Source organism: Oxalobacteraceae bacterium OTU3CAMAD1 (assembly GCA_024123915.1).
Lineage (GTDB): Bacteria > Pseudomonadota > Gammaproteobacteria > Burkholderiales > Burkholderiaceae_D > Rugamonas.
The window spans coordinates 690,971-806,313 of record CP099650.1; the positions used below are offsets into that span (position 1 = coordinate 690,971).

Consider the following 115,343-nt stretch of genomic DNA (forward strand, 5'->3'; position numbering starts at 1 on the left):
CAACAAGCCCCGGCAGTTGGCCGTGCGAAAATACCAGCGCCGCATGGATACCGCCCTCGGTCCGGGCGTGGTGCCGGTCGACAGCCTCGAAGCGCTGCACACGCTGGGATACCTGCCGCTGGAGATCCGCTCGTTGCCGGAAGGCTCGCGGGTCGATATCAAAGTCCCGCCGGTTTTGTTCATCAGCACGAACGAGCAATTCCCCTGGATCGCCACGTATTTCGAAACACTGTTCAGCTGCGAGAACTGGAAGCCGTCGACGGTTGCCACCATCGCCTTCGAGTTTCGCAAATTGCTGACTTACTTCGCCAGGATGACCGGCGCTCCGGAAGACTTCGTCGCGTGGCAGGGACACGACTTCTCGATGCGCGGCATGAGCGGCGTCCACGATGCGATGCGTTGCGGCGCTGCGCACTTGCTCTCCTTTACCGGCACCGACACCATTCCAGCGATCGACTATCTGGAGGACTTCTACGGTGCCGATGCAGAAAAAGAACTGGTCGGCGGCTCCATTCCAGCCTCCGAGCACAGCGTGATGGCCTTGCGCATTCTGTTGACGCAGCAACGTCTGGCGGCCGATCCCGCCAATGCGGATAAAGACGAGAAAGCGATGCGTCGCCTGGCCGAACTGGAAATCATGCGTGAGTTCGTTAGCAAGGATTACCCGTCGGGCATGGTATCGATCGTCAGCGACACCTTCGATTTCTGGAACGTGATCACGGTCATTTCTAAAGCGCTCAAGCCGGAAATTCTGGCTCGCAAACAAGATGCGTTGGGCAACGCCAAAGTGGTGTTCCGCCCTGACTCCGGCGATCCTGTCTTGATACTGACCGGTTACACCGACGACGAAATAACGCGGCAGGATGACGGCTCTTATGTCGTGCGCGCCAGCGGCGAGCGGATTACCGACGCGGAACGTAAAGGGGCCGTCGAATGTTTGTGGGATATTTTTGGCGGCACCACGACCAGCAAGGGATTCAAGGTGCTCAATTCGCACGTCGGCTTGATCTACGGCGATTCGATCACCCTTCAACGGGCGCTGAGCATCTTGCAGCGTCTGGCGGCCAAGGATTTTGCGTCCTGCAACGTGGTATTCGGTATCGGCTCGTTCACCTACAACATGCTCACCCGCGACAACTTCGGTTGGGCGATGAAGGCCATCTACGCGCAGGTTGGCGACGAGTCCGTGGAGATTTATAAAGATCCGGCGACCGACAACGGCACCAAGAAGTCGGCACGAGGTCTGCTGCGGGTGGAGCGGGAAGGCGACAAGTTCGTGCTCTACGAACGTCAGACGGAAGAAGAGGCCAATGGCGGCGCGCTGGTGCCGGTGTTCCGCGATGGCAAGATGCTGGTCAACCAGAGCCTTGCGGAGATCCGGCAGCGTCTTCAACAGTCGTGGGTTTGTCCTGAGGCGGGCAGCATCGTGTGGAAAAACGCGATCCAGTGAGAGCGAGGCCACGATGATCAAATGAGATCAATCCTGGTCCTTAAAAAGTTCGATAGCTTCGGTAAACCCTGCTGTTCATAAGTCGAAAGCAAACGGTCCGCCGGCACAGACGGTTTTATGAGTCGTGCCCGCAGACCGCTAATGATGCTTAAAATTTTGGCGGGGTCGCGAAGGTATTGGGCCACGATGAAATCATCGGGATGGACGATTTCGATGCCGTGAACACTCGTGCTCGTATCAGGAAAGTCCTTGAGATTGAATGTGATGATGGCGTCTGTGCGCCCAACAATTGCAGCCGCGAGCACGTGGCGGTCATCTGGACCTGGCAGAGTTAGCGAATCGATAGAGCACACAAGCATCCAGCACCGCACAGTACCGATGCCGGCGGCTCATATCAGTAGCCCAGCCCAAGCTCCTGCGCTTGATCCACCAATTGCTGGAGGGCTTCCCTAGATCTTTTTTGCCGCGCTTCTTTGTACTGGACGACGTCCTCAAACCGAATCCGTCGATGAGTGCCCACCTTGTGATACGCGATCTTGCCATCCTGCAGCAGTCGTATGAGGTACGGCCTGGACACATTCAAAAAGAGCGCCGCTTGCTGAGTTGTGATGTCAAGGTCCTTCGGCATGATGGTGACGGATTTCCCCTCCGCCAAGGCGTCAAGCATATCCGCCAGAAGGTGAAGTACGGTGGACGGCAGCCGAAGCATCGGCGAATGCGCTGGCGTACCGATACCGTCTTCAACAATGGCGATGTTTATGACGCTGGAACGATCTAGCGCAATCGCGATGTGCCGCTGAGCCGCTCTGGCCAGCTCAACGTCTTCCTGAGTATCCAAGCGATCAGTGATGGCGGCCATTATTTTCTCCCGAGGGCGGAACGTTAGAACGTCACGGAGATTTTAATCCTAAACGAAATAAACGCAACCAACTTCATCAGCCTCGATTAGACAGGAGGCATCCGTTCGAGGGAGTGCGCTGCGGCGAGAACGCCATCGAGAATGCGGTCGGCGACCTTTTCCGAGAACCCGGCGGGCAACTCCGCGCGGACCTTGTCTACAATCGCAGGTGTTCGGGCAATGAAGTCCTGGATGAGAGGCTCGGCGTTGTCGCCATACCCGACCTTCTTCGCCGTGCTGTTGAAGTGGCGTCGCATGATGTTGTGCGCCAGGTAGTGCTTGTTCTTCCCGAGTAGCGCCATCGCCAGTTTGACGTCCTGCTCCGCCCACTGGTTCGGCCCGTTGCCTATGGCAGGGTAGGCCGACATCACGTCATAGATGGGCGTCATCTTGAAGCGCTGCTCGCCGGCGAGCAGCTGGATGCTGAAGTTCTTGGCGTGACCGTCCGGTGCCCGCAGCATCCAGAAAAGCAGCTGTGTGGCCATGAGTGTGCGCATGTCCGCCACCGCCTGTTGCGACTGTTGCAGCAGGGTGAATATCTGCTGCAGGCCAGGGCCGCCTTCGTTTTCGTATTTCATCAACGGCGAGGTGCCCGTCGCTTGGCAAAAGTCTTCCTGAACAAGCCGGAACAGCTGCTTCCCATCGCGCGACAGTGCCCGGTCGAAACGCTCGACGACCAGCACCCGTTGTGAGCCGAATGTCGCAATCTCCGCGTTCGCCGTTGGCAGCCCGTATTCTTTGAACAGCCGAAGACAAAGCCACTCGTTGTCGACCGACGTCGAGAAGTCGGCCTTTCGCCCGCCAACTAGCCCGATGGGGAGCTTGAAGATGTGGGTCGTCGGTGTCGCGCCGCGAGGCTTCAGCCATTTTCCATCCCACCACAGGAACGCGTCCTTTTCCTGGGCGCCAGCCAGCGAAATCCTGAAGTCGTCATCGGCGTCCTGCATGGCGCCGTAATGGCCTGGATTAACCACGTCCAGCAGGTGCCGCTCGATGGCCTCTTCATCCACCACGATGCCGTCAACCTGGCCCAGTCCTTCCGGTTCGACGCCCTCGGGCAGGAGCTGCAAAGCCCCAACGCAGTCCCGGCCAACTGCCGCGAGAAGGTCGAATGCGTCGGTGGAGCCAGTCTTGAACCGGACTGCGACACGTTTGCGAATAGTATCGCTGTCCGGCAGCAGCCCATCGAAGTAATGGGAGACGCGGTGCCCCTTCAGCGGCTCGTTATGAAGATTGAACGGCAGCGCCAATGAGATTGGCCGCCCACGTGTGGACTTGCACCAAGCAGCATCGTATTGCAACTCGGACTCACCCGAGGCTTTGACCGTCCAACGTCCGACGTAGTCCCCGTTTGCCCAGAGGTGCAGTGTTTGACGATGCGCGCGGCGGCCCATGATTACCACTCAGCGGAGCTGCTCGGCCCGTCGTCGATTCGTTCTCCGAGCCGCAGTTCCAGTCCGATTGCCGCGCACCAGCTCAGCAACTGCTTGACGCTGATCTCATCCGGATGCTGTTCCAGGTGGGAAATGCGGTTCTGGCTCAAGCCAAGACGCTGCGCCACAGCGGTCTGCGTGAGCTTGTGCCGCTTGCGCGCAGACAAGAGCAGCTGACCTAGCTGCGGCGTGGTGATGATGGGCTGGAATGCGGGCACGATTGGCATGGATAGTATCCGTAATTCAGATAAAACCATTTTAGCTGGGTTACGGCTAAAGTCAATATATCTGAATATCAGATAAAGTTATATTAGCCGAATAGCGGATAATTTTGAGCTACCCGCTCTTACGCAGAAAACAAAAAGCCCAGCCGGTAAGGGCTGGGCTAAGTGCTTGATTTTGCTGGTGCCGACTGCCGGTTTCGAACTGGCCACCTGATGATTACAAATCAACTGCTCTACCAAATGAGCTAAGTCGGCGAAACTTGTACGGGGCAAATTATACGCTATTTAATCCGCGTCAGGGTGGGGCGCCCGCCCTTTTTGGGTGGGTCGTTGTCGTCCTGCGGGGCGCTTGCGGCCTCGTTTTTGCCCTCGGGCGCCGGCGTCGGCACGGCTGCCAGCGACGGCCCCGGCACGCTCGTTTCCTCGGCCTGCGGCGGCGCGTCGGCTCCGCCGGTGTGGGGCTCGAACGCCATGCCCTGGCCGTTTTCGTTGGCGTAGATCGCCATGACGTTGTTGACCGGGACGTAGATTTCGCGCGAGACGCCGCCGAAGCGGGCGTGGAAGCGGATGCTGTCGTTGTCCATCTTCAGCCCCGAGGTGGCGCCGAAACTGATGTTGAGGACGATTTCGCCTTTTTTGACGTATTCCATCGGCACGGTGGTCGAGGCGTCGACCTTGACGGCCAGGTAGGGCGTGTAGCCGCTGTCGGTGCACCACTCATAAATGGCGCGCAGCATGTAGGGCTTGGTAGAGATTTCGGACATGGTATTCCAGACTACGGTAAAACACGGCACGCCCCCGGTTCAACACGGTGGGCGCGCCGATAATTTCAACTAAACATCGGCGTTTCCGCGATCGAACCGATCAGCGGCGCATGACCTTTTCCGACGGCGTCAGCGCTTCGATGTAGGCCGGACGCGAGAAGATGCGCTCGGCGTACTTCATCAGCGGGGCGGCGGTCTTCGACAGTTCGATGCCGTAGTGGTCCAGGCGCCACAGCAGCGGCGCGACGGCCACGTCGAGCATCGAGAACTCGTCGCCGAGCATGTACTTGTTCTTCAAGAACAGCGGCGCCAGGGTCGTCAGACGGTCGCGGATTTCCGCGCGCGCCTTGTCGTGGCTCTTGTCGTTACCCTTGGCGCGTTCGCTTTCGAGCACGTGCACGTGGACGAACAGTTCCTTTTCGAAATTGAACAGCATCAGGCGGGCGCGGGCGCGCATCAGCGGGTCGGCCGGCATCAGTTGCGGATGCGGGAAGCGCTCGTCGATGTATTCGTTGATGATATTCGATTCGTACAGAATCAATTCACGCTCGACCAGAATCGGCACCTGACCATACGGATTCATGGTCGAGATATCTTCCGGCTTGTTGAACAAGTCGACGTCGCGCACTTCAAAGTCCATGCCTTTTTCGAACAGGACCAGACGGCAGCGCTGTGAAAATGGGCAGGTTGTACCCGAGTAGAGAACCATCATTTTTTGTAGTTCCTTAAAAACTAAGGGGGTGAGCCCGCGAACGGATCACCCCGGATCGATCGCCCGCCAGCGGCGGGCATCGCAAAACAAGCGCCGGGCCAGCCGGCGCTCTCGATTATTTAACTTCTTTCCAGAACGACGCGTTCAGGCGCCATGCCAGCAAGACGAACAGGGACATGAACAATACCACCACCACGCCCAATTTTTTGCGGGTCTGCGCCGCAGGCTCCGCCATCCACTCCATGTAACCGACCAGGTCGGCCACCGCAGTGTCGAATTCCAACTTGTTCATGCTGCCGGCCTTGACCTGCTCGAAGCCGGCGAACTGATGGATCGTTTTGGCCGGATCGTGCGGATCGGGCACCGTTTCCATCTTGATCTTTTGCACGCCTTGCAACTCCCACAGCACGTGCGGCATGGCCACGTTTTCCAGCACGCGGTTGTTCCAGCCGGTCGGGCGGGTGTCGTCCTGGTAGAAATTGCGCAGGTAAGTATACAGGTAGTCGCCGCCGGTGCCGGCGCCCGACGATTTGGCACGCGAAATGACCGACAGATCCGGCGGCACCACGCCGAACCAGACCTTGGCATCCTTCGGATGCATGGTGGTGGTCATCATTTCGCCGACCTTCTCGCCGGTGAACAGCAGGTTCGACTTGATCTGCTCCTCGCTCAGGCCCAGGTCCTTGAGGCGGTTGTAGCGCATCGACGAGGCGTTGTGGCAGTTCAGGCAATAGTTGACGAACAGCTTGGCGCCGTGTTGCAAGGCGGCCATGTTGTTCGACCGGTCCGGGGCCTTGTCGAGCGCGACGCCGCCTTCGTTGGCGAACGCCAGGGCCGGCAGCAGGGCCAGCGCGGCGAGCAGTTTCTTTGCAAAATTCATGTCATGTCCTTTATATACTTTAGCCAAGGTACGGTCAGTGCGCGTGGAAGACGACGCGGTCGGGCACTTTTTTGAACGTGCCCATCGCGCTCCACCATGGCATGAACAGGAAGAAGCTAAAGTACAGCAGGGTGCACACTTGCGACACCAGGGTGCGGCCATCGGTCGGCGCCAGGGTACCGAGGTAGCCCAGGGTCAGGAACGACAGGAAGAACACGGCGTACACATACTTGTGCCAGGTCGGACGGTAGCGGATCGACTTGACCGGCGACTTGTCCAGCCAAGGCATGAAGGCCAGGATCACGACCGAGCCGCCGAAGAACACCACGCCCCAGAACTTGGCGTCGAGGATCTGCGGCAGCATGCCGATGATGGCCACCAGCGCGATGACGGCGATGGCGATTTTCACCAGGCGCGGCAGGTTGGACTTGAGCCAGACGAACACCACGTAGGCGGCCACGAAGAACATCAGCACCCACATGAAGTCGGCGGTGGTGGCGCGCAGCACCGAGTAGAACGCGGTGAAGTACCAGGTCGGGGCGATGTGCAGCGGGGTTTTCAGCGAGTCGCCAGGCAGGAAGTTGTTGTACTCGAGGAAGTAGCCGCCCATTTCCGGCGCGAAGAACACGACGGTGGTGAAGATCAGCAGGAAGATCGACACGCCGAACAGGTCGTGCACCGTGTAGTACGGGTGCGACGGGATCGAGTCGAGCGGGTGGCCGTCCGGGCCCAGGTTCTCTTTGACTTCGATGCCGTCCGGATTGCTCGAGCCGACTTCGTGCAGCGCGATCAAGTGCGCCGCGACCAGGCCCAGCAGCACCAGCGGGATGGCGATCACGTGGAAGGCGAAGAAGCGGTTCAGGGTGGCGTCGGAGACGACGTAGTCGCCGCGGATCCACAGCGACAGGTCCGGTCCGATCAGCGGGATGGCGCCGAACAGGTTGACGATCACCTGGGCGCCCCAGTACGACATCTGGCCCCATGGCAGCAGGTAGCCGAAGAAGGCCTCGGCCATCAGGCACAGGAAGATGGCGAAGCCGAACAGCCAGATCAGTTCACGTGGCTTGCGGTACGAGCCGTACAGCAGGCCGCGCGTCATGTGCAGGTAGATGATGATGAAGAAGGCGGAGGCGCCCGTCGAGTGCATATAGCGCACCAGCCAGCCCCACGGCACTTCGCGCATGATGTATTCGACCGAGCCGAAGGCCAGGTTGGCGTCCGGCTTGTAGTGCATGGTCAGGAAGATGCCAGTGACGATCTGCAGCACCAGCACCAGCATGGCCAGCGAGCCGAAGATGTACCAGAAGTTGAAGTTTTTCGGGGCGTAGTATTTGCCCCATTGGTCGTTCCACAGCTTGGTCAGGGGGAAGCGGTCGTCGACCCAGCCTAGTGCTTTTTGTGCCACCGGCGCGTTCGCCGGCAGTTTTGTCTCTTTGAAAGCCGCCATGATTTACGCCTCGCCTTTCTCGTCTTTGCCAATGACCAGCTTGTTGTCGCTCAAGAACATGTAGCGCGGAACCTGCAGATTGTCCGGCGCCGGCTTGTTTTTAAAGACGCGGCCGGCCATGTCGAAGGTCGAGCCGTGGCATGGGCACAGGAAGCCGCCTTCCCAGTCGTCCGGCAGCGAGGGCTGCGGACCGGGGGCGAACTTGGACGAGGGCGAACAGCCGAGGTGGGTACAGATGCCGACGGCGACGAGGATGTCGGGCTTGCGCGAGCGCCATTCGTTGCGGGCGTATTCGGGCGTGAATTCTTCGGGATTGCGTTTGGATTCGGCGTCGGCGACCTTGCCGTCGGTCTTTTTCAGCGACGCCACCATCTCCGGCGTGCGCTTGAGGATCCAGACCGGCTTGCCGCGCCATTCGACCGTTGTCATTTCCCCGGGGTTGAGCGCCGAGATGTCCACCTCGACCGGCGCGCCGGCGGCTTTCGCCCGTTCCGACGGCTGGAAGGTGCTCACCAGCGCCCCCGCGGTTGCCAGACCCACTACACCACCCGCCGCGCCTGTTGCGACGAGCAAACCGCGACGGCCGGAATCGACCTGCTTTTCGTTACTCATACAAACCCCAATCAGTCAAAGTGCGAACAAAATCTGGAAACCGCGAACAAACCTGAAAACTGAAAACTTGATGAAGCACGAATGTAGCTTCTAGCAACCTTAAATTATAAGGTAACCGTGTAGCGAATTAAAGCAAAAACGTTGCCGTAACCCCAATTTGGGCGATTTCCGCACCGTTTTGGGCTTGATTTTTAGCGGACTCTGCCCTATGAGGGCGCCCGGCCGTTTTGCCAATTGATATAGGTCAAACTTATAACGTAAATCGCTGTCCAAATGCGTGAACCGCAAGCGTGTTTGGAATCTAATTGAAAAAATAGTATGATCCACACGCAGTTTTGTTCACAAATGACCACACGTCGAGGATATAAAAATGGCAATGATGCAAGAATTCAAAGAATTCGCGATGAAGGGCAATGTGGTCGACCTCGCCGTTGGCGTGATCATCGGTGGCGCCTTCGGCAAGATCGTCGATTCGCTGGTGACCGACATCATCATGCCGCCGATCAGCAAGCTGTTCGGCGGGCTGGACTTCGCCAACTACTACATCGGCCTGAACGGCCAAGCGGCCGGCCTGAGCCTGGCCGAAGCCAAGAAACTGGGCGCCGTGTTCGCCTATGGTAACTTCGCCACGATTTTGCTCAACTTCATCATCCTGGCCTTCGTCATCTTCCAGATGGTGCGGTTGATGAACCGCGCGCGCAACCTGCGCGAGCACCCGGCCGTGACGCCGCCGCCGGCCCCGCCCGCCGAGGACATCGTGTTGCTGCGCGAAATCCGCGATTCCCTCAAGAAATAATCAGAATAACCACGGACGCCGCCCGCCGGCGGCAGTTTCAAGCTATGCGACGACTCTGGCTGTTGTTTGCGCAAACGGTGACCGTCGTTTTGGCGCTGTATTTCGTCTACGTGGCCGTCGGGCCGCAGGGCGCCGCGCCGGTGCGCCTGCAGCAGATGGGCAGCCCGGAGCGGCCGGCCGTGATGATGGAGGCCGGACCCGGCAAGGCGCCGGCGTCGGCCGTCGGCTCCTACCGGGCGGCGGCCGGGCGCGCGATGCCGGCCGTGGTCAACATCATCACCAGCAAAAAGCCCAAGCACCGCAAGCATCCGCTGCTGCGCGATCCCTTCTTCAAAAAATTCTTCGGCGACCGTGACCGCGACGGCGAGGGCGACGACGACGAGGCCAGCCTTGGCTCGGGCGTCATCGTGTCGGCCGAGGGTTACATCCTGACCAACAACCACGTGGTCGAGGCCGCCGACGAGATCGAGGTCGTGCTGGCCGACGGCCGCAAGGCCGCCGCCAAGGTGGTCGGCACCGATCCGGAGACCGATCTGGCCGTCATCAAGATCGCGCTCGACAAGCTGCCGGTGATCGTGCTGGGCCAGGCCGAGCAGGCGCAGGTGGGGGATGTGGTGCTGGCGATCGGCAATCCGTTCGGCGTCGGCCAGACGGTGACGATGGGCATCATCTCGGCGCTGGGGCGTAACAACCTGCACATCAACCATTTCGAGAACTTCATCCAGACCGACGCCGCAATCAACTTCGGCAACTCGGGCGGGGCGCTGGTCGACGTCACCGGCAACCTGCTGGGCATCAACTCGGCGATCTATTCGCAAAGCGGCGGCTCGGTCGGCATCGGCTTCGCGATTCCCGTATCGACGGCCAAAACGGTGATGGAAGCGATCATCAAGTCGGGCCACGTGGTGCGCGGCTGGATCGGCGTGGAAACGCAGGAGATCACGCCGGAGATGGCCAGCAGCTTCGGCCTCAAGCGCCAGAGCGGCGCTATCATCGCCGGCGTGGTGCGCCACGGCCCGGCCGACAAGGGCGGCATCAAGCCGGGCGACATCCTGCTGACGGTCGATGGCAAGCCGGTCACCGACACCAATGGCATGCTCAACCTCATCGCCCAACTGACTCCGGGCGAAAAAGCTAAAATGACGATCTTGCGCAAGAGCCGCGAAGCGACGATCGACGTCACGGTCGGCAAGCGTCCTGCCAGCGCCAAAATAAAGTAAACCCAATCCATGCATTTACGCGACCTGACTCAATTCCTCAAAGAACTGGCTGACAACAACAACCGTCCATGGTTCATCATGAACAAGCCGCGCTACGACATTTTGCGCGAAGAATTCCTGCAAGTGGTCACCGAGATGATCGCCGGGGTGGGCAAGTTCGATCCAGCGGTCAAGTTCAGCAATCCGAAGAAGGCGATGTTCCGCATCAACCGCGACGTGCGTTTCGCGCATGACAAGAGCCCGTACAAGACGCGGTTCTCGGCGGCGGTGGCGCCGAACGACATGCGCCGTCCGAGCCAGACCGGCGGGCCGACGTACTACATGCAGATCGACGGGCAGGGCAGGTTGCTGTTCGGCGCGGGCGAGTACATGCCGCCGGCGGGACGGTTGAAGGCCTTGCGCCAGCACATGGTCGATGACGCTGCCGGGTTCAAGAAGGTACTGAAGAACAAAAAGCTGCGCCTGACGTTTGGGGATATCCGCGACGAGGGCAAATTGATGCGTCCGCCGAAGGGCTTCGACGCGGAGCACGAGCACATCGAGTACATCAAGCTGAAGAGTTTCTTCGTGTGGACCGAGATCGATGTGCCGATGAACAAGCCGGAGTTGCTGGTGCCGTTGATCGTCAACGGATTGAAGGATGCGTTCCCGCTGGTGGAGTGGATGCGGGAAGCAAAAGAAGAAGAGCAACCCGAGGGGTAACAGGCGGCGCGCCGGTCCCGGGTCGCGGGGTCGTACCCCATGGGGTACGACCCCATTGCCGAGCCGGTTGATCAGCCGCGATGGTTCACGGGTTCAGCGTTTGACCTTTTCATCGCGCGGATCGCGCGACAGCAATTTCGCCACCATCGCCTGAGGCTGGTCGCCGTCGAACAGCACACCCGCCACCGCGTTGGTGATCGGCATGTCGACGCCCATCCTGGCCGCCAGCTCGCGTACCGCCTTCGAGCACGGCACGCCTTCTGCCACGTGGCCCAGTTCCTGCACGATGGTCTCAAGAGCTTTGCCCTGCGCCAGCCCCAAGCCCACCCGCCGGTTGCGCGACAGATCGCCGGTGCAGGTCAGAATCAGATCGCCCATGCCGGTCAAGCCCATGAACGTTTCCGTCTGCCCGCCCAGGGCGGTGCCCAGGCGCGTGATTTCAGCCAACCCGCGCGTGATCAGCGCAGCCCGGGCGTTCAATCCCAACCCCAGCCCATCAGCCACTCCGGTGGCGATCGCCAGCACGTTCTTGACCGCGCCGCCTACCTCCACACCGACCAGATCCTCGCTGGAATACACGCGGATATTGCCGCCGTGGACGGCCGCCACGACGCAATCGCGCAGCGCCGCCGAGCTTGAAGCGATGGTCAGCGCGCACGGCAACCCGCGCGCCACTTCCTGCGCGAACGACGGGCCCGACAAGGCGCCGCCGGCGACGCCGTCGCCCAGCACTTCACGCACGATTTGATGCGGCAGCAAGCCGGTGCCGTACTCGAAGCCCTTGCACAGCCACACCACATGCGACACCGCGTGCGGCTTGAGCTGCTCCAGCAACGGACGCAAGCCCGCCACCGGGCAGGCGGCGATCAGCAGGCCGTCGGCGCCGGCCGCGTGCGCCAGCGCGGCGTCGAAGCCGGCGGCGACCTGCAAACGGTCGGGGAAGGGATGGCCGGGCAGGTATTCGGTATTGTCGCGGGCTTCGCCCATGGCTTGCAGCGAGGCGCTGTTGCGGCCCCACAGCAGCACGTCGTGGCGCTGCGCCAGCGCGATGGCGACGGCGGTGCCCCAGGCGCCCGCGCCGAGCACGGTCACCTTGCGCACGTTTGGCGCAGCTTGTTTGTTTTGATTGTCTGGCATGGGATCCCGTTCGGCACCATTGAAGGGCCGTTGTTCAGATCCTGGGATTATATGCCCCAGATCTCGGCATTCTTGACGTAACCGACCAGGCCGTCGCGGTGACGCACCTTGATCCAGCCGCCGGCGGCCACTTCGGTCACTTCCATCAACACGCCCTTGTCGGCGGTAAAGACGGCGGTGGCGGCATCATCCGGCGTGGCGCGGACCTTCAGGTTGGCCACGCGCGAGATCACGTTGCGCTTGGCGGTCAGTCCCTTGGCCTCGGTCCAGGCCATTTCGCCGTTGACGTCGCGCACCTTGAGCCATTCGCCGTAGGCCAGCACCACTTCGAGCGGCGCGCCGCGCGGCACGATAAACAGCTTGCCGCCCTTGGTCGATGGGGCGTCGTACAGCACCACAGGCGCGGCGCCTACCGTTTTGAAGTCGAACGCGTGGCTGCTCGCGGCGGCCAGCATCAGGCTCAGACCTGCGATCAAACGGGGAAATGTCATGGCTTACCTTGCTGATGGAGGACAGCGCGCGGGACGCGGCTAGTCGGGTGAAACAGCCGCCGGACGAGCGTCCGGCGACGTTGCTACAGTATAACTCTAAGCGGCTGTTCGCGCTTATTAGTGCGTGGTGGCGCTGTCGGCAGCTGGTGCGGCGGCGGCGGCATCGGCCACGGCTTGCAGGCGCTGCTGGTAGAACACTTCGAAGTTGATCTCGGCCAGGTGCACTGGTGGGAAACCGGCACGGGTGATCACGTCGGCGATGTTGGCGCGCAGGTAAGGGTAGACGATGTTCGGGCAACCGATGCCCAGCAGCGGATCGAGTTGATCGGCAGGGATGTTACGGGCTTCGAAGATACCGGCTTGCTTGCCTTCGACCAGGAAAGCGACTTTGTCTTTGACTTTGGCGGTCACGGTGATGGTGACGGTCGATTCGAAGATGCCGTCGGCCAGTGGCTCGGCGCCCACGTCCAGGGCCACTTCGATGGTCGGTGCTTCCTGTTCCAGGAAGATAGCTGGGGAATTCGGTTGCTCCAGCGACATGTCTTTCAGGTAGACGCGTTGGATTTGGAATACTGGTTGCAGGTTTTCTTCAGACATGGAACGCTTTCGTTATAGTGAAAACGAGCGGCACGGGCCGCTCAGATGATGTTGGCTTGGGATGGCCGAATAAAAGCCCAAATCAAACGCGAGGGCAATTGTATCAAAACCACTATCGATGCAAAGGATTTCCGCCCGCTCGTTGTATTTGGAGTCAGTTAGCCATTTAACAAGGGTGTCAGCCGGCCGGCTTGATCGAGCGCATACAAATCATCGAAACCGCCGACATGGGTGTCGCCGATGTAGATTTGCGGCACGGTGCGGCGGCCGGTTTTTTGCATCATCAGCATGCGCTGCTCCGGGTCGAGGTCGACGCGGATTTTCTTCAGCTCGGTCACGCCCTTCGATTCAAGCAGGCGCTCGGCGCGGGTGCAGTACGGGCACACGGCGGTGGTGTACATGATCACTTCGGTCGTCATGATGCTTCCTTCCAATTATTTTGCCTGCGGCTTGGCCAAGGTCACCGATGGCTTAGCCGACGTCGCCGCCGGCTTGGCCAGCGGCAGGCCGGCTTTTTGCCATGCGGCAATGCCACCTTCCAGGTTCACCACGTCGGTGAAGCCGGCTTTGGACAGTTTAGCCGCAGCCGAGGACGCACGGGCGCCGGATTGGCAAACCACCACCACGCTCTTGCTCTTGAACTTGTCCAATTCACCGATCCGCTGGTCCAGTTCGGCCAGTGGAATGTTCTTCGCGTCCGGCAGGGAACCGTTGGCGAATTCTTTCGCGTCGCGTACGTCTACAATGGTGGCTTTGCTACGATTAATCAACATCGTCACGTCTTGCGGGGTGGCCCGTTTGCCGCGCTGGGTCAGCAGCGGCCACAGCAGCGCGCCGCCGGAGAGAACGACGACGGCGATGATGAAAATATTGTCAATGAAGAATTTCACGGGGTTCCAATGGTTTAACTTAATCCGCGCATTATAAAATAGAAGCTGGAAGAGTTCTTAAAGCACTGGTAATCCCTCCGATTCACTCCTTTTTTGAAGATAGTCCACATGTACAAAATCGTATTCATGCGCCATGGCGAATCCACCTGGAACCTGTCGAACCGCTTCACCGGCTGGACCGATGTCGACCTGACCGAAAAAGGCGTGGCCGAAGCCAAGGCCGCCGGCAAGGTGCTCAAGGAATCGGGCTTCACCTTCGACCTGGCCTACACCTCGGTGCTCAAGCGCGCCATCCGCACCTTGTGGCTGTCGCTCGACGAGATGGATATGATGTACCTGCCGATCAAGAACGACTGGCGCCTGAACGAACGCCACTACGGCGCGCTGCAGGGCCTGGACAAGGGCGAGACCGCCGCCAAGTACGGCGACGAGCAAGTGCTGGTATGGCGCCGCAGCTACGACACGCCGCCGCCACCGCTGGAAGAGGGCGACGACCGCGCCTCGTTCAACGACCCGCGCTACGCCGGCCTGGATAAGTCGCAGATCCCGCTGACCGAATGCCTGAAGGACACCGTGGCGCGCGTGATGCCGGCTTGGGACGAGGAAATCGCCCCGGCCATCCGCGCCGGCAAGAAGATCATCATCTCGGCCCACGGCAACAGCCTGCGCGCGCTGATCAAGATGCTCGACGGCATCAGCGACAACGACATCGTCGGCTTGAATATCCCTAACGGCCAGCCGCTGGTCTACGAGCTCGATGCCGACCTGAAGCCGATCCGCCACTACTATCTCGGCGACGCCGACGCCATCGCGGCTGCACAAGCCGCCGTCGCCAACCAGGGCAAGGCCAAGTAATTTGTCTCATTCTTCATTTAGAGGTTGGCGCAAGGCCGCCGCCGTCACCGGCGCGGCCTTGCTGTTGATAACGTCCCTGGGCGCCCAAGCCCAGACCGCCCGCTCCAGCAAACCGACCGAGCGCAGCAAGCAGAAGGCGCTGGCCGAGGCCGAGCGCGCCGGCTTGCAGCAAAAGCTGTCGGCGCTCAAAAAGGACATCAGCAAGACCGAAAGCGCCAAGGACGACGCGGAAGATACGCTGGCCGAGTCGGAACAGGCGATTTCGGACGCCAACCGCGCGCTGCGCGACCTGCAGCAGGAGCTCGGCGATACCCAGGGCAAGTTGCAGCAGCTGACCGCCGAGCGCGAGCGGCTGACGGCTACGGTCGCGCTGCAAAAGCAGCAGCTGGCCAAGCTGCTGCGCGAGCACTATGTCGCAGGCAATGAAGACCGCATCAAATTACTGCTGTCCGGGGACAACCCCAACCGCATCAACCGCGATCTGCAGATGATGGCCTATGTGTCGCAGGCACAGGCCCGCCTGTTGGACGCGCTGCGCGCCAATCTCAAGGCCGTCGAGGATAACCAGGCCGAGGCGCAAAACGCCAATGACGAGCTGGCCGAGATCGCGCAGGAACAAAGGCAGCAGAAATCCAAGCTGGAACAGGAAAAGACGCGCCGCGCGGCCCTGCTGTCGACCTTGTCGCAAAAGCTGGTGGCCCAGCGCAAGGAGGCGGGCAACGTCGAGCGCGACGAGCAGCGCATCAGCGGGCTGGTCGACAAGCTGAACAAGCTGATCGAAGAGCAGGCGATCGCCGCCGCCGCCGAAAAGAAACGCCAGGAACAACTGGCGGCCGCCCGCGCCGCCGCCAAGGCCAAGGCCGACGCCGAGAAAAAGGCGCAGCTGTTGGCCCAGGCCCAGGCGCGCGCCAAGGCCGCCGCTGCCGCGCAGGCCGAGCGCGAACGCCTGGCCAAGGCCAACGCCAACAAATCCGGCACGATCAAACCAGCCCAGCCGACCAAACCGCCGGTGCCGGCCAGGCCCGATCCGATCGACGCCGACGAACCAAAAGTCGCCGTCAAGCTCGATCCGACACCGGCGCCGACGCCCGCACCTGCACCTGCGCCGGTCGAGGAACCGGTCCGGCCGCCGGCCCGCGCCGCCGACATCGCCCTGGCGCCCGCCGCGCCGGCCGGCGCCTTCGCCAGCCTCAAAGGCAAGATGGGCTCGCCGGTCAGCGGCCAGGTGGCGGCCAAGTTCGGCAGCAAGCGCGGCCAGGGGCCGAGCTGGAAGGGCGTCTTCATCCGCGCCGCCGAAGGGGCCGACGTGCGCGCCGTCGCCGGCGGCCGGGTGGTGTTCGCCGAATGGCTGCGCGGCTTCGGCAACCTGATCATCGTCGACCACGGCGGCCAGTACATGAGTATTTACGGTAATAATCAGTCATTGCTGAAAAGGGCAGGCGACATCGTCAAATCGGGCGACCCGATAGCGAGCGCGGGCAACAGCGGCGGCAACGAGGAATCAGGGCTATACTTCGAGCTTCGCCATCAGGGCACGGCATTCGATCCGGCTGGCTGGGTCAAGTTTTAAGGTTCGCGGAGAAAATGGGCAACAAGTTTAAGAGCATCGCTTTGATCGGACTCGGCGCCATCGCCGGCGTCACCGCCTCGTTGCAGTTTCCCGCCATCGCGCAGAAAGCCGGCGGCACCCCGTTGCCGTTGGAGGAATTACGCCAGCTGTCGGACGTGTTCGGCCTGATCAAGACCGACTACGTGGAAAACGTCGACGACAAGAAACTCGTCACCGACGCCATTTCCGGCATGGTGTCCTCGCTGGACCCGCATTCGGTCTACCTGGACAAAAAAGCCTTCCGCGAGATGAAAGAGACCGTCGCCGGCAAATTCGTCGGCATCGGCGTCGAAGTCGGCATGGAGGACGGCTACATCAAGGTCGTCTCGCCGATCGAGGACACGCCCGCCTTCAAGGCCGGCATCAAGACAGGTGACCTGATCACCCGCATCGACGGCACGCCGATCAAGAACATGTCGCTCGACGAGAGCGTCAAGAAGATGCGCGGCGAGCCCGGTTCCAAGGTGGCCGTCACCATCAGCCGCAAGGACGAGGACAAGCCCATCGTCATGACCATCACGCGCGAGGAAATCCGCGTGCAAAGCGTCAAGACCAAGATCGTCGAGCCGGGTTATGCCTGGGTGCGCATCTCGCAGTTCCAGGAACCGACGCTGGACGACATGGCCAAGCAAATTACCGCCCTGTACGCGCAAGACCCGAAAATCAAGGGCCTGGTGCTGGACCTGCGCAACGACCCGGGCGGCCTGGTGCCGGGCGCGATCGGCGTGTCGGCCGCCTTCCTGCCCAAGGATTCGGTGATCGTCTCGACCAATGGGCAACTGATGTCGTCCAAGGAAACCTTCTACGGCCGCCCCGAGTTCTACGCGCCGCGTTCGAAGACCGATCCGCTGGCCAAGCTGCCGGCCGGCCTGAAGGACGTGCCGATGGTGGTGCTGGTCAACGCCGGCTCGGCCTCGGCGTCGGAAATCGTCGCCGGCGCGCTGCAGGATTACAAGCGCGCCACCATCATGGGCACGCAGACCTTCGGCAAGGGCTCGGTGCAGACCCTGCGCCAGCTGACCGCCGACACCGCCGTCAAACTCACCACGGCGCGCTATTACACGCCGCAAAACCGCTCGATCCAGGCGCGCGGCATCGTGCCGGACCTGATGGTCGACGAGACCGCCGACGGCGACGGCTTGAACAGCCTGCGCATGCGCGAAGCCGATCTGCAAAAACACTTGGGCAACGACAAGGACCCGGAGGGCGAGAGCATCGCCCAGAAGGCCCTGAACGCCCAGCGCGACGGCCTGGAGGACGCGCAGCGCCTGGCCTCGCTGTCAAAGAAATCCAAGCCGGTGGAATTCGGCTCGAAGGACGACTTCCAGCTGGCGCAGGCGCTGAACCACTTCAAGGGCTTGCCGGTCAAACTGTCTAAGGTGGAGGCGGGTGCGGCGGCCGGCGGTGACGGCGTCGGCGAGATCAAATCGGATAGCAGCCCGGACATCAAGTCCGACGTGAAGCCGTCCACCAAGCCGACCAACAAGCCCGCGGCCAAGCCCGAAGCCAAATCCAAGGCTGGAGACGGCAAGCCAGCCGCGAAACAGCCGGTCGCCGAATAACCGAATAGCACTAACACCGAATGGCGGCCCGGCCGCCGGTTGAGACCATGGACGACTCGCAACTACTGCGCTACTCGCGCCACATCCTGCTCGACGAAATCGGCATTGAAGGCCAGCAAAAGCTGCTGGCCGCGCACGCGCTGGTGATCGGCGCCGGCGGCCTCGGCTCGCCGGCCGCGCTGTACCTGGCCTCGGCCGGCGTCGGCCACATCACCCTGGTCGACGACGACACCGTCGACCTGACCAACCTGCAACGCCAGATCGCCCACACCACGGCGAGGGTCGGCCAGCCCAAGGCCGCGTCGGCGCGCATCACCTTGCAGCAGATTAATCCCGGCATTGTCGTCAGCGCGCTCAACGAGCGGGCCGACGACGCCCGCCTGGCCGAGCTGGTCGCCGATGCCGACGTCGTGCTCGACTGCACCGACAACTTCGCCACCCGCCACGCCGTCAACCGCGCTTGCGTGGCGCTGGGCAAGCCGCTGGTGTCCGGCGCGGTGATCCGCTTCGACGGCCAGATCAGCGTATTCGACACGCGCAAGGCAGGCAACCCCTGTTATTCATGCCTGTTCCCGCAGGATCAGAAGTTCGAGGACGTCGCCTGCTCCACCATGGGCGTGTTCGCGCCGCTGGTGGGCGTGGTGGGCGCCATGCAGGCGGCCGAGGCGCTCAAACTGCTGATGGGCGTGGGCAACTCGCTGGCCGGACGGCTGCTGATGCTCGACGGCCTGAACATGGAATGGACCAGCATCGGCGTCGGCAGAAATGACGCTTGCCCCGTGTGCAGCACGGGTAAAATGACAACGAAAATTACAACGTAGAATCCGCCCAAACCACCTCCAGGAGAAGACCTTGCTGATGAACCGACTCGCCGTACTTCCGCTGGCATTGGCCGCCGCCTTCAGCGCGCAGGCCGCCAGCACCACCAAATATCTGATCTACACCGAAAGCGGCAAGCAGATGGGCGAGCAGGTGGTCGAGCAGCAGGACGACGGCCTGACCAAGGTGCGTTTCATCTACAAGAACAACGGCCGCGGTCCCGAGCTGACCGAGCAATTCCGCATCGGCCCGGACGGCACCATGACCGAATACGCCGTCAAAGGCAATTCCACCTTCGGCGCCGTGGTCGACGAGCGCTTCGAGCGCAAGGGCGACCAGGCCGAATGGAAATCGACCTCGGAGCAGGGCAAGAAAAGCATCGCCGGTCCGGCCGCCTATGTGCCGCTGAACAGCTCCTTCGAGGTGATCTCCACCGCCATCACCGCGCTGGCCGCCGCGCCGGACAACAAGCTGCCGCTGCTGCCGTCGGGCACCTTGTCGCAGACCAAGCTGGACTCGCTGGAGATCACCGGCGCCTCCGGCCAAAAGCAAACCGTGCAACTGCTGGCGCAAACCGGCATCGGCCTGTCGCCGTCGTTCATGTGGGCCACAACCGGCGCCAAGCCGCGCCTGTTCGCCGTCATCATTCCCGGCTTCATGAACGCGCTGGAAGAAGGCTGGCAAAACGTCATCCCCGAACTGGCCAAGCGCCAAAAGGCCGCCGAGAGCAAGATGCTGGCCGATGTCGCCAACAAATTGCAGCATCCGCTGCCGGGCCTGACCCTGGTCAAGAACGCCCGCGTGTTCGACAGCGAGAAAGCCACCGTCGGCGCGCCGTCGGACATCTACATCCTGCGCGGACGCATCACCTCGGTGCAGCCGGCCGGCTCGCCGACGCGCGACGCCGCCAACACCATCGACGCCGGCGGCCGCATCGTGTTGCCGGGTTTGTTCGACATGCACGGCCACGTCGACCGCTGGTCTGGCGCGCTCAACATCTCGGCCGGCGTCACCAGCGTGCGCGACATGGGCAACGACAATGCCCAGATGCAGGCGATGCTCGACGAAACCACCGACGGCAAGCTGCTCGGACCGCAAGTGGTGCCGGCCGGCTTCCTCGAAGGCGAGAGCCAATACAGCGCCAGCGGCGGCTTCACCGTCAAGGACTTGCAGGGCGCCAAGGATGCGATCGACTGGTATGCCCAGCGCGGCTATCCGCAGCTGAAGATCTACAACTCCTTCCCGAAAGACATCCTGAAGGACACGGTCGCCTACGCCCACACGCGCGGCATGCGCGTGTCCGGCCACGTGCCGGCCGGCTTGCGCGCGCAGCAGGCGCTCGACGCCGGCTACGACGAGATCCAGCACATCAACCAGGTGTTGCTGAACTTCTTCGTCAAGCCGGACACCGAAACGCGCAACCTGAACCGCTTCGTGCTGCCCGCCGAGAAAGTGGCCGATCTTGATTTCAACTCCAAGCCGGTCAAGGACTTCGTCGCCCAGTTGGCCAAGAAGCAAATCGCCATCGACCCGACGATGGCGACGTTTGCCTTCCTGAAGCAGCGGGACGGCGACATCAACGAGCCCTACGCCGACTTCGCCGCCAACATGCCGCCGGATGTGGCGCGCGGCTTTTCCGTCGGCACCATGAAGATCGACGGCGCCGAGCAGCTCAAACGCTACGAGAAGTCCTACGCCAAGATGGTCGACTTCGTCGGCATCATGTACCGCGCCGGCGTGCCCATCGTCGCCGGCACCGACGACATCGCCGGCTTCACCTTGCATTCGGAGCTGGCGCTGCTGGTCAAGGCGGGCTTGACGCCGGCCCAGGCGCTGCAGGTGGCCACCCGCAACGGCGCCCGCTATACCCGCACCAGCAACGATCGCGGCAGCATCACGCCGGGCAAGCTGGCCGACCTGGTGCTGGTGGACGGCGACCCGACCAAGGACATCAAGGACGTGCGCAAGGTGTCGGCGGTGATCACGCGCGGCTATGTGATTTATCCGAGCGAGATCGACACGGCGCTGGGTATTGCCCCGTTCGTCAAGGAGGCGCCGCGGGTGGCCAAGACCGCTCCCGCCGTGGCCGAGGCCGGCCATGTGCACGGCGGCGCCAACGACGGCGCCCGCAACCGCATCGAGGCGACCGCCCGCAAACACGATTAAAGGCCCGGCGTGACAATGGTGTGACAATGCCATGACAACCCGATGACAAGCTGGTAAAACGGGGTGAAAACCGGCGATTATTAAGGCCTGTTTAAGCCCCGGCGCGCAAAAATCACGCCTCTGCTTGCCCTGATACCGCTGTTTCGGCCTTATACTCTGCACTCACTTTAATTTGGTAGTAAATTATGAAAAAAGCAACACCTCAACGTCGCGCCGCGCGCGGTTTCACGCTGATCGAAATCATGGTGGTGGTGGTCATCATGGGTGTGCTGGCGGCGCTGGTCGTGCCCAAGCTGCTGAGCCGCACCGGTGAATCGAAAGTGGCCGCCGCCAAAGTCGATATCGCCACCGTCATGCAGGCGCTCAAACTGTACAAGCTGGACAACCAGCGCTATCCGACCACGGAACAGGGCCTGCAGGCACTGCTGACCAAGCCGACCAGCGGCCCGGCCGCCAACGGCTGGAAGACCGGCGGCTATCTGGAAAAAATGCCGAAGGATCCTTGGGGCGCACCGTACCAGTTCCTGTCGCCGGGCATCAAGGGCGAGATCGATGTGTACTCGCTGGGCGCCGACGGCGCCCCGGGCGGCACCGGCGACGACGCCGACATCGGCTCCTGGGATAACTGACCGCACGGAGATTGCCCATCATGCGCGCCGCGCGCCGGCCGAGCCGAGGCTTTACGCTGAGAGGCTTCACGCTGATTGAGTTGCTGGTGGTGATGGTCATCCTGGGCATCACGCTGGGCATCGTCTCGCTCAGCGCGATGCCCGGCCAGAAGCAGGCGATGCTGCAGGACGCGCAACGCATCGCGCTGCTGCTGCAACTGGCGCGCGACGAGGCCATCGTGCGCAACCGCCAGATCGCCTTCGAGGCCGGGCCGGACGGCTACCGCTTCCTGATCCGCAACGACAAGCAATGGGACCTGGCCGTGCAGGACGACCTGCTGCGCGAGCGCGAGTTCAAGCAGGGGCCGGTGAGCTTGATGCTCGATCCGCCGTCCAACGCCCAGAACGACAACAACCTGCGCATCATCTTCGGCCGCGAACCGGTCGACAAGCCGTTCGTGCTGACCATGACTGGCGGCGGCAGCAGCGTGGCCATCCGTGCCGACGGCATCGGCCATTTCACGGTGGACTGATCATAGACAAGATGCGCCGACCCTCCCGCAAAAATCAAGGCTTCACCCTGCTCGAAGTGCTGGTGGCGCTGGTCATCGTCGGCACCGCGCTGGGCGCCTCGCTGCGCGCGGTCGGCAGCCTGACCCAGAACAGCAACGGCCTGCGCGGCGCCATGATGGCGACCTGGTCGGCCGAGAACCGGCTGGTGCAGCTGCGCCTGTCCAAGACGTTTCCGGCGGTCGGCAAGCAAACCTTCGAATGCCCGCAGGGCGACATGAAGCTGATGTGCCAGGAGGAAGTCATCGCCAGTCCGAATCCGCGCTTCCGCCGGGTCGAGGTCAGCGTCTACGACCAAGCGAATCCGGAACGCCGCATCATCAAGCTGGTCCAGCTGGTGTTGAACTCATGACGCGCATCCATGTCAAACGGCGCGGTGGCTTCACGCTGATCGAATTGCTGGTGGCTATTTCCATCCTGGCTATCGTCGCCGTGCTGGGCTGGCGCGGCCTGGACGGCATCATCCGCTCGCGCGAGTCGCTGACGGCCAAGATGGAGCAGACGCGCGGCCTGCAACTGGCGTTCGCGCAGTTGCAGAGCGATTGCGCCAGCCTGGCCACGGCAAGCCTGGTGAATAACCGCCCCTATATGCTGGCCGATAACGACCGCCTGACCTTCGTGCGGGTGGTGATGACGGAAAACGAGCCGACCCGGCTGCAGGTGGTGGCCTACCGCGTGCGCGACGGCGTGCTGACCCGGCGCGAATCGAACGCCACCCGCGACCTGCTGCAGCTCGACGCGCTGTGGCAGGCGGCGCTCAACGACACCGACACCGCCGCCAGCGTGGCGCTGCAGTCCGACGTGCTGTCGATGGGCGCGCGCTACTGGATCAACACCGAATGGCGGCCGGCGGGCGGCATGACGACGGGCGGCTCGGGCAACGCGCCGACCGGGTTGGAAGTGTCGCTGGCCTTGCAAGGCCAGGAAGTGCCGATGGTCAAATCCTTCCTGCTGGGGGCGCTGTGATGCGGGCGCGTCGGAATCCACGGCACCAACGCGGCGTGGCGGTCATCACGGCGCTGCTGCTGACGACCCTGGCCGTGACCATCGTCACCAGCCTGTTCTGGCAGCAGCAGGTGCAGGTGCGCTCGATGGAAAACCAGCGGCTGCAACTGCAAACGCGCTGGATCGTGCGCGGCGCGCTGGACTTGAGCCGCCTGATCCTGTTCCAGGATTTCCTCGATTCGTCGACCTTTACGCGCCAGAACGGTATCTGGTCGACGCCGTTGGAAGAGACCCGGCTGGACGATTACGTCGAGCGCGAGCGCCAGGAAGGCGAGGATTTCAACGCCACCCTGTCGGGCAAGATTGTCGATGCGCAGTCGCGCTACAATCTCGCCAACCTTGCCGCCGCCCGGGTTCCGGACAAGGCGCAGATCGGCGTGTTCCAACGGCTCTTGACAAATCTGCAATTAGACCCGAATCTGGCGCAGCAGGTGGCGATGCAGGTGGCGATGACGCAACCGGTCCAGAACGCGCCGACACAAGGTACTCCCGGCACAGGGAGCGGCGGCACGGGCACCACCACCGGTGGCGGCAGCGGCACGACCGGCACCGGCGGACCGCCGGGTACGGTGCCGGTATCGGGTAGCGTCGAGCCGATGGGCTTCGTCCGGTTGGAGGATTTGCTGTCGGTGAGCGGTTTCACGCCGCAGGCGATCGAGCGGCTGCGCGAGTTTGTCATCGTGCTGCCGCAGCCGACCAAGGTTAACGTGAACACCGCGCCGCCCGAGTTGATCGCGGCGCTGGTGCCGCCGCTGACCTTGGGCGACGCGGCGGCCATGGTCAACACCCGCAAGGGGGCCTATTATCGGCAGATGTCGGATTTTACGCAGCAGCCGCAGATGGGCGTGGCGCAGCGCAAGGCGGCGGTGGACGTGGACGTCCGCAGCGACTATTTCCTGGCCTTCAGCCAGGTCAAGCTGGACCGGGCGGCGCTGGACACGGTGTCGTTGCTGTCGCGGGCGCCGACGGGCCTCACCACGGTGGTTTGGATACGGGAAAACTAGAGCAGCGATTTAGAGCGATCAACGAAAGCGAGACCCTTTGAGTACATTATTTATCCGCTATCCGGCCAAGGCCAGCGTCGACAGCGGCGCCGCCCAGACCTGTCCGTTCGCGCTGGTGGGCGACGGCGGCCATCTGGAGCGGCAGGGCACGTCGCCGCTGGGCAACCTGGGCGAGCTGATCGCCGCCTCGCGCCGGGTGGTGCTGATGCTGGCCGCGTCGGACGCGACCTTGCTGCGCGTGAAGGCGCCGCCGCTGTCGGCCTCGCGCCTGAAGGCGGCGTTGCCGGCGCTGGTCGAGGAACAAGTGCTGGGCGACACGGCCGATTGCGTGCTTGCCGCCGGCGCGGCCGACGCCGACGGCGTGCGCACCGTCGCCGTGGTGCAGCGCGCCTGGCTGGAGGTGCTGGTCAAGGCGCTGCTGGCGCAGGGCGCGCACAGCGTCTCGGTGCTGCCGATGCAGCTGTGCCTGCCGTTCCAGCCGGGATCGGTCTCGGCCGCGCTGAGCCTGGGCGACGCCGGCTACGAGCTGATCCTGCGCCGCTCGCAATACGACGGCATGGGCCTGGCGTTGCCGGCCGAGCCGGTGGCGGCGTTGCACACCTTGCGCGCGATGGCCGGCGACGAGCCGGTCACCTTGTACCTGTCGCAGGAGCAAATGAAGCAGTTCGAGCCGCTGATCGCCGACGCCGCCACGGCGCCGCAAGGCATCAGCCTGGCCGAGGACCATTGGCAGCATTGGGTGGCGGCATCGCGCTCCGCCGGGCTGGACCTGGCGCCGGCGCTGGGCGCGGCCGGCGCCTCCGCGCGCGAATGGCAACGCTGGCGCTGGCCATTGCGCATCGCCGCGCTTGCGGTGCTGGTCAACGTGGTCGGTCTGAATATCGAATGGATGCGCCTCAAACGCGAAGCCAACGACGTGCGTCTGGCCATGATGCAAACCTTCAAGGCGGCCTACCCGAAGGAAACCGTGATCCTCGATCCGGTCGCGCAAATGCGCAAGAATATTTCGCTGGCCAAGGCCGATGACGGCCAGGCCGCGCCGGACGGCTTCATCGCCATGAGCGCCAACCTGGCCGAGGCGCTGAGCGTGTTGCCCAAGCGCGATGTGATCGCTAGTTTGGATTATAGGGAACGCGCTCTTCAGGTGAAGGTCAAACCCAATACCGTCGACGCCGCCGCGATGACGCAGATTCGCAGCGCGTTGCAAGCCCGCAAGCTGGAATTGACGGAAGCCAATCCGGGCATCTGGCAAATCCGCGTCGCCAGCACCGGCCCAGCGAACCGATGAGAACCGCCATGAGCATCACGATGAATAGAACTATGAGCAGAACCATGAGCACAACGGCATGAGCAAACTCGATCAAACGATACAGGACTACCGCGCCCGCGCATCGGCCTTCTGGCTGGCGCGCACCGAGCAGGAGCGACGCCTGCTGGCCATCGGCGGCGTGGTGGTGGTGCTGGGACTGTTTTACGGCGTGCTGCTGTCGCCGGCGCTCGAAGGCCGCGAGAAACTGAGCAAGGAATTGCCGGAGCTGCGCCAGCAGGCCGCCGAGTTGCAGGCGATGGCGCTGGAGGCGGCCGCCTTGCGCGGCCAGAACACCATCGAGCCGACGCCGATGACGCGCGACAGCCTGACGGCCGGCCTGACCGCGCGCGGTATGACGGCGCAGTCGGTCAACATCACCGGCGAATACGCCAAGGTCCAGCTCAACAACGTGGCCTTCGCCGGCATCGTCGTTTGGCTGGACGCGGTGCGCAACGAAAGCCGCATCGCCGTCCAGGACGCGAATTTCACGGCCCAGGACACGGCCGGCATGGTCAACGCTACCCTGACTTTGCGCCAGGGCGCGCGATGAGCGTGCGGCTTGCGCAAAAAGGCCATGCATGAAGCGCGCCGTGCTATGGTTGCTGACCATCGCGCTCAGCGTGCTGGTGACCCTGGCGGTGTTTTTCCCGGCTACGTGGCTCGGCGCCATCGTCGAGCAGCGCACCGGCGGCCGTTTGACCTTGGGCGACGCGCAGGGTACGCTGTGGCGCGGCTCGGCCTTCATCGGCGGCGCGGCCGGCGGCAACCGGCCCGTCACGCCGTTGCTGCCGGGGCGTTTCAGCTGGAAGATCTCGCCACTGGCGCTGGTCGGCGTGGTTGACTTGCGGCTGGAAAATAGCGAAGCGCTGGCGCAGCCGGTGACGTTCCGCGGCAGCTGGTCGCAGTGGCAATTGAGTCCGTCGGCGCTGCTGTTGCCGGCGCAGGGCCTGGCCGGGCTGGGCGCGCCGCTCAACACGCTGGCGCCGAGCGGCATCATGCGCTTGTCGTGGACCGCGCTGGAACTGGCGCTGCAAGACCGCCAGATCGCCGTCAACGGCCGCACCACGCTGGAGATGACGGACATGTCGTCAAGGCTGGCGCCGATCAGCCCGCTGGGCAGCTACACGCTGGCGCTCGATTGGCGCGGCCAGCAGGCGGCCTTGACGCTCGATTCCGTCAAGGGGCCGCTGTTACTGAGCGGTCGCGGCAACCTGAATAATGGCCGTCTGCAGTTTTCCGGGCAGGCGGAGGCGGCAAAAGGGTACGAGGACACGCTGGCCAATCTGTTGAATTTGCTCGGCCAGCGCCGTCCCGGCAGCGACCGCAACGTCATCGCGCTGGAGGTCCGTTAGTGTTTCTCGTAGGGCGGATTAGCGCGCAGCGCGTAATCGGCCATGAACCGCCAACGTCGTCAGATTCATATTTAGTTTCAATCGTGGTTACCACACTAGATACAAAGTTCAGACAATGAAAAAACAGTCCGTGAGCAAATCCAATCTTCCCGCGCTGCGCCGCCTGAGCGCGGGTGCGATGCTGTGCTGTGCGCTCGGCGCCGTGCCGACCACCGGGCTGCTGTGGCCGGCCCTGGCCCACGCCGCCGCCGATGACGCCGCGCTGAACTTTGTCGGCGCCGACATCGAGTCGGTGATCAAGGCCGTCGGCCACTACACCAACATCACCTTCGTCATCGACCCGAGGGTCAAGGGCACGATCACGCTGGTGTCGGAAAAATCGATCAGCAAGTCGCAGGCGTTCAGCCTGCTGACCTCGGCACTGCGCCTGCAAGGCTACGCCGTCGTCAGCGGCGACGGCTACGCCAAGGTGGTGCCGGAGGCGGACGCCAAGCTGCAGTCGGGCCCGACGCAAATCGGTTCGGCGCCAACCCAGATCAAGGGCGACCAGATCGTCAGCCAGATCTTCCACCTGAACTACGAATCGGCCGGCAACGTGGTCACGGTGCTGCGTCCGTTGATTTCGCCGAACAACACCATCAACGCCAACCCGGGCAACAACACCGTCGTCATCACCGACTACGCGGACAACCTCAAGCGCCTGGCCAAGATCATCTCCGCGCTCGACGCGCCGGCCGTGGCCGACCTCGACGTGATTCCGGTGCGTTACGCCATCGCCAGCGACCTGGCCTCGATGGTCAACAAGCTGATGGACGCGAGCGGCGGCGGTGGCGCGCCGGGCGCCGGCGGCGGCGATGCCGGCCGGGTCAGCGTGCTGGCCGATCCGCGCACCAATTCGCTGGTGCTGCGCGCGCCGTCGGCGGCCCGCTCCAACCTGGCTAAGTCGCTGATCGCCAAGCTCGACCAGCCGACCCAGGAACTGGGCAACGTGCACGTGGTCTACCTGAAGAACGCCGAGGCCACCAAGCTGGCGCAGACTTTGCGCGCGCTTGTCTCGGGCGACACCTCGTCGACCAACCAGCAGGGCGGCACGGGCACCGGCAACACCGGCCAGGGCAACCAGGGCATGGGCGGCCAGAGTAGCAACACCGGCAGCTTCGGCGGCCAGAGCAGCGGCAGCTCGGCCAGCGGCGGCAGCACCGGCCCGACCAATCCTCTGCTGACGGGCAACAACAATTCGCAACAACAGCAGGGCGGCGGCGGCCAGGCCGGCTACATCCAGGCCGACGCCACCACCAACACGCTGATCATCACGGCGCCGGAATCGATCTACCGCAACCTGCGCGCCGTCATCGACCAGCTCGACGTGCGCCGCGCGCAGGTCTACATCGAGTCGCTGATCGTCGAAGTGACGTCCGACAAGGCCTCCGAGTTCGGCGTGCAGTGGCTGGGCGCCACCGGCAATTCCGACAGCAAGTACCGCCTCGGCGGCCTGCAACAGTCGTCGATCGGCGGGAGCAACAACAACATCGGCAACGTCGCCCTGTCCTTGCTCAACGGCTCGACGTCGACCACCACGCCGACCCTGCCGGGCTCGGGCCTGACGGTGGGCCTGTTCAAGCAGGTCGCCGGCGGCCTCGGTCTGGGCTTGCTGGCGCGCTCGCTGGAGTCCGACGGCAACGCCAACGTGCTGTCGACGCCGAACATGATCACGCTCGACAACGAGCTGGCGACGATTTCGGTCGGCCAGAACGTGCCGATCCTGACCGGCCAGTTCACCACCACGTCCGGCACCAACAGCAACCCGTTCCAGACCATCGACCGCAAGGAAGTGGGCCTGACGTTGAAAGTGCGCCCGCAGATTTCCGAAGGCGGTACCATCAAGCTGGCGATCTATCACGAGACGTCGAGCGTGGATAAATCGACGTTGACGGCCACGGCCGGCATCACCATCAACAAGCGGGTGATCGAGAACAACGTGATCGCCGACGACGGCCAGATCATCGTGCTCGGCGGCCTGATCGAGGACACCGAAGGCGACAGCACCGACAAGACGCGCGGCCTGGGCGACATTCCCATCATCGGCAACCTGTTCAAGTACCAGACCCGCAGCCGCAAGAAGACCAACCTGATGGTGTTCCTGCGCCCGGTCGTGATCCGCAACCAGGAGCAGAGCACCAGCCTGGCAACCGACCGCTACGACTACATGCGCTCGTCGCAGGAAGCGATCAAGCCGCCGCAAAGCGTGCTGGTCGAGGACCTGGGCCAGCCGGTGCTGCCGCCGCTGCAAAACGGCGTGCTGAGCGGTGGCGGCGTGGTCGCCAAGCCGATTCCGCCGGCGCCGATTCCGCGCGTGCCGGGCCGCGCAGAGAACCTGCAGCCGCAACAACAACCGCAGCAGCAGCAACAGCAACAACCCGCGCAGTGAGATGAGCCACAGCCATGAGTAATCTTTTACCTTACGCCTTCGCCCGCGACTTCGTCGTGCTGGCGCAGCAGAGCGACGCGGCCGAGCACACGGTCGACGTCATGGTGTGCGGCGCCACGGCGCCGGCCGCCATCGCCGAGGTGTCGCGCCGCTTCGGCCGCATCCAGCTCAAAAGCATGACGCGCGCCGACCTCGAGACCGCCATCGCGACCGCCTACGCCAGCGCCGGCGGCAACGCCTCGATGGTGGCCGACGAGTTCGATGCCGAGCTCGACCTGACCAAGCTGTTGCAGGACGTGCCGGCGATCGAGGATTTGCTCGAATCGTCCGACGACGCGCCGGTGATCCGCATGATCAACGCGCTGCTGACGCAGGCGCTGCGCGACAGCGCCTCCGACATCCACATCGAGCCGTTCGAGCAAACCTCGGTGGTGCGCTTCCGCGTCGACGGGTCGCTGCGCGACATCGTGCGTCCGCGCAAGGCGATCCATGGCTCGCTGATCTCGCGTATCAAGATCATGGCGCAGCTCGACATCGCCGAGAAGCGCCTGCCGCAGGACGGCCGCATCACTTTGCGCATCGGCGGCAAGCCGGTCGACGTGCGCGTCTCGACCCTGCCGACCGGGCATGGAGAGCGCGCCGTGCTGCGTCTGCTGGACAAGGAGGCGGGCCGCCTCGACCTGAACCACCTGGGCATGAGCGAGAAGATGCTGCCCAAGTTCGACTCGCTGATCAACCAGCCGCACGGCATCGTGCTGGTGACCGGGCCGACTGGTTCGGGCAAGACCACCACCCTGTACGCGGCGCTGTCGCTGCTGAACGCGGCCACCACCAACATCATGACGGTGGAAGACCCGATCGAGTACGACTTGAACGGTGTCGGCCAGACGCAGGTCAATCCACGCATCGACATGACCTTTGCCAAGGCGCTGCGCGCAATCCTGCGCCAGGACCCGGACGTGATCATGATCGGCGAGATCCGTGACCTGGAAACGGCGCAGATCGCCGTGCAGGCTTCGCTGACCGGTCACCTGGTGCTGGCGACCCTGCACACCAACGACGCCGCCGCCGCCGTCACGCGATTGCTGGACATGGGGATCGAACCGTTCCTGCTGTCGTCGTCATTGCTGGGCGTGCTGGCGCAGCGGCTGGTGCGCAAGCTGTGCGGCCACTGCAAGACCTTCGACGGCCAACTGTGGCACGCGGTCGGCTGCGAGCACTGCGGCCACACCGGCTACCAGGGCCGCGTCGGCGTCTATGAATTCCTGGAGACGACGGAACAAATCCGCGCCCAGATCCACAACCGCGCCTCGGAGGCCGAGGTGAAGGCCGCCGCCATCGGCAGCGGCATGCAAACCATGCGCGACGACGGCGAGCGTTGGCTGGCCGCCGGCATCACCACGCAGGCCGAGTTGCTGCGCGTGACCAAAGACTAGGCCGACGACGATGCCCGCATTCCGCTATGAAGCCGTCGACGCCGGCGGCGCCACCAAAAAAGGCGTGCTCAACTCCGACAGCGCGCGGTCGGCGCGCTCCGAGTTGCGTACCCTGGGGCTGGTGCCGCTGAAGGTCGACGCCATCGCCGCGCAGATCGACGCCTCCGGCGTGGCCAAGAGCCGTGGCTTCGGCGAACGCCTGTCGACCACCGAGCTGGCGCTGTTCACGCGCCAGCTGGCCAGTTTGCTCGAAGCAGGCCTGCCGCTGGAGCAGGCCTTCACCGCGCTGCTGGAGCAGGCCGAGCGTCCGTACATGCGCGACCTGATCGCGTCGATCCGCTCGGAAGTCATCGGCGGCGCCGCGCTGTCGGACGTGCTGGGACGCCATCCGCGCGACTTCGCCGAGATCTACCGCGCGCTGGTGGCCTCGGGCGAGCAGATCGGGCAACTGTCGCGCGTGCTCTCGCGCCTGGCCGACTACATCGAGCGCCGCAACGCGCTGGTGCAAAAGGTGCGGCTGGCGTTCACCTATCCGGCCATCGTCACCGTGGTGGCGTTCTCGATCGTGATCTTCCTGCTGACCTATGTGGTGCCGCAGATCGTCTCGGTGTTCGCCAACACCAAGCAGAAGCTGCCGGTGCTGACCATCATCATGCTGGCCGTGTCCGACTTCGTGCGCAACTACGGCATCGTGGTGGCGATCCTGCTGGTGGGCGCGTGGTTCATGTGGCGCCGGGCGCTGCAGAATCCGGCGCTGAAGCGGCGCTGGCACACCTGGCTGCTGACGGCGCCGCTGTACGGCAAGTTCGAGCGCAGCCTGAACACGGCGCGCTTCGCCAGCACCTTGGCGATCACCACCGGCTCCGGCGTGCCCATCCTGCGCGCGCTGGAAACCAGCCGCGACACGCTGTCCAATGTTGCCATGAAGGAGCTGGTCGAGGAGGCCAGCGACGCCGTGCGCGAGGGCGTGAGCCTGGCGCGCTCGCTGTCGGCGCAAAAGCACTTTCCGCCGATGCTGATCCACATGATCCGCGCCGGCGAGATCACCGGCGAGCTGCCGGCCATGCTGGACCGCGCGGCCGCCGCGCAGGAGTCCGATCTGGAGCGCCGCACCCTGACCATCGCCGGCCTGCTGGAGCCGGCGCTGATCCTGGCGATGGGCGTGGTGGTGCTGCTGATCGTGCTGGCCGTGCTGATGCCCATCATCGAAATCAATCAGCTGGTACGCTGACAAGGGAAGTTATGAAGCATGAATCTATGAAGCGTTTGCCCCTGCTCGGCAGCGTGCTGGCCGTGGTGCTGCTGTCGGCGTCGCTGGCGTATTGGGGCTTGCAGTTGTTCAAGCCGCCGCAGCGCGCGATCGCCGCGCCGCCGCCGCCACCGCCGGTGGCGCTCAACCTGGACGCCGCCAAGGGCCTGTTCGGCGGCCAGATTTCGGTCGCCGCCGCCAGCAACTACCAGCTCAAGGGCGTGGTTGCCTCGCGCGGCGTCGGCAGCGCCGCCATCCTGGCCGTCGACAACAAGCCGGCGCTGGCGCTGGGCATCGGCAAAGAAGTGGTGCCCGGTGTGACCGTCAAGGAGGTGCATCCGAAGTATGTGCTGCTGTCCGAGGGCGGCGCCATCAAGCGTATCGATTTGCCGAGCGACGCCGGCGCCACCAGTTCGCCGGGACCGGCCGGCGGCCAGCCGTATCAGACTATGCAACCGGGGCAGCAGGGATCGCCTCCGCCGCCCGCGCCGGCGCCGCAGCCGGCCATGCAGCCGCCGCCGGCCATGCAACCGACACCAGCGATGCAACCGGGGCAGCCGACACCGCAGCAACAGCAACAACAACAGCAGCAGAATCCGCCACGTTCCAGCACGTCGTCGACCACCATCGCGCCCGTTCCCGGCTTCGACCGTCAACAATAAGAGAGGCATATGGTTATCGCCCGCTCCCTGGCCGCAGCTGTTTGCTGCGGCTTTTTCTTGTCCATCGCCGGTTTCGGCGCGTCGGCGCAGACGCCGGTCCATCCGAATGCCGCCTCGGTGGCGCCGGTTGTGGCCCCGGCGGCGGCCGATGCCGGCGCCAAGTCGCGCCCCAAGATCGCGCTGGTGCTGTCCGGCGGCGGCGCGCGCGGCTTCGCCCACATCGGCGTGCTGCGCGCGTTGCAGGAGTTGCGCATCCCGGTCGATTTCGTCGTCGGCACCAGCATGGGCAGCGTGGTCGGCGGCGCCTTCGCCGCCGGCAGCTCGGTCGAGCAGCTGGAGCAACTGGTGCGCCGCACCGACTGGAACGCGGTGGTGGCGGACCGTCCGCCGCGCGACCAGCTGGTGTACCGCCGCCGCGAGGAGGATTTGCTGCTGCCGTCGCGCATCGAGCTGGGCGCCCGCATGGACGGCGTGACGTTGCCGCCTGCCGCCGCCGGCAACGAGGCGCTGGAGCTGGCGCTGACGCGGGTGCTGCCGCATGGCGCGCGCGACAAGCCGGTCGACCTGCTGCAGTTGCCGTTCCGCTCGGTCGCGTCGGACCTGGTCACCGGCGAGCTGGTGGAGCTGCGCGACACGCCGCTGTTCCTGGCGATGCGCGCCTCGCTGGCGGTGCCGGGCGTGTTCGCGCCGGTGCGTGTGAACCAGCGCCTGCTGGTCGACGGCGGCCTGGTGCGCAACCTGCCGGTCGACGTGGCGCGCGAGATGGGCGCCGACATCATCATCGCCGTCAACGTCGGCACGCCGCTGGCGCAGGAGAAGGAACTGGTCAGCGCGGTCAGCGTCGCGCAGCAGATGTTGCAGATCCTGACCGAGCAGAACGTCCAGCGCTCGCTCAAGGACCTGCGGCCGGACGACATCTTGCTGGCGCCGGACCTGGGCGGCATCGGTTTCCTCGATTTCGGCAGCTACGACCGCGCGATGAAGGAGGGCGAGGCGGCGGTGCGGTCCATGAGCGACAGGTTGGTGCGACTGGCGCTGCCGGAGACGCAGTACGCCGCGTACGAAACCGCTCGCCTGTCGGCGCCGGTGCCGATCGACCAGCCGGTGCGGCTGGCCAAGCTGGAGGTGGCGCCGAGCGGACGCATCAACCCGCAGGCGCTGGCCGTGCAATCGGGGCTCAAGGTCGGGCAAATGATCACCAGCGAACAGGCGCAGCACGCGGGCAACCAGTTGTTCGGACGCGGCGACCTGGCGCGCGTGGAGACCGAGATACGCGACGACCAGGACGGCCGCAGCGTGTTGATCAAGCCGACCGAGGCCGACTGGGCGAGCAGCCGCCTGCGGGTGGGCCTGGAACTGAACAGCGACTTCACCGACAACAACGCCTACGAGCTCAAGGTCATGCACGTGCTGTCTTCGCTTAACGACTGGGGTGCGGAACTGCGCACGGTCGCGCGCGTGGGCACGGAGCGCGTGATCGGCTCGCAGTGGTGGCAGCCGCTGGGGGCAGGGTCGCAATGGTATGTGGCGCCCGAGCTGCAGTACGGCTCGTCGGCGTTCGACGTGTTCGATGCCTCCGGCTTCCGCCAGGCGCGCTTAGGCTACAACGCCAAGACCGTGTCGGTGGCGCTGGGCCGCCAGTTCGGCAACTGGGGCGACTTGCGCTACACGGCGTCGCGGCAGACGGTCACTTCCCAGCGCACCATTCCGCACGACGCGCGCGAGGCGCGCGACTCGCAAAACGTCAGCGCGCTGTCGTTCAATATCGACAGCCTGGACACGGTGGCGTTCCCGACCCGTGGCACCTTGTTCACGGTCGAGTTGCAGCGGCTGATGACGCGCGGGCGCGACGGTCCGGTGCCGGCGCGGCAGAGCGTGCAAGCGTTGAAGGCATTCAGCTTTGGCAGCTGGGCCGGCCACGTGTATGGCGAGTGGGCGCGCAACCAGGGCAGCGAGTCGCAATCGACCCTGGGCGGCTTCCTGCGGCTGTCGGGCACCACCACCAACTCGGTGCTGGGCAGCCGCACCGTGCTGGGCCGCGTGGTGATGGCGAAGCGAATCGGCGTCATGCCAACCGCGCTGGGCGGCGACGTGCGGCTGGGCTTCTCGCTGGAGAGCGGCGCCGCCTACGGGCCGGAAAATCAGCTCAAGCTGGGATCGCTGAAGCAGGCCGCCAGCGGCTTCGTCGCCGTCGACACGCGGTTCGGGCCGCTGTATTTCGGCTCCGGCGCCACCAAGTCGGGGGACAGCAGCTTGTATCTGTTCCTGGGGCCGATTTGGTGATGTTGCGGTGAAGGCACCGGGTCAGGTATGGCGCCCTTGGCGATTTGACTGAAAAGGCGAGTTTCAGCAGTTGCTGAAACTCGTCTGTTTAATGAAAGACCGTACAGAGCAGCGGTTGCCGAGCTGGAAATTTGGCTGATCATTGGATCAGGTTTCCCTATTTTCCGGTTTAAGGTTTACGCGCGCTGGCGCGGCGACCGTAAAACCATGGTGTTCCAAGACTGCTTTGCAAACGTCGAGAAATGACGGGATGTCCAGATCGTGTTTTGCGTCATTTACGCGCCAGCTGCAGATCTTGAAGTCGGCGGGGCCAAGGCCGTTCCCAACGTGGTCGACTGTGGGGAGCTTGGCGAAGCCGTGCTTATAAGTGCGACCGCCTTCGAACGATTCAGTGTTGTTGTAGCGGCTTAGCAGAGCCCAGTCCAGTGCCTCACCCGTATAGGCATCGCGTCCGCTACCCATCACCACTGCTTCATGGATGGCAACGCGATACGCTTCTCCGATGGCGCTGACATTGCCGCGCTTACGATCACGTTTTACGTGAGCCTGCGCCTTATGCGTGAGCCACCGTAAATATGTGGCTTGGTCGGCGATCCCAACGAGGAAGGCAGGCAGAGCGTATTTCTTCGACATTGCGTCTCCATCAGGTTGTTACTGATCATACCCGAACTTCCAAGGATGTTTGGAGGGTGACTAGCTTTGACACCTCCCGAACTGACTTGAGTTATCCTGAAGCCATCGGTACCTGTTTCGAGACGATGTTTTTGATCTTTGGCATATTGACTGTTATCCGGTTAACAGGTAAGGTTTTTCCATGTCAATCCAATCCTTCGCATGTGATGACACGAAAGCCCTGTTCACAACAGGTAGGTGTCGCCGATTCGCCAACATCAAGAACGTCGCCGAGCGGAAGTTGGCCCAGCTTGATGCCGCGCCTTCAGTGAGCTTTATGAAAGCTCCTCCGGGTAACGATTTGAAGGAGTACAGCGGCGCGTGGCATGTCCGGATCAACGATCAATGGCGCCTTACGTTCAAGTGGGGTGAAAACGGGCCCTACGATGTGCTGATCGAAGATCCTCATTAGCCGACGATCGCGAGGAACGGAAACGAAAAACGGAGTTCATCATGTTCAAAAATGGTATGCGTCCGGTCCACCCCGGCGAAATTCTGGTGGAAGACTACATCAAGCCCATGGGTGTTAGTGTGCGGGCGGTGGCGTTGGCCTTGCATGTCCCTTACTCGCGTCTCAGCGAAATCACCAAAGGCCAGCGAGGCGTGAGCGCGGATACGGCCCTTCGTCTCGAACGCTATTTTGGGAGCGAAGCGCAAGGCTGGTTGAACCTTCAAAGTGCCTATGATCTTCGTGTCGCCGAAATCTCTGCCGGAAAGGCGATCGCAAAGGCCATCAAGCCCCTTGCTCAAGCCCTTTAACTCGATAGCAATTGCGACCGTATCCGCCGGGTCGGTCAAATCTTTTGCTGGGAGCGCCGCAGCGCGGTGAAGGCGGCAAATTCCCATGAGCGGAAGCCGACCAGCAGGGTGAAGCCGTCGCGCTCCTGCGGCGCCAGTTTGCGGTCGCCTTGGTGCAGGCGCGCAAGTTCGCCGGCCAGTTGCTGGATACGCCCCACCAGCTCCTGCGCGCTCGGCAGCGACAGCCGTGCGGGCAGGCACAGCAAGGTCTCCCCGGCGCCGTCGAAGCTGCCGCCGAAGTAGTCGGCCACCGCGTGCTCGCGGAAAAATTGCTGCACCGGGCCGTCCGGCAGCCATCTAAAGGCGTTCGATACGCGCAGACGGTAGCGGTTCATCGGCTTGAGTTCGATCACGCCAAGGCGGTCCAGCTCGGCCAGCAGCATGATGCATTCGGGTTCGGTCAGGTCGTAGGTTTCCAGCACCTGCTCCAGGGTCCAGTGGCCGAGGCAGCAGATTGCCATCAGCAGCAGATGCGGCTGCGCCAGCAGCGATTTTTCCTGGGTCAGGGTCAGCGCGTCGGCCTGCGGCGTGGCGTCGGCGGCACCGCGCAGCACGTCCTCCATCGCCACCCCGGCCGCCTTGCAGATTTGCGCCAGCCGCGATAGCGACATGTCCTGCTGGCCGAACATGCGCTTGACGCTGGACTCGCTCATGGCGATGCGCTCGGCGAGCATTTTGTAGGTGACGCCGGCGGTCCGCATCTGGGTCCGCAGTACCTGCAACAGCAATTCCGGTGAACTCATGGATGCCCTTAGTAAAAAAACAAAGGTATCGTAGCACGGTACTTGCTGTGCTGAAAAGTGGTTCCTGGAACATTCAAATAGGACAACGCGCGGATGTGGGCCACACTGCGTCCGCTGTCCCTCGTAGAAGGGACGGCGCCCAGAATCACTTCAAACCAGGAAACCTATGTCCACCATGATCAAAACCCTGTGCGCCGGCATGATTGCCGCGCTGTCCAGCTTCTCCAACGTCCAGGCGGCCGATGCCGCGCCTGTCTCTCCCGGCTACATCGGCGCGGATATCGGCGCCGTGGTCGCCAACGGCAACACCAGTGCGCTCACCCGGGTCTACGGCGGCCTGACGATGGGCAGCAGCGTGGCGTTCGACCTGCGGCAGGTGCATGCGTTGGAATTGATGTTGTTTACGACGAGGCTGAGGGACGACGGTTTTGGCCAGTACGACTATTACATCTCTGGCATCAAGACGCGGGCCAACGGTGTTGCCCTGAGCTGGACCACCGCCGTGAAATTGAATGACAACTGGTCGCTGACCAGCAGGTTGGGCGCGACATACACGCACGCCAAGAACAGCTATGACACCCCGAACGCCTACAGCTGGAGCCGCGACACGGCCAACGTCATCGCCGGCGTGGGCGCGGCCTACAAGCTCAGTCGGAACGTTTCCGCCACGGTGGACGTGAACTACATGCCGATCAAGCTCGACAGCTACAGCAAGAGCGATGCGGCCGTGGTGAGCGCCGGCCTCAAATACAACTTCTAGATCACCCGAGAGCGGGCGCCACCACCGGCGCCCGCTGACGGTTTTACTGCTCGTCCGGGTCCGGCTTCAGCCTGGCCTTGGCCAGCAGGCGCTTGGCGGCCTGGCGTTCGGCCGCCGCCGGTTTGGCGTGCGGGCCGGCGCCGCCGGCGCGCGCCTTGGCCGCCAGCGCCACCGGGTTGCGCGGCGGCTTTTGCGACGGCTCCACTCGGATCGTCATCTTCTGCCGCGTCGACAAGGCCTTGTTCGCCATCTTGGTCCCTTCCTTACAGCACGCGGTTACAGCACATACCGCGACAGGTCTTCGTTGACCGCCAGCGCGTCGAGCCGCTCGTTGACGTAGGCCGCGTCGATGGTGATGACCTTGCCGCCGTCCTCGCTGGCGGTGAACGACAATTCCTCCAGCAGCTTTTCCATCACCGTGTACAGACGCCGCGCGCCGATGTTCTCGGTGCGCTCGTTGACCGAGTAGGCGATCTCCGCCAGGCGCGTGATGCCCTCCGGCGAGAACTCGATCTTGACGTTCTCGGTTGCCAGCAGCGCCTCGTACTGCTTGGTGAGGCAGGCGTCGGTGCTGGTGAGGATGCGCTCGAAATCGGCGATCGACAGCGACTCCAGTTCGACCCGGATCGGGAAGCGGCCCTGCAGCTCCGGGATCAGGTCGGACGGCTTGGCCAGGTGGAAGGCGCCCGACGCGATGAACAGGATGTGGTCGGTGCGGATCATGCCGTACTTGGTGTTGACGGTGGTGCCCTCGACCAGCGGCAGCAGGTCGCGCTGCACGCCGGCGCGCGAGACGTCGGCGCCGCCCACTTCCGAGCGCGAGGCGATCTTGTCGATCTCGTCGAGGAAGACGATGCCGTTCTGCTCGACGTTCTGGATCGCCTTCTGCTTCATCTCGTCGTCGTTGACCAGCTTGGCGGCTTCCTCGTCGATGAGGAACTTCATCGCCTCCTTGATCTTGACCTTGCGCGCCTTCTTGCGCGCGCCGCCGATGCCGGAGAACATCGACTTGATCTGTTCGGTCATTTCCTCCATGCCCGGCGGGGCCATGATTTCCATCTGCGGGCCGGTCTCGGCCAGTTCGATCTCGATTTCCTTGTCGTCCAACTCGCCCTGGCGCAGACGCTTGCGGAAGGTCTGGCGCGTGGCGTCGCCGGCCTGCGGCGCGTCCGACGGCGTCGACTGGTGGAAGCCGAAGTCGCGCGCCGGCGGCAGCAGGATGTCGATCACGCGGTCCTCGGCGGCATCCTCGGCGCGGGTGCGCACCTTGGCCATCTCTGCCGAGCGGGTCTGCTTGATGCCGATGTCGATCAGGTCGCGGATGATGGTGTCGACGTCGCGGCCCACATAGCCGACCTCGGTGAACTTGGTGGCCTCGATCTTGATGAACGGCGCGTCGGCCAGCTTGGCCAGGCGGCGCGCGATCTCGGTCTTGCCGACGCCCGTCGGGCCGATCATCAGGATGTTCTTGGGCGTGATCTCGTGGCGCAGCGGCTCCTCCACCTGCTGGCGGCGCCAGCGGTTGCGCAGCGCGATGGCGACCGCCTTCTTGGCCTTGCCCTGGCCGACCACGTGTTTGTCGAGTTCGCCGACGATTTCATGGGGAGTCATGTTCATGCTGGTTCCAGTGTTTCAACGATGTGATTCAAGTTGGTGTAGATGCACAACTCGCCCGCGATGGTCAGTGACTTTTTGACGATTTCGGCGGGCGACAGTTCCGTGTTTTCCACCAAAGCCTTGGCGGCGGACTGGGCGTAGGTTCCGCCCGAGCCGATGGCGCCGATGCCGTCCTCCGGCTCGAGCACGTCGCCGTTGCCGGTGATCACCAGGGTCGACTCGCTGTCGGCCACCAGCAGCATCGCCTCCAGGCGGCGCAGCACGCGGTCGGTGCGCCAGTCCTTGGCCAGCTCGACGGAGGCGCGCAAGAGGTTGCCCTGGTGTTTTTCCAGCTTGCCTTCAAAGCGGTCGAGCAGGGTGAAGGCGTCGGCGGTGCCGCCGGCGAAGCCGACCAGGACCTTGCCCTGGTAGACCTTGCGCACTTTGCGGGCCGTGCCCTTCATGACGATGTTGCCCAGCGTAACCTGGCCGTCGCCGCCGAGGGCGACGTCTTTGCCGCGGCGCACGCACAGGATGGTGGTACCGTGAAATTGTTCCATATTGACCTCAGAGTAATGACGCGAACTGCTTCAAGACTGAAAAGTGGGGCTGGAAACCGGAATTGCAAGTTAGTACAAATTAGTACTTGTGCGGATAGAGCCGGGCGATGTCGCCGTAGCCGAGTAATCTTAACAGGGCCGTGACCAGATGGTTCACGTCGCGGAATTCGATTTTGCGGCCCTCGGCGGCGAGCGGCTGCAGGCAGGCGTGCAGGCCGATGGCGGCCGGATAGTCGATGCGCAGCAGCCGCGAGCAATCGAACACGATGGTCTGGTATAGCCCGGCATAGTGCTCGATGGCCGGCAGCAGCGGGCCGAGCTGGTTTTCCATGACCGAAGGCAACATGAAGCGGTCCGGCGACGCCGGCAACCGCTGGGCCGGCGCCATCGCCACCTTGTGCGGAGCGACGAACGATGGCGGCGACACCTCGAAGGTGACGCAATAGTCCATGCCGGTTTCCTCGAATTCCTTTTCGCGGTTCAGCAATTGCAGCAGTTCGAGCAACAGCAGCCACGGCCCCTCGGTGTCGTCGGGGCGGCCGATGGCGATGCCGGCGCGGATCTGCGCGGCCAGTTCGGCCGCGCCCATCAGGATCAGTTCGCGCTGGAGGGCCTGCAGCCGGCGCAGGGTGTCGAGCAGCAGCCAGCAGGCGGACGCCTCGATGTCGGTGACGCGATGAAATTCCAGCCGCAGCACCGGGTGCGCGTCGGCCAGGCGCAGCAGGTCTTCGAGCTGGCTGGCGATCTGTTCGCCGAGCACGCCGCTGAAGGTGGCGGTGGGCGTCACGCCGGCCCAATCGGGCGAGGCGGCCGCCGGGTCGGCCGGCGCGCGCCACGGCGGCGGCGAGGTTTCGAAGGTGCTGACATAGTCGATCGACAGGTTGTCGAAGCGCTCCTGCTGGCCGCCGACCTGGTACAGGTCGAACAGCATCCACCAGACGGTGCGGTCCTGGCTGGCGCCCACGCTGTCGGTCAGCATTTGCTCGGCCGCCGCGCTTTGGCCGTTGGCATAGAGGATGGCGATCTCCTCGACCACCGGCGCGGACTGCGCCGCCACGGCCGCCTCGGGCAGGTCGTCGTCACGCAGCAGCAGGGTGGTGGGGAGGTCGGCCAGCGCCTCGGTGTCGGGGCCGTCGCCAGCGGCGCCGCCGGCCCGTCCCGGGCGCTGGCGCTGGCTGCCCCAGGCCGGTTCCGGCTCGTTAAAGATGTCGAACGCCATCGCCGATTCGATGGCGTCGATTTTCATGGCGGTGGCGCGGGCGATCTCGCGTTGGCGCGCCTGCTGGTGCTGGCGCGCGGTTTCGCTGTTGGCGGCCAGCCGCGCGGCGGCGTCGTCGCTGAGCGGGTCCGGCGCCTCGTCAGGGCGCCCTTGATCGGTTTTTTTGAATAGCGAAAACAGTCCCACGCTTTCCTCGTTGTCGTCGGGCGTCAGCGTAGTGTAGCGGAAGGGAAAGAGGATTACTTGTTACGGATGGGAAGGGTGTATAGAAAACACGTAAAACAGCACGTAAAAAAGCACGCGGCGGGCGCGTGCTTTCCGACTTGCGTCGGCCGGCCGCGTGTGGCCGGCCGGCGGACTCAGTCGCCGTACAGTTTTTGCTTCAGTTCGCGGCGCTGTTGCGCTTCCAGCGACAGGGTGGCGGTCGGACGGGCGATCAGGCGCGGGATGCCGATCGGCTCGCCGGTTTCCTCGCACCAGCCGTAGTCGCCGCCGTCGATGGCGACGATCGACTGCTGGACTTTCTTCAGCAGTTTGCGCTCGCGGTCGCGGGTGCGCAGTTCCAGCGCGTGTTCTTCTTCGATCGTGGCGCGGTCGGCCGGGTCCGGTACGAGCACGGTTTCGCGCAGGTGTTCGGTGGTTTCGCCGGCGTTTTTCAGCAGCTCTTTCTCAAGGGCCTGCAGCTTTGCTTTGAAAAACGCCATTTGTGCCGGATTCATGTAATCCTTTTCATCCATCTTCAGAATTTCTTCTTCGGTCAGGACGCGGTCGGCGGCGGCGGGGGTCGATTTATTAGTTTTGGTCATAACTTCGCTTACCTTCGATACGACAGAGTTTTCAAATTAATCAGCCCGGATTTCGTGGCAATCACCGTGGCAACTTGGTGACAACTTAGTGACAAATTGCCATCCCCACAAAACCCGGATAGTTTATACCAGACATTGTTCCAAACCGCTAATAAAGATGTCTTTTGGCAGATTTTTACCTATAAACACCATTTTGCTGCCGCGAACGTCGTTTTCTCCCCATTTCGCGCCCAGATCGCTGCCCATAATTTGGTGCACGCCCTGGAACACCACCTTGCGATCGGCGCCCTGCATCAACAATACGCCTTTGTAGCGCAGCATGCGAGGACCATAGACGTTTACCAGCCCGCCGAGGAATTCGTCCAGCTTGGCGGTGTCGAACGGGCGTGTACTTTTGAACACAAACGCGGCGATGTCGTCGCTGTGGTGGCCGTGGTGGTGGTTGTGGTCGTGACCGCCGTGGCCGTGGCCTTCATGGCCGTGATCGTGGCCATCGTTGTGACCATGATTGTGGCCGCAGTGCTCGTCGTGCACGTGGTCGTCGTCGTGGACCTGGTCGGTCGTCAGGAAGTCGGGGTCCAGTTCCAGCTTGTCATTCAGGTTGAAGCCTTTGAGGTCCAGCACGTCGGTCAGCGGGGCGCGGCCGAAATCTGCCTTGCCGATCGGCGCGCGCGGATTGATGCGCTTGAGGCGGGCGGTCAGGGTGGCCAGCTCTTCCTCGGTGACCAGGTCGGTCTTGGACAGCAGCATCTTGTCGGCGAACCCGACCTGGCGCTGCGCTTCCTCGTGCTGGTCCAGTTGGTCCATGGCGTGGCGCGCGTCGACCACGGTGACCACCGCGTCCAGCATGTAGTGAGTGCCCACTTCCTCGTCGACGAAGAAGGTCTGCGCCACCGGGCCCGGATTGGCCAGGCCGGTGGTCTCGATGACGACGCGGTCGAAGTGCAGCTCGCCGGCAGCGCGCTTTTGCGCCAGGCCGGTCAACGCCACAATCAGGTCGCCGCGCACGGTGCAGCAGATGCAGCCATTGTTCATTTCGACGATCTGTTCGCCGCTATCCTGGACCAGGATTTCGTTGTCGATGTTTTCCTGCCCAAACTCGTTTTCGATGACGGCGATGCGCATGCCGTGCTGTTCTTGCAAGATGCGGTTGAGCAACGTGGTCTTGCCGGCGCCAAGGAAGCCGGTCAGGATGGTGGTGGGGATCAGTTCCATGTTCAAGCAGCCTGAGTCTGGTGGTCGGGAACCCTATATGGGGCTCAACTGCAAAAATGCAATCGGCCGATTATGCCGGAATTTCAATTGTGCTAGCAATTGGTCCGATTGAGCAGTGTCAGTACGGGCCTGATTTACACGTTATTCGCCGTGCTGTTCGTCGTATTCCCGCTCTTTATTTCACCTTGGCGCGCGGATGGGCCTTGTCGTACACCTCGGCCAGATGCTGGAAATCGAGGGCGGTATAGACCTGCGTCGAGCTGATGCTCGAATGCCCCAGCATTTCCTGCACCGCCCGCAGGTCGCCCGACGATTGCAGCACGTGCGAGGCGAAGGAATGGCGCAGCATGTGCGGGTGCACGTGCACCGGCGCGCCGCCTGCCACGCCATGGGCCTGCAAGCGCTGCTGGATGACGCGCGGCGAGACCCGGGTGCCACGGGTGCTGACGAACAGCGCGTCGCCGCCGTCGACCGGCGCCGGGCGCACGGCGATCCATGCCGCCAGCGCATCGAGCGCGGCGGCGCCCACCGGCACCACGCGGCGCTTGTTGCCCTTGCCGGTGACGATCACTTCGCGGTTGTCGAGGTCGACCCAGCCCAGCGCGTCCTTGCCGGCGGTCAGGTCGAGGCCGGCCAGTTCGGACACCCGCAGGCCGCTGGAATACAACAGTTCGAACATGGCGCGGTTGCACAGGTCCGCCGGTTCGGTGCCGGTACCGGCGCGTGGCGTGGACGGCGCGACCAGCCGCACGGCGTCGTCGACCGACAGCGCGCGCGGCAATGTCTTGGCGCGTTTGGGCGCGCGCACGCCCTGCACCGGATTGGACGACAGCGCGATGCGGTCGCCCAGCCAGCCGAAAAATCCGCGCCAACTGGAGAGTTTGCGCGCGATAGAGCGCGGATCGAGGTCTTTTGCGTGCAGTTTGGCGGTCAGCCGCCGGATCAGGAAATGGTCGATCGCCTGCCAGTCGTGGCCGTCCGACAGCGCGGCCAGCTCTTGCAGGTCGCGCGCATAGGCGGAGGTGGTGTGCGCCGACAGCTTGCGCTCGGTGCGCAGATAGCCGAGATAGGCGTCGATCCAGGCCAGCTTGCTGTCCGGTTCGGCGCCCATGGTGTCGCCCCTTAGGCCAGCAGCCAGGCCAGCGCGGTGCTGGAGGTTTCGCCGATGTGGACCAGGAAGTCGGTCGCCATCAGCGAGGTGAAGCGGGCCGGATCGGCCGAGCCCAGGATCAGCAGGCCGAAGGCGTTCTTGTTGCCCGGCTTGCGCAGCGGGATGATCACGGTCGAGGTGATGCCGGAGGCGTCGTCGAGCCAGCGCACCGCTTCGAAGTCCTTGTTGGTGCCGCAATACGGCGCCATCAGGCTGTTGGCGAAGATGCGCGCGTCTTCAGACACGCCTTTGACGAACCATTCGCCGTCGTACTCGGCCTCGGTGTCCCAGATGCGCAAGGTCACCTGCGGCACGTCGAAGGCCGACTTCAGGCCGCTGACCACCGAGTGTGGCATGGAACCCACATCCTCGGCTTCCAGCAGCACCTTGGTCCAGCGGTGGAACTTGTTGGCGATGGCTTCGTTTTCGGAAGCCAGCCGCATCAGGTTGCTCATGCGCAGTTCCAGCGCCTTGTACTTGTCGCGCATCACTTCCATCTGCCGCTCCTGCAGCGAGACGGCGCGGCCGGTGATGGGGCTGGCCAGTTTGATTTCACCGAGCAAGTCAGCGTGTTCTTCGAAGAAGTGCGGGTGGTCTGTCAGATACTGCGCAACAAGTGTGGAATCCAGTGGGACGGTCATGGGTACTCTATATGTGGTTAGGCCAGGCGCAGCGTAATTGTTCACGCGCCGGCGGCGGCTCGTGGCGGATTGCGCCGTTCCGGCTAATCCGCCCTACGACACATTTTAACCGACGCAAGGGTTTGTACTAAACGAAAACTGTGCGATGCGGCACGCGAAAAAAAACGGACAAGGTCGCCCTTGTCCGTATCCCCAACGTCACACCAGCGGTTCTTGCCGACCGCGAGGTTTAGAAGTTGTGATGTATGCCGAGACTGTAGAAATTAAACGTCGCGGCAGGGGTGATTTTTTTGCGGGCCGCATCGACGTACAGATAGGTGCGGGCCGACAGGTTGTAGTCGTAACCGATCGAGACCTGTTTGGTCTTGGCGATGTTCGGATTGTTGGCCTGGTTGTCAGGTTTTTTCTGGCCGTAACCGGCGCGGATCAGGCCAGGGCCGATCGTGTAGTTGGCGCCGATCAGCCATGCCTTGGTTTCAGGATTGATCAGTACGCTTTCTTCCTGGTCCTGCTTCTGGTACGAGCCCATCAGCTTCAAGGCCGGGATCGGTTTGAACGAGGCGCCGACCGACCACAGCTTGGTGTCGACGGCGTTGCGCTCATAGGCGCCATAGGCGGCGAACGGGCCGCTGGTAGCGGTGGCGCTGAGCGAGTAAGGCACCACGGCGGCCTTGCTATTGGCCGGGAACTGCGGCGCCAGCGTGGTGCCGCGGCCAATGATGACCGGGTTGTTGTTGGCTTCCTTGGAGGCCACGGTGGCGTTCAGCTGGAAGATGCCGCCGATCACTGGCGTGTTGTAGAACACGGCGTTGGAGAAGCGATTGGCCGAGTTACCGGCAGCGCTCAGCGGATCGCTGGTGTAGCCGGCCACTTGCAGGTCGGTCTGGTAGCCGGCGGAGGCCGGCATGCCGCTCCATGGCTCGAAGGCGGTGCTGGTTTCCTGGAACGCGGTCAGGCCGCGGCCGATGCGCACGGTGCCGAAGCCGCCTTGCAGGCCGACCCGGCTCTGGCCCTGGAACAGTGGGCGGGTGGTGTTTTCGATGACGCCGGTGTCCGGCTCATAGCGGATCTCCAGCTGGAACAGGGCCTTGAGGCCGTTGCCCAGGTCCTCGACGCCGCGGAAACCCAGCTTGTTGTTGTCGCGCTTGCCGACCAGAGTACTGGTGTTGCCGGAGTTGGTGCGCTTGGAAAGGCCTGCATCCAGAGTGCCATAAATGGCGACGGACGATTGCGCGGATGCAGCGCCGAACGCGCCCATGAGTGCCACGGCCACTAAAGATTTTTTGATCATTTGAGTTATTCCTTTTTAGAGAAAATCGTACAAAGTTCCAATGCTGTCGGGCCGCTGCATCTCTCCCCGGTTGGATCGAACCTTAAAGGCTCACCGGAACAAACGCGTTGGAATGGTCGACTATGGCGGCTTGTTTGTGTCAAAAGCAGGTGAATCGCGGCTTCTTGTTGTATTTTCGAAACGCTTGATCGGCAGTCCACAAGCCGCGCTCTTGGCCTTGGTCGTCACAGGGTCTAACCTGCTATTGGTGCATTATTTCTTTTCATGAAAGCATCAAAACAGTTCCAGCGTACAGGGGCGGCAGGGGGTTCGAGCTTGTGGCAGATCAAGCGGCCGCGCATTATGTCTAGGGTGTGGCGTCGATGGCACGCTACACTTGGAGTCTCATGGTGATCCGGCCCGTCTGGCAACGACGCCGATGCACCGCCCGCTTCGATAAATCACATTCATAGTGAGACGATGGCAAATCGAGAAGAGTTAGGGATCATACGGGGCGCCCGCGCGGGAGACGCGGTCTGCCAGTTAGCGTTGGGGAAGCTGTATCTGTTTGGCGGCGCCAGCCTTCCGTTGAGCTTGCCGACGGCGCTGCACTGGCTCAACCGCGCCGCGCTGCAGGACCAGGATGAAGCCTGGATGCTGATCGGCAGCCACGTCCCCTACGAACACGCCCAACACTGCCTTCCAGCCGTGCTGCCTTGGTACGACCGCGCGTACGACGCCGGCGTCGAGCAGGCCGGTGTGGTGCTCGCGCAACTGGTGCTGAACCAGCTCGCGCAGAACGACGCCTCCCTTGTCCCGCAACAGGCCCAGCTGCGCGACAAGGCGCTGCAAGCGCTCGACACGGCCGCCCGTTCCGGCTCGGTGGAGGCGCAATGGCTGCTGGCCCAGCAGGGCGGCGCGCCGGCGGCCAACGCGGCGCAGGTGCCGGCGTCGCCGTCCGCGCGCGCCGTACGCGGTCCGCGCCCGCCATCACATCGGGCCAGCGTGCGCCAGCCATGGCACGCGCACACGCTCGACCACGGCATGGCGCCGGCCCACTACGCGATGCTCGACGAAGCCTGGCACGGCGACCGTGACGTGTTTTTACAACGCGCGATGCCGCCGCTGCGCAAGCTGCTGGCCGACGCTCCGGGCGACGCCGAGGCGGCGCGGACGGCGGACTGGCCGCTCGGCCCGCAACAGCTGACTTTGCTTTCGCGCTGCGCCAGCCTGCTCGGCAGCGCGCCCGAGTACGAAGCCGAACTGCGGCAATGCCGCGAACTGGCCGCGCATGGCGGCGAGCGCTGCGCGCAGCTGGCGCTGGGCCTGTGGTTCGCGCGCATGGACAGCGACGGCAAGCGGCAGACCAAGGGCATCGCCGCCGTCAACTTCAAGCGGGCGATACGCTGGCTGACCCTGGCGGGCGAGCAGGGCCTGGCCGACGCCTGGTTCGCGTTGTCGCGCATTTATCTGAAACCGGAGTTCTCGCAGCGCTGCGTGGCCGAGGCATTATCCTATCTGGAGCGGGCGGCGGAAATGGGCCACTGCGGCGCCCAGCTCGAATGCGGCATGTACGCCTGGCGCAACCGCCGCAACGACGAGAGCAGCGACGTGCGCGCGGTGTATTGGCTGCAGAAGGCGGCGGCGCAGGGCTGCGACGAGGCGGACGCGGCACTGGAGCGGATCGCGCAGTCGCCCAAGGAGTCGGGCTGGACGGAAAGCATTGCCGGCTGCGTCACGCGCGAGCTGACGGTCAGCCAGCCGTTGCTGGCGGCGCGGCTGGAACTGGCGGAGTTGTTTGGATTGAGCCGGGCCGAAGCGCTGCTGCTCGATGTCAAGGCGGCCGACCAAGGGCATTGCCTGGTGGTCGATATCCGCGCAAGTTACGGGCGCAGCAAGCGGCGCTTGATTTTGCTGCGCACCGCCCGCGAGCGCCAGGCGCTGGACCGCATCAGCCGCCTGTTCGACGCGGTCGATGGCGGCCCGGATGGCCCGGAGGGCAATTACCGCCAGCGCCTGTACCGGCTCAAGACGTGGCTGCCGGCGGCGGACGGGGATGATCTGCTGGCTGCTTGAAGACCCGCACGGCCATCCGGGGTCGTACCCCTCGGGGTACGACCCCTAGTCGGTGGCGCATGCGTCGAGGCAAAAGGCCGCAGGGTCACCCGAATCAAATTTCCATCTCGCCTTCGAACACCGTCACGGCCGGGCCGGTCAGCAGCACCGGCTGGCCTTCGCCCGCCCAGCTGATCGACAGCTGGCCGCCGCGCGCGTCGACCCGCACCGGGCTGTCGAGCAGGCCGCGCGAAATGCCGGCCACCGCCGCCGCGCAGGCGCCGGTGCCGCAGGCCAGGGTCTCGCCGACGCCGCGCTCGAACACGCGCAGCTTGATGTGTCCGCGATCGACGATCTGCATGAAGCCGGCGTTGACCCGGTTCGGGAAACGCGGATGGTGCTCGATCAGCGGGCCGTTCAGTTCCACCGGCGCCGTGTCGACGTCGTCGACCACCTGCACCGCGTGCGGATTGCCCATCGACACGGCCGAGATCAGCACGCTTTCCTTGGCGCCCGCCAACTCCAGCACCAGCGGCCACAAGGTGGCGCCGCCCTGGCGTTCACCTTGCAAGCCTTCGGCGTCGAACGGCACGCGCGCGGGATCGAGCACCGGCGGCCCCATGTCCACGGTGATGCTGCCGTCCGCCTCCAGCCGGGGCGCGATCACGCCGGCCTTGGTTTCGACCTTGATGCTCTGCTTGTCGGTCAGCCTTTTTTCCGAGACGAACTTGACGAAGGCGCGCGAGCCGTTGCCGCACTGTTCCACTTCGCCACCGTCGGCGTTGAAGATGCGGTAGCGGAAATCGACATCGGGCTGGACGGATTTTTCCACCAGCAGGATCTGGTCGGCGCCGACGCCGAAGCGGCGGTCGCCCAGCAGCTTCCATTGCGCCGCCGTCAGGTCGATCTTCTGGTTGATGCCGTCGATGACCACGAAGTCATTGCCGGCGCCGTGCATTTTGGTGAATTTGAGTTTCATCGTCAGTCTTCTACTTGGAAGTTTGGTATAGCGAGGGCTCGCCGTTGGGCCGCGTCTTGAAGCGCTTATGCGTCCAGAAATACTCCGACGGCGCTTCGCGCACCCTTTCCTCGATGAACTCGTTCATGCGGCGGGTGGCGGCGACCATGTCGGGTCCCGGGTAATTGTCCCACACCGGATAGAACTTCACACGATAACCTTGATAGTTTGGCAGGAAGGTGGCGATCACCGGCATCACCTGGGCGCCGGTGGTGGCGGCGATGCGCGCCGTGGCCGTCAGGGTGGCCGCCTGGATGCCGAAGAACGGCACGAACTCGGCATCCTTTTCGCCGAAGTCCATGTCCGGCAGCATGAAGTAGGGCAGCTTGTCGCGCAGCGCCCTCAGGATGGGCTTGATGCCGTCCTGGCGGGTGAACAGCTTGACCGGCTTGAAGCGGGCGCGGCCGGCGCGCAGCACCTTGTCGAAGGCGGTGTTCTTTTGCTGCACATACATCGACGAGGCGCTGGCCACCATCGCGATCGAGGCGCCGGCCACGTCCAGGCAGACGAAGTGCGGGCACAGCAGGATGGTCGGCTGGGCCGTCATCTCCGCCACCGGCACCGGGCCAGGCTCGACCCGGATCAGTCGCCGCAGGCGCGCCTCGGAGGCCCACCACAGGATGCCGCGCTCCCACACGCTGCGCGAGTACGCCTGGAAATGGCCGCGCGCGATGTCAACCCGCTCGGCCTCGGTCAACTCCGGCATGCACAGGCGCAGATTGGTCAGCGCGATATGGCGGCGCGAGCGCAGGGTCATGAACAACAGGCTGCCGGTCAGCTTGCCGATACGGCCCAGCAGCGGCAGCGGCAGCCAGTGCAACAGCCACATCAATCCCAGCAGCAGCTTCATGCCTGGCCTCCCGCCGCGACCGGCGCGGCGATGCCGGCCGGCACCTTGTAGCGGTTGTAGCTCCAGTAATACTGTTCCGGATTGCGGGCGATCAGGCGCTCCATGGCGGCGTTGATGGCGCGCGCCTGCTCGGCCGTGCCGCCGTCGAGCGAGCCGTCGAACGGCACGAAGCGCACGACGAAACCTTTGCCGCCGGGCAGGCGCTCGGCGTAGGTCACGATGATGGTGGCGTCGCCCATCTGCGCCAGTTTGGCCGGCAGCGTCATGGTGTAGGCGCTGCGGCCGAAGAAATCGGCCCACACGCCTTCGCCCTCCTGCGGCACCTGGTCGGGCAGCACGCCGATCGGCTTGCCTTTCTTAAGGAACTTGGCCAGCATGCGCACGCCCGACATATTGGCCGGCGCCAGCAGCAGGTTCTTGCGCGCGCGCGCGCCCTCGACCAGCGGCTTGAGCGCGGCCTGTTTGGGCGGGCGGTACATCACCATCAGTTCGGTGCGCAGCGCAATTTCCTGCGCGACGATTTCAAAACAGCCCAAGTGTGGCGTCAGGAACACGATCCCGCGTCCCGCGTCCAACTCCGTTTGCACCAGGTCCCAGTTCTCCGCGTGGGCCAGGCGCGACACCCGCCCGGGCGACGCGCACCAGACAAATGGCAGTTCGACGATACTTTTTCCGGCCTCGGCGATGGCGGCCGACAGGTGCCCCGAATAGCCCGCAAGGGCCATGTTCTCGCGCATACGCCGACGATGCGAGGGAGAACACAGATAAACGAGCCAGCCCAGCGCGGCGCCCACCGCGTGCAGCAGCGGCAGCGGGAAAATGGATAAAAAGCGGAAAAGATAAACAAGCATGAAGTTAAATCGTTAATATCAAGGAGTGTTCGGCTGCTGTTGCTATAGCCAAAATTTTTTTAAGAAGCGTAAAATACCACGTATGCAGTAACCGCTGAGTTAACAGACAACTTGCGAAGCGGAATATAAATATCGCTAAAGCGTCGCAAGCCGTATTGGGTGAGCGACAACCATTCTCAACCAGTATCAGGAGCTTGCGATGTCAAACGATTATCTTTTCACTTCCGAATCCGTCTCGGAAGGCCATCCGGACAAGGTCGCCGACCAAATCTCGGACGCCATTCTGGACGCCATCCTCGAGCAGGACCCGAAAGCCCGCGTCGCCGCCGAAACGCTGTGCAACACTGGCCTGGTCGTGCTGGCCGGCGAAATCACCACGCACGCCAACGTTGATTATATTCAAGTGGCGCGCGAAACCATCAAGCGCATCGGCTACGACAACACCGACTACGGCATCGACTACCGCGGTTGCGCGGTGCTGGTGGCCTACGACAAGCAGTCGCCGGACATCGCCCAGGGCGTCGACGAAGGCGCCGGTATCGACCTTGACCAGGGCGCCGGCGACCAGGGCCTGATGTTCGGCTACGCCTGCGACGAGACGGCCGAGCTGATGCCCGCCGCCATCCACTACGCGCACCGCCTGGTCGAGCGCCAGTCGCAGCTGCGCAAGGACGGCCGCCTGCCATGGCTGCGCCCGGATGCTAAATCGCAAGTTACGCTGCGCTACGTCAACGGCCGTCCGGTCTCGGTCGACACCGTCGTGCTGTCGACCCAGCACGCGCCGGAAATGCAGCACAAGCAGATCGAAGAGGCGGTGATCGAGGAGATCATCAAGCAAGTGCTGCCGCGCGAATGGCTCACCGACACCAAATACCTGGTCAACCCGACCGGCCGCTTCGTCATCGGCGGCCCGCAGGGCGACTGCGGCCTGACCGGCCGCAAGATCATCGTCGACACCTACGGCGGCGCCAGCCCGCACGGCGGCGGCGCCTTCTCCGGTAAAGATCCAACGAAAGTGGACCGTTCGGCCGCCTACGCCGCGCGTTACGTCGCCAAAAACGTCGTCGCCGCCGGCCTGGCGCGCCAATGCCAGGTGCAGGTCAGCTACGCCATCGGCGTGGCCCGTCCGATCAACATCACGGTGTACACGGAAGGCACGGGCGTCATCGCCGACGACAAGATCGCCGCACTGGTGATGGAGCACTTCGACCTGCGTCCGAAAGGCATCGTGCAGATGCTCGACCTGCTGCGTCCGATCTACGCCAAGACCGCCGCCTACGGCCACTTCGGCCGCGAAGAGCCGGAATTCACGTGGGAGCGCACCGACAAGGCCGCGATCCTGCGCGCCGCCGCCGGCCTGAAATAAAGCCACGCCGGGGAGAGCCGTTGTTGGTGGTTACTCCCCGGATTGAAGTGTTGCTTGAACCTCGCTTGACCCAGCTAATTTGGCGCGGCGCCTGTGCTGCGCGCCAAGGTGGTGCTAGAATGCACCTTCCGAGGAGCGCTGCGACGAATTCATTTTTGCCAGGCTCGGAATCTGCAACCGCGCTCACGTTACTTTTTTCTAACTGAAAGGAGGGCGTGATGAACGCCGTACTCAAATCCGCACAAGACTACCTGGTCGCCGATATCTCCCTGGCCTCCTGGGGTGACAAAGAAATCCGCATCGCCGAAACCGAAATGCCAGGTCTGATGGCGATCCGCGAGGAATTCGCCGCCGCCCAGCCGCTCAAGGGCGCGCGCATCACCGGTTCGCTGCACATGACCATCCAGACCGCCGTGCTGATCCAGACGCTCGAAGCGCTGGGCGCCAAGGTCCGTTGGGCTTCGTGCAATATCTACTCGACCCAGGACCACGCCGCCGCCGCCATCGCCGCCGCCGGCACGCCGGTGTTCGCCATCAAGGGCGAAACGCTGGACGAATACTGGGACTACACCCATCGCATCTTCGAGTGGCCTGCCGACGCCGCCGGCAACGCCGTTTATTCGAACATGATCCTCGACGATGGCGGCGACGCCACGTTGCTGCTGCACCTGGGCGCGCGCGCCGAAAAAGACCTCTCGGTGCTGGCCGCGCCGGGTTCGGAAGAAGAGATCTGCCTGTTCAACGCCATCAAGGCGCACCTGGCGATCGACCCGGCCTGGTACTCCAAGCGTCTGCCGCAGATCATGGGCGTGACCGAGGAAACCACCACCGGCGTGCACCGCCTGTACCAGATGCATAAGGACGGCAAGCTGGCCTTCCCGGCGATCAACGTCAACGACTCCGTCACCAAGTCGAAGTTCGACAACCTGTACGGCTGCCGCGAGTCGCTGGTCGACGGCATCAAGCGCGCCACCGACGTCATGATCGCCGGCAAGGTCGCCGTCATCGCCGGTTACGGTGACGTCGGCAAGGGCTCGGCCCAGGCCATGCGCGCGCTGTCGGCGCAGGTGTGGGTCACCGAAATCGATCCGATCTGCGCGTTGCAGGCGGCGATGGAAGGCTACCGCGTCGTGACGATGGACTACGCCGCCGAACACGGCGACATCTTCGTCACCTGCACCGGCAACTATCACATCCTGACCGAGAAGCACATGCTGGCCATGAAGGACCAGGCCATCGTCTGCAACATCGGCCACTTCGACAACGAGATCGACGTCGCCGCCCTCAAGAAGTACACTTGGGAAAATATCAAGCCGCAAGTCGACCACGTGATCTTCCCGTCGGGCAAGCGCATCATCCTGCTGGCCGAAGGCCGCCTGGTGAACCTGGGTTGCGGCACCGGCCACCCGTCGTACGTGATGAGCTCGTCGTTCGCCAACCAGACCATCGCCCAGATCGAGCTGTTCGCCAACACCGACAAGTACCCGGTCGGCGTCTACGTGCTGCCGAAGCACCTGGACGAGAAAGTGGCGCGCCTGCAGTTGAAGAAACTGAACGCGCAACTGACCGTGCTGACCGAAGAGCAAGCGGCCTACATCGGCGTGACGCAGGAAGGTCCGTACAAACCGGACCACTACCGTTATTAATCTGACGGCGTGAGGCGGGGCCGGCATCTGTTGCCGGCCTTGTTTTTATCTAGATATTTTTTGCAGCGAGACTTAGTTATGCGTTTGGTCCTTACCTGGTTAATCAATGCGGTTGCCCTGCTGGCAATTCCCTACCTGATGCATTCTGTCGATGTCATAAGCATAGGCGCAGCCCTCGTCGCGGCTTTCGTACTGGCCCTTGTAAACACGCTGATCCGCCCCGTCCTGTTGCTGTTGACCTTGCCCGTGACCATGCTGTCGCTGGGACTGTTTATCTTCGTCATCAACGGCTTCATGTTCTGGCTGGTGGCGCAATTCGTCGACGGTTTCCACGTCGACAGCTTCCTGTCGGCGATCGGCGGCGCACTGTTGTACAGCGTGATTTCCTGGGCTCTGTCTACCTTACTTTTGAAGAACTCAGATGGCTAATCATAATTTCAGTATCGAATTCTTTCCGCCGAAGACGGCGGAAGGCGCGGAAAAGCTGCGCGTCACGCGCGCCAAGCTGTCCGAACTGAAACCCAAATATTTTTCCGTGACCTTCGGCGCCGGCGGCAGCACCCAGCGCGGCACCCTGGACACGGTGGTCGAGATCCTGGCCGCCGGCGAGGACGCCGCGCCGCACCTGTCGTGCGTCGGCGGCACGCGCGAGTCGATCCGCGCCATCCTGGCCGAATTCAAGTCGCACAACATCAAGCGCATCGTCGCGCTGCGCGGCGACCTGCCGAGCGGCTACGGCGCGTCCGGCGAATTTCGTTACGCCAACGAGCTGGTTGAGTTCATCCGCCAGGAGACGGGCGAATGGTTCCACATCGAAGTGGCGGCCTATCCGGAGGTGCACCCGCAGGCCAAGTCGCCGCAGGACGACCTGCTGGCGTTCGAGCGCAAAGTGAAGGCCGGCGCCAACGCCGCCATCACGCAGTATTTCTACAACGCCGACGCCTATTTCCAGTTCGTCGACCAGACCAGCAAGATGGGTATCAGCGTGCCTATCGTGGCCGGCATCATGCCGATCACGAACTACACGCAGTTGATGCGCTTCTCCGACATGTGCGGCGCCGAGATCCCGCGCTGGGTGCGATTGAAGCTGGCCAGCTACGGCGACGACACCGCGTCGATCAAGGCCTTCGGCCTCGATGTCGTGTCGCAGTTGTGCGAGCGCCTGCTGGCCGGCGGCGCGCCGGGGCTGCACTTCTACAGCATGAACCAGGCCGCGGCGACCACCGCGCTGTGGCAACGCCTGGTGTGACTGTCGGCGCATACGCGTAACCCGCAAACCGACGCGGGGTCGTACCCCAAGGGGTACGACCCCTGTGGCCGCACTGTGGGTTAAATGTCCGCGATTTCCGTGACGATGCGGTCCAGCGCCACATCGTGCGCGTCGCCGTCGAACTTCACCTCCAGGCAGCTGTACGCGATGCCCACCGTCTCCGGACGCGGCGAGCGCGCCAGGGTGCGGTCGTAAAACCCTCCGCCATAGCCTAATCGATATCCCTCCGGGTTGTATCCCAGACAAGGCACCAGCAACGCCGGCGGATACGCCGCCGCGAGCCGCAAATCCGCCGGCACCGCCACCCCCATCGCATCCTTGACCATCGACTCGCCGATACGCCAGTCGGCGAATTCCAGCGCCGCGTGTTTTTCCACCACCACCGGCAGCAGCAGCCGCGCGCCCAGGCGCTCCAGCTCCACGTAGGCGGCCTGCAGATCGGGCTCGTCGCGCAACGGCCAGTACACGCCCAGCGCCGCCGGCCGCGCCGCGCGCCACCACGCGATCACCCGCGTGCCGATGGCATGGTCCCACGCCGCCCGCGCGGCCGGGTCGAGCGCGCGCCGCGCGGTCAGCAACTGCTTGCGCAAATCGGCCTTTTGCGTAGCGGCCGGGGCTATTCGTTCGCTCTCGGCACGTGGTATTCTAGGGTCGCTGGTCATGGATTCATCGCTGGTCATGGATTCGGTTGTCGCTTCGTACACTGCTTAAAGAGAGTTTCACATTGATTTCCGCTTCGAAATGGATTGCCGGCGTTGTCGTCGTGGCCTGGGTTGCGTTCAACCCGTCGTATATGTCGCAGGCCCACGCCGAGGATATCGGCGCCGAGACCAAGCGGCAGGACGATGCCTTCCTGCTGATGCGCGACGCGGTGCGCCAGGACGACGCGGCCAAGGTGGATTTCTACGCGGCCCGTCTCGCCAATTATTCCATTCCTTCGTATGTCGATTATTATCGGCTCAAATCGCGCCTGAAGGACGCCTCCTACGCCGAAATCCGCGATTTCATGAAGCGCTACGAAGGCCAGGCCATCGTCGACCGCTTGCGCAACGACTGGCTGCTGGACCTGGGCCGCAAGCGCGACTGGGTCACCTTCGACGAGCAGCTGCCGCTGTTTGTGCTGAACGACGACACCCAGGTCAAATGCTACGCGCTGCAATCGCGCGCGCTCAAAGGCCAGAAAGTGGCCGACGAGGCGCGCGCCCTGCTCACATCCCCAGCGGTCTACGGCGAACCCTGCGCGGGCCTGATCGCGACCCTGTTCCAGACCGGCCAGTTCGACGCCAACGACCTGTATGAACAACTGCGCCTGTCCGGCGAATTCAACGCCACCGGGCAGGCGCGCCGCATCGTCGCCCTGCTGGGCGGGCCGGAGAAAAAGGCGGTGCAGGCGATCGACACGCCGGCCCTGGCCTTGGCCAAGGGGCCGGGCAGCGGCCGCACCGAGCATGAGATCTTCGTGGTGGCCGTCGGCCGCATGGCCAAGACCAGCGTCAAGCTGGCGTCGCTGGCGCTGGAGAAGGCCTCGTCCCAACTGACGCCGCTGGAGCGGCAGGAGGGCTGGGCGGCGATCGCGCTGCAATCGTCCTATTCGCTGGACACCGACACCGCCGAATACTGGCGCCGTTCGAACGGCGCCAAGCTGTCCATCGACCAGATCCAGTGGAAAACCCGCATCGCGCTGCGCGCCAGCGACTGGCGCCAGGTCAAGGCCAACATCCAGGCGATGCCCGCATCGCTGCGCGACGATCCGGCGTGGATCTACTGGATGGGCCGCGCGCTGATGGCCGAAGCCGGCGTGACCAGCCATCCGGCCGGCGAGGCCGAACGCCTGTTCCGCAGCATCTCGGACCAGCCCAACTTCTACGGCCAGCTGGCGCTGGAGGAAACCGGCAACCTGATTACCATCCCGCTGCCAGGCGCGCCGATCACCCCCGCCGAAATCGCGGCGATCGCCGCCAATCCCAACTTCCAGCGTTCGCTCAAGTTCTTCGGGATGCGCCTGCGCTTCGAGGGCACGCGCGAATGGAACTGGGGCCTGCGCGGCCTGGACGAACGCGGCTACCTGGCCGCCGCCGAATTCGCGCGCCAGAACGAGATCCTCGACCGCATGGTCAACACCTCGGACCGCACCCGCATCCAGGTCGACTACACGCAGCGCTTCCCGTCGCCGCACCACGACGTCATGCATCCGGCCACCCAGACGCTGGGGCTCGACAAGGCCTGGGTGTATGGCCTGATGCGGCAGGAGTCGCGCTTCATCCTCGGCGCGCAATCGCACGTCGGCGCCTCGGGCCTGATGCAGGTGATGCCGTCGACCGCGCGCTGGGTGGCCAAGAAACTGGGCCTGACCGACTTCGCGCAGGACATGCTGACCGACGTGCGCACCAACATCATGCTGGGCACGAACTACCTGAACATGGTGCTCGGGAACATGGACGGCTCCGAGGTGCTGGCCACCGCCGCCTACAACGCCGGGCCGGGACGCTCGCGCCGCTGGCGCGCCACCCTGACCAAGCCGATCGACAGCGCGATCTTCATCGAGACCATTCCGTTCTACGAGACGCGCACCTACGTCAAGAACGTGATGTCGAACGCCACCTACTACGCGGCGTTGTTCGAGGGCCGGCCGCAATCGCTGAAGGCGCGCATCGGCACCGTCGCGCCGCGCTCCTACACCCCCGAGGAAGAGCAGGAATCGAGCTACGGCTCGCGTTGACCACGCGTTGACCACGCATTGACCACATCATCATTACGGACGCATCATGCAGACCACCAAACTTGATCCCAGCCTGTCGAACACCCTGACCGCCGCGCGCGAGCCGGGCCTGACGCTCATCATCGGCAACAAGAATTACTCGTCATGGTCGATGCGGCCGTGGGTGGCGATGACCGCGTTCGGCATCCCGTTCCAGGAGGTCCGCGTGCTGCTCGACCAGGCCGACACCGCCAACCGCATCTGCGGCTACTCGGCCAGTGGCCGGGTGCCCGTGCTGCTCGCGGGCGAGATGACGATCTGGGACAGCCTGGCGATCTGCGAATATCTGGCCGAGCAGTTCCAGGAGCTGCATCTGTGGCCGCAGGACGTGGCCGCGCGCGCGATGGCGCGCTCGGTCTGCGCCGAGATGCATGCGGGCTTCGCCGACCTGCGCACATCGATGTCGATGAATATCCGCGCCAGCTTCCCCGGCAAGGGCCGCACCAACGGCACCCAGGCGGACATCGGCCGCATCAGCGAGATCTGGGAGGAGTGCCTGTCGCGCTTCGGCCACCACCAGTTCCTGTTCGGCGATTTCTCGATCGCCGACGCCTACTACGCGCCGGTGGTGATGCGCTTCCGCACCTACGGCGTGTCGCTGGCGCCGGCGCTGGACGCCTACTGTCAGCGCGTGCTGGCGCATCCGGCGGTGGCGCGCTGGGTGGCCGAGGCGCTGGCCGAAACCGAAACGGCGCCCAAGCACGACGCCGAGATGCCTGACTGACCATGATGCGGATTTATGTAGTCGGCGGCGCCGTGCGCGACCAGTTGCTTGGCCTGCCGGTCAAGGACCACGACCACGTGGTGGTCGGCGCCACGCCGGACGACATGCTGGCCCAGGGCTTCCGCCCGGTCGGCAAGGATTTCCCCGTGTTCCTGCATCCAAAGACGCAGGAGGAGTACGCACTGGCGCGCACCGAGCGCAAGACCGCGCCCGGCTACAAGGGCTTCGTGTTCCACACTTCCCCGGACGTCACGCTGGAGGAGGATTTGATCCGGCGCGACCTGACCATCAACGCCATCGCCCGCGCCGACGACGGCACCCTGACCGATCCCTTCGGCGGCCGCCGCGACATCGAGCAGCGCGTGTTCCGCCACGTCTCCGACGCCTTCGCCGAGGACCCGGTGCGCATCCTGCGCGTGGCCCGTTTCGCCGCCCGCTATAGCGACTTCCGCGTGGCGCCGGAAACCAATGCATTGATGCGCCAGATGACGGAGCAGGGCGAGGTCGACGCGCTGGTGCCGGAGCGCGTGTGGCAGGAGCTGTCGCGCGGGCTGATGGAAGACAAGCCCTCGCGCATGCTGGAAGTGCTGCGCGATTGCGGCGCGCTGGCGCGCATCCTGCCGGAGCTCGACGTCTTGTGGGGCGTGCCGCAGCCGGAGAAATGGCACCCGGAGATCGACACCGGCGTCCACATCCTGCAGGTGATCGATTGCGCCGCGCGGGCGGGGCTGGAACTGCCGACGCGCTTCGCCTGCCTGATGCACGACCTGGGCAAGGGCGTGACGCCGTCGGCCACCTGGCCGGCGCACCACGGCCACGAGGAGCTGGGCGTCAAACTGGTCGAGCAGGTGTGCAAGCGCCTCAAGGTGCCGACCGAGTGCCGCGACCTGGCCGTGATGACCGCGCGCGAACATGGCAACGTCGGCCGCGCGCTGCAACTGCGGCCCAACACCATCGTCAAGCTGCTGGAGCGTTGCGACGCCTTCCGCAAGCCGGCGCGTTTTTCGCAGATGCTGCTGGCGACCGAGTGCGATTCGCGCGGCCGGATCGGCCCCACAGCCAGCTATCTGGACGCGCCGTTCCCGCAGTTGGCGCATCTGGAGGCGGCGATGGCGGCCGCGCGCGGCGTCAACGCCGGCGAGATCGCCCAGGCCAGCGCCGCCAACCCCCAGCGCATACCGGAATACGTGCACAGCGCGCGGGTAAGGGCCGTCAAAGTGGCGCTGAAGGCGGCGGACGTCGAGGGCGAAGATGCAGGCGGCATGCCGCTGCCGCCCGCCGCCCCGGACGGCGGCCCCGCATAAACAGGAGTACAATGACGTCGATGGTGCGCTGCACCATGTCGCTGCACACTGTCTTTTTCGCCACTATGAACTCCCTCGACCTGTTCCAAAATCCGCTGCGCCGCTGGGGCAAGAACAAAGACGGCAAACACCGTCCGACGGTGCTCGTCAAAGAGCTGCAGGAGCGCGACCGCCGGCGCATGGTGAAGCACTTCCTTGAACTGGAAAGCAGCGACCGGCTGCTGCGTTTCGGCACCATGCTGCCAGACGAGCAGGTTGCGAAGTACGTCAACAACATCGATTTTTCGCGCGATATGGTGTTCGGCGTGTACAACCGCCTGTTCAAGCTGGTGGCCGTCGGCCACCTGGCCTTCGCGCCGCGCGACGAATCCAGGAGCGCCGTCACCGAGAAGGAGCGGGTGGCCGAATTCGGCGTCTCGGTCAGCAAGAGCGCGCGCGGCATGGGAGTCGGTTCCAAGCTGTTCGAGCGCGCCGCCATCCACTGCCGCAACAACGACGTCGACACCTTATATATGCACTGCCTGTCGTCGAACAAGACGATGATGCACATCGCGAAAAAAGCCGGCATGGAAATCCATCGCGACTACGGCGAGGCGGACGCCTATCTCAAACTGACACCGGCCAATCCGGCCAGCGTGCTGCAAGAGGCGCTGGACGAGCAATTCGCCACCCTGGACTACACCCTCAAGGCGAACAAGCGCTTCGCCACCAAATGGCTCGGTCGTTTGACCGGTCGAAAATAAATCGCATTTTCTCTCACTATAGTTAGAACCTTTACCGGCTGGCCTGGAATGAACGGTCAGACAAGATACGCAAACCGGTAACCAGGCTTTTCAACGTGCCGCTGATTTCCTCACTTCTGCCCATGCCATGGGCGGCGGACGCCCTGTGCGGCCCCCAGTTGCGGGCGCCCGACCTTGGCGTTTGCCTGCGGCTGCTGGTGCTTTCGCCGCTGCTGGAGGAGTGCGTGGTCCGCGCCGGCCTGCAGGAGTGGCTGCTACGGCGCTCGGCGCAGCGGCAAGGCCTCGGTTGGGCATGGCCGGCGCTGGTGTCGACGGCCGCTTTCGGCCTGCTGCACCTGGGCTCCGGCTGGCAGGCCGCCATCGCGGTGCTGCTACCTGGACTGGCGCTGGCGCTGCTATACCAGCGCACCCGCAACTGGTGGTGGTGCGCGCTGATGCACAGCGCGTTCAATGCCTTTGCTATCTCTGTCTGCGGTTTATAGATCTATTTGGATCAATTTCAAGATCAACTTCAGGAGAGTGGCATGACAGGTTTAACGTGGGAATTCCGGCTGCGGCACGCGGCGGCAGCGGCGCTGCTATTGGGACTGGCTTCGCAATCGGCGAATGCGCAAAACGCCTTGAACGGCCGGACCCTGTATCAGAACGGTCCTGTCGGCGGCGGCGGCACCTGCGTCGCCTGTCATGGCCCCTCACCGGCCAACAACGTCAGTAACATCCAGCGCGCCGCCAATCAGCCGTCGGTCATCTCCGCCGCCATCGCCCGCAACGCTGGTGGCGGCATGGGCCAGTTCGCCGGCCGCTTCAGCGCCGCCGAACTGGCGGACCTGGCGGCCTATATCGGCAACCCCACCGTGACGGCGGCGCCGGCCGCCTCGCTGGCGCCGGCCAGCCTGGCCTTCACCGGCACCAGTATCGGCCAGACCAGCGCCCCGCTGAGCGCCACCCTGAGCAACACCGGCAACGCCGCGCTCAATATCGGTAACATCTCGCTGGGGGGCGCGGCCGCCGGCGACTACACGCTGGCCGGCGGCACCTGCGCCAATGGCGCGGCCATCGCGGCCGGCGCCAACTGCACCGTGCAAGCGAGCTTCCGTCCGACCGTGGCCGGCGCGCGCGCCGCCACCCTGACCATCACCCACAACGCCACCGGCGGCAGCAGCGCCGTGGCCCTGAGCGGCACCGGCAACGCCACGCCGCAGGCGACCATCGCATTGTCGGCGCCGAGCGTCAACTTCGGCGCGCAGTTGACCGGCGCCGCGTCGGCCGTCTCCACGATCAATGTCACCAACAGCGGCCAGGCGCCGCTGACCTTCAGTTCCATCGCCCTGGGCGGCGCCAATGCCAACATCTTCACGCTGGGCGGCAGCTGCGCGGTGGCCACGCCATTGGCGGCCGCCGCCAGCTGCACCGTCACCGTATTGGCCACGCCCACGGCCGCCGGCGCCTTCGCCGCCAGCCTGACCCTGGCCTCCAACGCCGCCAACGGCGCCGCCACGGTGGGCCTGTCGGGCACCGCTTCGGCCGCCGCGCCGGCGCTAACGGCCACGCCGTCGGCGCTGGCCTTCGGCATGCGCACCATCAGCTCCCCGGCCACGTCGCAGACGGTGGTGCTGGCCAATACCGGTAACGTCGCCGTCGCCTTCACGCGCGTCGCCCTGACCGGCTCCAGCGCCTTCACCATCGCCGGCAGCGACTGCGGCAATACCCTGGCCGTCGGCGCCAGCTGCTCGGTACCGGTGCGCTTCGCGCCGACCGCCGACGGCGCGGTCACCTCCACCCTGGGCGTGACGTCGAACGCGGCGGCGGTGCAAGTGGCCATCACCGGTAGCGGCACCACGCAATCGGTGGGTATCCCGGTGCTGTCCGAGACCGGTCCGATCGTCTTCGCCGACACGCAAGTCGGCGCCAGCGCGGCCGAGCACACCACGACCTTGAACAACACCGGCAGCGGGGCGGTGCGTATCTCGACCCTGACCCTGGGCGGCAACCAGCCTGGCGATTTCGTCACCGGCGGCACCTGCGCGGCCAACGGCGCCGTCAGCGCCGGCGCCAGCTGCACCATCACCACGGTCTTCCGTCCGACGGCGGCCGGCGCCCGCAGCGCAAGCCTGTTGCTGGTGACCGACGCCGGTGCCCAGCTCACGCTGCCGCTGAGCGGCAACGGTGTGGCGGTCGCGGTCAGCGCTCCTGCTCTGGGGCTCAACCCGCAAAGCTTCGACTTCGGCGCCGTCACCATCGGCGCAACGGCGCCAACCCGCCGCTTCACACTGACCAACAGCGGCTCGGCGCCACTGACCCTGGCCAGCGCCGCCTTTAGCGGTCCGTTCGCCGCCGTCGCCGACAGCACCGGCTGCGCCGCCTTCCCGTTCACCTTGCAACCCGGCGCCACCTGCGACCTGGTGGTGCGCTACACCCCGGTCAACGCCGGCGGCAACAGCGGCAATGTCGTGATCCAGTCGAACGTGGCCGGCAGCAGCTGGACCATCGCCCTGAACGGCCAGGCCAACGCCGCACCGTCCAACGCCACGCCGCAAAACGCCGGCGGCGGCGGTTGCTCGGCCTCGCAAAGCGTCAACGATCCAATGCTGGCAATGCTGGCCATGCTGTCGCTCGGCGTGATCGTGTGGCGCCGTCGTCGCAATCGCGACGAGCAAAACTAACCTGGAGCCATTATGAAAATCAAAGCGATATCGATCTTGTTGGCCGCCGCGCTGAGCGCATCGTCCGCCTTCGCGCTGGAGAAGGGCGCACCCGCGCCGCAGTTCGACCTGCAGGGCATGGACGGCGCCGTCCAGCTGGCGAAGTTGACCGGCAAGGTGGTCTACGTGGACTTCTGGGCCTCGTGGTGCGGCCCGTGCCGTCAGTCCTTCCCGTGGATGAACGAGATGCAGGCCAAGTACGGCCCGCGCGGATTCCAGATCGTCGGCATCAACGTCGACGCCAAGAGCGAGGACGCCAAGACCTTCCTGGCGACGACGCCGGCCAAGTTCACCATCGCCTTCGACCCGAAGGGCGCCACCCCGCGCCAGTACGGCATCAAGGGCATGCCGAGCAGCGTGTTGATCGGGCCTGACGGCAAGGTCCTGCTGGAGCATTCGGGCTTCCGCGACGCCGACCGCGCCGAGCTGGAAGCGAAGATTCAATCCGCACTGGGAGCCGCCAAATGAAAACCCTGATCGCCCTGGCGCTGGCCGCCAGCCTGTCCGGCTGCGCCTCGTTCGGCAATGTCCAGCCGTGGGAAAAAGGCACGCTGGCCAAGCCGGAGATGACTTTCAACGACGGCGGTTTGTTCAGCCGTTACGACGACCACATCTACACCAGCCGCGAGTCCTCGTCGGGCGGCGCCGGTGTGGGCGGTGGCGGCTGCGGTTGCAACTGAAATGGAATCCCTTATGACGAGCAAACAAACCACCATGCATGACGACGGCCAGCCGTCGGCTTCACCATCCCCGGCGCCAGCCTCGGCAACGTCCTTGGCCGGCTCGATCCTGGCGGCGGCGCTGATGCTGCCGGGCGTACAGGCCCACGCCGAGGCGCCGCCGACCAATGGCGTGATCAGCATCGGCTATCTGGACTACCGCGATAGCCAGTCGAACATGGACCGCATCCGCGTGCACGCACCGTCGGTGTCCATCATGGCGCCGGTGGCCGGCGTCTGGAGCATCAGCGCCTCGGCGGTGACCGACGACGTGTCGGGCGCCTCGCCGCGCTACCACACGGCCGTCTCCGGCGCCTCGCGCATGAGCGACGACCGCAAGGCCGGCGACGTCTCGCTCAAGCGCTACCTCGATCGCGGCAGCGTGTCGGTCGGCGCCAGCTATTCGACCGAGCATGACTACGTGTCGCGCGCGCTGTCGCTGCAGGGCACTTTCGAGAGCGAAGACCGCAACACCACGTGGTCGGCGGGCTTCGGCCGCGCCAACGACGAGATCAACTCCACCGGCGGCGCCGTCGTCGGCGAGAAAAAGAACACCACCAACCTGCTGGTCGGCGTGACCCAGGTGCTGACCAAGAACGACGTGGTGCAACTGACCCTGGCGCACGACCGCGGGCGTGGCTTCTTCTCCGATCCGTACAAGGCCTTCGACAACCGTCCGCGCAGCCGCAACGAGAACACCGTGCTGCTGCGCTGGAACCACCATGTCGAATCGACCGGCGGCATCAGCCGCACCTCCTACCGCTACTACCGCGACAGCTTCGGCGTGCGCGGACATACGCTGTCGCAGGAATACGTGCAGCCGCTGTCGCAGGGCTGGACCGTGACGCCGGAAGTGCGCCTGTACACGCAGAGCGCGGCGGACTTCTACTACGACCCGGTCTACGATCCGGTGTTCGGCACGCCGTTCCCGCCCGGCTTCAACCCCGCCAATCCGGGCTTGTCGTCGGCCGACCAGCGGCTGTCGGGATTCGGCGCGGTGACCGTGGGGCTCAAGGTCAGCAAGCAGATCGACAAGCTGTGGTCGGTGGACGTCAAGGCTTCGGCCTACCAGCAGCGCGGCAGCTGGCGCGCCTTCCACTCCGGCAGCCCGGGGCTCGATACGCTGCGGGCGCAGACCTTCCAGATCGCGGTCAACCGGCAATGGTAGACGCGATCCACCGCACCGCGTTCGACGCGATGGCCAGCCGCTGCGAAATCCGGCTGGCCGCGCCCGACGCCCACACGGCCGAACTGCTGTCGCGGCAGGCCGTGGCGGAGGTACGGAGGATCGAAGAGAAGTATTCGCGCTACCGGCCCGACAGCATCGTCTCGCGGATTAACGCGGGCGCGGGCAGGGGGGCGGTGGTCTGCGACAAGGAGACCATGGCGCTGATGTCCTACGCCGCCGCGCTGTACGGCGCCAGCGAGGGACTGTTCGACATCACCTCCGGCGTGCTGCGCAAGGCGTGGGATTTCCGCCGGCCGAGCGTGCCGAAGGCGGAGGTGCTGGAGCCTTTGCTGGCGCTGGTCGGCTGGCAAAAGGTGGCCTGCGAGGGCGAGGAAGTTCATCTCCGCGAAGCCGGCATGGAGATCGACTTCGGCGGCTTCGGCAAGGAGTACGCGGCCGACCGCGCGGCGGCCTTGCTGGTCGAAGCCGGCGTGCGGCACGGTTATGTGAACCTGGGCGGCGACATGCGCTTCATCGGTCCCCGGCTTGACGGGCGCCCGTGGAGCATCGGCATACAGGACCCGCGCGATCCCGACGCGGTGGTGGCCAGTATTCCGATCAGCCAGGGCGCGCTGGCCACCAGCGGCGACTACGAGCGTTATTTTGAACTGGACGGGGTGCGTTACTGCCACATCCTCGATCCGCGCACGGGCATGCCGGTGCGGCATTGGCGTTCGGTGAGCGTGATGGCGCCGATGGCGATAGCTGCAGGTAGTTGTTCGACGATCGCCATGCTGAAACAGCAGGGCGGACTCAATTTTCTGAACGCCTCCGACATGGGTTATTTGACCATCGATGATCAGGGGCAGATGTTGTATAGGGATATCTCATGAAACGACAAAAATGGATGGTGCGTTTGCAGATCCTGGCGACGATGCTGGTGGCGCTCATCGCGCTGTTTGCGGGCAGCCAGGTGCGGGCGGGCGATTTTCTCGAACCGGACCAGGCCTTCAAGCTGAGCGCCGAGGCGCTTGACGCCAAGACCGTGCGGCTGACGTGGAAGATCGCCAAGGACTACCACTTGTACCGCGATCGTCTGAGCTTCAACGCCGCCGACGGCGCGCAGGTGACGGCGCCGGTGCTGCCGAACGGCATACGCAAGTTCGACACCAATTTCAACAAGGAGATGGAAACCTACCAGGACACGCTGGTGGTCGATCTCCCCGTCGCGGTCAGGGAGCCGTACACGTTGCTGGTCGGTTACCAGGGCTGCGCGGACGCCGGCCTGTGTTACTCGCCGGCGGAGCAAAGCTATCGCGTCGACCCGAGGAAGCCCGGCAAGCTGACGCCGATCGACCCGGCCGACTTGGCAGCGACCAGCGCCGCCGCGCCAGTCGCCGCCGCTGCCGCCGGCGGCGCGGCATCCGCCCCGGCCGCCGCGCCGGAAGACGATAGCTCGCTGGCCCAGCGCACGCTGCAAAGCGGCAGCGCCTGGCGCATCGGCCTGGCCTTCCTGGTCTTCGGCCTGCTACTGTCGTTCACGCCGTGCGTGCTGCCGATGGTCCCGATCCTGTCGTCGATCATCGTCGGTGAAGGCAATGTCTCGCGTGGCCGTGGCTTCATGCTGGCGCTGGCGTACAGCCTGGGCATGGCACTGGTCTACACCTCGCTCGGCGTCGGCGCCGGCCTGGCAGGCGAAGGCCTGGCCGCCGCGCTGCAAAAACCGTGGGTGCTGCTGACGTTCGGCGCCTTGCTGTTCACGCTGTCGCTGTCGATGTTCGACGTCTACCAGCTGCAGCTGCCAAGCAGCCTGCAAAGCCGCCTGAGCTCCACCAGCGGCAATATGGGTGGCGGCAAATTCGCCGGCGTATTCATCATGGGTGCTCTGTCGGCGCTGATCGTCGGTCCGTGCGTGGCCGGTCCGTTGGCCGGCGCGCTGCTCTACATCAGCCAGACGCGCAACGTTTGGACCGGCGGCTGGGCGCTGTTCTCGATGGCGGTCGGCATGAGCGTGCCGCTGCTGTTGACAGGCCTGTCGGCCGGCAGCCTGCTGCCGCGCGCCGGCGCCTGGATGAACGGCGTCAAGAAGGTCTTTGGCCTGCTGCTGATCGCGGTCGCCATCTGGATGGTCACGCCGGTGTTCTCGGTGACCGTGATGATGATCATGTGGGGCGTGTTCGCGCTGTTGTGCGCCATGTTCCTGCACGTGTTCGACGGCATCCCGAAGGGCGCGGGGTTGGGCGCCTATGTCGGCAAGACCTTGGGCCTGGCCTTCCTGCTGGTCGGCTTGTTCGAATTGACCGGCGCCGCCAGCGCCGGCCGCGACGTGCTGCAGCCGTTGGGCCACTTGACCATCGCCCGCGCCGAGGGTGGCGCCGGTGGTGGCGCCGCCGGCGGCGAGGCGCACTTCACGCGCATCAAGACGGTGGCCGAACTGGATCAGATCCTGGCCACCAGCACCAGGCCGGTGATGTTGGACTTCTACGCCGACTGGTGCGTGGCATGCAAGGAGATGGAGCGGTTCACGTTCTCCAAGCCGGCCGTCAACGGCAAGATGAAGGAAGTGATGCTGCTGCAGGTGGACGTCACCGCCAACAACGCCGACGACAAGGCGCTGATGAAGCGTTTCGGCCTGTTCGGTCCACCGGGGCTGATCTTCTTCAACGGCGGCAAGGAGATTCCGAACAGCCGCATTATCGGCTTCCTCGCGGCCGAGCCGTTCCTGCAGCACCTTAACCGTCACTTCACTTCGTGAAGTTCATCGGGTCCACGTAGGGCGGATTAGCGCGCAGCGCGTAATCGGCCACGAGCCGCCGGCGGAGCATGGCCGATTACGCTGCGCTAATCCGCCCTACGTGTTTTAGTGGTCTGTCGATATAGCGCCCACGCTCCGTTCAAACGAGCGGCAGGGCGGTCGTGTCCTTGATGCGCTGCAGGGCGAAGCTCGATTTCACGTCCAGCACCGCCGGGTGGCGCAGCAAGGTCGCCATCATGAAGCGCGAGAAGTGGTCCATGTCCTCGACGTGCACGCGCAGCAGGTAATCCATCTCCCCCGTCATCGCATAGCAGGCCACCACCTCCGGCCACTGCTCGACCGAGACCGCGAAATCGGCGCGCGGCGAAGCCGGCGCGTTCTGCGCGCCCAGCGCCCGCGCGTTGCTGTGCGCGGCCGCGTCGCTGTGCTTCTCCAGCCGTACATTCACATATGCCAGCAACCCCAGGCCGATCTTGTCCGGGTCCAGCAGCGCCACGTACTGGCGGATCACGCCTGCTTCCTCCAGCCGCTTGATGCGGCGCAGGCACGGCGACGGCGACAGCGCGACCAGCTCCGCCACGTCCTGGTTCGACAGCCGGCCGTCGGCCTGCAAGATGGACAGAATCTTACGGTCGGTTTTATCCAGCGCAATTTTGGTCATAAATCCCTCGATAATTCAGTGTTGAGGCAATATTATTGCTCAAAATGGCCGTGGGCGTGAATTGTTTGCAATTTAATGCCCGGGGGGCGGGACTATACTGGCGCTATTCTAACGAGGAGACACGCATGCAATTCCAGCCTTGGGACAACCCGATGGGAACCGACGGGTTCGAGTTTGTCGAATACGCCGCCCCCGATCCGAAAGCGCTCGGCGCGCTGTTCGAGCGTATGGGCTTCACCGCCATCGCCCGCCATCGTCACAAGGATGTGACGCTCTACCGCCAGGGCGGCATCAACTTCATCATCAACGCCGAGCAGGATTCGTTCGCCCAGCGCTTCGCTCGCCATCACGGCCCGTCGGTATGCGCGATCGCCATCCGCGTGCAGGACGCGGCGGCCGCCTACAAGCGCGCGCTGGACCTGGGCGCCTGGGGCTTCGACAACAAGACCGGCCCGATGGAGCTGAACATCCCCGCCATCAAGGGCGTGGGCGATTCGCTGATCTATCTGGTCGACCGCTGGCGCGGCAAAAACAATGGTGAGCAGGGTTCCATCGGCGACATCAGCATCTACGACGTCGACTTCGTCGCCATCCCCGGCGCGGACGCCAACCCGGTCGGCAATGGCCTGACCTATATCGACCACCTGACCAACAACGTCCATCGCGGCCGCATGAAAGAGTGGGCGGACTTCTATGAGAAGATGTTCAACTTCCGCGAGGTGCGCTACTTCGACATCGAGGGCAAGCTGACCGGCCTGAAGTCGAAAGCCATGACCTCCCCGTGCGGCAAAGTGCGCATCCCGATCAACGAATCGTCGGACGACAAATCGCAGATCGCCGAGTATCTGGACGAGTACCACGGCGAGGGCATCCAGCACATCGCCCTGGGCACCGACGACATCTACACCTCGATCGAGAAGATGAAGACGACCGGCATCGCCTTCCAGGACACCATCGAGACTTACTATGAGCTAGTCAACCGCCGCCTGCCGGGCCATGGCGAGCGCCTGGAAGACCTGCGCCGCCTGCGCATCCTGATCGATGGTCACAGTAACGAGAACGAGCGCGAACTGCTGCTGCAGATCTTTACGCAGAACGTGATCGGCCCGATCTTCTTCGAGATCATCCAGCGCAAGGGCGACCAGGGCTTCGGCGAGGGTAACTTCCGGGCGTTGTTCGAATCGATCGAATTGGATCAGATCAAGCGCGGCGTCTTACAAGATACAAGCAACGACCCAAGCAAAACGCCGGCTTAAGGCATATAGTAGTCAAAATGTAGCAAAAACCGCCGGTAGCACCGCATAGAACGGAGCACCGGCAATCGCGCGGCAGGGCCTATCCGGCGCTGCCGCGTTCAGTATTTCAGAGAATATTGGAGACATTAATGAACGCACCTCACAAGGGTACGCTGCTGGACCCGGGCACCCACTCGGACGAAATTTCGCTTGACGACAAATGGACGCTCGAGCGCGGCCGCGCCTTCATGACCGGCACCCAGGCGCTGATCCGCCTGCCGATGATGCAGCGCGAACGCGACCTCAAGGCGGGCCTCAACACCGCCGGCTACATCACCGGCTATCGCGGCTCGCCGGTCACCAGCGTCGACATGACGGCGATGAAGGCCAAGAAGTACCTCGACGCCCACCACGTCAAATTCCATCCCGGGATGAACGAAGACCTGGCCGCCACGGCGGTGTGGGGCACGCAACAGACCAATCTTTTCAAGGACGCCAAATACGACGGCGTCTTCTCCATGTGGTACGGCAAAGGCCCCGGCGTCGACCGCTGCGGCGACGTCTTCAAACACGCCAACAACGCCGGCTCGGCGAAGCACGGCGGCGTGCTGGTACTGGCCGGCGACGACCACGCGGCCAAATCCTCGTCCACCGCCCACCAGTCGGACCACATCCTCAACGCCTGCGGCATCCCGGTGCTGTATCCGTCGTCGGTGCAGGAGTACATCGACTACGGCCTGCACGCCTGGGCCATGAGCCGCTACACCGGCCTGTGGGTGTCGATGAAGTGCGTGACCGACATCATCGAGTCCGGCGCCGTGGTCGATTTCGACCCGGACCGCGTCAAGATCGAACTACCAACCGACTTCGAACTACCGGCCGGCGGCCTCAATATCCGCTGGCCCGACACCGTGCTCGATATGGAAGTGCGGATGAACAGCTACAAGTGGTACGCCGCGCTGGCCTATGCGCGCGCCAATAAGCTCAACAAAATCATCTGGGACAGCCCGAAGCCCAAGATCGGCATCATCACCGCCGGCAAATCCTACCTGGACACGCGCCAGGCGCTGGCCGACCTGGGCATCGACGAGCAGGCCGCCGCCGACATCGGCATCCGCCTGTACAAGATCGGCATGACCTGGCCGCTCGAGGCGGATGGCGTGCACGAATTCGCCAAGGGCCTCGACGAGATCCTGGTGGTGGAAGAAAAGCGCCAGATCCTCGAATACGCGCTCAAGGAAGAGCTGTACAACCTGCCGGACGGCCAGCGTCCACGCGTGGTGGGCAAGTTCGACGACACCGGCGAATGGAGCAACAAGGGCAAGACCGGCCACGGCGACTGGCTGCTACCGGCCACCTATGAACTGAACCCGGCGCAAATCGCGCGCGCCATCGCCTCGCGCATCGCCCACTACTGCGACGGCCATCCTGTCGCGGAACGGGTCAAGCAGCGTGTCGCCTTCCTCGAGGCGAAGGAGCTGGCGTTGAAGACGCTGCCGACCAAGGCCAATCCGGACACCGACCGCACGCCGTACTTCTGCTCCGGTTGTCCGCACAATTCGTCGACCAAGGTGCCGGAAGGCTCGCGCGCGCTGGCCGGCATCGGCTGCCACTACATGGTGCTGTGGATGGACCGCGAAACGTCGACCTTCACGCATATGGGCGCGGAGGGCGTGACGTGGGTCGGCCAGGCGCCGTTCACCAACGAGAAGCACGTCTTCACCAACCTTGGCGACGGCACGTACTTCCACTCCGGGATACTGGCGATCCGCGCGGCGGTGGCGGCCAAGGTTAACATCACCTACAAGATCCTGTTCAACGACGCCGTCGCCATGACCGGCGGCCAGCAGTTCGACGGACCGCTCGATCCGGGCATGATCTCGCGCCAGATCGCGGCCGAAGGCGTGACGCCGATCATCGTCGTCACCGACGAACCGGAAAAATACCCGTCCGATTACAAATGGGCGGAAGGCGTCACCGTGCGCCACCGCAGCGAATTGATGGACGTGCAGCGCGAACTGCGCGACAAGCCGGGGGTGTCGGCGATGATCTACGATCAGACCTGCGCCTCCGAGAAGCGCCGCCGCCGGAAGCGCAACGAATATCCCGATCCGGCCAAGCGCGCCGTCATCAACGAAGCCGTGTGCGAAGGCTGCGGCGACTGCTCCGTGCAATCGAACTGCCTGTCGGTGGAGCCGCTGGAGACGGAACTGGGGCGCAAGCGCCAGATCAACCAGTCGTCCTGCAACAAGGATTTCTCGTGCACCACCGGCTTCTGTCCGAGTTTCGTGACGGTTGAAGGCGGCGCGTTGAAGAAGCCGAAGAAGGCCGCGACCGGCGACGCGCCGGCGGCCGTCTTGCCTATGCCCGCATTGCCGTCGACGGATACGCCATACGGCATCCTGATCACCGGTATCGGCGGCACCGGCGTGGTCACCGTCGGCCAGATCCTGGCCGTGGCGGCGCACGTCGAAGGCAAGGGCGCCATCGTGCTGGACATGAGCGGACTGGCGCAAAAGGGCGGTCCGGTGATGTCGCACGTGCGCCTGGCCGACAACCAGGCCGATTTGCACTCGACCCGCGTCGGCACCGGCAGCGCCGATCTGGTGATCGGCTGCGACTTGATCGTCACCGCCAGCCGCGACGCGCTGTCGCGCATGGGAGAGGGCCGTACGCACGCGATGATCAACTCGACCGGTTCGTCGACCGCCGCTTTCGTCAAGAATCCGGACTGGCAGTTCCCGGACGCCGGCTCGCGCGGCGAGATCGTGCGCGCCTGCGGCAACGACCACGTGGACTTCGTCGACGCCGGGCAAATCGCCACCGCGTTGATGGGCGACTCGATCGCCACCAACATGTTCATGCTGGGCTACGCGTTCCAGAAGGGGCATGTGCCGCTGAGCGAAGCGTCCATCATCAAGGCGATCGAGTTGAACGCGATCTCGGTCAACTTCAACAAGGCCGCCTTCCACTGGGGCCGCACCGCCGCGCATGATTTGGGTTCCGTCACCAAACTGACCACGCCGGCGAAGGTGATCGAGTTCAAACGCATCCAGACGCTGGACGACATCGTCAACCGCCGCGTCGAGCTGCTGACCGCTTACCAGAACGCCGACTATGCGCGGCAGTACAAGGCGTTTGTCGAGCAGGTGCGCGCCGAGGAAGCGAAGCTGGGCAAGTCGACACGTCTGAGCGAGGCCGTGGCGCGCTATTACTACAAGCTGATGGCGTACAAGGACGAGTATGAAGTCGCGCGCCTGTACACCGACGGCGCGTTCCAGCAGAAGATCGCCGGCATGTTCGAGGGCGACATCAAGCTCAAGTTCCACCTGGCGCCGCCGCTGATGGCCAAGCACGACGCGCAGGGACGGCTGATCAAGCAGGAATTCGGTCCGTGGATGATGAAGGCGTTCGGCGTGCTGGCCAAATTCAAAGGCTTGCGCGGCACGGCGCTGGACGTCTTCGGCTACACGGCCGAGCGCAGGATGGAGCGCGCGTTGATCGGCGAGTATCGTCAGGTGGTGGCGTCGTTGCTGCCGAAGCTGACGGCGGAGAATCTGGCGCAAGCGGTGGCCATTGCCAGCATCCCCGAGGATATTCGCGGTTACGGGCATGTGAAGGAGCGCCACCTGAAGTCGGCCAAGCAGAAGGAGGCGGCGTTGTTGGCCGCTTTCGGCAAGCCGGTCGCGCCGGTGCCTGTCGATAGCCACACGCACGCCGCCTGACGCGTCATCGGAAACACGTCGGAAACACGTCTAAAACACGTAGGGCGGATTAGCGAAGCGTAATCCGCCATGCATGCGTCTCGACGGCGCGTGGAGTGGCGGATTACGGCGTTCCGCCTAATCCGCCCTACGTGGATCACGTGGCATTCAGCTATACCTTACGCAGCGAACAAACAGTATCGAACCACGCCTGCATGCCCACCAGCGGCTGCGGGTTGATCGGCAGCAGCGCGTTGATGTTGACGCCATTGCCCTTGCCACCGTTCTTTTCGTCCCACCACACACCCGCATTCAAGTCGTCCAGCGCCGGCGCCGGGCCGAAGCCTTTTGCCGCGTCGGGCGCGATGCCGCGCGCCGCCACTTCCACCCGGCGTCCGCTGCGCCCCTCGCTGGCGCGACCGCCGCTGATCCAGCCCACGGAGTTCGACACCGCCACCACGCGCGGGTGCATGCCGCGCGTGACGAACACCCGCATCCGTGCCGATCCGATCTTCTCGCCGGTGCCACGATAGGCCTGCTGCTCCGCTTTGTCGGCCTGTCCCGAACTTGGCCGGTAGGTGGTCAGCTCCACCATGTCGCCGCTCTTGAGGCCCATCTTTTTCGCCACCCCCGCGTTGATCCACATCGGATTGTCATGCACGATCTCCGTCAGGTATTTCTGCGAGGCGGTGCGCGCCTGCGTGTGCACATTCCACTTGAACGTGGTCAGGATGAAGCGGTCCGCCGGCAGGTTGCGGTGGGATGGAATCTGCGCGAACGTCGGCAGCCCGTCGTCGACGATGCCCAGCGTTTTGGCCACCTGCGTAATCTCGGGCGCATGCACCTCGAACTTGCGCGACGGCGTGGCGAAGCCCCGCACCGCCGTACCGCCGACCCGCACGCCCACGGCGACCTCCTTGCCTTTGTCGTTGGGGCGGTAGATCACACCGGTGCCGGCATCGGTTCGGCTGCCCTCCAGCTGCTTGTCGTTCAGCGGCTTTTGATAGACCTGGTAAGGCTTCGGCTGCGAACGGTCGACAAACACGCCGTAGTGCTTCATATACTCGAAGCCATCCTTGAATTGCCGGCCGTCCGGTCCTGTCGTCGGCAGCTTGGAGCACTGCGCGCGCACGAAGTCCTCATGCCCGCCGAACTGGAAGTACTTCGCCTGCTCGGGACCGAGCCGGCGGCCGATCTCGAACAGCACGTCGGCGAAGCTGCGCGCCTCGCCCGGCGGTGGCGTCAGCGGCTGGCGCAGCGCGACGTAGTGGGTCAGCTCCAGGTTGTTGCGGATGTCCATGCCCCAGCGTTCCAGGTAGGTGGCGTCGGGCAGGATCAGGTCCGCGTAGTGCGCCATCTCGGAATAGACCACGTCCGAGCAGGCGTGGAAGGGGATCAGCTTTTCGTCCAGCAGCACTTCGACGGTGGTGCTGCGGCCTTCGGGCCAGGTCATCGGCGAGCCCAGGGTGTAGCTCAGGTAGACGTCCAGCCGCGCGCGGCCCTGGCGCAGGTAGTCGTAGACGATCTGGCCGACCTTCATCTTCTGCCAGCGGTTCGCCAGCGGCCATTCCGGCGGATCTTCCAGGTCGGTGCGGATCTTCGGCGCTGGCGGCACCGGCTGCGGCTGCGGATAGCGCGCCGCAGACAGCTTCTCATCGAGCCCATAGCAGTAGCCGCCCGGCTTGGCGATCGATCCGACCAGCGCGTTGAGCATCACCACCGCGCGTTCGGCGTTGAATCCGTTGTAGTGGGCGCCGGTGCCCCGGTTGGTGAAGGCGGCGACGGCCGGCCGCTGGCGCGCGAACTCCAGCGCCAGGCGCTCGATGTCGCGCGCGGCGATGCCCGACAGCTTGGCCGCCCACGCCGGCGTGCAGGTGGCCAGCCAGGCGCGCATCGTCTCAAGCCCGGGCTGGACGAATTTGGCGACGAAGTCGTGGTCGATTTCGTTTTCGCGGATGATCACGTGCGCCATCGCCAACGCGACGGCGCCCTCGGTGCCGGGGAAGGGCTGGTGCCATTCGTCGCTGCGGCCGGCCGTGTTGGACAGACGCACGTCGAAGGTGACCAGTTTGGCGCCGTGGTCGAAGCGCGCCTTGACCACCCGGCTGACCAGATGCAGGCCGCCCTGGTGCGCCTCGTAGAAATTGGCGCCGAAGTTGAGGAAGTATTTGCAGCGTTCGGCGTCAATCGATTCCCAGTCGGTCTCGCCGAGCGAGACGTAATTGGCGGCGCGCTTGTTGGATGAACACAGTGCCCGGTGGTTCAGTTGCACCGGCGTGCCGATCGCGCTCAGGAAGCGGTTGATTTCGGCGTCGATGCGCGAGCGGCCCTGGTGCAGCGCGACCCGCTCCGGATGGCCGCTGGCGATGCTGGCCTTGATCCGCTCCGCCACTTCGGCATAGGCCTGCTCCCAGCTAATGCGCTGCCATTTTCCCTCGCCGCGCGCGCCCACCCGTTTCAGCGGATACAGCAGCCGCTCCGGATAATCGTTGATCGTCGGTCCCGACTGGCCCTTGGCGCACGTCATGTAGCTGCCCATGTTCGGGTCGAGTGGATTGCCGCGAATCTTGATTACCTTGTCGTCCTGGACGAAGGCTTCGATGCCGCACACCGTCGAGCAGTTCAGGCATACGCTGGTGATGCGTTTGGCGCTGCGATAATCGTTCTTGACCTTGCGCTGGCCGCCGTCGGCGACCGGCCGGTAGTTCATGGCGCTGGCGGCGTTGGGCGTGAGCAGGATGGTCTCGCCCAAGCCCAGGGTGGCCATCGAGCCGATGCCGCTTTTGATGAATCCGCGACGGTCCATGTCAGCCTCCCCGTGGTTTGTTGGCGCGCGGCGCGGCCGGTGGGAACTCGGATTTGAGCTGGTCCCAGGTCTCGACCTCGTACGAGAACGGGTCGTGGCTGCGGCCTTTGGGGATCTTGCGCTCCATCGCGCGCGGCACCACGCCGCCCAAGCCCCGGTACTCCACCAGCGGGCGGGTTTTTTCCTCCGGCTTGAGGGGCTCCGTCTGCGCGCGGTGGTTGGCGTGGAACAGACTGACCTTGCTGGCCGGGTCGTTCAAGTCGCCGAACGCGAAGACCTCTGCGGGGCAGACCTCCACGCAGGCCGGTTCCATGTCGGCCGCCAGCCGGTGCGAACAGAAATCGCATTTATCGGCCACTTCGGCGACCGGGTCGATGTGGATGGCGCCGTAAGGACAGGCCTTGATGCAATCGCGGCTACGGTCACAGACGGCATCGTCGATGCGCACGATGCCGTCGGCGCCGCGCGTGATCGCGTCGGTGGGGCAGGCGTCCAGGCAGGGCGCGTCCTCGCACTGCATGCACAGCGTGGGCAGGAAGGCGCGTTTGGTCGTCGGCTGCTGGTTGTGCGGATTGAGCGCGGCGAAATCGTAGTAGTACACCTTGGTGCGGAAGTGGCCGAGCGAGACGGAGTTCTCGACTTTGCAGGCGACCGAACAGGCGTGGCAGCCGATGCAGCGTTCGAGATCGATGGCCATGCCCCATTTGGGGCCGGCGCTGGCGGATGTGGTCATGAATGTCCCCGGTGAGTTGCGCGAAAGGCAATTGTAGAGCAGTGGCGTGGCGGTTCTGGGCCACGCACCAAAATAATGCATAAGCTTGCGCGGATTCGTTCGTTCATTTCTAATTCGGTGGTTGATAGGATGGCATCCCCATCTCTTACCGGATCACTTCAGTGCAAACAAAATTTAAATTGAATCCGCTGGCGGCAGGCGCTATCGCGCTGCTGTGCGGCGCTGCCGGCTCGTCCAGCGCGCAGGTGGCTGGCTCGGAAACCCTGAGCCCGCCCGCAGTTGTCGTCACCGGTTCGCGCATTCCGCGCGCCAGCCTGGAAGGTCCGTCTTCCGTCACCGTCATCACCGGCGACGACATCACGAAGCAGGGCTACCGCAACGTCTTCGACGCCTTGAACAACCAGGCGCAGAACAGCGGCTTTACGCAGGGCGCCGACTTCGGCAATACCTTCACGCCGTCGGCCAACACCATCAGCCTGCGCGGCCTGGGACCGAACCACACGCTGGTGCTGCTCAACGGCCGCCGCATGGCCGACTTCCCGATCGCCTATGAAGGCACGGTCAACTTCACCAACCTGGCCAACATCCCGTCGAGCGTTGTCGACCGCATCGAGATATTGAGCGGCGGCGCCTCCGCCGTCTACGGCTCGGACGCGATCGCAGGGGTGGTCAACATCATCCTGAAAAAACAGGCCGACGGCTACGATATCAACCTGAAAGCCGGCGGCACCTCGCGCGGCGGCGGCGGCGACAAGCGTTTGCAGTTCACGGGCGGCCACACCTTCGACAAACTCAATACCCTGTTCAGCGTCGAACTGCTGGAGCGCGATCCCTTATGGAGCCGCGACCGCGACTTCATGAGCACCCGCACCGGCGTGGCGCCGACCTCGATCCTGGGCCGGCGCAATGTCGACACGGGACGCTATGTCGATCTGGGCGACGCCTGCGCGGGCCTGGGCGACGTCTTCAACGGCAGCGCCGTGAAATACACCGCCAGGACCGGCAGCTATTGCGCCAGCCCGAACGTCGGCCCGACCTACTGGACCACGCAGACCAAAAACAGCAGCCAGAACGTGTTCGGCAGCGCCAACTACGAGCTCTCGCCGTCCACCACCTTGTTCATCGAGGGGCTGTACGGCCAGAATCGCAGCTCGAACAACACGCGTGGCCCGTCGTGGACATCGCGTTCGCTCACCGACGCCTATTTCGTCAACCAGAACACCGGCAACTACGAGGCGTGGAACAAATACATCTCGCCGGAGGAGATGGGCGGCGTCGATCGCTACAACCGCACCTGGGACGACCAGGCTAGTTCGCTGTCGTTCGGCGCCAAGGGGCAGCTCGCCGGCAACTGGCAGTACGAAGCGGGCTACACGGCATCGCTCTACAAGAGCCAGGCCAAGGCGCCGCGCGCGCTGGCCAATATCGACAGCTTCTTCCTCGGTCCGCAGCTGGGCGTGGACGCCGACGGCGTGGCGATCTTCGCGCCCGACCAGTCGCGCCTGACGCGCCGCTTGACGCCGGCCGAATTCGACAGCATTACCGGCTTCACACACACCGACGACAAATCGTGGACCAATACCCTCAGTTTGTCCGCCAACGGCGAGGCGTTCGCGCTGCCGGCCGGCCCGGTCAGGCTGGCGACGGTGGCGGAGGTGGGCAAGCAGGGTTTCTCGAACCGGCCCGATGGACGCATCAACGAGGGCTACTTCAACCTGGCGCCGCCGGCCGACGTCACCGCCGGCACCCGCAAGCGCTACGCGCTGGGCGTGGAGGCGAACGTGCCGCTGCTGCCGCAGTTATCGGCCACCCTGGCCGGCCGCTACGACCATTACAGCTACGCCGGCCGCGACGAGGGCAAGGCCACCTATAACGGCGGCCTGGAATGGCGTCCCGTCAAGCAGGTGCTGGTGCGCGGTAACTACGCCACCAGCTTCCGCGCGCCGGACATGAACTATATCTTCAAGGCGCGCGGGACCGGCTACTATTCGTCCACCACCGACTACTACCGCTGCGCGAAGGCCGGCCAGCCGGTGGCCGATTGCGAGTTCGCCAACGTCTCGCCGGGATCGGACTATGTGCAGAACGGCAGCAAGGATCTGCGCGCGGAACGGGGCCGTTCGACGGGCCTGGGCCTGGTGTGGTCGCCGAGCGCCGACTTCGACGTGTCGCTCGACTACTGGAACATCAAGATCGACGATCTGGTGACCAACCTGAGCGCCGACAAGCTGCTGCGCGACGAGTCGGATTGCCGCATGGCTGGCGACCTGACTTCGCCCACTTGCGCCGACGTTATCGCCCGTATCGAACGCAATCCGCTCACCGCGCTCAACAAGCCGGGCGAGATCCGCCGGATCACGGTCAATCCGATCAACGCCGCGTCCACCAGCGTGAATGGCATCGATGTCAGCGTCAAGCATGTGCTGCGCACCACGGGCTGGGGGCTGTTCGTCTCGAAGCTGAATTATTCCAAGACCCTGGACAAGAAGTCACGCCAGTTCTCCGGCGATCCGTTGAACGACGACCTGGCCGATATGACCAACCCCGATTGGCGCGACAAGCTCAATGCGAGCGTGACGTGGAATCTGGAGAAGTGGTCGAATACCTTGTTCTTGCAGCGCTATAGCAAGGTGCCCGACGGCGCGGGGGAGGCGTATCTGACGCCGACGACCTTGGTCAATGCGAGCGTGGTGTATCGTTTGAATCCGAGTACCACGATTTCGGTGGCGGTGAATAACCTGTTCAACAAGGTCAAGAGCGATACCACCGGTGGTTGGCCGTATTATCCGGTCGGGAGTTACAGCCCGGTTGGACGTCAAGGATGGGTGGAGCTGAACTACCATTTCGGTTCCTGACGCAGTGGCGGATTACGCGCTTCGCGCTAATCCGCCCTACGTGCCCCTCGTGTCCGCGACGTTCCCGGTGAAAGCAGGCCTCCGTCGCTCGCGTCGCCGCACAAACACGTAGGGCGGATTAGGCGCAGCCGTAATCCGCCACGCGCCGCCCCGGTCCTGATTTATGCCACTTTGCGCTGCGCGGCGCCATGCCCCGCATACTCCGTCACCCAATAAACGAGTGCCAGGGCCGGAAACGCCATGCCGGTCAGCAGCGCCGCATGCCAGCCGTGCGTGGCGAACATCCAGCCGCCCAGCGCCGAGCCAAGCGCGCCACCGGCGAAGAACAGCGCGAAATACACCCCGTTCAAACGACTACGCACTTCCGCGCCCAAGGTGAAGATGGCGCGCTGGCCGAGCACCAGGTTGGCTGCCACGCCCATATCGAGCACGATCGATGCGACCACCAGGATCGCCAGGCCGACGTTGCGCGATTCCGGCGCGATCATCGGCAGCGCGAAGCCGACCACTCCCAGCGCCAGCGCGGCGGCCGTCGCCATCAGGGTATGGCCCGCATCGGCCAGGCGCCCGGCGATCGGCGAGGCCACCGCGCCGGCCATGCCGACCAGCGCGAAGATGGCGATGCCGGTCTGCGACAGATGGAACTGCGGGCCGGCCAGCATCAGCGGCGTGACGGTCCAGAATAAACTGAACGAGCCAAACAGGCCGGCGTGGTACGCGGCGCGGCGGCGCAGCAGCGGCGTGCGCAGGAACAGGTGCCACAGCGACGCCATCAGCGCCGGATAGGTGAGGTTCGACGCCGGCACGCGCAGCGGCAGTTTGGCGCGCAGCACCAGCGCCACGGCCAGCACGATCAGCGCGGCGCCGCCGAAGACGACGTGCCAGTTGCTGGCGTCGGCCACCAGGCTGGCGACCGGGCGCGCCAGCATGATCCCCAGCAGCAGGCCGCTGACCACCTTGCCCACCGTGTGGCCGCGCGTCGATTCCTTCGACAGGTGCGCGGCGAACGGCACGATGATCTGCGCCGCCACCGATCCCAGGCCGATGCCGAGTGCCGCTGTTAAAAACAGCCACGCGCTGGTGCTGAACGCGGCCAGCACCAGCATCGCCGATGTAAACAAAAGGCCGCTGAAGATCAGGCGGCGGTTTTCCAGCAGGTCGCCCAGCGGGACGACGAACAGCAGGCCGATGGTGTAGCCGATTTGCGTCAACGTGACGATCAGGCCCGCCGCCTGCGCCGACAGGCCGGTGGCGGCGCTGATCGGGCCGACCAGCGTTTGCGCGTAATACAGGTTGGCGACGATCAGGCCTGTCGCGGCGGCCAGCAACAGCACCATGCCGGGGCTGATGTCGGTTTCCGAGGTTTTGCTCATGAGATTGCTCCAGAAGTGGAATTTCGATGAGCTAGTGTAGGCAAAACGCGCGTTAAGATAATTAGGGCATAATGCCCCCATACTTTTCACTTTATATGAACAATCATGGATCGTTTGAAGGCCATGCAGGTGTTTGTGCGTATCGTCGAGGCCAATAGCTACACCAAGGCGGCCGAAACGCTGGACCTGCCGCGCGCCGCGCTGACGGCCACGATCAAGAAGCTGGAGGCCTTCCTCGGCACCCAGTTGCTGCAGCGGACCACGCGCCGACTGTCGCTGACGCCGGACGGCGCCGACTATTTCAAGAAATGCCTCGACATCCTGCAGGCGGTGGACGACGCCGAAGGCACGTTCCGGGGACAAAGCGCGGCCAGGCCCAAAGGCCGGCTGCGGGTTGAGCTGCCCGGCGCCGTCGGCCGCAATCTGGTCATGCCGCACATTGGCGCTTTTTGCCGCGACTATCCGGAGATCGATCTGGTCGTCTCCCTGAGCGAGCAGGTGAAGGATTTGACGCGCGAGGGCCTGGACTGCTCGCTGCGCGTGGGAGACCTGCAGGATTCGTCGATGATCGGCCGGCGTATCGGCAGCATGGGCTTTCTGACGTGCGCCTCGCCGGCCTACCTGGCCGCGCATGGCGTACCGCGAACGCTGGAGGATCTGCACGCGCATCGCGGCGTGACGCATTTCTCCGGCCGCACCGGCCGCCCGTTCGACTGGGACTTCGTCGCCGACGGCAGCGTGGTGACGATGGCCGTGCGCGGCGCCATCGCGGTCAACGATCCGGACGCCTACATCATCTGTGCGCTGCAGGACATGGGCCTGATCCAGGCGGCGCGCTACCAGGTGCGCCACCACCTGGCCAGCGGCGCGCTGGTCGAGGTGCTGCACGATATGCCGCCCACGCCGATGCCGATCTCGCTGCTGTATCCGCAGGGCCGCATGGCTTCGCCCCGCCTGGGCGTGTTCGCGGCGTGGATCGCGGCCTTGTTCCGGGACGATCCGGATCTGCAGGCGTGAGTTGCGAAAAAAGATAGCCATTATGCTACTCAATACGCCTGCGCGACTATAATATGCGCATGAAAAAATACTCCCCGCTGTTAGCCGCCGCATCCTTGCTGGCGCTGCTCTCCGGCTGCGGTGGCGGCGGTGGCGGCGCCACACCCGCCGCCGCCGTCGCGCCGGCCGTACCACCAGTGGCCACCGCTTCCGAGTGGACCGTGCTGGCCAACCGCTGCGAGAATCCTCGCCCGGGCACCGTCGATGTGCGCGGATCCCTGATGGACGAACTGAGATGGCTGCGGTCCTTCTATGACGAGACCTATCTGTGGTACCGCGAGCTGCCCACCAACCTGCGGCTGGAGAATTACACGCGCGCGGTCGACTTCTTCGACGTGTATAAAAGCTCGGCCGTCACCGCCTCCGGCTTGCCGAAGGATCGCTTCCACTTCACCTATCCGACCGCTGTGTGGGAAGCGTTGTCCAGCTCCGGTTCGGAAGTGGGCTACGGCCTCACGTGGGTAAGCAACGAAAGCGCGTCCAATTGGGTCGTGGCGTCGGTCGCACCAGGATCGCCGGCGGCGCTGGCCGATGTGCGCCGGGGCGATGCCCTGACGTCCGTCGACGGCGTTCCCCTCACCGATACCAGTGGCGCCGCCGTGAACCGGATCAACGCCGGGCTGTTCCCGGCAACGGCCGGCCAGACCCACCAACTGGCGCTTACGCGCGCCGGCGTTGGTTTGCTGGTCAACCTGACGGCGCAACAGGTGACCAGTCCACCGGTCCAAAACGTCAAGACCATCGACACGCCGACCGGCAAGGTCGGTTACCTGCAGTTTGACGACCACAACCAGCTCTCCGAGAGCGAGCTGGCGAAGGCGTTCACCACCCTGAAGTCGGCCGACATCGTCGATCTGGTGCTGGACATGCGCTACAACGGCGGCGGCTACCTGGCCGTGGCCAGCGAACTGGCATACATGATCGCCGGACCGGAAGCGTCCAGCGGCAAGGCCTTCGAACGGCTGCAGTACAACGACAAGACGCCGCCGCAGGCGCCACAACCATTCCTGGACAAGGCATTCGGCTTCAGGGGTTCGCAACTGGCCGGCGGCACCGCGCTGCCGTACCTGGGGCTCAAGCGCGTCACCATCCTGACCACGCCGGGTACCTGCTCGGCCAGCGAATCGGTGATCAACGGCTTGCGCGGCATCGACGTCGAAGTCAATCTGATCGGCGGCGAAACCTGCGGCAAACCGTACGGCTTTGTGCCGGCGGATAACTGCGGCACCACCTATTTCGCGATCCAGCTACAGGGCGCCAACCACAAGGGCTTCGGCGACTACGCCAACGGCTTCCAGCCGACCTGCCGGGTGGCCGACGATTTCGGCCATGCGCTGGGCGATTCCTCCGAGCGGCTGCTATCGACGGCGCTGAGCTACCGCGCCAACGGCATCTGTCCCGCGCAACCGGCGATGAACCGGGCGCGCTCCGCCACCGTAGCTTCCGGCGCCATGACGCTGGTCCGCCCGCAGGCCAGGGAAATAGCGATCCGCAATCGTTAGCGCGCAAAGCCGTCTATAATTTCCAGCGTATCCGGTGCCGGCGCAGGCACCGGTCGATCAACCCCACGCTGGAAGCCTGTTCATGATTCGTTCCGCCATACTGCTTGCCTTTGCCGCCAGCACTGCCACCGCCACCACCACCGTCGGCGCCGCGCCGGCCGCCCCGTCGTCATCCGCCCTGAGCACCATCGCCGAGCGATCCGGCTTCCAGAACACCGGCCGTTACGACGAGGTGGTCGCGCTGTGCGCGCGCTTCCAGAAGGCGTATCCGAAACAGGTGCGGTGCTTCGAATTCGGCCGCACACCGGAGGGGCGGCCGATGCTGGCGCTGGCCGTCTCGCGCACCGGCGCGCTGACCGCCGAGCAGGCGAAAAAGCGCGGCCTGCCGGTGCTGCTGGTACAGGGCGGCATTCATGCCGGAGAAATCGACGGCAAGGACGCCGGCTTCCTGGCGCTGCGCGAGGCGCTGGAGAACAAGGCCGCTCCGGGCGCGCTGGACAAGCAGGTGCTCTTGTTCGTCCCGGTGTTCAACGTCGACGGCCATGAGCGCTTCGGCAAATGGAACCGGCCGAACCAGCGCGGTCCGGTGGAAATGGGCTGGCGCACGACGGCGCAGAATTACAACCTCAATCGCGACTACGTCAAGGCCGACGCGCCGGAAATGCAGTCCATGCTGGCGCTGGTGAACGCCTGGGACCCGCTGGCCTACATCGACCTGCACGTGACCGACGGCGCCAAGTTCCAGCCCGACGTCTCGATCCAGGTCGAGCCGGTGCACGGCGGCGACGAGGATCTCAAGCAGGCCGGCCTGGCGCTGCGAACGGCTGTGATGGCGGATCTCAAGGCGCAGGGTTCGGACCCCAAGCCGTACTACATCTCGTTCGCGGTGACCGACGATCCGACGTCCGGCTTTGTCGACAGTATGCCGGCGCCGCGTTTTTCGACCGGTTATTTCCCGATGCGTAACCGCTTCGCGATGCTGGTCGAGACGCACTCGTGGAAGGACTACCCGACCCGCGTGCGCGTCACGCGCAACACCATCGTCTCGCTGCTGTCGCAGGTCGGCGCGCATGGCCAGCAGTGGCTGAAGATGGCGCGCGAGGCGGACGCGCGAGCGCAAACGCTGGCGGGCGCCGAGGTGCCGCTCAGCTATCGCACCACGTTCAACAAAAAGACCATCCAGTTCCCTGGCTACGAATACACGCGTGGCCATTCGGAGGTGTCGGGCGGCCTGATGACGCACTATGACGAAAGCAAGCCGCAGATATGGACCGTGCCGCTGCGCGACGAGATCGTGCCCGATCTGCGGGTGGCCGCGCCCCTGGGCGGCTATCTGGTGCCGCTGGCCGACGCGCCCAGGGTGGCGGCCAAGCTCAAACAGCACGGCATCACGTTCAAGGTGCTGGGCGCGGACCAGATGGCGGCGGAGGTGGAGACCTTCCGCGCCACCAAGACCAAGTTCGGCGCGCAATCGTTCGAAGGCCGGCAATCGCTGGCGGTGGAAGGCGACTGGGGTCGCGAGCGCCGCAGCCTGGCCAAGGGTTCGTTGTTCGTGCCGATCGCGCAGCCCAAGGCGCGCCTGGTGATGACGATGCTCGAGCCGCGCGGCGCCGATTCGCTGCTGGCCTGGGGCGAGTTCAATAACGCCTTCGAGCGCAAGGAGTACATGGAGGAGTATGTGGCCGAGGATGTCGCGCGCGAGCAGCTGGAGGCCGATCCGGCGCTGCGCGCCGAGTTCCGCAAAAAGCTCGACGCCGACGCGGAGTTCAACAAGAGCCAGGAGGCGCGCCTCGAATTCTTCGCCCGCCGCCATGCGTCGTGGGACGAGCGCTTCAACCTCTATCCGGTGATGCGCACGGCGCAGAAGTTCTAACGACCGGCGCGGGTTGGGTGGCGACCAACCCGCACGGCCGGGCGGGGTCGGACCCTCAGGGTCCGACCCCATGATGTTGGCGGCGGCGCGCCGATCCGCCGCCAGGGTTCGGCGTCAGCCCTTGCTCTGGATCGCGAACGCGCCGTTGACGCCGTCGAGCGTGATGCTCTCGTCCTTGTCGAACAGGATGTCGCCGGCGAAGGCGCCTTCGGCTTCGCGCATCTCGTTCTTGCTGAAGTCGAACAGCCCCCGGTCCATCATGTGCGACGGCTTGATGTTGCCCATCGCGGTGAACATGCTCTTGATCCATAGCGGATTCTTTTGCTGCCAGGTCGCCAGCATCTCCTTCATCGCCTGCCGCTGCAGGTTCGGCTGCGAGCCGCACAGGTTGCACGGGATGATGGGGAAGCCCATCTTGCCGGCGTATTTTTCGATGTCCTGCTCGCGGCAGTAGGCCAGCGGGCGGATCACCACGTTCTCGCCGTCGTCGGCGGTCAGCTTGGCCGGCATGGTCTTGATCGTGCCGCCGTAGAACATATTGAGCAGGAAGGTCTCGAGGATGTCGCCCTGGTGGTGGCCCAGCGCGATCTTGGTCGCGCCCAGCTCCTTGGCGGTGCGGTACAGAATGCCCCGGCGCAGGCGCGAGCACAGCGAGCAGGTGGTCTTGCCCGGCTCGATCTTCTCGGTGACGATGCTGTAGGTGTCCTGCTCGACGATCTTGTACGGCACGCCGATCTTCTGGAAGTACTCCGGCAGCACGTGCTCCGGGAAGCCCGGCTGCTTTTGATCGAGGTTGACCGCGATCAGGTCGAACTTGACCGGCGCGATTTTACGCAGGTGCATCAGGATGTCGAGCATCGCGTAGCTGTCCTTGCCGCCGGACATGCAGACCATCACCAGGTCGCCCTCGGTGATCATGTCGAAGTCGACGATCGCCTTGCCCGTTTGCGTGCGCAGCTTCTTTTGCAGCAGCTCGAAGCGGCGCGAATCGGTCGGGTCGCGCTCCGGCGCGGCGCCCAAGGCGTTGAGTTCTTGCGGGAGGTGCAGTGGGGCGTTCATATCAGACGTTATCCTTGATCTTGAATACTTCGACGCCGACGCCTTCGCAGTCCGGATACACGTCCGGCTTCATGGTCGAGACGCGGGCGGCGCGCACGCGCGGGTGGTCCAGCATCGCGCGCACGATGTCGTCGCACAGGCTTTCCTGCAGCTGCACGTGGCCGCGCGCCATCAGCTTGGCGATGGTGTCGCGGATGAAGTCATAGTCGACCACCTCGTCCAACTGGTCGTGGGTCGGCGTCGACACCGCCAGCGGAATGTACAGGTCGACGTTGATCAGCAGCCGCTGTTCGCCCTTCTTTTCGAATTCGTACACGCCGATGTTGATCAGCACTTCGTAATTGCGCAGGAACAGGCGGCGGCAGTCGGTCAGACTTGGGTGGGACAGGGCGGACAACATGGGATTACCTTCTTTCGATTTAAATTCTACTTATTTAGCCGGCTCATTTAGCCAAAAACATCACGTCGCGCGGCAGCGGCATCAGATGCTGGCCGCCGTCGACCAGCAAGGTGGTGCCGGTCATGGCGCGCGCCGAGGCGGCGTAGACGACGCTGTCGGCGATATCCTCCGGGGTGCTGGAGCGGCCCAGCGGGGTTTGCTGGTGCGCGTTGGCGAAACCGGCTTCGGTCTGGTCGCCGGACACCATCGTGATGCCGGGCGCGATGCCGACCACCCGCACCGCCGGCGCCAGCTGCTGCGCCAGCATCGTGGTGGCGGTGTGCAGCGCGGCCTTGGACAGGGTGTACGACAAAAAATCAGGATTGAGATTGTACAGTTTTTGGTCGAGCAGATTGATGACGGCGGCCGGCTCGCCACCGCCGTCGACCGTCGCCGCGTGCAGCGCCTGCGACAGCAGGATGGGCGCGGCGACGTTGGCGCGCATGTGGGCGTCGAGCCGGGCGGCGGTGAAATCGGCGGCGCTGTCGTAGTCGAACAGCGAGGCGTTGTTGACCACGCAGCGCACCGGCCCCAGGGCGGCGATGGCGCGCGGCAGCAGTTCGCGCACGGCCGCCTCGTCCGACAGGTCGCATTGCAAGGTGACGGCGCGCCGGCCCAGCGCGACGATGTCGGCCGCCACCTGGCGCGCCTCGTCCCCCGAGGCGCGGTAGTGCACCGCCACGTCCCAGCCGGCGCGCGCCAGCCCGAGCGCGATGGCGCGGCCGATGCGGCGCCCGGCGCCGGTCACGAGGGCGGCGCGGACGCCGTCCGGCGCGGTGCTTGGTTGGTTGTGCTGCGTTGTCGTCATGGCCGATGTTCAAAAAATGTTGAGTGGAGGCGGCGCCGGTCAAACCCCGTACGCTTTTGCCTGTGCGCTTGCGCCACCACTTAGGGGTCGTACCCCAGGGGGTACGACCCCGCCTGGCCGTGCGGGTCGGGCGCCGATTCGCTACAATGCCGGTATGTCCCTACCCGTACCCTCTAGCGACGCGCTGGCCGCGTCCCACGCCCTGCAGAACCTGATCGCCGCCGACATCGAACGCCATGACGGCGCGATTTCCTTCGCCCGCTTCATGGAGCTGGCCCTGTACGCGCCCGATCTGGGCTACTACAGCGGCGGCTCCGCCAAGCTTGGCAAAGATGGCGATTTTACAACCGCGCCGGAACTGACGCCGCTGTTCGGCGCCGCGCTGGCGCGTGTCGCAGCCGCTATTATCGCCCAAAGCGCGCCGCGCATCCTCGAATTCGGCGCCGGCACCGGCAAGCTGGCGTTCGACATCCTGACCGCGATGGCCGCCGATGGCGTCGCCGTCGAACGCTATTTCATCGTCGAGCTGTCCGGCGAACTGCGCGCGCGCCAGCGCGAGCGGCTGCGCGACTTCCCGCAGGTGGAGTGGCTCGACGCGCTGCCGGACGCCTTCGACGGCGTCGTCTTCGGCAACGAGGTGCTCGACGCGATGCCGGTCCATCTGGTTACCAAACACCCGGAAGGCTGGCAGGAGCTGCGCGTGACGGTGCGCGACGGCCGCTTCGACTGGCTGGAGGCGCCGGCCGACGACGCGCTGCTGGCGCAGATCGAACGCCAGATCGCCGACCACGCCGAGCTGCCGGTCGGTTACGTCACCGAGGTGCACGGCGTGGCCTGCGGCTTCATGGCCACCTTGGGGCGCATGCTGCGCGACGGCGGCGCCAACGCCGCCTTCCTGTTCGACTACGGCTTCCCGGCGCACGAATACTATCTGGGCCTGCGCGCCACCGGCACCTTGATGTGCCACTACCGCCACCACGCGCACCCGGACCCGTTCTATTATCCGGGCCTGCAGGACATCACCGCCCACGTCGACTTCACGGCGATGGCGCTGGCGGCGCAGGACGCCGGCGCCGGCGTGCTGGCGTATCTGAACCAGGCCGGCTTCCTGATCGGCGCCGGCATCGGCGAGTTGCTGATGCGCACCGACCCGTCCGACACGCGCAATTACCTGCCGCAGGCGGGCGCCGTGCAAAAACTGCTGTCGCCGGCCGAGATGGGCGAACTGTTCAAGGTCTTGGTGATAGGAAAGAACATCACGTTGCCGGACGCCATCACAATGCATGACCGCAGTCACCGTTTGTAGACAAAATGGCACAATGGCCGGAAAAGCAAAGCCATTCGCCGCCTGATCGGTGCGATGGGCGGGCGAAGATCGGCTATGATGGAAGATCGAGCGCCGATTTAACGCCATATTGGAACAATGGGAAAGATACACACTCACTATGACAACCTGAAAGTGTCGCGCATGGCGCCTCAGGAAGTCATACGTGCCGCCTACAAGGCCCTCAGCCAGAAATACCATCCGGACAAAAATCCGGGTGATGAGAAGGCTGCGCGCATCATGGCCATTCTCAACAGCGCCTACGACACCTTGTCCGACACCCAGCGCCGCCGCGAGCACGACGAGTGGATCGCCGCCGAGGAGTGGGAGATCGAGTGGCTCGAGAGCACCCGCAACGAGGACGGGCGCGGCGACAAGCTGCGCCACGACGCCGACCGCTGGAATCCCGAGCCGGTCGACGACCCGCAACCGTTGCCGGCGCCGCTGCGCAAATGGAAGTGGTGGACCGCGCTGGCCGGCTGCCTGGTGGTGGGCTGGATCGGCGGCACGATGGCGTCCGAATCGGCGTTGCTGGAGGCGGCCCTGGGCGGCAAAGTGAGCAGCGGCGCCAAGGCGGAGGCGCAGCGCGCGGCCAAGGCCGACGCCCGCGAGCGCGACGACTGGGCCGGGCATCGGCCGTTCTATCCGGAGGCCGACACCTCGCCGGCGCCCAAGGGCGCCCCGGTCAAGGTGGTGGCGATGTCGCAGATCGTGCTGCCAGGCGTTACGCCCGATTGCGACAACGACAGCCAGACCCTGGTGGCGCCCAACGGCGAGCCGTGGCCGGCCAACTCCGGCTATATCGAGGGCTTCACCATCGGCAACCGCGGCGACGATATCCAGCTGATGCTCGACAACGCCAACAACGCCTCGGCGGTGTTCATCAAGGTCTACGATGTCGAGCGGCGCGCCAACGTGCGCTACGCCTACGTGCAGGCGCACGACAAACTGATGGTCGACAAACTATCGAATGGCAAGTACGAGATCCGTTACCAGAACCTCGACCCCGGCCGCGGCGGCTGCTCCGGCGCCGGTCCCGGCACCGGCACGGCGCCCAGCCGCACCGCCGCCGCCCGCACCGGGGCGGACACGCCGGCGCTGAGCAACTAGCTCGCCACCGTCTCCATCAATCCCATTTCCTCGCTCGACATCAGTTTGTCGATGTTCACCAGGATGAGCATGCGCTCGTCGATCGTGCCCAGGCCGATCAGGTAGTCGGAGCTGAAGGCGGTGCCCATCTCCGGCGCCGGCTTGACCTGCTCGGGCGTCAACGTGGTCACGTCCGACACCGAATCGACCACCATGCCGACCACGCGGCCGTTGATGTTGAGGATGATGACGACGGTGAACTGGTCGTACACCGGCTCGCCCAGGTTGAACTTGATGCGCATGTCCACCACCGGGATGATGATGCCGCGCAGGTTGATGACGCCCTTGATGAACTCCGGCGCGTTGGCGATGCGGGTGACGGCCTCGTAGCCGCGGATCTCCTGCACCTTGAGGATGTCGATGCCGTATTCCTCGGAGCCGAGCGTGAAGGCGAGGAACTCCCGGCCGGCGATATCGGATGCGTTTTCTTGCATGGCGATGGTCCTTGGTTGTGTGTCGGTTTGTGTCCTTGTTTGGCCCGTCCCGGCACCTTGTTGTGGTCCTTGAAATATTGATCCGCCTGCGCGGCCCTCCGATAAGAGTATCAGAGTCGGCGCGCCGTGACGAGCGTTGGAAAAGCGTCGTTTAGTAAAAAGCGGCGCGCTGTTGCTATCGCTTCCACGGAGCTTGTCACAGGGGGGGAATCTGATTATGCTAGCCTAAGCTAAGGCACACGGCGCGGCCGGACGCCGGACCTTCCAGGAGATTTGTGTATGACAGATTCAACCGCCTCAGACGACGACTGGCTGATCGAGGAAGATGAGGAAGTACAGCCGGCCGGTGGGGCGGGCGCTCCCGACCAGCGCCAATGGCGCGTGCTGATCGTCGACGACGACGTCGACGTCCACGCCGTCACGCGCCTGGCGCTGCGCAACGTCAGCTTCAAGGGCCGCGAGCTCGAACTGTTCTCCGCCTACAGCGGGCGCGAGGCGTTCGAGATCCTGCGCGACACGCCCGACATCGCGCTGGTGCTGCTCGACGTGGTGATGGAGACCGACGACGCCGGCCTGATACTGGCGCGCCGCATCCGCGAGGAGCTGCACAACGCCATCGTGCGCGTGGTGCTGCGCACCGGCCAGCCGGGCCAGGCGCCCGAGCAGCGCGTCATCATCGAATACGACATCAACGACTACAAGGCCAAGACCGAGCTGACCACGCAGAAGCTGTTCACCACCGTGATCTCGGCGCTGCGCGCGTACGAGAGCCTGAACATGCTCGAACGCAGCCGCATCGGCCTGGGCAAGATACTGGCCGGCGCCACCAATCTGTACCAGATCCATTCGCTGCGCGAATTCGCATCAGGCGTGCTCAACCAGGTCAGCGCGATCCTCGACGTCGGCTCCGACGGCTTGCTGTGCCTGATGCAGGGCGACACCGGCGTCACCAGCGTGGTGGCGGCCACCGGCGGCTACGCGCAACTGAGCGAGGCGGAACTGATGCCGACCGGCCATCCGCTGTGGCCGACCATCGCCAAGGCCTTCGCCGAAAAGAAAAGCCAGTTCGATCATCCGGCCAACGTGCTGTTCATCCACACGCAGGAGAACCGCGAGGTGGCCATCTCGGTCACGCCGCCGTGGCCCTTGGCGCAGATCCAGCGCGACCTGCTGGAGGTGTTCTGCCAGCGCATCGCGGCGGCGTTCGACAACCTGTACATGTTCGGGCAATTGCGCAAGGCGCAGGAGGCCACCGTGGTGGCGCTGGCCGACCTGGCCGAGTTCCGCGACAGCGGCACCGGCGGCCATGTGCGGCGCGTGCAGCAGCTGTCGTCGTCGCTGGCGGCGCGGCTGGCCGAACGCGGCTCCTATCCCGACGAGATCACGCCGCAGCTGCTGGAGATGATCGGGCTGGCGAGCATCCTGCACGACGTCGGCAAGGTGGCCACGCCGGACCACATCCTGCTCAAGCCGGGAGCGCACACGCCGGAGGAGCGCGCCGAGATGCAGACCCACGCGGCGGTGGGACGCGCGATCCTGGAGCGCGCGGCCGGCATGGTCGACGGCGTCAGTTACCTGACGTACGGCGCGGCGATCGCCGGCGGCCACCACGAGCATTTCGACGGCAACGGCTATCCGAACCAGCTCAAGGGCACGGCCATACCGATCGCCGCGCGCATCGTCGCCGTGGTCGACGTATTCGACTCGCTGCTGCACGAGCGGCCGTACAAGGAACCGTGGCCGCACACCGAGGTGATGACCTACATCACCGAGCGCGCCGGCAAGCAGTTCGACCCGGAGGTGGTGGCGTCGTTGCTGGAGCTGATCGAGCGCGATCCGACGATAGGGCGCACACCGGATTGATTTTTTCGCGACGATAAACCCGCACCCCCATGCGGGGTCGTACCCCTTGGGGTACGACCCCTAAGCGGCGGATCACGCGGATCGTTCAAGGCGGGCGGGTTGGATCGACCGGTCCCGTTGATTCTCCTCTGTCACCATCGCCTCGAAGCTGGCCGCCGGCATCGGCCGCGCGAACAAATACCCCTGCGCCTCGTCGCACTGCTTGGAACGCAGGAAGTCGCGCTGCGCCTCGGTCTCCACACCCTCCGCCACCACGCCCAACCCCAGCGAATGGGCCAGCGCGATGGTCGCCGCGACGATCACCGCGTCATCCGGATCGGTCTCGATATCCTTGACGAAGCCGCGGTCGATCTTGATGCGGTCGATGTCGAACAACTTCAGATAACTGAGCGACGAATAGCCGGTGCCGAAATCGTCGATCGCCACCTTGATGCCGCGCGAGCGCAGCTCGACCAGCAGCGCGCGGCTGCGCTCCGGGTCCTGCATCGCCGCCGACTCGGTGATCTCCAGTTCCAGCAGCGCCGGATCGATGCCCTGGCTGGCCAGCAGATGGTCCAGGTGCGGCAGCAGGCCGGCGCCGTGGCACTGGCGCGCCGACAGGTTGACCGCCAGCCGCAGATGCGCCAGCGGCGTGCCGCGCCACGACGCCAGCAGGCCGGTCGCGCGCCTGAGCACCCAGTCGCCCAGCGGCAGGATCAGCCCCGACTCCTCGGCGATCGGGATGAAGCGGTCCGGCCCCACCATGCCCAGCTCCGGATGGTGCCAGCGCAGCAGCGCCTCGGCGCCGATGATGCGCTGCGTGGCCAGCTCCACCTGCGGCTGCAGATACAGCTCGAACTCGTCCTGCTCGAGCGCCTGCCACAGGCGGTTCTCCAGCATCAGCCGCTCGTGGGTGGCGACGTTCATCTCGGCCGAGAAGAACTGGAAGTTGCCGCGCCCCTGGCTCTTGGCCGCGTACATCGCCGTGTCGGCGTGGCGCATCAGGGTGCTGCCGTCGTCGCCGTCGGACGGGAACATCGCCACGCCCACGCTGGCGCCGCTGTGGATGGTCTTGCCCTCGAGCGGGTAGGGCGCGGTCAGCGACTCGACGATGCGCACGGCGATGTGGGTGACGTCGTCCGGCGTGATGGCGCCCGAGGCGACGACGATGAATTCGTCGCCGCCGAGGCGGGCGATGATGTCGACCTCGCGCAGCAGCTCACGCAGGCGCTGGGCCACCGCGACGAGCAGCAGGTCGCCGGTCTGGTGGCCGTGGGTGTCGTTGATCTTCTTGAAGTGATCGAGGTCGATGAACAGCACCGCCGCCGCGCCGTGCGCGCGCCGCGTCTGCGCCAGCAGCTGCTCCAGGCGCAGATTGAGCGACAGGCGGTTGTCCAGCCCCGTCAGGGTGTCGTGGTGGGCCAGGCGGTGGATGCGCTCCTGCGCCATGCGCTGCTCGGTGAGGTCGTGCAGGATGGCGACGAACAGGTGCTCGTCGGGCAGCTCGACCTCGCTCACCGAGATCGCCAGCGGGAACTCGCTGCCGTCGCTGCGCCAGCCGGTCAGGGTGTAGTCGTGCGTGACGCCGCAGGCGATCATGCGCAGCAGGCCGGCCGCGTCGAGGCCATCGGCCTCGCCGACGCCGACCGGGATCAGGCGCTCGAGCCGCAGGCGCGTCATCTGCTCGGGCGTGTAGCCGAACAGGCGCCCGGCGGCGGCGTTGGCCGACATCAGCAGGCCGTCGCCGTCGATGGTGAGGATGGCGTCGGCGGCCTTGTTCAGGATCGCCTGCAGCCGCGCCTCGCGTTCGCGCAGGCGCGCCGTGCTGTCCTTGACCTGCGCCTGGATGCGCGCCCGCTCGCCGCTGATGAGCAGCATCAGGGTGCCCAGCAAGCCTGTCAGCAGCAGGCCGCAGGTCAGCACGGTCCAGCTTTGCCAGCCGCGCTGCTGCTGCAGGTAGGCCGGCGTCGGCGCCAGGGTCAGCTCGTAGATGCGGCCGCCGAAGTGCAGCTGGTGCTGGAAGTCGCCCGCCGCCGGCGCGCGCAGCAGGGTGTCGCGCAAGGTGCGGCCCGGAGTCTCGTCGTCCATGTCCTCGAAGCGCACTAAAAAGTGCTCGAACTCGGAGCGCTTGAGCGCCTGGTCGAGGTAGGCGTCGAACTGCAGCGCGATCAGCAGCGAGCCGACCGGCTGGTGCTGGGCGTTGTTGGGATACACCGTTTGCAGCAGCAGTACGCCGTGGCCGGGCAGGGTGCGGGCGAACTGCAGCGGCGACGTCGCCGTCGGCTGGCCCGACTGGATCGCCCGTTCCAGCGCGGCGCGGCGCTGGTCCTCGGACAGGAGGTCGAGGCCGACGTAGTCGCGCCCTTCGGCCGGCTCGACGAAGGTGACCGGGAAGTAGCGCTGGCGCTGGGCCGCGACGCGCCAGGTGCCCGCCAGCGAGCGCTCGCGGATCTGGAACGACGGCGCAACGTGCTGGCGCGCCCAGGACTCGAAGGCGGCGCGGTCGGCGCCGGCCACCGGCACCAGCCAGCCCATCGACAGCAGCTCGGGGCGCTGGTCGAGATAGCCGTGCGCCAGGTTGCTGAAGTCGTCCGCGCCCAGTTTGCGGCTGGGATCGTTAAGCGCCTTGGCCATGGCGTAGATGAAGCGTTCGTGTTCGCTAAACTGCGCCTGCAGCAGGTCGCCGGTTTGCTGCGCCTTGAGGCGGAAGGTTTGCAGCTGCTGGTTGCTCTCCCATTTGTCGGCCTGCACGTAGATGGCGATGAAGGCGGCCGCCGACAGCACCAGCGGCAGGCCCACCAGCATGCGGCGGCGCTCCCACAGCGCGCGCGGGCGGCCGATGGCGATCCACGTCAGCGGCGCGGCCAGCAGCACGCCGATGGTGTCGCCCATCCACCAGGCCAGCCAGTCGCCGACCATGCCGTCCCAGCGCAGCACGCCGGCCAGCAGCATGCCCGACAGCGAGACGGTGCAACTAATCACGGTGACGCTGGCGGCTAGCAGGATGAAGCGCGCCACGTCGCGTCCCGAGCCGATGGCCGGATCGATGTGGCGGCGGAACAGGCCGGCGCCCACCCAGGCCTGCAGCGCGGCGCCCGCGGCCGCCGACAGTGCGCCCAGCAGGGCCTGCGGGGAGATGCCGTTGGCGCTCGACCAGGGGTGGACCAGGTTGACGCACAGCGAGCCGAGCGCGACGGCCGGCAGCAACCGCATGCCGCCGACGGCGCAGGCGGCCAGGGCGATGCCGGCGGGCAGGAAAATCGGGGAAGCGTAGCCGGGCGGCAGCGCCAGCAGCAGGCCGAGGCGCCCGGCGATCACATAGGCGGCCAGCAGGGCCAGGTTGGCGAGCAGCACGGTGCGTCGGCCGGCGCCAGGGGGAGTCAGCTGCATGGTGTTCAACTGCGGTGCTCCCGGGTCGCGTGACAGGGTTGATCGAAAGGCGTCGAAAAGCGTCGAAAAACGTGGCGATCGGCGGGCGATCTGCGACCGATTGTATAGGAAATCATTCAACGTAAAAACAACACTTGCACTTTTGCACGCGGTCCAGTTAAAATCTCGCCCCGAAGCAGACGGTTCATCCTCAAGGACGCAAAATATCGCAGTCCAAGCGTTATTGGAGGGTTGACAGGTCAAAGTAATTGCTTCATACTCTGCGGTTCCTCGCGGAGGGGTGGCCGAGTGGTTAAAGGCGACAGACTGTAAATCTGTTCTCTATGAGTACGCTGGTTCGAATCCAGCCCCCTCCACCAAGTTGTTGCGGTGAGACTGAGTAGCAAAAGTGAAATGAACGATACCTCGCGGGTGTAGCTCAATGGTAGAGCAGAAGCCTTCCAAGCTTACGACGAGGGTTCGATTCCCTTCACCCGCTCCAGTGTTGTTGCAATGCAGATGCGCAGGCAGGGCATCAAATAGCAGTACCCCATCAGCCCTTTTAGCTCAGTGGTAGAGCACTCCCTTGGTAAGGGAGAGGCCACGTGTTCAATCCACGTAAAGGGCACCAGAATTCGCAGTGCATAAGTAATACGCAATACGTCGGCACAGAGCAGTAAAAAATTCGGTAGCAACAAATTCAGCAGTATTCACAGACAGTCGGGCGCGAGCCCGGGCAATCACACCAAATCGTTAGGAGTCTAAAATGGCAAAAGGTAAATTCGAACGGACCAAGCCGCACGTCAACGTCGGCACCATCGGCCACGTCGACCACGGCAAGACCACCCTGACCGCTGCGATCGCAACCGTTCTGTCGAAGAAATTCGGCGGCGAAGCTAAAGCATACGACCAGATCGATGCGGCTCCGGAAGAAAAAGCACGCGGCATCACCATCAACACCGCGCACGTCGAGTACGAAACCGCTGCCCGTCACTACGCACACGTTGACTGCCCAGGCCACGCCGACTACATCAAAAACATGATCACCGGCGCGGCACAGATGGACGGCGCGATCCTGGTTTGCTCCGCAGCTGACGGCCCAATGCCACAGACCCGCGAGCACATCCTGCTGGCCCGCCAAGTTGGCGTTCCATACATCATCGTGTTCCTGAACAAGTGCGACCTGGTCGACGACGCAGAACTGCTGGAACTGGTCGAAATGGAAGTTCGCGAGTTGTTGTCGAAGTACGAATTCCCAGGCGACGACGTGCCGATCATCAAAGGTTCGGCCCGTATGGCGCTGGAAGGCAAAGAAGGCGAAATGGGCGTTGACGCGATCATGCGTCTGGCCGACGCACTGGACAGCTACATCCCTACGCCAGAGCGCGCAGTCGATGGCGCCTTCCTGATGCCAGTGGAAGACGTGTTCTCGATCTCGGGTCGCGGTACCGTTGTGACCGGTCGTATCGAGCGCGGCATCATCAAGGTCGGCGAAGAGATCGAAATCGTTGGTATCACCGACACCGTCAAGACCACTTGCACCGGCGTGGAAATGTTCCGCAAGCTGCTGGACCAGGGTCAAGCCGGCGACAACGTCGGTCTGCTGCTGCGCGGCACCAAGCGTGAAGACGTACAGCGTGGTCAGGTTCTGGCCAAGCCAGGTTCGATCAAGCCGCACAACCACTTCACCGGCGAGATCTATGTCCTGTCGAAAGATGAAGGCGGCCGTCACACCCCGTTCTTCAACAACTATCGTCCACAGTTCTACTTCCGTACGACTGACGTGACCGGTTCGATCGAACTGCCAGCGGACAAAGAAATGGTTATGCCAGGCGACAACGTGTCGATCACCGTCAAGCTGATCAACCCGATCGCGATGGAAGAAGGTCTGCGCTTCGCAATCCGCGAAGGTGGCCGTACCGTTGGTGCAGGTGTTGTTGCGAAGATCATCGCTTAAGGAATATCCTGACTTACCACCAGGGGCGTCTCTGGTGGTATAATCGATATCCTTTGTAGTTTTACGTAGGGACGTAGCTCAATTGGCAGAGCGTCGGTCTCCAAAACCGAAGGTTGGGGGTTCGATGCCCTCCGTCCCTGCCACCGTTTTCAGGTGCAGGGCACCGAAAGTAAATTAAATGTCAAATCAATCCGTGCAGACCGTCAGCACGTCGAATGACAAGATTAAGGTTGCACTGGCAATAGCCGTTGCAATCGCAGGCGTGGTGGGGTTCTATTACCTGTCAGACAAACCAGCTCTCGTACGCGCAGGCGCACTTGTAGCTGGTTTGGCTTTTGCCGTTCTGCTCTTGTGGACTTCGTCGACTGGCCGTGATTTCCTGAATTTCGCCAAAGAAGCCGTACGCGAGACGAAAAAGGTCGTTTGGCCTACCCGTCGCGAAGCAACCCAGATCACGGGCATCGTCTTTGCCTTCGTGCTGGTGATGGCGCTGTTCCTGTGGGGCACGGATAAGACGTTGGAATTCCTGTTGTACGATCTCATTCTGGGCATACGAAAATAATGAACGAAAACGTGCAAGATGATGCGGCAGGCGAATCGGTGACTGGCGACGTGCCGGCGACCGAAGCCGTCGCGGCGCCGGTAAGCGTTCCAGTGAGCAACAAGCGCTGGTACGTTGTTCATGCGTATTCCGGTATGGAAAAAAGCGTGCAGCGCGCGCTGACCGAGCGCGTCGAACGCGCCGGCATGCAAGACCAGTTCGGCCAGATCCTGGTGCCGACCGAAGAAGTCGTTGAAGTCAAGAACGGCCAAAAGTCCGTCACTGAGCGTCGTTTCTTCCCGGGCTATGTCCTGGTCGAGATGGAAATGACCGACGAGACGTGGCACCTGGTGAAAAACACCAACAAGGTGACCGGCTTCATCGGCGGCAAATCGAACAAGCCGACCCCGATTCCAGCGCGCGAGATCGACAAGATCATGCAGCAGATGCAAGAGGGTGTCGAGAAGCCACGGCCGAAAGTGCTGTACGAAGTGGGCGAGCAAGTGCGCATCAAGGATGGCCCGTTCACCGACTTCAACGGCAACGTCGAGGAAGTCAACTACGAGAAATCGAAAGTGCGCGTCTCGGTCACCATCTTCGGCCGCGCCACACCAGTCGAGCTCGAATTCGGCCAGGTCGAAAAAGTATAAACAACCGTTCGCCAGAACGGGCGACGGTGTAAAAACCCCGACAAATCTGGCACCAGAGGAGCCCCGCCATGCAATCGATCGCATGGCGGGGCGCTACTACTCATACCCAAGATAGGAGCCATCATGGCAAAGAAAATCATTGGTTTTATCAAGCTGCAAGTGCCAGCTGGTAAAGCAAACCCATCCCCACCGATCGGTCCAGCGCTGGGTCAGCGCGGTCTGAACATCATGGAATTCTGCAAAGCGTTCAACGCGCAGACCCAGGGTATGGAACCAGGCATGCCGATTCCGGTCGTCATCACCGCGTTCGCCGACAAGTCGTTCACCTTCGTGATGAAGACGCCGCCAGCGACCTACCTGATCAAGAAGCACTCGGGCGTCACCAAAGGTTCGCCGAAGCCACATACCGACAAAGTCGGTAAGCTGACCCGCGCTCAAGCTGAAGAAATCGCTAAATTGAAAACCCCAGATCTGACCGCTGCCGACATGGATGCCGCTGTACGCACCATCGCTGGTTCCGCACGTTCGATGGGCATCACGGTGGAAGGTCTGTAATCATGGCAAAATTGTCCAAACGCGCTAAAGTTATCAAATCCAAAGTTGATAGCACCAAGACCTATGCCTTCGACAACGCTGTTGCGCTGATCAAAGAGCTGGCCACCGCCAAGTTCAACGAATCGATCGACGTGTCGGTTCAGCTGGGCGTGGATCCTAAGAAGTCGGATCAGGTCGTTCGCGGTTCCGTCGTGCTGCCAGCCGGCACCGGCAAGACCGTTCGCGTCGCCGTGTTCGCTTCGGGCGACAAGGCCGAGCAGGCGAAAGCCGCCGGTGCTGACGTTGTTGGTATGGAAGACCTGGCCGAGCGCGTCAAAGCCGGCGACATGCCTTTCGACATCGTCATCGCTTCGCCAGACACCATGCGTATCGTCGGTACCCTGGGTCAGATCCTGGGCCCACGCGGCCTGATGCCTAACCCGAAGGTCGGCACTGTTACTCCTGACGTCGCTACCGCCGTGAAAAACGCGAAAGCCGGTCAAGTTCAGTACCGTACCGACAAAGCCGGTATCATCCACGCAACGATCGGCCGCAAGTCGTTCGCCGACGCCGATCTGAAGAGCAACCTGGTTGCCCTGATCGACGCGCTGAACAAAGCCAAGCCAGCATCGAGCAAAGGTGTTTACCTGCGCAAGGTTTCCCTGTCGTCGACCATGGGCGCTGGCGTCCGTGTTGACCAGGCTTCCCTGGCTGCTTAAGCTTAGTTGCTTAGATATTAAATTTAGTCGCTGAGCCGAAAAGCTTGGCGCAGTTCTTTGGGCTGGTCGAGACTGCTTGCAGTAGCGGCCAGACAATCAAAGACCGTTGGGCTCAGCGCAGCAGGCAGGCGCCGGGTTAATTGGATTTTCCGCCCAACGCAGATGGTGTACCCGATCAAGTTTCGTAGTCCATTGGACTCCTAAACCTCGGACGCCGTTGTTCGAACCGATGGCAGGCTTTTCGCCCGTCATCATTTAAGGAGGTTGACCGTGGGTCTCAATCTGAATGACAAAAAGGCCGTCGTCGCCGAAGTTTCCGCAAAAGTAGCAACTGCGCAAACTATCGTCGTGGCCGAATATCGTGGCATCCAGGTTGCTCACTTGACGCAACTTCGTGCCAAAGCGCGCGCTCAAGGCGTGTACCTGCGTGTGTTGAAAAATACGCTCGCTCGTCGCTCCGTCGAAGGCACGCAGTTCGCCAGCCTGGCAGACAGCATGACCGGTCCGTTGATCTACTCGATCTCGGACGATGCCGTTGCAGCAGCTAAAGTCATCGCTGACTTCGCTAAAACCAACGACAAACTGGTCATCACCGCAGGTAACTACGCAGGCAAACAGCTGGATAAAGCAGCTGTTACCGCGTTGGCGAGCATTCCTAGCCGTGAAGTCCTCATTTCGCAGTTGTTGGGCGTTATGCTGGCTCCGGTGTCGGGCTTTGCACGTGGTCTGGCTGCTCTGGCAGCGAAAAAATCCGAAGGCGCTCCTGCTGCTGCTGAAGAAGTCGCAGCAGAAGAAGCCCCAGCAGCGTAATTGCTGGCGGGTTTTTTTCTCAAGTACCAATCTGATGTACTAACGAATCAATAAATTATTGGAGTTTCAAATGGCAATTAGCAAAGACGACATCCTGGCAGCAGTTAGCGAAATGTCCGTAATGGACCTGAACGAACTGGTCAAAGCTTTCGAAGAAAAATTCGGCGTTTCGGCCGCAGCAATGGCAGCTCCAGCAGCTGGCGGCGCCGCTGCTGGCGCGGCTGTTGAAGAACAGACCGAATTCAACGTTGTTCTGACCGAAATCGGCGCGAACAAAGTTGGCGTGATTAAAGCTGTTCGCGAAATCACCGGTCTGGGCCTGAAAGAAGCCAAAGACGTGGTTGATGGCGCTCCTAAGACCGTCAAAGAAGCCCTGTCGAAAGCTGACGCTGAAGCCGCTAAGAAGAAGCTGGAAGAAGCTGGCGCCAAGGCTGAACTGAAGTAATCAAGTTGTACGGCGGCTAGTTAGCGCCTCGAGCCAAAGCTGCGGATTTCCTTTCGAAAGGGAGGAAATCCGGCTTTGGCTCCTTTGTCGTCCTCGTCGTATTTGTAGCGTATTGTCCGACGCTGCAGTGGTTAGTAGTTTATTCAAATCAGCTGGAAATGGTAGAGATTTCAGGTTTCGTCTGTGTGACATGCAGCCGAGATTGTTGCTGAAGTGGCTGTGGAGCGGTTGCAGTTGACCGGTTCGCGCACTGGCAAAACCTGAATTTTTTATCCTTTCTGTCACTCACGGAGTGTCCATGCACTACTCATTTACTGAGAAGAAACGCATTCGCAAATCATTCGCGAAGCGCGCCAACGTTCACCACGTTCCGTTCCTGCTGGCTACCCAGCTCGAGTCCTACCATAGTTTCCTGCAGGAAGACGTCGCACCGTCGACCCGCAAGAACGACGGCCTGCAGTCGGCCTTTACCTCGATATTCCCTATCGTTTCGCACAATGGCTTTGCGCGTCTCGAATTCCTGTCGTACGTCCTGGGCGATCCCGCCTTCGACGTCAAGGAATGCCAACTGCGTGGCCTGACGTTCGCGTCGCCGCTGCGCGCCAAGGTGCGTCTGGTGATCCTGGACAAGGAATCGCCGACCAAGCCGGTCGTCAAAGAGATGAAGGAACAGGAAGTCTACATGGGCGAACTGCCTTTGATGACGACCACCGGTTCGTTCGTCATCAACGGTACCGAGCGCGTCATCGTTTCGCAGCTGCATCGCTCCCCTGGCGTGTTCTTCGAACACGACCGCGGCAAGACCCACTCGTCGGGCAAACTGCTGTTCTCCGCGCGTATCATTCCTTACCGCGGTTCGTGGCTGGACTTCGAGTTCGACCCGAAAGACATCCTGTTCTTCCGCGTCGACCGCCGCCGCAAAATGCCGGTCACGATCCTGCTCAAAGCCATCGGCATGTCGCACGAGCAAATCCTGGCGAACTTCTTCGTCTTCGACAATTTCAACCTGCGCTCGGAAGGCGCGGAGATGGAATTCGTTGCCGAGCGTCTGCGTGGCGAAGTCGCCCGCTTCGACATCGTCAACAAGGAAGGCAAGACCCTGGTGCTGAAGGACAAGCGCATCAACGCCAAGCACGTGCGCGACATCGAATCGAACGGCATCAAGCATATTTCCGTGCCGGAAGACTACCTGCTGGGCCGCGTGCTGGCCAAGAACATCGTTGATCCGGAGACCGGCGAAGTTGTCGCGTCCGCCAACGATGAGCTGACCGAAGACGTCCTCGGCCGCCTGCGCGAAGCCAACATCAGCGAAATCCAAACGTTGTACACCAACGATCTGGACCAGGGCGCGTACATTTCGCAAACCCTGCGCATCGACGACACCGCCGACCAGATGGCCGCGCGCGTCGCGATCTACCGCATGATGCGTCCTGGCGAACCGCCAACGGAAGACTCCGTCGAAGCGCTGTTCAACGGCCTGTTCTACAGCGCCGACCGCTACGACCTGTCCGCCGTCGGCCGCATGAAGTTCAACCGCCGCATCGGCCGTGACGAACTGACCGGCGCCATGACGTTGTCGAACGAAGACGTGCTGGCCGTGATCAAGATCCTGGTGGAACTGCGCAATGGCCGCGGCGAAGTCGACGATATCGATCACCTGGGTAACCGCCGCGTACGTTGCGTCGGCGAACTGGCCGAAAACCAGTTCCGCGCCGGCCTGGTGCGCGTCGAGCGCGCCGTCAAGGAACGCCTCGGCCAAGCCGAAGCGGACAACCTGATGCCGCACGACCTGATCAACAGCAAGCCGATCTCGGCCGCGATCCGTGAATTCTTCGGTTCGTCGCAGCTGTCGCAGTTTATGGACCAGACCAACCCGCTGTCGGAAATCACGCACAAACGCCGCGTTTCCGCCCTGGGACCTGGCGGTCTGACCCGCGAACGTGCAGGCTTCGAGGTGCGCGACGTGCACCCGACCCACTACGGCCGCGTGTGCCCGATCGAAACGCCTGAAGGCCCGAACATCGGCCTGATCAACTCGCTGGCGCTGTACGCCCGCCTGAACGAATACGGCTTCCTGGAAACCCCGTACCGCAAGGTCGAAGGTTCCAAGATCACCGACCAGATCGATTACCTGTCGGCGATCGAAGAAGGCCGCTACATCATCGCCCAGGCGAATGCGACCATCAGTGCCGAAGGTACGCTCAGCGATGAGCTGGTCTCGGCCCGTGAAGCCGGCGAAACCATTCTGGTATCGCCAGAGCGCATCCAGTACATGGACGTGGCGCCTGGCCAGATCGTGTCCGTCGCCGCGTCGCTGATTCCGTTCCTGGAACACGATGATGCGAACCGCGCATTGATGGGTGCCAACATGCAGCGCCAGGCAGTTCCTTGCCTGCGCCCTGAAAAAGCACTGGTCGGTACCGGTATCGAACGCACCGTGGCAGTTGACTCGGGCACCACCGTGCAAGCTCTGCGCGGCGGTATCGTCGACTACATCGATGCGGGCCGTGTCGTGATTCGCGTGAACGATGACGAAGCAACCGCCGGCGAAGTCGGTGTCGACATCTACAACCTGATCAAGTACACCCGTTCGAACCAGAACACCAACATCAACCAGCGTCCTATCGTCAAGGTTGGCGACCGCGTTGCCAAGCGCGACGTGATCGCCGACGGCGCATCGACCGACCTGGGTGAATTGGCGCTGGGCCAGAACATGACCGTGGCCTTCATGCCATGGAATGGTCTGAACTTCGAGGATTCGATCCTGATCTCGGAAAACGTCGTCAAAGACGACCGTTACACCTCGATCCACATCGAAGAGCTGAGCGTCGTTGCTCGCGATACCAAGCTGGGCGCGGAAGAAATCACCCGCGACATCTCGAACCTGGCTGAGAACCAGCTGGCTCGTCTGGATGAGTCCGGTATCGTCTACATCGGCGCCGAAGTGCAAGCCGGCGATACGCTGGTCGGTAAAGTGACGCCTAAAGGCGAAACCCAGCTGACCCCGGAAGAAAAGCTGCTGCGCGCGATCTTCGGCGAGAAGGCTTCGGACGTCAAAGACACCTCGCTGCGCGTGCCTTCGGGCATGATCGGCACCGTCATCGACGTGCAAGTGTTCACCCGCGAAGGCATCGTTCGCGACAAGCGCGCGCAACAGATCATCGACGATGAACTGAAGCGTTTCCGCCTGGACCTGAACGACCAGATGCGTATCGTGGAGGGCGATGCCTTCCAGCGTCTGGAAAAAATGCTGATCAACCAGGTCGTCAACGGCGGTCCGAAGAAGCTGGCCAAAGGCGCCAAGATCACCAAGGAATACCTGGACGATCTGGACAAGTACCACTGGTTCGACATCCGTCCAGCGGACGACGCCGCCGCCACCGCCCTCGAAGCGATCAAGGAATCGATCAACGAGAAGCGTCACCAGTTCGATCTGGCCTTCGAAGAGAAGCGCAAGAAGCTGACGCAAGGCGATGAGCTGCAACCTGGCGTGCAGAAGATGGTCAAAGTGTATCTGGCCGTTAAGCGCCGCCTGCAGTCGGGCGACAAGATGGCGGGTCGCCACGGTAACAAGGGTGTGGTTTCCCGTATCGTGCCGGTCGAAGACATGCCATACATGGCCGACGGTACGCCGGCGGACGTGGTGCTGAACCCGCTGGGTGTTCCTTCGCGTATGAACGTGGGTCAGATTCTCGAGACCCACCTTGGTTGGGCGGCAAAAGGCCTGGGTATCCGTATCGGCGAGATGCTGCAACAGCAGATCAAAGTCGAAGAGATGCGCAAGTTCCTGACCACCGTCTACAACGAGAACGGCCGTCCGGAAGATCTGGACCAGTTCGACGACGAAGAGATCATGAAGCTGGCGAACAACCTGAAAAAGGGTGTTCCGTTCGCTACCCCGGTGTTCGACGGCGCGCACGAGTCGGAAATCCGCCGCATGCTGGACCTGGCGTACCCGGACGAGATCGCTCAGAAACTGGGCATGACCCCGTCGAAGAACCAGGTCACGATGTACGACGGCCGCACCGGCGAAGCGTTCGAGCGCAAGGTTACCGTTGGCGTGATGCACATGCTGAAACTGCACCACTTGGTCGACGACAAGATGCACGCGCGTTCGACCGGTCCGTACTCGCTGGTAACGCAGCAGCCACTGGGCGGTAAAGCCCAGTTCGGCGGCCAGCGCTTCGGTGAGATGGAGGTGTGGGCACTGGAAGCGTACGGCGCATCGTACGTGCTGCAAGAGATGTTGACCGTGAAGTCCGATGACGTCAACGGCCGTACCAAAGTGTACGAAAACCTGGTCAAAGGCGACCACGTGATCGACGCCGGTATGCCTGAATCGTTCAACGTGCTGGTCAAGGAAATCCGTTCGCTGGGTATCGATATCGACCTCGAACGAAACTAAAAGACAGCTCGGTTACATAAGACTGTCGTTTGGTTTGAGAAACACAAAGCCCGGCTGGGTAACCAGTCCGGGCGATGTAGTCTCAGGAATTAGAAGTTTAATCACCTCTGGAGTGATACATGAAAGCACTGCTCGATCTATTCAAGCAAGTACAGACGAACGAGACCTTTGACGCGATCAAGATCGGTCTCGCTTCGCCTGAAAAAATCCGTTCGTGGTCCTACGGCGAAGTTAAAAAGCCGGAAACCATCAACTATCGTACCTTCAAGCCTGAGCGCGACGGCCTGTTCTGCGCCAAGATCTTTGGTCCTATCAAGGACTACGAATGCCTGTGCGGCAAATACAAGCGCCTCAAGCACCGCGGCGTCATCTGCGAAAAGTGCGGCGTTGAAGTCACGCTGGCCAAAGTGCGCCGCGAGCGCATGGGCCACATCGAGCTGGCCTCGCCGACCGCCCACATCTGGTTCCTGAAATCGCTGCCGTCGCGTCTGGGCATGGTCCTGGACATGACCCTGCGGGACATCGAACGCGTGCTGTACTTCGAAGCATACGTGGTCACCGATCCAGGCATGACCCCGCTGAAGAAGTGCCAGATCATGTCGGAAGACGACTACGCCGCCAAGTACGAAGAGTACGGCGACGACTTCACCGCCTTCATGGGCGCCGAAGGTATCCGTGAACTGCTGCGCTCGATCGACATCCACCGCGATGCCGAGACCCTGCGCGTGGAACTGAAGGAATCGAAGTCCGAAGCGAAGATCAAGAAATACGCCAAGCGTCTGAAAGTGCTGGAAGCGTTCCAGCGTTCGGGCATCAAGCCTGAGTGGATGATCATGGAAGTGCTGCCGGTGCTGCCGCCGGAACTGCGTCCGCTGGTCCCGCTGGACGGCGGCCGTTTCGCGACCTCGGATCTGAACGATCTGTATCGCCGCGTGATCAACCGTAACAACCGTCTGAAGCGTTTGATGGAGCTGCGTGCTCCAGAGATCATCACGCGCAACGAAAAGCGCATGCTGCAAGAAGCGGTCGATTCGCTGCTGGACAACGGCCGTCGCGGCAAAGCGATGACCGGCGCCAACAAGCGTCCGCTGAAATCGCTGGCCGAGATGATCAAAGGTAAGGGCGGTCGTTTCCGTCAGAACTTGCTGGGTAAGCGCGTCGACTACTCGGGCCGTTCGGTCATCGTGGTGGGTCCACAGCTGAAACTGCACCAGTGCGGTCTGCCGAAGCTGATGGCGCTGGAACTGTTCAAGCCGTTCATCTTCAACAAGCTGGAACTGATGGGCTTGGCTACCACGATCAAGGCCGCTAAAAAGCTGGTCGAGATTCAAGAGCCGGTCGTCTGGGACATCCTGGAAGACGTGATCCGCGAACACCCGATCATGCTGAACCGTGCGCCTACGCTGCACCGTCTGGGCATCCAGGCTTTCGAGCCGGTCCTGATTGAAGGCAAGGCCATCCAACTGCACCCACTCGTCTGCGCGGCATTCAACGCCGACTTCGACGGTGACCAGATGGCTGTGCACGTTCCGCTGTCGATCGAAGCGCAGATGGAAGCGCGTACCTTGATGCTGGCGTCGAACAACATCCTGTTCCCGTCGAACGGCGAACCGTCGATCGTTCCTTCGCAGGATATCGTGCTGGGTCTGTACTACGCGACCCGCGAAGCGATCAACGCGAAAAACGAAGGCATGCTGTTCCAGGACGTGTCGGAAGTCATCCGTGCCTACGACAACAAGGAAGTGGAACTGACGACCCGCATCACCGTGCGTATCGTTGAGCATCCAAAGGATCCAGTGACCGGCGAATTCGTCCGCACCGTGACTCGCTACGAGACCACGATCGGCCGCGCCATCCTGTCGGAAATCCTGCCGAAAGGCCTGCCTTTCTCGGTGCTGAACCGCGCGCTGAAAAAGAAAGAAATTTCCAAGCTGATCAACACCTCGTTCCGTAAGTGCGGCCTGCGCGCGACGGTCGTGTTTGCTGACCAACTGATGCAGTCGGGCTTCCGCCTGGCGACCCGTGCCGGTATTTCGATCTGCGTGGACGACATGCTGGTACCGCCACAAAAAGTGACGCTGATTTCGGCCGCGGAATCCGAAGTCAAACAGATCGAGCAGCAGTACGCTTCGGGTCTGGTCACCGCCGGCGAGCGTTACAACAAGGTTGTCGACATCTGGGGCAAGACCTCGGACGAAGTCGGCAAGGCCATGATGGACCAGCTGAAAGTGGAAGACGTCATCAAGCGTGACGGCACCAAGTCGACCCAGGAATCGTTCAACGCGATTTACATGATGGCCGACTCGGGCGCCCGCGGTTCGGCGGCGCAGATTCGCCAGCTGGCCGGTATGCGTGGTCTGATGGCGAAACCGGATGGTTCGATTATCGAAACGCCGATTACCGCGAACTTCCGCGAAGGTCTGAACGTTTTGCAGTACTTCATTTCGACCCACGGCGCTCGTAAAGGTCTGGCCGATACGGCGCTGAAAACCGCGAACTCGGGTTACCTGACCCGTCGTCTGGTCGACGTGACCCAGGATCTGGTCGTCATCGAAGATGATTGCGGCACGACCAACGGCACCCTGATGAAGGCGATGGTCGAGGGTGGTGAGGTTATCGAAGCGCTGCGCGACCGTATCCTCGGCCGTGTCGCCGTCAACGACGTCGTCAATCCTGAAACCCAGGAAACGCTGTACGAAGCCGGCTCGCTGATGGACGAGGACATGGTTGAAGAGATCGAGCGTCTGTCGATCGATGAAGTCAAGGTCCGCACCCCGCTGACTTGCGACACGCGCTTCGGCCTGTGCGCCAAGTGCTACGGCCGCGATCTGGGCCGTGGCATGCTGGTCAACGCCGGCGAAGCCGTCGGTGTGGTCGCCGCGCAGTCGATCGGTGAACCAGGTACCCAGCTGACCATGCGTACGTTCCACATCGGTGGTGCGGCGTCGCGTGCGGCGGTGGCCTCGTCGGTCGAAGCGAAGTCGAACGGTACCATCCGTTTCACCTCGACCATGCGTTACGTCACCAACGGCAAGGGCGCGCAAATCGTCATTTCCCGTTCGGGCGAAGTGCTGATCACCGACGACCACGGCCGTGAGCGTGAGCGTCACAAGGTGCCGTACGGCGCGACCCTGATCGTCAAGGACGGTCTGGTCATCAAGGCCGGCACGGCCCTGGCGACCTGGGATCCGCTGACCCGTCCGATCATCACCGAGTACGCCGGTGTGGTGCGTTTCGAGAACGTCGAAGAAGGCGTGACCGTTGCCCGTCAGGTGGACGAAGTGACCGGTCTGTCGACCCTGGTTGTGATCGATGCGAAACGTCGCGGTTCGTTGACCAAAACGCTGCGTCCGCAGGTCAAACTGCTGAACGACTCGAACGAAGAAGTCAAGATCGCCGGCACCGAACACTCGGTGGCGATCGGCTTCCAGGTCGGCGCGCTGATCATGGTCAAAGACGGCCAGGCGGTATCGGTCGGCGAAGTGCTGGCACGTATCCCGACCGAATCGCAGAAGACCCGCGATATTACCGGTGGTCTGCCGCGCGTTGCCGAGCTGTTCGAAGCACGTTCGCCGAAGGACGCGGGTATGCTGGCCGAAGTGACCGGTACGGTTGCATTCGGTAAGGAAACCAAAGGTAAGCAGCGTCTGGAAATCACGGACATGGACGGCAACAAGCACGAGTTCTTGATCACCAAGGACAAACAAGTGCTGGTCCACGACGGCCAGGTGGTGAACAAGGGCGAGATGATTGTCGACGGCCCAGCCGATCCACAAGACATTCTGCGTCTGCTGGGTATCGAAGCGCTGGCGCGTTACATCGTTGACGAAGTGCAGGACGTTTATCGTCTGCAGGGCGTTAAGATTAACGACAAGCACATTGAAGTCATTGTGCGTCAGATGCTGCGTCGCGTTCAGATCGTTAATGCCGGCGACACCAACTATATCGTTGGCGAGCAGGTCGAGCGTTCGGAACTGCTGGATGAAAACGACCGTATGAATGTGGAGAATAAGATCCCCGCAACCTACGAAAACGTTCTGCTGGGTATTACCAAGGCATCGCTGTCGACCGATTCGTTCATCTCGGCCGCATCGTTCCAGGAAACCACCCGCGTTCTGACGGAAGCCGCAATTATGGGCAAGCGCGATGGTCTGCGCGGTCTGAAAGAAAACGTCATCGTTGGTCGTCTGATTCCAGGCGGGACGGGCTTGGCATTCCACCGCGCTCGCAAAGAGAAAGAGCAGTGGGAAGTGGAAGAGCGTCAAGCTCTGCTGCTGGCAGAAAAAGCCTCGATGTCCGGCGGCGATGTGGAAGCGACCGAAACGGTTGCCCCGCACGACGGCGAAGCGTAATAGAAATAAAGCGCAATATAGAACGGCACCTTCGGGTGCCGTTTTTTTATGCCCGCAGTTTAATAGTCGGATTTAATAACATTAGATACCAAAGAGAATAAAAGTAAAGGCTGCGGCTTTACCGTATCAGCCATGCACTGGGACGACAGCAACACCACAGATCCACGTAGGGCGGATTAGGCGGCACGCCGTAATCCGCCAAGCGCCGCCCACACCACCAACCGCGCGCACGCGCCGAGGGTCCTACGCTATAGTCCATGTAGCAATGGCGGACCTGACCCCGGAGTTTGCGCCAGTAATTAGTTCGTTCATGCTAATATCTGGCTCATGATTGCTCAAGCCCTCTTCACCCCCGCCCAGCAGAAACTGCTGGGCTTGCTGTTTGTACGTGTCAATCAAGGTTTCCACTTGAACGAGATCATGCGCCTGACCGGACTGGGCAGCGCCTCGGCCCAGCGCGAGCTCAAACGCCTGCACGAGTCCGGCGTCATCACATCCGAGCGCATCGGCAATGTGCGCCGTTTCAAACCCAATAAGGATTGCATCGTGTTCGGGGAATTAAGCAGCCTGGTCAAGAAAACCTTCGGCCTGGTCAGTGTGTTGAATTCGGCACTGGCACCGCTGCAGCATGTATTGAACGTGGCCTTTGTTTATGGCGCGACGGCAAAGGAACACGAGGGCATGGATACGCCCGTGGAGTTGTTGCTGATCGGGGATAACACCAGCTACGGAGAGTTATTATCCAGGCTCCCGGTCGCCGAACGTTTATTGCGCCGGAAAATCAATCCCAACCTGTATTCGATCCCCGATTTTAAGCGTCGCCTGCGCGAGCAGCAGCCATTTATTCTGCAGGTATTGCGCGAGCAGAAAATCTATGTGCTGGGCGAGGAATCCGATCTGGAAAAGGTCATCAACGAGGAAGCTGCAGTTTAATCTTGGCGGGTTAATATTCCCATCTAATATCTCACCGCCTGTTCATCTGTCCACGCGGCGGAAACCTGTCTTTGCGGGAACGATAAAGAAAACCGCGTGTATCGCCCGGCCTGGGATTCGCAGTGAATCTTTCCGCCAAACGCGGTAATCACTTGTTCGCAAAACGCCAATCCCATTCCGGTGCCGCCGCCATTATGCCGCGTGCTGTAAAACGGTTCAAAAACATGGGGCAACACATCGGCCGGTATTCCGGTTCCGGTATCGGTCACCAACAGCTTTTTATCGGCGCCGTCGATAAAGAAAGCGATCTCCAATTCTCCCTGCCCCGCCGATTTGATCGCATACAGCGCGTTCTTGAACAGGTTGTATAACACGTACACCAGCAGCACGTCCGAGCCGAAGAACGTGAAATCGTGCGCGCCCTTGACCACCACCTTGTCCCGCATGGAGCTTTCGAACGGGTAGCACGCCAGCGCCTCCTCGACGCATTTCTTGATCGAATGGTTGGCAAAATCACTACGGCTGAGCATTCCGGCCCGCGCCGAGGCCAGCATCATGTCGACCACGAAATTCGAGCGGCTGATCTCGGCGTCGATGTGCTGGGTCAGCTTGCCGAGGTAGTTCAGTTGCGCGGGTTGCAAGGTTGGCTCGATCAGCTTGTGTTCGACCGCCAGATGGTAGCCGGCCAGCAGCTCCGGCAACGACTTGGCCAGCACCCGCGACTGGCTGCGGATGGTCGCCAGCGGCGTGCGCATCTCGTGGGCGATCGAGGCGGCAACCTCCATCGGGTCGGCCAGCAGGTTGTGCCGGACCATCGCCTGGGCGATCAGGCCCAGGCTGGCGGCGACGAACAGCATTCCCGGCGGATAAAACTGCACGCCGTAGTTGCACAGATAATCGACCGACGCGAAAAAGTAAATCAGCATGCTGACCAGGCAATAGCGCAACCTGGTTTTCTCGGTCGAGACGGCCAGCTGCTGGCGGCGGTACAGCAGCCACAGGCTGCGGCCGACCACGAGCATTGTGTGCAGCAGGTGCAGCACGTGCAGCGGGCCGGCCTTGGGATAAAAGCCGAAAAAGTAAGTGTAGAGGCCGGCGATAAGCCAGTCGCTGCTCAGCAGGATCACGCCCAGCAGCGCGCCGAACAGATAGGACAGTTCGACCCAGCGGCGCTCGCTGCGCTGGGCGGTGAGTTCGGCGACGAAATGGTACAGGGTGGTCGGCATGAACAGGATCAGCAGATAGCCGAGTTTGGCCGCCGCCAGCGCTTCATCCCGGTCGCGGATCTGGAACAGGATCGCCCAAGAAAATTGCCAGCAAAAGGTGGTGGTGCAGAGCAGAAATAACGTGAGGCTGACCCGGCTCACCCCGCGCGAATGCAGAACATAGGCCCCGTAGCTCAGGAAGAGGAGCGAGACTATGGCGGGCAGGAGAGAGTGCATGAGCGCATTCAGCAGGCTTGATGATAGTCGCAGTATTGCGCGAGCCGGAAGAGGGCGCTTGTATTTCAGGCGGGTTCTTGCGATAGATCAAAGGAGTGCAAGATTGTGTCCACGCTGGCATGGCGCGTAACAAATGCGGTGAAAACACGGCAAGTTGGGCCGCCGCGATGTTGTCATCGTGGCGGCCCTTCCGGTTATCGCTGGGACGCGATCCAGCGGTCGACCTTTTCCTCCAGCAAGGCCAGCGGCACGGTACCGTCGCTGAGGACCACTTCATGGAATTTAGGCAGGCTGAAGCGCTCGCCCAGCGCCTCTTCCGCGCGATGGCGCAGCTCGACGATCTTGAGCGAGCCGATCTTGTAGCCCAGCGCCTGGCCCGGCCACGCCATGTAGCGCTCGGTTTCTGTCTTGGCGTAATCGTCGTAGCCCAGGGTGTCGCGCATGTACTGGATGCTTTGCTCGCGGGTCCAGCCCTGCGCGTGCATGCCGGTGTCGACCACCAGGCGGGTGGCGCGCAGCAGCTCGTCGTTCAGGTGGCCGAAGTATTGCGCCGGATCGTCGAACAAACCCATTTCCTTGCCCAGGGTTTCGGAATACAGCGCCCAGCCTTCGGTGAAGGCGTTGTTGCCGCCGTATTTGCGGAAGTCCGGCAGGTTCAGTTCCTGCATCAGCGCGATGTGGAAGTGATGGCCCGGCTTACCCTCGTGCAGGAACAGGGTGGTCATGCCGGTGCTGCCGTACTTGGTCGGATCGTTGACCACCGACCAGAACACGCCCGGACGCGAACCGTCGCCGGCCGGCGCCGTGTAGTGGTCGGACGCGGTGGCGCGGCTCAGTTCAGGCTCCAGGCGCAGGTCCAGTTTGGCCTTGGGCATCAAGGTGAACATCTGCGGCAGCTTGGTGTCGAGCACGTCGTTCAGCTTATGGAACACGGCTTGCACTTCCTGCTCCGTCTTGAACGGGCGGAACTTGTCCTGCGCGGCGACCCACACCGGCAAGCCCTTGGCCGGGCCGTTGTAGCCGAGCTTGGGGCCGAGCTCTGCGAACTGCTGCTGGATGCGCGCCACTTCGCGCAGACCGATGGCGTGGATCGCGTCGGGCTTGAGCGTGGTGGTGGTGGCGTTGGCCACGCGCGCCTGATACCAGGCGGCGCCGTCCGGCAGCGCGCCCAGGCCGGTCGAGTTGCGGCAGGCCGGCAGGTAATCTTTTTCCAGGAAGGTCGCCAGGCGGGCCAGCGCCGGCATGATGTCGTCGCCGACGGTCTTGCTGTAGGCGGCCGTCAGGCGCTGCTTGTCGGCGTCGCTGAAGCCGGCCGGCAGTTTCTTGATCGGCGTGTAGAAAATGCTGGCTTCCGGCGTGTCGCTGACCAGCTTCTTGAACTGCGGCAGCGCCGAGACCATGATGGCCTTCGGCTGGGTGATGCCTTTTTTCATGCCTTCGCGCATGTTGGCGATGGCTTGGTCGATCCAGGCCGGCATCTGCGAGATGCGGCTCAGGTAGGCGTCATATTCCTTGACGGTGGCGATCGGCTGCGACGCCTCGCCGGCTGCGTAGTTGGCCAGCACCACCGGTACGCTGTCCATTTGCGTGACCGGCAACAAATGCTCGGGAAAGCGCTCCATGGCCAGCAGGCCGCGCAGTTCGTAGGCGAGGATGTCGAGGTTGAGGCGGTCTTCGGCGTTCAGGTGGGCGCGCTTGATGGTCTTGAGGCGCTTGCTGAAGTCGCGGTACATTTTGAACTGCAGCGCGCGCTTGCCCGGCGAGATGCTCAGGCCGAGCTGGTCGTCGTAGCGGTTGTCGCCGT

100 protein-coding genes, 5 tRNA genes and 1 riboswitch (2 of these 106 running past the window's edge) are annotated in these 115,343 nt (G+C 63.6%); of the genes, 64 read left to right on the forward strand and 41 right to left on the reverse strand.

The window, feature by feature from the left end:
• A protein-coding gene (locus NHH88_02970; GenBank protein ID USX14774.1) for a nicotinate phosphoribosyltransferase crosses the window boundary here: on the forward strand, window positions 1-1,450 show its 3' portion. The gene continues 242 nt to the left of window position 1, outside the view; 1,450 of the gene's 1,692 nt are visible here — the last part of the coding sequence; its start codon lies beyond the left edge, outside the window; it ends in the stop codon at window positions 1,448-1,450.
• A gap of 17 nt (window positions 1,451-1,467) precedes the next feature.
• Here the strand turns inward: NHH88_02970 and NHH88_02975 are convergent, their stop codons facing one another.
• From NHH88_02975 to petA, 10 genes are all read right to left on the reverse strand, one after another.
• Entirely contained in the window at window positions 1,468-1,755 is a 288-nt protein-coding gene (locus tag NHH88_02975; GenBank protein ID USX14775.1) for a hypothetical protein, read from the reverse strand.
• 89 nt (window positions 1,756-1,844) lie between these two features.
• Window positions 1,845-2,309, reverse strand: coding sequence for a helix-turn-helix domain-containing protein (locus NHH88_02980; protein ID USX14776.1), 465 nt, complete (start codon window positions 2,307-2,309; stop codon window positions 1,845-1,847).
• Between the two features lie 86 nt (window positions 2,310-2,395).
• Window positions 2,396-3,742 carry a type II toxin-antitoxin system HipA family toxin gene (locus NHH88_02985; protein ID USX14777.1) on the reverse strand — a complete coding sequence of 449 codons (1,347 nt, stop codon included), beginning with the start codon at window positions 3,740-3,742 and terminating at the stop codon, window positions 2,396-2,398.
• Window positions 3,743-3,744: 2 nt separating this feature from the next.
• Window positions 3,745-4,008, reverse strand: coding sequence for a helix-turn-helix domain-containing protein (locus NHH88_02990; protein ID USX14778.1), 264 nt, complete (start codon window positions 4,006-4,008; stop codon window positions 3,745-3,747).
• Between the two features lie 176 nt (window positions 4,009-4,184).
• Window positions 4,185-4,260 (reverse strand) — tRNA-Thr (locus tag NHH88_02995).
• Between the two features lie 26 nt (window positions 4,261-4,286).
• Window positions 4,287-4,769 (reverse strand): ClpXP protease specificity-enhancing factor, encoded by a 483-nt coding sequence (locus NHH88_03000; protein ID USX14779.1) that lies wholly within the window; start codon window positions 4,767-4,769, stop codon window positions 4,287-4,289.
• A 100-nt stretch (window positions 4,770-4,869) separates the two neighbouring features.
• On the reverse strand, window positions 4,870-5,481 hold the full coding sequence (locus NHH88_03005; GenBank protein ID USX14780.1) for a glutathione S-transferase N-terminal domain-containing protein: 612 nt from the start codon (window positions 5,479-5,481) through the stop codon (window positions 4,870-4,872).
• A gap of 115 nt (window positions 5,482-5,596) precedes the next feature.
• Window positions 5,597-6,361 (reverse strand): cytochrome c1, encoded by a 765-nt coding sequence (locus NHH88_03010; protein USX14781.1) that lies wholly within the window; start codon window positions 6,359-6,361, stop codon window positions 5,597-5,599.
• A gap of 34 nt (window positions 6,362-6,395) precedes the next feature.
• Entirely contained in the window at window positions 6,396-7,808 is a 1,413-nt protein-coding gene (locus tag NHH88_03015) for a cytochrome bc complex cytochrome b subunit (GenBank protein USX14782.1), read from the reverse strand.
• Between the two features lie 3 nt (window positions 7,809-7,811).
• Window positions 7,812-8,420, reverse strand: a complete 609-nt coding sequence (petA, locus tag NHH88_03020) for a ubiquinol-cytochrome c reductase iron-sulfur subunit (GenBank protein USX14783.1) — start codon at window positions 8,418-8,420, stop codon at window positions 7,812-7,814.
• Between the two features lie 370 nt (window positions 8,421-8,790).
• On the opposite strand from petA, the gene mscL reads away from it, so the two are divergent.
• Genes mscL through NHH88_03035 form a run of 3 tightly spaced genes read left to right on the forward strand, consistent with a single transcriptional unit; the run spans window position 8,791 to window position 11,138 of the window.
• Complete coding sequence (mscL, locus tag NHH88_03025) at window positions 8,791-9,216, forward strand: large conductance mechanosensitive channel protein MscL (GenBank protein USX14784.1); 426 nt, start codon at window positions 8,791-8,793, stop codon at window positions 9,214-9,216.
• Between the two features lie 44 nt (window positions 9,217-9,260).
• Window positions 9,261-10,436 (forward strand): Do family serine endopeptidase, encoded by a 1,176-nt coding sequence (locus NHH88_03030; GenBank protein ID USX14785.1) that lies wholly within the window; start codon window positions 9,261-9,263, stop codon window positions 10,434-10,436.
• A 9-nt stretch (window positions 10,437-10,445) separates the two neighbouring features.
• Window positions 10,446-11,138 carry a DUF2461 domain-containing protein gene (locus NHH88_03035; protein ID USX14786.1) on the forward strand — a complete coding sequence of 231 codons (693 nt, stop codon included), beginning with the start codon at window positions 10,446-10,448 and terminating at the stop codon, window positions 11,136-11,138.
• A gap of 93 nt (window positions 11,139-11,231) precedes the next feature.
• Here NHH88_03035 and NHH88_03040 read toward each other — a convergent pair whose 3' ends face one another.
• From NHH88_03040 to NHH88_03060, 5 genes are all read right to left on the reverse strand, one after another.
• On the reverse strand, window positions 11,232-12,275 hold the full coding sequence (locus NHH88_03040) for an NAD(P)-dependent glycerol-3-phosphate dehydrogenase (protein USX14787.1): 1,044 nt from the start codon (window positions 12,273-12,275) through the stop codon (window positions 11,232-11,234).
• 47 nt (window positions 12,276-12,322) lie between these two features.
• On the reverse strand, window positions 12,323-12,766 hold the full coding sequence (locus NHH88_03045) for an SH3 domain-containing protein (protein ID USX14788.1): 444 nt from the start codon (window positions 12,764-12,766) through the stop codon (window positions 12,323-12,325).
• 117 nt (window positions 12,767-12,883) lie between these two features.
• Entirely contained in the window at window positions 12,884-13,363 is a 480-nt protein-coding gene (secB, locus tag NHH88_03050) for a protein-export chaperone SecB (GenBank protein ID USX14789.1), read from the reverse strand.
• A gap of 158 nt (window positions 13,364-13,521) precedes the next feature.
• Window positions 13,522-13,782: a glutaredoxin 3 gene (gene grxC / locus NHH88_03055; protein ID USX14790.1), complete on the reverse strand. Its 261-nt coding sequence runs from the start codon at window positions 13,780-13,782 to the stop codon at window positions 13,522-13,524.
• 15 nt (window positions 13,783-13,797) lie between these two features.
• Window positions 13,798-14,253, reverse strand: a complete 456-nt coding sequence (locus NHH88_03060; protein ID USX14791.1) for a rhodanese-like domain-containing protein — start codon at window positions 14,251-14,253, stop codon at window positions 13,798-13,800.
• A 108-nt stretch (window positions 14,254-14,361) separates the two neighbouring features.
• Here NHH88_03060 and gpmA point away from each other — a divergent pair, with 108 nt between their 5' ends.
• From gpmA to NHH88_03150, 18 genes are all read left to right on the forward strand, one after another.
• Window positions 14,362-15,108 (forward strand): 2,3-diphosphoglycerate-dependent phosphoglycerate mutase, encoded by a 747-nt coding sequence (gene gpmA / locus NHH88_03065; protein USX14792.1) that lies wholly within the window; start codon window positions 14,362-14,364, stop codon window positions 15,106-15,108.
• A gap of 76 nt (window positions 15,109-15,184) precedes the next feature.
• Window positions 15,185-16,678, forward strand: a complete 1,494-nt coding sequence (locus NHH88_03070; protein ID USX17517.1) for a peptidoglycan DD-metalloendopeptidase family protein — start codon at window positions 15,185-15,187, stop codon at window positions 16,676-16,678.
• Window positions 16,679-16,692: 14 nt separating this feature from the next.
• Entirely contained in the window at window positions 16,693-18,279 is a 1,587-nt protein-coding gene (locus NHH88_03075; protein USX14793.1) for a S41 family peptidase, read from the forward strand.
• Window positions 18,280-18,326: 47 nt separating this feature from the next.
• Window positions 18,327-19,100 carry a HesA/MoeB/ThiF family protein gene (locus NHH88_03080; GenBank protein USX14794.1) on the forward strand — a complete coding sequence of 258 codons (774 nt, stop codon included), beginning with the start codon at window positions 18,327-18,329 and terminating at the stop codon, window positions 19,098-19,100.
• A 37-nt stretch (window positions 19,101-19,137) separates the two neighbouring features.
• Window positions 19,138-21,264, forward strand: a complete 2,127-nt coding sequence (locus tag NHH88_03085; GenBank protein ID USX14795.1) for an amidohydrolase family protein — start codon at window positions 19,138-19,140, stop codon at window positions 21,262-21,264.
• A gap of 185 nt (window positions 21,265-21,449) precedes the next feature.
• Entirely contained in the window at window positions 21,450-21,893 is a 444-nt protein-coding gene (gene gspG / locus NHH88_03090; GenBank protein USX14796.1) for a type II secretion system major pseudopilin GspG, read from the forward strand.
• 20 nt (window positions 21,894-21,913) lie between these two features.
• Window positions 21,914-22,405 carry a GspH/FimT family pseudopilin gene (locus tag NHH88_03095; protein USX14797.1) on the forward strand — a complete coding sequence of 164 codons (492 nt, stop codon included), beginning with the start codon at window positions 21,914-21,916 and terminating at the stop codon, window positions 22,403-22,405.
• Between the two features lie 11 nt (window positions 22,406-22,416).
• A complete protein-coding gene (gene gspI / locus NHH88_03100; GenBank protein ID USX14798.1) occupies window positions 22,417-22,794 on the forward strand; it encodes a type II secretion system minor pseudopilin GspI in 378 nt (125 codons plus the stop codon).
• On the forward strand, window positions 22,791-23,408 hold the full coding sequence (locus tag NHH88_03105) for a prepilin-type N-terminal cleavage/methylation domain-containing protein (GenBank protein ID USX14799.1): 618 nt from the start codon (window positions 22,791-22,793) through the stop codon (window positions 23,406-23,408). The genes gspI and NHH88_03105 overlap by 4 nt, the downstream gene beginning before the upstream one ends.
• Complete coding sequence (gene gspK, locus NHH88_03110; protein USX14800.1) at window positions 23,408-24,451, forward strand: type II secretion system minor pseudopilin GspK; 1,044 nt, start codon at window positions 23,408-23,410, stop codon at window positions 24,449-24,451. The genes NHH88_03105 and gspK overlap by 1 nt, the downstream gene beginning before the upstream one ends.
• Window positions 24,452-24,488: 37 nt before the next feature.
• Window positions 24,489-25,739, forward strand: coding sequence for a type II secretion system protein GspL (gene gspL, locus NHH88_03115; protein USX14801.1), 1,251 nt, complete (start codon window positions 24,489-24,491; stop codon window positions 25,737-25,739).
• 58 nt (window positions 25,740-25,797) lie between these two features.
• Window positions 25,798-26,310, forward strand: a complete 513-nt coding sequence (locus NHH88_03120) for a type II secretion system protein M (protein USX14802.1) — start codon at window positions 25,798-25,800, stop codon at window positions 26,308-26,310.
• A gap of 28 nt (window positions 26,311-26,338) precedes the next feature.
• Window positions 26,339-27,112: a type II secretion system protein N gene (locus tag NHH88_03125; GenBank protein USX14803.1), complete on the forward strand. Its 774-nt coding sequence runs from the start codon at window positions 26,339-26,341 to the stop codon at window positions 27,110-27,112.
• A 115-nt stretch (window positions 27,113-27,227) separates the two neighbouring features.
• Entirely contained in the window at window positions 27,228-29,540 is a 2,313-nt protein-coding gene (gene gspD, locus NHH88_03130; protein USX14804.1) for a type II secretion system secretin GspD, read from the forward strand.
• Between the two features lie 14 nt (window positions 29,541-29,554).
• Complete coding sequence (gene gspE, locus NHH88_03135; GenBank protein USX14805.1) at window positions 29,555-30,976, forward strand: type II secretion system ATPase GspE; 1,422 nt, start codon at window positions 29,555-29,557, stop codon at window positions 30,974-30,976.
• A gap of 10 nt (window positions 30,977-30,986) precedes the next feature.
• A complete protein-coding gene (gene gspF / locus NHH88_03140) occupies window positions 30,987-32,207 on the forward strand; it encodes a type II secretion system inner membrane protein GspF (protein ID USX14806.1) in 1,221 nt (406 codons plus the stop codon).
• A 26-nt stretch (window positions 32,208-32,233) separates the two neighbouring features.
• Entirely contained in the window at window positions 32,234-32,887 is a 654-nt protein-coding gene (locus tag NHH88_03145; GenBank protein ID USX14807.1) for a hypothetical protein, read from the forward strand.
• A 9-nt stretch (window positions 32,888-32,896) separates the two neighbouring features.
• Window positions 32,897-35,170: a patatin-like phospholipase family protein gene (locus NHH88_03150; GenBank protein ID USX14808.1), complete on the forward strand. Its 2,274-nt coding sequence runs from the start codon at window positions 32,897-32,899 to the stop codon at window positions 35,168-35,170.
• 147 nt (window positions 35,171-35,317) lie between these two features.
• Here NHH88_03150 and NHH88_03155 read toward each other — a convergent pair whose 3' ends face one another.
• Window positions 35,318-35,803, reverse strand: coding sequence for a hypothetical protein (locus NHH88_03155; protein ID USX14809.1), 486 nt, complete (start codon window positions 35,801-35,803; stop codon window positions 35,318-35,320).
• A gap of 181 nt (window positions 35,804-35,984) precedes the next feature.
• Between NHH88_03155 and NHH88_03160 the strand changes: the two genes are divergently transcribed.
• Window positions 35,985-36,254, forward strand: a complete 270-nt coding sequence (locus NHH88_03160) for a type II toxin-antitoxin system RelE/ParE family toxin (GenBank protein ID USX14810.1) — start codon at window positions 35,985-35,987, stop codon at window positions 36,252-36,254.
• A gap of 41 nt (window positions 36,255-36,295) precedes the next feature.
• Window positions 36,296-36,601 carry a HigA family addiction module antitoxin gene (locus NHH88_03165; GenBank protein USX14811.1) on the forward strand — a complete coding sequence of 102 codons (306 nt, stop codon included), beginning with the start codon at window positions 36,296-36,298 and terminating at the stop codon, window positions 36,599-36,601.
• Window positions 36,602-36,636: 35 nt separating this feature from the next.
• Here NHH88_03165 and NHH88_03170 read toward each other — a convergent pair whose 3' ends face one another.
• Window positions 36,637-37,383 carry a helix-turn-helix transcriptional regulator gene (locus NHH88_03170; GenBank protein USX14812.1) on the reverse strand — a complete coding sequence of 249 codons (747 nt, stop codon included), beginning with the start codon at window positions 37,381-37,383 and terminating at the stop codon, window positions 36,637-36,639.
• Window positions 37,384-37,549: 166 nt separating this feature from the next.
• Between NHH88_03170 and NHH88_03175 the strand changes: the two genes are divergently transcribed.
• Complete coding sequence (locus NHH88_03175; GenBank protein ID USX14813.1) at window positions 37,550-38,143, forward strand: porin family protein; 594 nt, start codon at window positions 37,550-37,552, stop codon at window positions 38,141-38,143.
• A gap of 43 nt (window positions 38,144-38,186) precedes the next feature.
• On the opposite strand, the gene NHH88_03180 is transcribed toward NHH88_03175, so the two are convergent.
• The 9 genes from NHH88_03180 to NHH88_03220 all read right to left on the reverse strand — a co-directional run bounded on the left by NHH88_03180 (window position 38,187) and on the right by NHH88_03220 (window position 46,618).
• Entirely contained in the window at window positions 38,187-38,393 is a 207-nt protein-coding gene (locus NHH88_03180; GenBank protein USX14814.1) for a hypothetical protein, read from the reverse strand.
• Between the two features lie 26 nt (window positions 38,394-38,419).
• Window positions 38,420-39,760 carry an ATP-dependent protease ATPase subunit HslU gene (gene hslU, locus NHH88_03185; protein ID USX14815.1) on the reverse strand — a complete coding sequence of 447 codons (1,341 nt, stop codon included), beginning with the start codon at window positions 39,758-39,760 and terminating at the stop codon, window positions 38,420-38,422.
• Window positions 39,757-40,299, reverse strand: a complete 543-nt coding sequence (gene hslV, locus NHH88_03190) for an ATP-dependent protease subunit HslV (protein ID USX14816.1) — start codon at window positions 40,297-40,299, stop codon at window positions 39,757-39,759. The genes hslU and hslV overlap by 4 nt, the downstream gene beginning before the upstream one ends.
• A 79-nt stretch (window positions 40,300-40,378) precedes the next feature.
• The gene (locus NHH88_03195; GenBank protein USX14817.1) at window positions 40,379-41,704 is read right to left on the reverse strand and encodes a hypothetical protein; all 1,326 of its coding nucleotides are present in this window, start codon (window positions 41,702-41,704) and stop codon (window positions 40,379-40,381) included.
• A 173-nt stretch (window positions 41,705-41,877) separates the two neighbouring features.
• The gene (gene dksA / locus NHH88_03200; GenBank protein USX14818.1) at window positions 41,878-42,324 is read right to left on the reverse strand and encodes an RNA polymerase-binding protein DksA; all 447 of its coding nucleotides are present in this window, start codon (window positions 42,322-42,324) and stop codon (window positions 41,878-41,880) included.
• Window positions 42,325-42,447: 123 nt separating this feature from the next.
• Complete coding sequence (locus tag NHH88_03205) at window positions 42,448-43,539, reverse strand: GTP-binding protein (protein USX14819.1); 1,092 nt, start codon at window positions 43,537-43,539, stop codon at window positions 42,448-42,450.
• Between the two features lie 175 nt (window positions 43,540-43,714).
• Window positions 43,715-44,650, reverse strand: a complete 936-nt coding sequence (locus NHH88_03210) for a tyrosine recombinase XerC (GenBank protein ID USX14820.1) — start codon at window positions 44,648-44,650, stop codon at window positions 43,715-43,717.
• 11 nt (window positions 44,651-44,661) lie between these two features.
• A complete protein-coding gene (locus NHH88_03215; GenBank protein USX14821.1) occupies window positions 44,662-45,330 on the reverse strand; it encodes a DUF484 family protein in 669 nt (222 codons plus the stop codon).
• Between the two features lie 229 nt (window positions 45,331-45,559).
• Complete coding sequence (locus NHH88_03220; protein ID USX17518.1) at window positions 45,560-46,618, reverse strand: porin; 1,059 nt, start codon at window positions 46,616-46,618, stop codon at window positions 45,560-45,562.
• A gap of 462 nt (window positions 46,619-47,080) precedes the next feature.
• Between NHH88_03220 and NHH88_03225 the strand changes: the two genes are divergently transcribed.
• Window positions 47,081-48,676 carry a hypothetical protein gene (locus tag NHH88_03225; protein USX14822.1) on the forward strand — a complete coding sequence of 532 codons (1,596 nt, stop codon included), beginning with the start codon at window positions 47,081-47,083 and terminating at the stop codon, window positions 48,674-48,676.
• 94 nt (window positions 48,677-48,770) lie between these two features.
• Here NHH88_03225 and dapF read toward each other — a convergent pair whose 3' ends face one another.
• From dapF to NHH88_03240, 3 genes are read right to left on the reverse strand one after another with little or no spacing between them, the layout of a single operon-like run.
• Entirely contained in the window at window positions 48,771-49,634 is an 864-nt protein-coding gene (dapF, locus tag NHH88_03230; protein USX14823.1) for a diaminopimelate epimerase, read from the reverse strand.
• A gap of 10 nt (window positions 49,635-49,644) precedes the next feature.
• Window positions 49,645-50,523 carry a lipid A biosynthesis acyltransferase gene (locus NHH88_03235; GenBank protein USX14824.1) on the reverse strand — a complete coding sequence of 293 codons (879 nt, stop codon included), beginning with the start codon at window positions 50,521-50,523 and terminating at the stop codon, window positions 49,645-49,647.
• A complete protein-coding gene (locus NHH88_03240) occupies window positions 50,520-51,374 on the reverse strand; it encodes a lysophospholipid acyltransferase family protein (protein USX14825.1) in 855 nt (284 codons plus the stop codon). Before NHH88_03240 ends, NHH88_03235 begins: the two co-directional genes overlap by 4 nt.
• Window positions 51,375-51,573: 199 nt before the next feature.
• Here NHH88_03240 and metK point away from each other — a divergent pair, with 199 nt between their 5' ends.
• The 4 genes from metK to metF all read left to right on the forward strand — a co-directional run bounded on the left by metK (window position 51,574) and on the right by metF (window position 55,635).
• Window positions 51,574-52,740 (forward strand): methionine adenosyltransferase, encoded by a 1,167-nt coding sequence (gene metK, locus NHH88_03245; protein ID USX14826.1) that lies wholly within the window; start codon window positions 51,574-51,576, stop codon window positions 52,738-52,740.
• Between the two features lie 124 nt (window positions 52,741-52,864).
• Window positions 52,865-52,932, forward strand: a riboswitch (S-adenosyl-L-homocysteine riboswitch).
• 26 nt (window positions 52,933-52,958) lie between these two features.
• Window positions 52,959-54,386 carry an adenosylhomocysteinase gene (ahcY, locus tag NHH88_03250; GenBank protein ID USX14827.1) on the forward strand — a complete coding sequence of 476 codons (1,428 nt, stop codon included), beginning with the start codon at window positions 52,959-52,961 and terminating at the stop codon, window positions 54,384-54,386.
• Window positions 54,387-54,464: 78 nt separating this feature from the next.
• The gene (locus NHH88_03255; GenBank protein ID USX14828.1) at window positions 54,465-54,815 is read left to right on the forward strand and encodes a phage holin family protein; all 351 of its coding nucleotides are present in this window, start codon (window positions 54,465-54,467) and stop codon (window positions 54,813-54,815) included.
• Entirely contained in the window at window positions 54,808-55,635 is an 828-nt protein-coding gene (metF, locus tag NHH88_03260) for a methylenetetrahydrofolate reductase [NAD(P)H] (GenBank protein USX14829.1), read from the forward strand. Before NHH88_03255 ends, metF begins: the two co-directional genes overlap by 8 nt.
• Window positions 55,636-55,715: 80 nt before the next feature.
• Here metF and NHH88_03265 read toward each other — a convergent pair whose 3' ends face one another.
• The gene (locus NHH88_03265; GenBank protein ID USX14830.1) at window positions 55,716-56,318 is read right to left on the reverse strand and encodes a 5-formyltetrahydrofolate cyclo-ligase; all 603 of its coding nucleotides are present in this window, start codon (window positions 56,316-56,318) and stop codon (window positions 55,716-55,718) included.
• A 62-nt stretch (window positions 56,319-56,380) separates the two neighbouring features.
• Here NHH88_03265 and NHH88_03270 point away from each other — a divergent pair, with 62 nt between their 5' ends.
• The 11 genes from NHH88_03270 to dsbD all read left to right on the forward strand — a co-directional run bounded on the left by NHH88_03270 (window position 56,381) and on the right by dsbD (window position 68,529).
• Window positions 56,381-58,375: a lytic transglycosylase domain-containing protein gene (locus NHH88_03270; protein ID USX14831.1), complete on the forward strand. Its 1,995-nt coding sequence runs from the start codon at window positions 56,381-56,383 to the stop codon at window positions 58,373-58,375.
• Between the two features lie 46 nt (window positions 58,376-58,421).
• Window positions 58,422-59,138, forward strand: coding sequence for a glutathione S-transferase family protein (locus NHH88_03275; GenBank protein USX14832.1), 717 nt, complete (start codon window positions 58,422-58,424; stop codon window positions 59,136-59,138).
• Between the two features lie 5 nt (window positions 59,139-59,143).
• On the forward strand, window positions 59,144-60,442 hold the full coding sequence (locus NHH88_03280; GenBank protein ID USX17519.1) for a multifunctional CCA addition/repair protein: 1,299 nt from the start codon (window positions 59,144-59,146) through the stop codon (window positions 60,440-60,442).
• Between the two features lie 65 nt (window positions 60,443-60,507).
• Window positions 60,508-61,185 (forward strand): GNAT family N-acetyltransferase, encoded by a 678-nt coding sequence (locus NHH88_03285; GenBank protein USX17520.1) that lies wholly within the window; start codon window positions 60,508-60,510, stop codon window positions 61,183-61,185.
• Between the two features lie 95 nt (window positions 61,186-61,280).
• The gene (mrtJ, locus tag NHH88_03290; protein USX14833.1) at window positions 61,281-61,667 is read left to right on the forward strand and encodes a JDVT-CTERM system glutamic-type intramembrane protease; all 387 of its coding nucleotides are present in this window, start codon (window positions 61,281-61,283) and stop codon (window positions 61,665-61,667) included.
• Between the two features lie 42 nt (window positions 61,668-61,709).
• Window positions 61,710-63,848, forward strand: a complete 2,139-nt coding sequence (locus NHH88_03295) for a choice-of-anchor D domain-containing protein (GenBank protein ID USX14834.1) — start codon at window positions 61,710-61,712, stop codon at window positions 63,846-63,848.
• A gap of 12 nt (window positions 63,849-63,860) precedes the next feature.
• Window positions 63,861-64,355 (forward strand): TlpA family protein disulfide reductase, encoded by a 495-nt coding sequence (locus NHH88_03300; GenBank protein USX14835.1) that lies wholly within the window; start codon window positions 63,861-63,863, stop codon window positions 64,353-64,355.
• Entirely contained in the window at window positions 64,352-64,567 is a 216-nt protein-coding gene (locus tag NHH88_03305) for a DUF4266 domain-containing protein (GenBank protein ID USX14836.1), read from the forward strand. The genes NHH88_03300 and NHH88_03305 overlap by 4 nt, the downstream gene beginning before the upstream one ends.
• A gap of 13 nt (window positions 64,568-64,580) precedes the next feature.
• Complete coding sequence (locus tag NHH88_03310) at window positions 64,581-65,774, forward strand: DUF3570 domain-containing protein (GenBank protein USX14837.1); 1,194 nt, start codon at window positions 64,581-64,583, stop codon at window positions 65,772-65,774.
• The gene (locus tag NHH88_03315; protein USX14838.1) at window positions 65,768-66,667 is read left to right on the forward strand and encodes an FAD:protein FMN transferase; all 900 of its coding nucleotides are present in this window, start codon (window positions 65,768-65,770) and stop codon (window positions 66,665-66,667) included. Before NHH88_03310 ends, NHH88_03315 begins: the two co-directional genes overlap by 7 nt.
• Window positions 66,664-68,529, forward strand: coding sequence for a protein-disulfide reductase DsbD (dsbD, locus tag NHH88_03320; protein USX14839.1), 1,866 nt, complete (start codon window positions 66,664-66,666; stop codon window positions 68,527-68,529). The genes NHH88_03315 and dsbD overlap by 4 nt, the downstream gene beginning before the upstream one ends.
• A gap of 139 nt (window positions 68,530-68,668) precedes the next feature.
• On the opposite strand, the gene NHH88_03325 is transcribed toward dsbD, so the two are convergent.
• Window positions 68,669-69,190, reverse strand: a complete 522-nt coding sequence (locus tag NHH88_03325; GenBank protein ID USX14840.1) for an Lrp/AsnC family transcriptional regulator — start codon at window positions 69,188-69,190, stop codon at window positions 68,669-68,671.
• Between the two features lie 125 nt (window positions 69,191-69,315).
• Between NHH88_03325 and hppD the strand changes: the two genes are divergently transcribed.
• Both hppD and NHH88_03335 read left to right on the forward strand, forming a co-directional pair.
• The gene (gene hppD / locus NHH88_03330) at window positions 69,316-70,446 is read left to right on the forward strand and encodes a 4-hydroxyphenylpyruvate dioxygenase (protein USX14841.1); all 1,131 of its coding nucleotides are present in this window, start codon (window positions 69,316-69,318) and stop codon (window positions 70,444-70,446) included.
• 128 nt (window positions 70,447-70,574) lie between these two features.
• Window positions 70,575-74,150 carry an indolepyruvate ferredoxin oxidoreductase family protein gene (locus NHH88_03335; protein USX14842.1) on the forward strand — a complete coding sequence of 1,192 codons (3,576 nt, stop codon included), beginning with the start codon at window positions 70,575-70,577 and terminating at the stop codon, window positions 74,148-74,150.
• Window positions 74,151-74,301: 151 nt separating this feature from the next.
• Here the strand turns inward: NHH88_03335 and NHH88_03340 are convergent, their stop codons facing one another.
• Both NHH88_03340 and NHH88_03345 read right to left on the reverse strand, forming a co-directional pair.
• Window positions 74,302-76,935: a molybdopterin-dependent oxidoreductase gene (locus NHH88_03340; GenBank protein ID USX14843.1), complete on the reverse strand. Its 2,634-nt coding sequence runs from the start codon at window positions 76,933-76,935 to the stop codon at window positions 74,302-74,304.
• Between the two features lies 1 nt (window position 76,936).
• The gene (locus NHH88_03345) at window positions 76,937-77,668 is read right to left on the reverse strand and encodes a 4Fe-4S dicluster domain-containing protein (protein USX14844.1); all 732 of its coding nucleotides are present in this window, start codon (window positions 77,666-77,668) and stop codon (window positions 76,937-76,939) included.
• A gap of 161 nt (window positions 77,669-77,829) precedes the next feature.
• On the opposite strand from NHH88_03345, the gene NHH88_03350 reads away from it, so the two are divergent.
• A complete protein-coding gene (locus NHH88_03350; GenBank protein USX14845.1) occupies window positions 77,830-80,523 on the forward strand; it encodes a TonB-dependent receptor in 2,694 nt (897 codons plus the stop codon).
• 161 nt (window positions 80,524-80,684) lie between these two features.
• Here NHH88_03350 and NHH88_03355 read toward each other — a convergent pair whose 3' ends face one another.
• Window positions 80,685-81,896, reverse strand: coding sequence for an MFS transporter (locus NHH88_03355; GenBank protein ID USX14846.1), 1,212 nt, complete (start codon window positions 81,894-81,896; stop codon window positions 80,685-80,687).
• A 105-nt stretch (window positions 81,897-82,001) separates the two neighbouring features.
• Between NHH88_03355 and NHH88_03360 the strand changes: the two genes are divergently transcribed.
• The 3 genes from NHH88_03360 (at window position 82,002) to NHH88_03370 (ending at window position 86,327) form a co-directional block, all read left to right on the forward strand.
• Window positions 82,002-82,913: a LysR family transcriptional regulator gene (locus NHH88_03360; GenBank protein ID USX14847.1), complete on the forward strand. Its 912-nt coding sequence runs from the start codon at window positions 82,002-82,004 to the stop codon at window positions 82,911-82,913.
• 59 nt (window positions 82,914-82,972) lie between these two features.
• Window positions 82,973-84,454 (forward strand): S41 family peptidase, encoded by a 1,482-nt coding sequence (locus NHH88_03365; GenBank protein USX14848.1) that lies wholly within the window; start codon window positions 82,973-82,975, stop codon window positions 84,452-84,454.
• An 82-nt stretch (window positions 84,455-84,536) separates the two neighbouring features.
• Entirely contained in the window at window positions 84,537-86,327 is a 1,791-nt protein-coding gene (locus NHH88_03370; GenBank protein ID USX14849.1) for a M14 family metallopeptidase, read from the forward strand.
• Between the two features lie 114 nt (window positions 86,328-86,441).
• On the opposite strand, the gene ttcA is transcribed toward NHH88_03370, so the two are convergent.
• From ttcA to NHH88_03385, 3 genes are read right to left on the reverse strand one after another with little or no spacing between them, the layout of a single operon-like run.
• Entirely contained in the window at window positions 86,442-87,386 is a 945-nt protein-coding gene (gene ttcA, locus NHH88_03375) for a tRNA 2-thiocytidine(32) synthetase TtcA (GenBank protein USX14850.1), read from the reverse strand.
• A gap of 1 nt (window position 87,387) precedes the next feature.
• Window positions 87,388-87,786: a dihydroneopterin aldolase gene (locus tag NHH88_03380; protein USX14851.1), complete on the reverse strand. Its 399-nt coding sequence runs from the start codon at window positions 87,784-87,786 to the stop codon at window positions 87,388-87,390.
• Window positions 87,787-87,829: 43 nt separating this feature from the next.
• The gene (locus tag NHH88_03385; protein ID USX14852.1) at window positions 87,830-88,633 is read right to left on the reverse strand and encodes an SDR family oxidoreductase; all 804 of its coding nucleotides are present in this window, start codon (window positions 88,631-88,633) and stop codon (window positions 87,830-87,832) included.
• Window positions 88,634-88,787: 154 nt separating this feature from the next.
• On the opposite strand from NHH88_03385, the gene NHH88_03390 reads away from it, so the two are divergent.
• Window positions 88,788-89,939, forward strand: coding sequence for an SAM-dependent methyltransferase (locus tag NHH88_03390; GenBank protein ID USX14853.1), 1,152 nt, complete (start codon window positions 88,788-88,790; stop codon window positions 89,937-89,939).
• 117 nt (window positions 89,940-90,056) lie between these two features.
• Complete coding sequence (locus tag NHH88_03395; GenBank protein USX14854.1) at window positions 90,057-91,067, forward strand: J domain-containing protein; 1,011 nt, start codon at window positions 90,057-90,059, stop codon at window positions 91,065-91,067.
• Here NHH88_03395 and NHH88_03400 read toward each other — a convergent pair.
• Window positions 91,064-91,540, reverse strand: coding sequence for a chemotaxis protein CheW (locus NHH88_03400; GenBank protein USX14855.1), 477 nt, complete (start codon window positions 91,538-91,540; stop codon window positions 91,064-91,066). The genes NHH88_03395 and NHH88_03400 overlap by 4 nt on opposite strands.
• Window positions 91,541-91,819: 279 nt before the next feature.
• On the opposite strand from NHH88_03400, the gene NHH88_03405 reads away from it, so the two are divergent.
• On the forward strand, window positions 91,820-93,403 hold the full coding sequence (locus NHH88_03405; protein ID USX14856.1) for a DUF3369 domain-containing protein: 1,584 nt from the start codon (window positions 91,820-91,822) through the stop codon (window positions 93,401-93,403).
• Window positions 93,404-93,475: 72 nt separating this feature from the next.
• On the opposite strand, the gene NHH88_03410 is transcribed toward NHH88_03405, so the two are convergent.
• Window positions 93,476-96,772, reverse strand: coding sequence for an EAL domain-containing protein (locus tag NHH88_03410; GenBank protein ID USX14857.1), 3,297 nt, complete (start codon window positions 96,770-96,772; stop codon window positions 93,476-93,478).
• Between the two features lie 274 nt (window positions 96,773-97,046).
• Here NHH88_03410 and NHH88_03415 point away from each other — a divergent pair.
• The 14 genes from NHH88_03415 (at window position 97,047) to NHH88_03480 (ending at window position 112,097) form a co-directional block, all read left to right on the forward strand.
• A tRNA-Tyr gene (locus NHH88_03415) sits at window positions 97,047-97,131 on the forward strand.
• Window positions 97,132-97,179: 48 nt separating this feature from the next.
• Window positions 97,180-97,253 (forward strand) — tRNA-Gly (locus NHH88_03420).
• A gap of 54 nt (window positions 97,254-97,307) precedes the next feature.
• Window positions 97,308-97,382: transfer RNA gene (locus NHH88_03425), tRNA-Thr, on the forward strand.
• Between the two features lie 135 nt (window positions 97,383-97,517).
• Window positions 97,518-98,708 (forward strand): elongation factor Tu, encoded by a 1,191-nt coding sequence (gene tuf / locus NHH88_03430; protein ID USX14858.1) that lies wholly within the window; start codon window positions 97,518-97,520, stop codon window positions 98,706-98,708.
• Window positions 98,709-98,775: 67 nt separating this feature from the next.
• A tRNA-Trp gene (locus NHH88_03435) sits at window positions 98,776-98,851 on the forward strand.
• Between the two features lie 35 nt (window positions 98,852-98,886).
• On the forward strand, window positions 98,887-99,270 hold the full coding sequence (gene secE / locus NHH88_03440) for a preprotein translocase subunit SecE (GenBank protein ID USX14859.1): 384 nt from the start codon (window positions 98,887-98,889) through the stop codon (window positions 99,268-99,270).
• On the forward strand, window positions 99,270-99,899 hold the full coding sequence (gene nusG, locus NHH88_03445) for a transcription termination/antitermination protein NusG (GenBank protein USX14860.1): 630 nt from the start codon (window positions 99,270-99,272) through the stop codon (window positions 99,897-99,899). The genes secE and nusG overlap by 1 nt, the downstream gene beginning before the upstream one ends.
• Before the next feature lie 123 nt (window positions 99,900-100,022).
• Window positions 100,023-100,454 carry a 50S ribosomal protein L11 gene (rplK, locus tag NHH88_03450; GenBank protein ID USX14861.1) on the forward strand — a complete coding sequence of 144 codons (432 nt, stop codon included), beginning with the start codon at window positions 100,023-100,025 and terminating at the stop codon, window positions 100,452-100,454.
• Window positions 100,455-100,456: 2 nt separating this feature from the next.
• Entirely contained in the window at window positions 100,457-101,152 is a 696-nt protein-coding gene (gene rplA / locus NHH88_03455; protein USX14862.1) for a 50S ribosomal protein L1, read from the forward strand.
• Window positions 101,153-101,422: 270 nt separating this feature from the next.
• Window positions 101,423-101,962 carry a 50S ribosomal protein L10 gene (rplJ, locus tag NHH88_03460; GenBank protein ID USX14863.1) on the forward strand — a complete coding sequence of 180 codons (540 nt, stop codon included), beginning with the start codon at window positions 101,423-101,425 and terminating at the stop codon, window positions 101,960-101,962.
• A gap of 70 nt (window positions 101,963-102,032) precedes the next feature.
• Window positions 102,033-102,407 carry a 50S ribosomal protein L7/L12 gene (gene rplL / locus NHH88_03465; GenBank protein USX14864.1) on the forward strand — a complete coding sequence of 125 codons (375 nt, stop codon included), beginning with the start codon at window positions 102,033-102,035 and terminating at the stop codon, window positions 102,405-102,407.
• A gap of 298 nt (window positions 102,408-102,705) precedes the next feature.
• Complete coding sequence (gene rpoB, locus NHH88_03470) at window positions 102,706-106,812, forward strand: DNA-directed RNA polymerase subunit beta (GenBank protein USX14865.1); 4,107 nt, start codon at window positions 102,706-102,708, stop codon at window positions 106,810-106,812.
• A 119-nt stretch (window positions 106,813-106,931) separates the two neighbouring features.
• Window positions 106,932-111,164, forward strand: a complete 4,233-nt coding sequence (gene rpoC / locus NHH88_03475; GenBank protein USX14866.1) for a DNA-directed RNA polymerase subunit beta' — start codon at window positions 106,932-106,934, stop codon at window positions 111,162-111,164.
• Window positions 111,165-111,491: 327 nt separating this feature from the next.
• Window positions 111,492-112,097 carry an ArsR family transcriptional regulator gene (locus NHH88_03480; GenBank protein ID USX14867.1) on the forward strand — a complete coding sequence of 202 codons (606 nt, stop codon included), beginning with the start codon at window positions 111,492-111,494 and terminating at the stop codon, window positions 112,095-112,097.
• A gap of 23 nt (window positions 112,098-112,120) precedes the next feature.
• Here NHH88_03480 and NHH88_03485 read toward each other — a convergent pair whose 3' ends face one another.
• Together NHH88_03485 and NHH88_03490 are read right to left on the reverse strand one after the other, a co-directional pair.
• Window positions 112,121-113,539 (reverse strand): ATP-binding protein, encoded by a 1,419-nt coding sequence (locus NHH88_03485; GenBank protein ID USX14868.1) that lies wholly within the window; start codon window positions 113,537-113,539, stop codon window positions 112,121-112,123.
• Between the two features lie 194 nt (window positions 113,540-113,733).
• A protein-coding gene (locus NHH88_03490; protein USX14869.1) for a DUF885 domain-containing protein crosses the window boundary here: on the reverse strand, window positions 113,734-115,343 show its 3' portion. It continues 196 nt past the right edge of the window; 1,610 of the gene's 1,806 nt are visible here — the last part of the coding sequence; the start codon falls outside the window, past its right edge; the stop codon is at window positions 113,734-113,736.

Bases quoted from the DNA above. Each gene is read 5' to 3' on its own strand.
- NHH88_02980 (USX14776.1), bottom strand. From the start codon at position 2,309: ATGGCCGCCATCACTGATCGCTTGGATACTCAGGAAGACGTTGAGCTG.
- NHH88_02985 (USX14777.1), bottom strand. From the start codon at position 3,742: ATGGGCCGCCGCGCGCATCGTCAAACACTGCACCTCTGGGCAAACGGG.
- NHH88_02990 (USX14778.1), bottom strand. From the start codon at position 4,008: ATGCCAATCGTGCCCGCATTCCAGCCCATCATCACCACGCCGCAGCTA.
- NHH88_03000 (USX14779.1), bottom strand. From the start codon at position 4,769: ATGTCCGAAATCTCTACCAAGCCCTACATGCTGCGCGCCATTTATGAG.
- NHH88_03005 (USX14780.1), bottom strand. From the start codon at position 5,481: ATGATGGTTCTCTACTCGGGTACAACCTGCCCATTTTCACAGCGCTGC.
- NHH88_03010 (USX14781.1), bottom strand. From the start codon at position 6,361: ATGAATTTTGCAAAGAAACTGCTCGCCGCGCTGGCCCTGCTGCCGGCC.
- NHH88_03015 (USX14782.1), bottom strand. From the start codon at position 7,808: ATGGCGGCTTTCAAAGAGACAAAACTGCCGGCGAACGCGCCGGTGGCA.
- petA (USX14783.1), bottom strand. From the start codon at position 8,420: ATGAGTAACGAAAAGCAGGTCGATTCCGGCCGTCGCGGTTTGCTCGTC.
- mscL (USX14784.1), top strand. From the start codon at position 8,791: ATGGCAATGATGCAAGAATTCAAAGAATTCGCGATGAAGGGCAATGTG.
- NHH88_03030 (USX14785.1), top strand. From the start codon at position 9,261: ATGCGACGACTCTGGCTGTTGTTTGCGCAAACGGTGACCGTCGTTTTG.
- NHH88_03035 (USX14786.1), top strand. From the start codon at position 10,446: ATGCATTTACGCGACCTGACTCAATTCCTCAAAGAACTGGCTGACAAC.
- NHH88_03040 (USX14787.1), bottom strand. From the start codon at position 12,275: ATGCCAGACAATCAAAACAAACAAGCTGCGCCAAACGTGCGCAAGGTG.
- NHH88_03045 (USX14788.1), bottom strand. From the start codon at position 12,766: ATGACATTTCCCCGTTTGATCGCAGGTCTGAGCCTGATGCTGGCCGCC.
- secB (USX14789.1), bottom strand. From the start codon at position 13,363: ATGTCTGAAGAAAACCTGCAACCAGTATTCCAAATCCAACGCGTCTAC.
- grxC (USX14790.1), bottom strand. From the start codon at position 13,782: ATGACGACCGAAGTGATCATGTACACCACCGCCGTGTGCCCGTACTGC.
- gpmA (USX14792.1), top strand. From the start codon at position 14,362: ATGTACAAAATCGTATTCATGCGCCATGGCGAATCCACCTGGAACCTG.
- NHH88_03075 (USX14793.1), top strand. From the start codon at position 16,693: ATGGGCAACAAGTTTAAGAGCATCGCTTTGATCGGACTCGGCGCCATC.
- NHH88_03080 (USX14794.1), top strand. From the start codon at position 18,327: ATGGACGACTCGCAACTACTGCGCTACTCGCGCCACATCCTGCTCGAC.
- NHH88_03085 (USX14795.1), top strand. From the start codon at position 19,138: ATGAACCGACTCGCCGTACTTCCGCTGGCATTGGCCGCCGCCTTCAGC.
- gspG (USX14796.1), top strand. From the start codon at position 21,450: ATGAAAAAAGCAACACCTCAACGTCGCGCCGCGCGCGGTTTCACGCTG.
- NHH88_03095 (USX14797.1), top strand. From the start codon at position 21,914: ATGCGCGCCGCGCGCCGGCCGAGCCGAGGCTTTACGCTGAGAGGCTTC.
- gspI (USX14798.1), top strand. From the start codon at position 22,417: ATGCGCCGACCCTCCCGCAAAAATCAAGGCTTCACCCTGCTCGAAGTG.
- NHH88_03105 (USX14799.1), top strand. From the start codon at position 22,791: ATGACGCGCATCCATGTCAAACGGCGCGGTGGCTTCACGCTGATCGAA.
- gspK (USX14800.1), top strand. From the start codon at position 23,408: ATGCGGGCGCGTCGGAATCCACGGCACCAACGCGGCGTGGCGGTCATC.
- NHH88_03120 (USX14802.1), top strand. From the start codon at position 25,798: ATGAGCAAACTCGATCAAACGATACAGGACTACCGCGCCCGCGCATCG.
- NHH88_03125 (USX14803.1), top strand. From the start codon at position 26,339: ATGAAGCGCGCCGTGCTATGGTTGCTGACCATCGCGCTCAGCGTGCTG.
- gspD (USX14804.1), top strand. From the start codon at position 27,228: ATGAAAAAACAGTCCGTGAGCAAATCCAATCTTCCCGCGCTGCGCCGC.
- gspE (USX14805.1), top strand. From the start codon at position 29,555: ATGAGTAATCTTTTACCTTACGCCTTCGCCCGCGACTTCGTCGTGCTG.
- gspF (USX14806.1), top strand. From the start codon at position 30,987: ATGCCCGCATTCCGCTATGAAGCCGTCGACGCCGGCGGCGCCACCAAA.
- NHH88_03145 (USX14807.1), top strand. From the start codon at position 32,234: ATGAAGCGTTTGCCCCTGCTCGGCAGCGTGCTGGCCGTGGTGCTGCTG.
- NHH88_03150 (USX14808.1), top strand. From the start codon at position 32,897: ATGGTTATCGCCCGCTCCCTGGCCGCAGCTGTTTGCTGCGGCTTTTTC.
- NHH88_03155 (USX14809.1), bottom strand. From the start codon at position 35,803: ATGTCGAAGAAATACGCTCTGCCTGCCTTCCTCGTTGGGATCGCCGAC.
- NHH88_03160 (USX14810.1), top strand. From the start codon at position 35,985: ATGTCAATCCAATCCTTCGCATGTGATGACACGAAAGCCCTGTTCACA.
- NHH88_03165 (USX14811.1), top strand. From the start codon at position 36,296: ATGTTCAAAAATGGTATGCGTCCGGTCCACCCCGGCGAAATTCTGGTG.
- NHH88_03170 (USX14812.1), bottom strand. From the start codon at position 37,383: ATGAGTTCACCGGAATTGCTGTTGCAGGTACTGCGGACCCAGATGCGG.
- NHH88_03175 (USX14813.1), top strand. From the start codon at position 37,550: ATGTCCACCATGATCAAAACCCTGTGCGCCGGCATGATTGCCGCGCTG.
- NHH88_03180 (USX14814.1), bottom strand. From the start codon at position 38,393: ATGGCGAACAAGGCCTTGTCGACGCGGCAGAAGATGACGATCCGAGTG.
- hslU (USX14815.1), bottom strand. From the start codon at position 39,760: ATGAACATGACTCCCCATGAAATCGTCGGCGAACTCGACAAACACGTG.
- hslV (USX14816.1), bottom strand. From the start codon at position 40,299: ATGGAACAATTTCACGGTACCACCATCCTGTGCGTGCGCCGCGGCAAA.
- dksA (USX14818.1), bottom strand. From the start codon at position 42,324: ATGACCAAAACTAATAAATCGACCCCCGCCGCCGCCGACCGCGTCCTG.
- NHH88_03205 (USX14819.1), bottom strand. From the start codon at position 43,539: ATGGAACTGATCCCCACCACCATCCTGACCGGCTTCCTTGGCGCCGGC.
- NHH88_03210 (USX14820.1), bottom strand. From the start codon at position 44,650: ATGGGCGCCGAACCGGACAGCAAGCTGGCCTGGATCGACGCCTATCTC.
- NHH88_03215 (USX14821.1), bottom strand. From the start codon at position 45,330: ATGACCGTCCCACTGGATTCCACACTTGTTGCGCAGTATCTGACAGAC.
- NHH88_03225 (USX14822.1), top strand. From the start codon at position 47,081: ATGGCAAATCGAGAAGAGTTAGGGATCATACGGGGCGCCCGCGCGGGA.
- dapF (USX14823.1), bottom strand. From the start codon at position 49,634: ATGAAACTCAAATTCACCAAAATGCACGGCGCCGGCAATGACTTCGTG.
- NHH88_03235 (USX14824.1), bottom strand. From the start codon at position 50,523: ATGAAGCTGCTGCTGGGATTGATGTGGCTGTTGCACTGGCTGCCGCTG.
- NHH88_03240 (USX14825.1), bottom strand. From the start codon at position 51,374: ATGCTTGTTTATCTTTTCCGCTTTTTATCCATTTTCCCGCTGCCGCTG.
- metK (USX14826.1), top strand. From the start codon at position 51,574: ATGTCAAACGATTATCTTTTCACTTCCGAATCCGTCTCGGAAGGCCAT.
- ahcY (USX14827.1), top strand. From the start codon at position 52,959: ATGAACGCCGTACTCAAATCCGCACAAGACTACCTGGTCGCCGATATC.
- NHH88_03255 (USX14828.1), top strand. From the start codon at position 54,465: ATGCGTTTGGTCCTTACCTGGTTAATCAATGCGGTTGCCCTGCTGGCA.
- metF (USX14829.1), top strand. From the start codon at position 54,808: ATGGCTAATCATAATTTCAGTATCGAATTCTTTCCGCCGAAGACGGCG.
- NHH88_03265 (USX14830.1), bottom strand. From the start codon at position 56,318: ATGACCAGCGACCCTAGAATACCACGTGCCGAGAGCGAACGAATAGCC.
- NHH88_03275 (USX14832.1), top strand. From the start codon at position 58,422: ATGCAGACCACCAAACTTGATCCCAGCCTGTCGAACACCCTGACCGCC.
- NHH88_03280 (USX17519.1), top strand. From the start codon at position 59,144: ATGCGGATTTATGTAGTCGGCGGCGCCGTGCGCGACCAGTTGCTTGGC.
- NHH88_03285 (USX17520.1), top strand. From the start codon at position 60,508: ATGAACTCCCTCGACCTGTTCCAAAATCCGCTGCGCCGCTGGGGCAAG.
- NHH88_03295 (USX14834.1), top strand. From the start codon at position 61,710: ATGACAGGTTTAACGTGGGAATTCCGGCTGCGGCACGCGGCGGCAGCG.
- NHH88_03300 (USX14835.1), top strand. From the start codon at position 63,861: ATGAAAATCAAAGCGATATCGATCTTGTTGGCCGCCGCGCTGAGCGCA.
- NHH88_03305 (USX14836.1), top strand. From the start codon at position 64,352: ATGAAAACCCTGATCGCCCTGGCGCTGGCCGCCAGCCTGTCCGGCTGC.
- NHH88_03310 (USX14837.1), top strand. From the start codon at position 64,581: ATGACGAGCAAACAAACCACCATGCATGACGACGGCCAGCCGTCGGCT.
- NHH88_03315 (USX14838.1), top strand. From the start codon at position 65,768: ATGGTAGACGCGATCCACCGCACCGCGTTCGACGCGATGGCCAGCCGC.
- dsbD (USX14839.1), top strand. From the start codon at position 66,664: ATGAAACGACAAAAATGGATGGTGCGTTTGCAGATCCTGGCGACGATG.
- NHH88_03325 (USX14840.1), bottom strand. From the start codon at position 69,190: ATGACCAAAATTGCGCTGGATAAAACCGACCGTAAGATTCTGTCCATC.
- hppD (USX14841.1), top strand. From the start codon at position 69,316: ATGCAATTCCAGCCTTGGGACAACCCGATGGGAACCGACGGGTTCGAG.
- NHH88_03335 (USX14842.1), top strand. From the start codon at position 70,575: ATGAACGCACCTCACAAGGGTACGCTGCTGGACCCGGGCACCCACTCG.
- NHH88_03340 (USX14843.1), bottom strand. From the start codon at position 76,935: ATGGACCGTCGCGGATTCATCAAAAGCGGCATCGGCTCGATGGCCACC.
- NHH88_03345 (USX14844.1), bottom strand. From the start codon at position 77,668: ATGACCACATCCGCCAGCGCCGGCCCCAAATGGGGCATGGCCATCGAT.
- NHH88_03355 (USX14846.1), bottom strand. From the start codon at position 81,896: ATGAGCAAAACCTCGGAAACCGACATCAGCCCCGGCATGGTGCTGTTG.
- NHH88_03360 (USX14847.1), top strand. From the start codon at position 82,002: ATGGATCGTTTGAAGGCCATGCAGGTGTTTGTGCGTATCGTCGAGGCC.
- NHH88_03365 (USX14848.1), top strand. From the start codon at position 82,973: ATGAAAAAATACTCCCCGCTGTTAGCCGCCGCATCCTTGCTGGCGCTG.
- NHH88_03370 (USX14849.1), top strand. From the start codon at position 84,537: ATGATTCGTTCCGCCATACTGCTTGCCTTTGCCGCCAGCACTGCCACC.
- ttcA (USX14850.1), bottom strand. From the start codon at position 87,386: ATGAACGCCCCACTGCACCTCCCGCAAGAACTCAACGCCTTGGGCGCC.
- NHH88_03380 (USX14851.1), bottom strand. From the start codon at position 87,786: ATGTTGTCCGCCCTGTCCCACCCAAGTCTGACCGACTGCCGCCGCCTG.
- NHH88_03385 (USX14852.1), bottom strand. From the start codon at position 88,633: ATGACGACAACGCAGCACAACCAACCAAGCACCGCGCCGGACGGCGTC.
- NHH88_03390 (USX14853.1), top strand. From the start codon at position 88,788: ATGTCCCTACCCGTACCCTCTAGCGACGCGCTGGCCGCGTCCCACGCC.
- NHH88_03395 (USX14854.1), top strand. From the start codon at position 90,057: ATGGGAAAGATACACACTCACTATGACAACCTGAAAGTGTCGCGCATG.
- NHH88_03400 (USX14855.1), bottom strand. From the start codon at position 91,540: ATGCAAGAAAACGCATCCGATATCGCCGGCCGGGAGTTCCTCGCCTTC.
- NHH88_03405 (USX14856.1), top strand. From the start codon at position 91,820: ATGACAGATTCAACCGCCTCAGACGACGACTGGCTGATCGAGGAAGAT.
- NHH88_03410 (USX14857.1), bottom strand. From the start codon at position 96,772: ATGCAGCTGACTCCCCCTGGCGCCGGCCGACGCACCGTGCTGCTCGCC.
- tuf (USX14858.1), top strand. From the start codon at position 97,518: ATGGCAAAAGGTAAATTCGAACGGACCAAGCCGCACGTCAACGTCGGC.
- secE (USX14859.1), top strand. From the start codon at position 98,887: ATGTCAAATCAATCCGTGCAGACCGTCAGCACGTCGAATGACAAGATT.
- nusG (USX14860.1), top strand. From the start codon at position 99,270: ATGAACGAAAACGTGCAAGATGATGCGGCAGGCGAATCGGTGACTGGC.
- rplK (USX14861.1), top strand. From the start codon at position 100,023: ATGGCAAAGAAAATCATTGGTTTTATCAAGCTGCAAGTGCCAGCTGGT.
- rplA (USX14862.1), top strand. From the start codon at position 100,457: ATGGCAAAATTGTCCAAACGCGCTAAAGTTATCAAATCCAAAGTTGAT.
- rplL (USX14864.1), top strand. From the start codon at position 102,033: ATGGCAATTAGCAAAGACGACATCCTGGCAGCAGTTAGCGAAATGTCC.
- rpoB (USX14865.1), top strand. From the start codon at position 102,706: ATGCACTACTCATTTACTGAGAAGAAACGCATTCGCAAATCATTCGCG.
- rpoC (USX14866.1), top strand. From the start codon at position 106,932: ATGAAAGCACTGCTCGATCTATTCAAGCAAGTACAGACGAACGAGACC.
- NHH88_03480 (USX14867.1), top strand. From the start codon at position 111,492: ATGATTGCTCAAGCCCTCTTCACCCCCGCCCAGCAGAAACTGCTGGGC.
- NHH88_03485 (USX14868.1), bottom strand. From the start codon at position 113,539: ATGCACTCTCTCCTGCCCGCCATAGTCTCGCTCCTCTTCCTGAGCTAC.